Source organism: Ardenticatenales bacterium, assembly GCA_020634515.1.
Taxonomy (GTDB): domain Bacteria; phylum Chloroflexota; class Anaerolineae; order Promineifilales; family Promineifilaceae; genus JAGVTM01.
This window is the reverse complement of sequence record JACKBL010000006.1, coordinates 57672-173014: the sequence shown is the minus strand read 5'-3', so window position 1 is coordinate 173014 and position 115343 is coordinate 57672. Positions and strand designations below refer to the sequence as shown.

At 59.3% G+C, this 115343-nt stretch carries 94 protein-coding genes and 3 tRNA genes (1 of these 97 only partly in view); 43 read left to right on the top strand and 54 right to left on the bottom strand.

Annotated elements, in window-relative coordinates; all coding sequences use genetic code 11:
• Window positions 1-325 precede the first annotated feature (325 nt).
• From H6650_16630 to H6650_16560, 15 genes are all read right to left on the bottom strand, one after another.
• On the bottom strand, window positions 326-1684 hold the full coding sequence (locus H6650_16630) for an 8-oxoguanine deaminase (protein MCB8953632.1): 1359 nt from the start codon (window positions 1682-1684) through the stop codon (window positions 326-328).
• Between the two features lie 9 nt (window positions 1685-1693).
• On the bottom strand, window positions 1694-3040 hold the full coding sequence (gene ssnA, locus H6650_16625; protein MCB8953631.1) for a putative aminohydrolase SsnA: 1347 nt from the start codon (window positions 3038-3040) through the stop codon (window positions 1694-1696).
• 58 nt (window positions 3041-3098) lie between these two features.
• A complete protein-coding gene (xdh, locus tag H6650_16620; GenBank protein ID MCB8953630.1) occupies window positions 3099-5681 on the bottom strand; it encodes a selenium-dependent xanthine dehydrogenase in 2583 nt (860 codons plus the stop codon).
• Between the two features lie 129 nt (window positions 5682-5810).
• On the bottom strand, window positions 5811-6464 hold the full coding sequence (gene npdG / locus H6650_16615; GenBank protein ID MCB8953629.1) for an NADPH-dependent F420 reductase: 654 nt from the start codon (window positions 6462-6464) through the stop codon (window positions 5811-5813).
• A 227-nt stretch (window positions 6465-6691) separates the two neighbouring features.
• Complete coding sequence (locus H6650_16610) at window positions 6692-8152, bottom strand: pyridoxal-phosphate dependent enzyme (GenBank protein MCB8953628.1); 1461 nt, start codon at window positions 8150-8152, stop codon at window positions 6692-6694.
• 52 nt (window positions 8153-8204) lie between these two features.
• Entirely contained in the window at window positions 8205-9455 is a 1251-nt protein-coding gene (locus tag H6650_16605) for a threonine synthase (protein MCB8953627.1), read from the bottom strand.
• Between the two features lie 26 nt (window positions 9456-9481).
• Window positions 9482-10456: an ornithine carbamoyltransferase gene (locus H6650_16600; GenBank protein ID MCB8953626.1), complete on the bottom strand. Its 975-nt coding sequence runs from the start codon at window positions 10454-10456 to the stop codon at window positions 9482-9484.
• A gap of 110 nt (window positions 10457-10566) precedes the next feature.
• Window positions 10567-11772: a YgeY family selenium metabolism-linked hydrolase gene (locus H6650_16595; GenBank protein ID MCB8953625.1), complete on the bottom strand. Its 1206-nt coding sequence runs from the start codon at window positions 11770-11772 to the stop codon at window positions 10567-10569.
• 85 nt (window positions 11773-11857) lie between these two features.
• On the bottom strand, window positions 11858-12817 hold the full coding sequence (locus tag H6650_16590; GenBank protein ID MCB8953624.1) for a carbamate kinase: 960 nt from the start codon (window positions 12815-12817) through the stop codon (window positions 11858-11860).
• A gap of 303 nt (window positions 12818-13120) precedes the next feature.
• Complete coding sequence (locus H6650_16585; protein ID MCB8953623.1) at window positions 13121-15376, bottom strand: xanthine dehydrogenase family protein; 2256 nt, start codon at window positions 15374-15376, stop codon at window positions 13121-13123.
• Between the two features lie 165 nt (window positions 15377-15541).
• Window positions 15542-16990, bottom strand: coding sequence for an FAD binding domain-containing protein (locus H6650_16580; protein ID MCB8953622.1), 1449 nt, complete (start codon window positions 16988-16990; stop codon window positions 15542-15544).
• A 118-nt stretch (window positions 16991-17108) separates the two neighbouring features.
• Window positions 17109-18059 (bottom strand): ABC transporter permease, encoded by a 951-nt coding sequence (locus H6650_16575; protein ID MCB8953621.1) that lies wholly within the window; start codon window positions 18057-18059, stop codon window positions 17109-17111.
• A 2-nt stretch (window positions 18060-18061) separates the two neighbouring features.
• Complete coding sequence (locus tag H6650_16570) at window positions 18062-19195, bottom strand: ABC transporter permease (protein MCB8953620.1); 1134 nt, start codon at window positions 19193-19195, stop codon at window positions 18062-18064.
• A complete protein-coding gene (locus H6650_16565) occupies window positions 19179-20750 on the bottom strand; it encodes an ABC transporter ATP-binding protein (protein MCB8953619.1) in 1572 nt (523 codons plus the stop codon). The genes H6650_16570 and H6650_16565 overlap by 17 nt, the downstream gene beginning before the upstream one ends.
• Window positions 20751-20957: 207 nt before the next feature.
• Window positions 20958-22154 carry a BMP family ABC transporter substrate-binding protein gene (locus H6650_16560; GenBank protein MCB8953618.1) on the bottom strand — a complete coding sequence of 399 codons (1197 nt, stop codon included), beginning with the start codon at window positions 22152-22154 and terminating at the stop codon, window positions 20958-20960.
• 734 nt (window positions 22155-22888) lie between these two features.
• On the opposite strand from H6650_16560, the gene H6650_16555 reads away from it, so the two are divergent.
• On the top strand, window positions 22889-23620 hold the full coding sequence (locus H6650_16555) for a GntR family transcriptional regulator (protein MCB8953617.1): 732 nt from the start codon (window positions 22889-22891) through the stop codon (window positions 23618-23620).
• 87 nt (window positions 23621-23707) lie between these two features.
• On the opposite strand, the gene H6650_16550 is transcribed toward H6650_16555, so the two are convergent.
• The 4 genes from H6650_16550 to H6650_16535 all read right to left on the bottom strand — a co-directional run bounded on the left by H6650_16550 (window position 23708) and on the right by H6650_16535 (window position 28803).
• Entirely contained in the window at window positions 23708-25528 is a 1821-nt protein-coding gene (locus H6650_16550) for a hypothetical protein (protein ID MCB8953616.1), read from the bottom strand.
• A 155-nt stretch (window positions 25529-25683) separates the two neighbouring features.
• Entirely contained in the window at window positions 25684-27435 is a 1752-nt protein-coding gene (locus tag H6650_16545) for a DEAD/DEAH box helicase (GenBank protein ID MCB8953615.1), read from the bottom strand.
• A gap of 125 nt (window positions 27436-27560) precedes the next feature.
• Complete coding sequence (locus tag H6650_16540) at window positions 27561-28121, bottom strand: plasmid pRiA4b ORF-3 family protein (GenBank protein ID MCB8953614.1); 561 nt, start codon at window positions 28119-28121, stop codon at window positions 27561-27563.
• Window positions 28122-28227: 106 nt separating this feature from the next.
• Window positions 28228-28803, bottom strand: a complete 576-nt coding sequence (locus tag H6650_16535) for a hypothetical protein (GenBank protein MCB8953613.1) — start codon at window positions 28801-28803, stop codon at window positions 28228-28230.
• A gap of 53 nt (window positions 28804-28856) precedes the next feature.
• Here H6650_16535 and recQ point away from each other — a divergent pair, with 53 nt between their 5' ends.
• Both recQ and H6650_16525 read left to right on the top strand, forming a co-directional pair.
• The gene (gene recQ, locus H6650_16530; protein ID MCB8953612.1) at window positions 28857-31634 is read left to right on the top strand and encodes a DNA helicase RecQ; all 2778 of its coding nucleotides are present in this window, start codon (window positions 28857-28859) and stop codon (window positions 31632-31634) included.
• A 133-nt stretch (window positions 31635-31767) separates the two neighbouring features.
• The gene (locus H6650_16525) at window positions 31768-32343 is read left to right on the top strand and encodes a DUF4256 domain-containing protein (protein ID MCB8953611.1); all 576 of its coding nucleotides are present in this window, start codon (window positions 31768-31770) and stop codon (window positions 32341-32343) included.
• 408 nt (window positions 32344-32751) lie between these two features.
• Here the strand turns inward: H6650_16525 and H6650_16520 are convergent, their stop codons facing one another.
• From H6650_16520 to H6650_16510, 3 genes are all read right to left on the bottom strand, one after another.
• The gene (locus tag H6650_16520) at window positions 32752-34947 is read right to left on the bottom strand and encodes a hypothetical protein (GenBank protein MCB8953610.1); all 2196 of its coding nucleotides are present in this window, start codon (window positions 34945-34947) and stop codon (window positions 32752-32754) included.
• Window positions 34890-36479: a hypothetical protein gene (locus H6650_16515; GenBank protein MCB8953609.1), complete on the bottom strand. Its 1590-nt coding sequence runs from the start codon at window positions 36477-36479 to the stop codon at window positions 34890-34892. The genes H6650_16520 and H6650_16515 overlap by 58 nt, the downstream gene beginning before the upstream one ends.
• 149 nt (window positions 36480-36628) lie before the next feature.
• Complete coding sequence (locus H6650_16510) at window positions 36629-36949, bottom strand: hypothetical protein (GenBank protein ID MCB8953608.1); 321 nt, start codon at window positions 36947-36949, stop codon at window positions 36629-36631.
• 98 nt (window positions 36950-37047) lie between these two features.
• Between H6650_16510 and H6650_16505 the strand changes: the two genes are divergently transcribed.
• Together H6650_16505 and H6650_16500 are read left to right on the top strand one after the other, a co-directional pair.
• Entirely contained in the window at window positions 37048-37959 is a 912-nt protein-coding gene (locus tag H6650_16505) for a hypothetical protein (protein ID MCB8953607.1), read from the top strand.
• 32 nt (window positions 37960-37991) lie between these two features.
• Window positions 37992-38435 carry a hypothetical protein gene (locus H6650_16500; GenBank protein ID MCB8953606.1) on the top strand — a complete coding sequence of 148 codons (444 nt, stop codon included), beginning with the start codon at window positions 37992-37994 and terminating at the stop codon, window positions 38433-38435.
• Between the two features lie 34 nt (window positions 38436-38469).
• On the opposite strand, the gene H6650_16495 is transcribed toward H6650_16500, so the two are convergent.
• On the bottom strand, window positions 38470-38934 hold the full coding sequence (locus tag H6650_16495; GenBank protein MCB8953605.1) for a hypothetical protein: 465 nt from the start codon (window positions 38932-38934) through the stop codon (window positions 38470-38472).
• A 762-nt stretch (window positions 38935-39696) separates the two neighbouring features.
• Here H6650_16495 and H6650_16490 point away from each other — a divergent pair.
• From H6650_16490 to H6650_16460, 7 genes are all read left to right on the top strand, one after another.
• Entirely contained in the window at window positions 39697-40032 is a 336-nt protein-coding gene (locus tag H6650_16490) for a type II toxin-antitoxin system RelE/ParE family toxin (protein MCB8953604.1), read from the top strand.
• Window positions 40029-40325, top strand: coding sequence for a putative addiction module antidote protein (locus H6650_16485; GenBank protein MCB8953603.1), 297 nt, complete (start codon window positions 40029-40031; stop codon window positions 40323-40325). Before H6650_16490 ends, H6650_16485 begins: the two co-directional genes overlap by 4 nt.
• A 454-nt stretch (window positions 40326-40779) precedes the next feature.
• Complete coding sequence (locus H6650_16480) at window positions 40780-41781, top strand: NADPH:quinone reductase (protein ID MCB8953602.1); 1002 nt, start codon at window positions 40780-40782, stop codon at window positions 41779-41781.
• A 103-nt stretch (window positions 41782-41884) separates the two neighbouring features.
• Window positions 41885-42190: a hypothetical protein gene (locus tag H6650_16475; protein MCB8953601.1), complete on the top strand. Its 306-nt coding sequence runs from the start codon at window positions 41885-41887 to the stop codon at window positions 42188-42190.
• Entirely contained in the window at window positions 42145-42525 is a 381-nt protein-coding gene (locus H6650_16470) for a CPBP family intramembrane metalloprotease (GenBank protein ID MCB8953600.1), read from the top strand. Before H6650_16475 ends, H6650_16470 begins: the two co-directional genes overlap by 46 nt.
• Before the next feature lie 329 nt (window positions 42526-42854).
• Window positions 42855-43676 carry a sulfurtransferase gene (locus tag H6650_16465; protein ID MCB8953599.1) on the top strand — a complete coding sequence of 274 codons (822 nt, stop codon included), beginning with the start codon at window positions 42855-42857 and terminating at the stop codon, window positions 43674-43676.
• Window positions 43677-43691: 15 nt separating this feature from the next.
• On the top strand, window positions 43692-44033 hold the full coding sequence (locus H6650_16460; protein MCB8953598.1) for a hypothetical protein: 342 nt from the start codon (window positions 43692-43694) through the stop codon (window positions 44031-44033).
• Window positions 44034-44052: 19 nt separating this feature from the next.
• Here the strand turns inward: H6650_16460 and H6650_16455 are convergent, their stop codons facing one another.
• Window positions 44053-45618, bottom strand: coding sequence for a Ppx/GppA family phosphatase (locus H6650_16455; protein MCB8953597.1), 1566 nt, complete (start codon window positions 45616-45618; stop codon window positions 44053-44055).
• Window positions 45615-47471 carry a translational GTPase TypA gene (gene typA, locus H6650_16450; protein MCB8953596.1) on the bottom strand — a complete coding sequence of 619 codons (1857 nt, stop codon included), beginning with the start codon at window positions 47469-47471 and terminating at the stop codon, window positions 45615-45617. Before typA ends, H6650_16455 begins: the two co-directional genes overlap by 4 nt.
• 472 nt (window positions 47472-47943) lie before the next feature.
• On the opposite strand from typA, the gene H6650_16445 reads away from it, so the two are divergent.
• Entirely contained in the window at window positions 47944-48987 is a 1044-nt protein-coding gene (locus H6650_16445) for a pentapeptide repeat-containing protein (GenBank protein MCB8953595.1), read from the top strand.
• Between the two features lie 49 nt (window positions 48988-49036).
• On the opposite strand, the gene H6650_16440 is transcribed toward H6650_16445, so the two are convergent.
• From H6650_16440 to H6650_16430, 3 genes are all read right to left on the bottom strand, one after another.
• Window positions 49037-49465: a putative toxin-antitoxin system toxin component, PIN family gene (locus tag H6650_16440; GenBank protein ID MCB8953594.1), complete on the bottom strand. Its 429-nt coding sequence runs from the start codon at window positions 49463-49465 to the stop codon at window positions 49037-49039.
• On the bottom strand, window positions 49446-49742 hold the full coding sequence (locus H6650_16435) for a type II toxin-antitoxin system Phd/YefM family antitoxin (GenBank protein MCB8953593.1): 297 nt from the start codon (window positions 49740-49742) through the stop codon (window positions 49446-49448). The genes H6650_16440 and H6650_16435 overlap by 20 nt, the downstream gene beginning before the upstream one ends.
• A 121-nt stretch (window positions 49743-49863) precedes the next feature.
• Window positions 49864-49937: transfer RNA gene (locus H6650_16430), tRNA-Arg, on the bottom strand.
• A 39-nt stretch (window positions 49938-49976) separates the two neighbouring features.
• Between H6650_16430 and H6650_16425 the strand changes: the two genes are divergently transcribed.
• The 3 genes from H6650_16425 (at window position 49977) to H6650_16415 (ending at window position 52452) form a co-directional block, all read left to right on the top strand.
• On the top strand, window positions 49977-50558 hold the full coding sequence (locus H6650_16425) for a DNA-3-methyladenine glycosylase I (GenBank protein ID MCB8953592.1): 582 nt from the start codon (window positions 49977-49979) through the stop codon (window positions 50556-50558).
• 615 nt (window positions 50559-51173) lie between these two features.
• Window positions 51174-51824: a uridine kinase gene (gene udk / locus H6650_16420; GenBank protein MCB8953591.1), complete on the top strand. Its 651-nt coding sequence runs from the start codon at window positions 51174-51176 to the stop codon at window positions 51822-51824.
• Between the two features lie 28 nt (window positions 51825-51852).
• Window positions 51853-52452 (top strand): N-acetyltransferase, encoded by a 600-nt coding sequence (locus H6650_16415; GenBank protein MCB8953590.1) that lies wholly within the window; start codon window positions 51853-51855, stop codon window positions 52450-52452.
• A gap of 44 nt (window positions 52453-52496) precedes the next feature.
• Here the strand turns inward: H6650_16415 and H6650_16410 are convergent, their stop codons facing one another.
• On the bottom strand, window positions 52497-58649 hold the full coding sequence (locus tag H6650_16410) for a hypothetical protein (protein MCB8953589.1): 6153 nt from the start codon (window positions 58647-58649) through the stop codon (window positions 52497-52499).
• Between the two features lie 571 nt (window positions 58650-59220).
• Between H6650_16410 and H6650_16405 the strand changes: the two genes are divergently transcribed.
• From H6650_16405 to H6650_16370, 8 genes are all read left to right on the top strand, one after another.
• Window positions 59221-60285 carry a DegT/DnrJ/EryC1/StrS family aminotransferase gene (locus H6650_16405; GenBank protein ID MCB8953588.1) on the top strand — a complete coding sequence of 355 codons (1065 nt, stop codon included), beginning with the start codon at window positions 59221-59223 and terminating at the stop codon, window positions 60283-60285.
• On the top strand, window positions 60282-61292 hold the full coding sequence (locus H6650_16400) for a Gfo/Idh/MocA family oxidoreductase (GenBank protein ID MCB8953587.1): 1011 nt from the start codon (window positions 60282-60284) through the stop codon (window positions 61290-61292). The genes H6650_16405 and H6650_16400 overlap by 4 nt, the downstream gene beginning before the upstream one ends.
• A gap of 590 nt (window positions 61293-61882) precedes the next feature.
• The gene (locus H6650_16395) at window positions 61883-63142 is read left to right on the top strand and encodes a cytochrome C (protein MCB8953586.1); all 1260 of its coding nucleotides are present in this window, start codon (window positions 61883-61885) and stop codon (window positions 63140-63142) included.
• A gap of 270 nt (window positions 63143-63412) precedes the next feature.
• Window positions 63413-63485 (top strand) — tRNA-Ala (locus tag H6650_16390).
• 291 nt (window positions 63486-63776) lie between these two features.
• Window positions 63777-63849: transfer RNA gene (locus H6650_16385), tRNA-Ala, on the top strand.
• Between the two features lie 321 nt (window positions 63850-64170).
• Entirely contained in the window at window positions 64171-64761 is a 591-nt protein-coding gene (locus H6650_16380; protein MCB8953585.1) for an alpha/beta hydrolase, read from the top strand.
• Window positions 64762-64968: 207 nt separating this feature from the next.
• Window positions 64969-67419, top strand: a complete 2451-nt coding sequence (locus H6650_16375; protein ID MCB8953584.1) for a leucine--tRNA ligase — start codon at window positions 64969-64971, stop codon at window positions 67417-67419.
• Between the two features lie 134 nt (window positions 67420-67553).
• Window positions 67554-68024, top strand: a complete 471-nt coding sequence (locus H6650_16370) for a DUF1499 domain-containing protein (protein ID MCB8953583.1) — start codon at window positions 67554-67556, stop codon at window positions 68022-68024.
• Between the two features lie 253 nt (window positions 68025-68277).
• On the opposite strand, the gene H6650_16365 is transcribed toward H6650_16370, so the two are convergent.
• From H6650_16365 to H6650_16335, 7 genes are all read right to left on the bottom strand, one after another.
• On the bottom strand, window positions 68278-70476 hold the full coding sequence (locus H6650_16365; GenBank protein ID MCB8953582.1) for a xanthine dehydrogenase family protein molybdopterin-binding subunit: 2199 nt from the start codon (window positions 70474-70476) through the stop codon (window positions 68278-68280).
• A 48-nt stretch (window positions 70477-70524) separates the two neighbouring features.
• Window positions 70525-70974: a (2Fe-2S)-binding protein gene (locus H6650_16360; protein MCB8953581.1), complete on the bottom strand. Its 450-nt coding sequence runs from the start codon at window positions 70972-70974 to the stop codon at window positions 70525-70527.
• A 371-nt stretch (window positions 70975-71345) separates the two neighbouring features.
• Entirely contained in the window at window positions 71346-71984 is a 639-nt protein-coding gene (locus tag H6650_16355) for a dienelactone hydrolase family protein (protein MCB8953580.1), read from the bottom strand.
• Between the two features lie 2 nt (window positions 71985-71986).
• Window positions 71987-73045: a VOC family protein gene (locus tag H6650_16350; GenBank protein MCB8953579.1), complete on the bottom strand. Its 1059-nt coding sequence runs from the start codon at window positions 73043-73045 to the stop codon at window positions 71987-71989.
• A gap of 34 nt (window positions 73046-73079) precedes the next feature.
• A complete protein-coding gene (locus H6650_16345; protein MCB8953578.1) occupies window positions 73080-73703 on the bottom strand; it encodes an NAD(P)H-dependent oxidoreductase in 624 nt (207 codons plus the stop codon).
• A 46-nt stretch (window positions 73704-73749) separates the two neighbouring features.
• Window positions 73750-74532 carry a pirin family protein gene (locus H6650_16340; protein MCB8953577.1) on the bottom strand — a complete coding sequence of 261 codons (783 nt, stop codon included), beginning with the start codon at window positions 74530-74532 and terminating at the stop codon, window positions 73750-73752.
• Window positions 74533-74702: 170 nt separating this feature from the next.
• On the bottom strand, window positions 74703-75242 hold the full coding sequence (locus H6650_16335) for a YceI family protein (GenBank protein ID MCB8953576.1): 540 nt from the start codon (window positions 75240-75242) through the stop codon (window positions 74703-74705).
• Window positions 75243-75665: 423 nt separating this feature from the next.
• Between H6650_16335 and H6650_16330 the strand changes: the two genes are divergently transcribed.
• Window positions 75666-76361 (top strand): TetR/AcrR family transcriptional regulator, encoded by a 696-nt coding sequence (locus H6650_16330; protein ID MCB8953575.1) that lies wholly within the window; start codon window positions 75666-75668, stop codon window positions 76359-76361.
• Between the two features lie 284 nt (window positions 76362-76645).
• Here the strand turns inward: H6650_16330 and H6650_16325 are convergent, their stop codons facing one another.
• A complete protein-coding gene (locus H6650_16325; protein MCB8953574.1) occupies window positions 76646-77215 on the bottom strand; it encodes a pentapeptide repeat-containing protein in 570 nt (189 codons plus the stop codon).
• 300 nt (window positions 77216-77515) lie between these two features.
• On the opposite strand from H6650_16325, the gene H6650_16320 reads away from it, so the two are divergent.
• On the top strand, window positions 77516-78853 hold the full coding sequence (locus tag H6650_16320; protein ID MCB8953573.1) for an MFS transporter: 1338 nt from the start codon (window positions 77516-77518) through the stop codon (window positions 78851-78853).
• Window positions 78854-78876: 23 nt separating this feature from the next.
• Here H6650_16320 and H6650_16315 read toward each other — a convergent pair whose 3' ends face one another.
• Together H6650_16315 and H6650_16310 are read right to left on the bottom strand one after the other, a co-directional pair.
• On the bottom strand, window positions 78877-79512 hold the full coding sequence (locus H6650_16315) for a hypothetical protein (protein MCB8953572.1): 636 nt from the start codon (window positions 79510-79512) through the stop codon (window positions 78877-78879).
• Window positions 79513-79561: 49 nt separating this feature from the next.
• Window positions 79562-80323 carry a CoA-transferase subunit beta gene (locus tag H6650_16310; GenBank protein ID MCB8953571.1) on the bottom strand — a complete coding sequence of 254 codons (762 nt, stop codon included), beginning with the start codon at window positions 80321-80323 and terminating at the stop codon, window positions 79562-79564.
• 68 nt (window positions 80324-80391) lie between these two features.
• On the opposite strand from H6650_16310, the gene H6650_16305 reads away from it, so the two are divergent.
• Window positions 80392-81039 carry a GNAT family N-acetyltransferase gene (locus tag H6650_16305; GenBank protein ID MCB8953570.1) on the top strand — a complete coding sequence of 216 codons (648 nt, stop codon included), beginning with the start codon at window positions 80392-80394 and terminating at the stop codon, window positions 81037-81039.
• A 78-nt stretch (window positions 81040-81117) separates the two neighbouring features.
• Here H6650_16305 and H6650_16300 read toward each other — a convergent pair whose 3' ends face one another.
• The 3 genes from H6650_16300 to H6650_16290 form a co-directional block, all read right to left on the bottom strand.
• A complete protein-coding gene (locus H6650_16300; protein ID MCB8953569.1) occupies window positions 81118-82311 on the bottom strand; it encodes a hypothetical protein in 1194 nt (397 codons plus the stop codon).
• A 279-nt stretch (window positions 82312-82590) separates the two neighbouring features.
• Window positions 82591-83514, bottom strand: a complete 924-nt coding sequence (locus tag H6650_16295; GenBank protein ID MCB8953568.1) for a CoA transferase subunit A — start codon at window positions 83512-83514, stop codon at window positions 82591-82593.
• 160 nt (window positions 83515-83674) lie between these two features.
• Window positions 83675-85234, bottom strand: coding sequence for an aldehyde dehydrogenase family protein (locus H6650_16290; protein MCB8953567.1), 1560 nt, complete (start codon window positions 85232-85234; stop codon window positions 83675-83677).
• A gap of 478 nt (window positions 85235-85712) precedes the next feature.
• On the opposite strand from H6650_16290, the gene H6650_16285 reads away from it, so the two are divergent.
• Entirely contained in the window at window positions 85713-86021 is a 309-nt protein-coding gene (locus tag H6650_16285; GenBank protein MCB8953566.1) for an XRE family transcriptional regulator, read from the top strand.
• A gap of 115 nt (window positions 86022-86136) precedes the next feature.
• Window positions 86137-86769 (top strand): hypothetical protein, encoded by a 633-nt coding sequence (locus H6650_16280; protein MCB8953565.1) that lies wholly within the window; start codon window positions 86137-86139, stop codon window positions 86767-86769.
• On the opposite strand, the gene H6650_16275 is transcribed toward H6650_16280, so the two are convergent.
• From H6650_16275 to H6650_16240, 8 genes are all read right to left on the bottom strand, one after another.
• Window positions 86751-87503: a Mut7-C ubiquitin/RNAse domain-containing protein gene (locus H6650_16275; GenBank protein MCB8953564.1), complete on the bottom strand. Its 753-nt coding sequence runs from the start codon at window positions 87501-87503 to the stop codon at window positions 86751-86753. The genes H6650_16280 and H6650_16275 overlap by 19 nt on opposite strands.
• Complete coding sequence (locus tag H6650_16270; protein ID MCB8953563.1) at window positions 87500-87949, bottom strand: GNAT family N-acetyltransferase; 450 nt, start codon at window positions 87947-87949, stop codon at window positions 87500-87502. The genes H6650_16275 and H6650_16270 overlap by 4 nt, the downstream gene beginning before the upstream one ends.
• A 108-nt stretch (window positions 87950-88057) precedes the next feature.
• Window positions 88058-91327 carry a type I restriction endonuclease subunit R gene (locus H6650_16265; GenBank protein ID MCB8953562.1) on the bottom strand — a complete coding sequence of 1090 codons (3270 nt, stop codon included), beginning with the start codon at window positions 91325-91327 and terminating at the stop codon, window positions 88058-88060.
• Complete coding sequence (locus tag H6650_16260; GenBank protein MCB8953561.1) at window positions 91327-91641, bottom strand: putative addiction module antidote protein; 315 nt, start codon at window positions 91639-91641, stop codon at window positions 91327-91329. The genes H6650_16265 and H6650_16260 overlap by 1 nt, the downstream gene beginning before the upstream one ends.
• Window positions 91634-91906, bottom strand: a complete 273-nt coding sequence (locus H6650_16255) for a type II toxin-antitoxin system RelE/ParE family toxin (protein MCB8953560.1) — start codon at window positions 91904-91906, stop codon at window positions 91634-91636. Before H6650_16255 ends, H6650_16260 begins: the two co-directional genes overlap by 8 nt.
• Complete coding sequence (locus H6650_16250; GenBank protein MCB8953559.1) at window positions 91890-92924, bottom strand: virulence RhuM family protein; 1035 nt, start codon at window positions 92922-92924, stop codon at window positions 91890-91892. Before H6650_16250 ends, H6650_16255 begins: the two co-directional genes overlap by 17 nt.
• A gap of 30 nt (window positions 92925-92954) precedes the next feature.
• Window positions 92955-94106, bottom strand: coding sequence for a restriction endonuclease subunit S (locus H6650_16245; GenBank protein ID MCB8953558.1), 1152 nt, complete (start codon window positions 94104-94106; stop codon window positions 92955-92957).
• The gene (locus H6650_16240; protein MCB8953557.1) at window positions 94090-95631 is read right to left on the bottom strand and encodes an SAM-dependent DNA methyltransferase; all 1542 of its coding nucleotides are present in this window, start codon (window positions 95629-95631) and stop codon (window positions 94090-94092) included. The genes H6650_16245 and H6650_16240 overlap by 17 nt, the downstream gene beginning before the upstream one ends.
• 411 nt (window positions 95632-96042) lie before the next feature.
• On the opposite strand from H6650_16240, the gene H6650_16235 reads away from it, so the two are divergent.
• From H6650_16235 to fahA, 9 genes are all read left to right on the top strand, one after another.
• Window positions 96043-97383 carry a C39 family peptidase gene (locus tag H6650_16235; protein ID MCB8953556.1) on the top strand — a complete coding sequence of 447 codons (1341 nt, stop codon included), beginning with the start codon at window positions 96043-96045 and terminating at the stop codon, window positions 97381-97383.
• Between the two features lie 46 nt (window positions 97384-97429).
• Window positions 97430-98833, top strand: coding sequence for a C39 family peptidase (locus tag H6650_16230; protein MCB8953555.1), 1404 nt, complete (start codon window positions 97430-97432; stop codon window positions 98831-98833).
• A gap of 11 nt (window positions 98834-98844) precedes the next feature.
• A complete protein-coding gene (locus H6650_16225) occupies window positions 98845-99414 on the top strand; it encodes a histidine phosphatase family protein (GenBank protein ID MCB8953554.1) in 570 nt (189 codons plus the stop codon).
• Between the two features lie 343 nt (window positions 99415-99757).
• The gene (paaA, locus tag H6650_16220; protein ID MCB8953553.1) at window positions 99758-100699 is read left to right on the top strand and encodes a 1,2-phenylacetyl-CoA epoxidase subunit A; all 942 of its coding nucleotides are present in this window, start codon (window positions 99758-99760) and stop codon (window positions 100697-100699) included.
• Window positions 100696-101277, top strand: a complete 582-nt coding sequence (locus tag H6650_16215; GenBank protein MCB8953552.1) for a phenylacetic acid degradation protein — start codon at window positions 100696-100698, stop codon at window positions 101275-101277. Before paaA ends, H6650_16215 begins: the two co-directional genes overlap by 4 nt.
• Window positions 101270-102025: a phenylacetate-CoA oxygenase subunit PaaC gene (gene paaC / locus H6650_16210; GenBank protein MCB8953551.1), complete on the top strand. Its 756-nt coding sequence runs from the start codon at window positions 101270-101272 to the stop codon at window positions 102023-102025. Before H6650_16215 ends, paaC begins: the two co-directional genes overlap by 8 nt.
• 135 nt (window positions 102026-102160) lie before the next feature.
• Complete coding sequence (paaJ, locus tag H6650_16205; protein MCB8953550.1) at window positions 102161-102643, top strand: phenylacetate-CoA oxygenase subunit PaaJ; 483 nt, start codon at window positions 102161-102163, stop codon at window positions 102641-102643.
• 54 nt (window positions 102644-102697) lie between these two features.
• On the top strand, window positions 102698-103636 hold the full coding sequence (locus H6650_16200; protein MCB8953549.1) for a hypothetical protein: 939 nt from the start codon (window positions 102698-102700) through the stop codon (window positions 103634-103636).
• 26 nt (window positions 103637-103662) lie between these two features.
• The gene (fahA, locus tag H6650_16195; GenBank protein ID MCB8953548.1) at window positions 103663-104913 is read left to right on the top strand and encodes a fumarylacetoacetase; all 1251 of its coding nucleotides are present in this window, start codon (window positions 103663-103665) and stop codon (window positions 104911-104913) included.
• Between the two features lie 161 nt (window positions 104914-105074).
• On the opposite strand, the gene glmS is transcribed toward fahA, so the two are convergent.
• Together glmS and H6650_16185 are read right to left on the bottom strand one after the other, a co-directional pair.
• Window positions 105075-106922, bottom strand: coding sequence for a glutamine--fructose-6-phosphate transaminase (isomerizing) (glmS, locus tag H6650_16190; GenBank protein MCB8953547.1), 1848 nt, complete (start codon window positions 106920-106922; stop codon window positions 105075-105077).
• 620 nt (window positions 106923-107542) lie between these two features.
• Window positions 107543-109852: a c-type cytochrome gene (locus H6650_16185; GenBank protein MCB8953546.1), complete on the bottom strand. Its 2310-nt coding sequence runs from the start codon at window positions 109850-109852 to the stop codon at window positions 107543-107545.
• Between the two features lie 231 nt (window positions 109853-110083).
• Between H6650_16185 and H6650_16180 the strand changes: the two genes are divergently transcribed.
• From H6650_16180 to H6650_16165, 4 genes are all read left to right on the top strand, one after another.
• Window positions 110084-110458, top strand: coding sequence for a DUF423 domain-containing protein (locus tag H6650_16180; GenBank protein ID MCB8953545.1), 375 nt, complete (start codon window positions 110084-110086; stop codon window positions 110456-110458).
• A 67-nt stretch (window positions 110459-110525) separates the two neighbouring features.
• Window positions 110526-110885 carry a hypothetical protein gene (locus tag H6650_16175; protein ID MCB8953544.1) on the top strand — a complete coding sequence of 120 codons (360 nt, stop codon included), beginning with the start codon at window positions 110526-110528 and terminating at the stop codon, window positions 110883-110885.
• 69 nt (window positions 110886-110954) lie between these two features.
• On the top strand, window positions 110955-111224 hold the full coding sequence (locus H6650_16170; GenBank protein MCB8953543.1) for a nucleotidyltransferase domain-containing protein: 270 nt from the start codon (window positions 110955-110957) through the stop codon (window positions 111222-111224).
• A 203-nt stretch (window positions 111225-111427) separates the two neighbouring features.
• Window positions 111428-111679 carry a hypothetical protein gene (locus H6650_16165; protein MCB8953542.1) on the top strand — a complete coding sequence of 84 codons (252 nt, stop codon included), beginning with the start codon at window positions 111428-111430 and terminating at the stop codon, window positions 111677-111679.
• Here H6650_16165 and H6650_16160 read toward each other — a convergent pair.
• Complete coding sequence (locus H6650_16160) at window positions 111676-112821, bottom strand: PQQ-binding-like beta-propeller repeat protein (protein MCB8953541.1); 1146 nt, start codon at window positions 112819-112821, stop codon at window positions 111676-111678. The genes H6650_16165 and H6650_16160 overlap by 4 nt on opposite strands.
• Before the next feature lie 421 nt (window positions 112822-113242).
• On the opposite strand from H6650_16160, the gene H6650_16155 reads away from it, so the two are divergent.
• The gene (locus tag H6650_16155) at window positions 113243-114499 is read left to right on the top strand and encodes a PQQ-dependent sugar dehydrogenase (GenBank protein MCB8953540.1); all 1257 of its coding nucleotides are present in this window, start codon (window positions 113243-113245) and stop codon (window positions 114497-114499) included.
• A gap of 200 nt (window positions 114500-114699) precedes the next feature.
• Here the strand turns inward: H6650_16155 and recA are convergent, their stop codons facing one another.
• Window positions 114700-115343: the 3' portion of a recombinase RecA gene (recA, locus tag H6650_16150; protein ID MCB8953539.1), read on the bottom strand. Its footprint extends 415 nt past the window's final position; 644 of the gene's 1059 nt are visible here — the last part of the coding sequence; its start codon lies off the right edge, out of view; its stop codon occupies window positions 114700-114702.

Sequence of the window (115343 nt, the reverse complement as noted above, 5' to 3'; positions counted from 1 at the left end):
ATGACGATTGGTTCATTCTCCAAGAATGAACCAATCTCCTGGCCCGTTGCCTGAGCCTGTCGCAGGCAACAGGGGCTGCGACAAGCTCAGCCCACGAGAGGGTTAGTGGCTGTCCGCAATTAAGTTAGCGGAAATGTGCGGACAGCGGCTATCACGGATAGCGGCTATCACGGATAGCGGCTATCACGGATAGCGGCTATCACGGATAGCGGCTATCACGGATAGCGGCTATCGCGGATAGCTTGTCAGTAACCGTCCGTCAGAAGTGTGAAGTTATTTTCGGACGGTTACTTGGCAGTTACGAACGACGAAAGACGAGAGCGGGTCACGCGCCGTTGATCAGGCGTTGGCTGATGGCGTTGTGCCGCCGGATGACGGGGATCAGGTCCAGGGTACGCAGTTCGCCATCCTCGACGATGATGCGCCCATTGATCACGCTCAGGTCTACCTGCTGTGGGGCGCAGAAAACCAGGGCCGCCATCGGGTCGTGCCACGCGCCCGCGTAGGGAAGCTGGTTCAGATCAAAGGCAATAAAATCGGCAGCCATGCCCACGGCCAACTGCCCAATATCATTCCGCCGCAGCACGTTTGCGCCGCCGCGCGTCGCCAGCCACAGCGCCTCCCGCGTGGTCAGGGTCGTGGCCTGGCGTAGCACGCGCTGCAAGAGGAGCGCCTGCCGCGCTTCGTTGAGCATGTGCGAGCCGTCGTTGCTGGCGGAGCCATCCACGCCCAACCCCACGGGCACGGCCTGGTCCAGCCATTGGCGCACGGGGGCGATGCCGCTGGCCAGGCGCATATTGCTGCATGGGCAATGGGCGGCGCCGGTGTGCGTGCGCGCCATGAGGCCGATCTCCGCGCTGTTGACGTGAATGGAATGCGCCCACCAGACATCATCCCCCACCCATTCCAGATGCTCCGCGTAGGCGGCGGGGCGGAAGCCAAACCGCTCCAGGCAAAAATCCTCCTCGTCTTTCGTTTCCGCCAGATGGGTGTGCAGGGTGACGCCGTAGCTGCGCGCCAGCCGCGCCGATTCGCGCATCAGGTCGGGGGTGACGGAGAAGGGAGAGCAGGGAGCCACGACGATGCGCAGCATGGCGTAGGGGTTGGGATCGTGGTACGCCTCAATGACGCGGCGGCAGTCGCTCAGGATCGTGGCCTCGTCCTGTACCACGCTGTCGGGCGGCAGACCGCCATCGCTTTCGCCGAGGGACATGGAGCCGCGGGCGGCATGGAAGCGCAGCCCCAGTTCCTGGGCGGCGCGAATCTCATCCTCCAGTTGCGCCCCATTGGGGAAGAGATAGAGATGGTCGCTGGAGGTAGTGCAGCCGCTGAGGATGAGTTCGGCCATGCCCACGAGGGCGCTGGTGTACACGGCCTCGCCATCCATGCGCGCCCAGATGGGGTAGAGCGTTTGCAGCCAGGGGAAGAGGGGACTATCGGGCGCGAGGGCGCGGGTGAGGGTCTGGTAGAGGTGGTGGTGGGTGTTGACGAGGCCGGGCAGCACGACCTTGTCGGTGGCGTCAATCAGGCGGTCCGCGTGGCTGTATGCCGGCGGGATGTCGCCGGTCGGACCTACCCAGGCGATGACGTTGTCGCGCACGAATAATGCGCCATCTTCAATCGCCTCAAAGTCATCATTCATGGTCACCAGCAAGCGGGCGTGACGAAGCAAAATGGAGGTCATGGAAAAGTCCTATTCGTGGTAGCGCCGCCAGACGCGGGCGGCGACGGCGCGGGAGGCGGCGGCGATGCGGGGTTCGTCCAGGTGGGGCAGTTCTTTGTGGCGCATGACGATGTTGCCGTTGATGATGGTGGTGTCTACGTCGGCGTCGATGATGCCGTAGAGGAAGTGTCCCCAGAAATTGCCGGCATTCAACACAGTCGGCGCATAGTAATCCAGCAAAATCACATCCGCCAGGCAGCCCGGCGCAATGCGCCCCACCGCCCGACCCGTCAACCGCTCATAAATAGCCGGATTATTCCGCAACGCCATCCGCTCGAATTCCGCCCAACCGAGATTGTTGTCCTTCTGGTGATGCTTGTGCATCAGGTAGCCCGTCATCACCTCGCGGCGCAGGTCGGGCGTCATGCCATCCGTGCCGATGCCCACGGTCACGCCCGCTTGCAGTAAGGCGAACACGTCCGCGCGTCCCACAGCGTTGTTCATATTGGACTGCGCCTGATGCACGACGATGGTATCGGTGTCCGCCAGCAGGCGACGGCCCGCGTCGTCGAGAAAAATACCGTGCGCGGTGATGCTGCGGGGACCGAGGATGCCAAAATGATGCAGGCGTTCCACCACGGAGCGGCCATATTTCTGACGGGTCAGGGTTTCGTCAACGAAATCTTCCAGCATGTGAATGTGGCAGCCCCGACCGAGGTCATGGGCAATCGCCGCCGCCTGTTCCAGCGAATCATCATCCAGGGTGAAGGAGGCGTGCAGGCCCATCATGCCGGCAAACAATCCATCCGGGTCCTGTGCCTGCGCCGCCGCGCACTTGCGCATGTACCGCTCATTCTCCGCCAGTCCCGCGTTCCGCGTTGCCTTCCCGTCCCGGTCCGAGACTTCGTAGCAGAGCAAGCCGCGCAAACCCACCTGGCTCAAGGCGGCTTCGATCTGGTCCAAACTGCCGGCACAAGCCCCAGGACTCGCATGATGATCAATAACACTGGTGACGCCGTGACGCACTGCCGTGATGGCCGGAATCAAGGCACTGTAGTAGACGGCCTCGTCATCCAGCACCTTGTCCAGCGCCCACCAGAGGTATTGCAGAATCTCGTGGAAGTTGTGCGGGGTGCGGTTGAGGGCCAGGCCACGCGCATAGAGGCCGTAGAAGTGCATGTGGGCGTTGGTGAAGCCGGGCATCAGCAACCGCCCGCCGCCATCCAGCCGCTCCGCGTGGGGGTATTGCCCCATCAGCGCGGCGGCGGTGTCCACGGCGGTGATGCGGGCGCCGTCAATGAGGATCGCGCCATCAGGGAGGATGGTGTTGGCCTCGTCGTTGGTGAAAATGGTTACGTTGTGGATGAGCGTACTCATGCGATTGCTCCTGGGCCAAAACCCGGTTTCCAAACACCGGGTTTTTCGGTATTCGGGGCTATTTACGGGTGAGGCCGCGCTTGGGGATGCGCATGGGAAGTTGGCGGCGGCGGACGCCATCAAACTGGTAGAGGGCGTTGGCGACGGCCCCGGCGGTGGGCACGAGGCCGATTTCGCCCACGCCTTTGGCCCCGTAGGGTCCGTAGGGGTCGGGGACTTCGACGCCGATGATTTCCATTTCCGGCATCTCTTTGGCGCGCAGGATGCCCATGTTGCGCAGGCGGGTGCTTTGGGGGCGGCCATTTTCTAGGGCGAGTTCTTCGCTGAGGGCGTAGCCGAGGCCCATGTGGATGGAGCCTTCGAGTTGTCCTTCGAAGAGCGTGGGGTTGAAGATTTTGCCGGCATCGTGCGCCGCCACCACCTTCTTCACAAACCCCGTCTCCTCGTCCAGAATCACCACCTGCGTCGCGTAGCTGTAGGAGTAATGCGTATACACCTTCTCCACCATCGCCCCCGGCTTCGTCGTCCAATCCACCACCCAGCGCCCCTCATAGACGCGCCCCACCAGGTCCGCCAGCGTGTGCGTCCGCAAATCCTGCTTCAAGCCGCGACAGGCGTCAATCAGAGCATTCCCCACCAGCGAAGTCGCCCGCGAGGCCGTGGTCATGCCCGCCTCCTGCTCCGCCCCCGTGTCAATGCGCACCGTAAACAGGTCCGGCGACAGCCCTGTTTCCTGGCAGACGACCTGCACGGCAATGGTATTCACGCCCTGTCCCATTTCCGTCCAGCCGTGGTCGATGATGATCTGATCTGGAGCGGCAATGGTGACGCGGGCGGAGGAGACATCGGGCATCCCGTTGCCGACGCCTGTATTCTTGATGCCGCAGGCAATGCCGGCATATCGCGCCCCATAAAACGCCCCCTTCACCGCCAACAACGTCGCCCGCGCCCCCGCGCCCGCCTCAATCACCTGCCCCGTCGCCGTCATATCCCCATCTTGCAGCGCATTATCATAGCGGAACTGCCAGCGATCAAAGCCCCCCTGCTCACACAACTCATCAATCAAGCTCTCCAGGCCAAACGCCGCCTGATTCACGCCAAAACCACGCATCGCCCCGCAAGGAATGTTGTTCGTGTACACCGCCGTACTCACCACATCCGTCACCGGAAAATTGTACGCGCCTGTAGCGTGCCCCGCCGACCGCTCTAACACCTTCGCGCCCACGGACGCATACGCCCCCGTATCCCCCACGAACCGCACCTGGCAAAAGGTGAGCCGACCCGCGGCGTCGCAGCCAATCTCGTAATCCATCCAGATGGGATGCCGTTTCGGGTGGAAAGCAATCGATTCATCCCGCGTCAGGCGCACTTTCACCGGCATTTGCAGCAAATACGCCGCCAGCGCCGCGTGCCCCTGCACGCTCAAATCCTCCTTGCCACCAAAGCCGCCGCCATTGGGGACCATGACTACGCGCACCTGCGCCGGCGGCAGGCCCAGCAGTTTTGCAATCTGCACGCGGTCATCGTACACCCCCTGCCCCGGCGACAACACCTCCACGCCATCGCCCGCCGGATAAGCCACGGCGCACTCCGGCTCCATGAAGCCGTGCTCAATCATTTGCGTCTGGAACACACCGCGCGCCGTGAACGCCGCGGACGCCTTCGCCGCCGCCAGGTCGCCGCGCTGCGTCACCGTGCGCGAGAGGACGTTACCGGCCAACTGTTCGTGGACCAGCGGACTGTCTTCGCTCATGGCCGCGTGCATGTCCACGATGGGCGGCAGCACCTCGTATTCGACCTGGATTTTCGCCACCGCTTCGCGCGCGGCGCGGTCTGATTCCGCCACCACCAGCGCCAACACGTCCCCAATGTAGTGGGTCACCTCCCCCACGGCCACCATCTGCGGCCAATCTTGTTTGATCAGGCCCACGGTGCGCTCGCCGGGGAAGTCCGCCGCCGTCAATATCCGCAGCACGCCGGGTTGCGCTGCTGCCGCCACGATGTCTATGCGCAAAACGCGGGCGCGGGGATGGTCGCTGAATTTCAGGGCGCCCGTTTTCATCCCCTCAATGCGGATGTCGTCCACGTAGCGGTGCTGGCCCAGCACCAGTTTCGCTGCTTCGTATTTCGGTTGACGCGCGCCGATTTGTGCGGTAGATGCCGGCATCAGCAGTTCTTCCTCGGCACGAATGGCCTGCGCGGCCATTTGCACGGCGTCCACGATCTTTTTATAGCCGGTGCAGCGGCAGATGTGCGGCGTGAGCGCCTTTTCCACGTCGGCACGGGAGGGATCGGGATTGTGGTCGATGAGGGTGTTGGCCTGCATCACGATGCCGGGGATGCAGAAGCCGCACTGCACGCCGCCGCTGGCGACAAAGGCGTTGGCAAAGACTTGCTGGCGGTAGGTTCCCAGCCCTTCCGTGGTGGTGACGACGCCATCGGCGACGCGGCTCATTTTGGTGACGCAGGAGAGAACGGTTTTGTCGTTGAGTTGCACGGCGCAGCAGCCGCAGGCGGCCTGGGGGGCGCAGCCGTTCTTGGGGGAGATGATGCCCTGCTGCTCGCGCAGAAACGTCATCAAGTCCAGGTCGGGGTCGCCGTCGTAGGTGTATTGCTGTCCGTTGAGGAGAAATTTCATAATCACGTCTCCAGGTTATGAATTCCCCACTCGTGACTGGCAGTTAAAGGGTTGGGGATACACATCCCTAACTCGCCAGGACGCCAGCCGCCTCAAGTCCACTCTTCTGGCGTGACTGTTGCGGGTGTTATTTTAGGGGGAGATGCCGGCAATACGAATGCCGGCAGCTTTCACCTTATACTTGATATTCATAAAAATCAACAGCGACGTCAGCCCCTCCACCACACCGGCATTTTGCAGCGAACCCGCATTCACACCCCGCAGCCCCGCGTCCTGCGCCAACCGCATCGCCACATCCTTGTCCACCGCCTTTTGCCCACAAACCAACACGTCGCAGTCCATTTCATGGTCCAGGTCCCGCAAATGATGCGCCCCGATATTCTGGAACGCAGCCACCACGCGCACGGCATCCCCCAACTGCTGCTGCGCTTCCTCGGCGGCGGACAACCCACTGGGCAGGCGATAAACGACCGAGGCCTTTTCCCCCGTCGGCGCGACCACCGTAATCAGCAGCTTACCCGCCAACGCCTCTTGCAAACCGGCCAACGTCGCCGCCTGCGCCCCATACGGAACCGCCAGCACAGCCACATCGCACGCCGTCACCGCCGCCAGATTATCCATGCCGCGAATCGGAAAATCCGGCTCCAGCGCCAGCAATTCCGCCGCCACCTGTTGCCCCTTCTCCGCGCGGCGCGAGCCAATGATCACCTCATGCCCCGCCGCCGCCCAACGAAAACCGAGACCACTTCCCTCCGGTCCTGTACCACCAATAATCGCTATCTTCATCAGCTAAAACCTTCCCGTCAACGACAACTGTAGGACAATTCGCTGAATTGTCCATTATCAGTAACTACTAACGCTCTCTGGAGATTGGACCAATTTCACGCGTTCAATGGCGATTTTCACCAGAGCAAATTGGTCCAATCTGGCTTAGTAGTTACCATTATCATAAAGTTCATAAAGGGACAATTTGGGCAAATTGTCCTACCGCGTTCCATCCGTGCCGAGAATCGCTAACCCAATCCTACGCGCGCGTTGAACTCGCCAATCAAGGCATCAATCTCCGCCGCAGCGGCGGGAATGTCCCGCCAATAATCGTCATCGTACCATTGCGCCTGGATTTCCGTATACGTTTTGCCCTGCTGCTCCACCCAGGTGTAATACTTCAGGTTGTGGATACGTTTGCGGCCGTAGTACGTCAATTCCTCCACGTGATCAATCGACTGCCCCAGCAAGTGGCGATGATAAACGCCTGCCGCGTCTAAGGGCGCAAACGCCCCCTCCGCCGCGGTTAGCTCCACCAGACGGCTCTGGTACATCTCCATCGAATCCGTAGCCACCGTCAGCACTATGTCATGCTCGCCCAGTTCATAGTACCGGGCAAATTTGATGGCGGAGAGCAAGTTGGCGCAGCCAGAAATGCCCAGCAAGTGCAGTTGGGACACCATTTCTGCCGGCACGCCCTGGCGCAGCAAGTAAGCGTGTCCTTCCTTTTCGTTGAACAGGCGAATCAGACCCATCGTGGCCGCGTCGTCAATGCCCATGACCATGTCCGTGTTCTTCACGTTGTGCACCCAGGGCACATGCTTGTCGCCGATGCCCTCAATCCGATGCGCGCCGAAGCCATTGTTAAGCAACGTCGGGCATTGCAGCGCCTCGCTGGCGGCGATTTTGCTGGCCGGGAACAACGTCTTCAGGTAATCGCCGCAGGCAATCGTCCCCGCCGACCCCGTGGTCAACACCACGCCACGATACACATCATGCGGCCCCATGAGGCGCTCCAGCACCTCGGCCATCGCCGGCCCTGTCACCTGATGATGCCACAGGTAGTTGCCCATCTGGTCGAACTGGTTGAAGATGACGATATGCTCGCCCAATGCGCTCAGTTCCTTGCACTTGTCGAAAATCTCCTTCACGTTGCTTTCCGAGCCGGGCGTCTTGATGGTCTCGCCGGCGACGCGAGACAGCCAGTTGAATCGCTCCTGGCTCATACCTTCGGGCAAAATGGCAATGGAGTCACAAGCCAGCAGATTGCTGTCGTACGCGCCGCCGCGGCAGTAGTTGCCCGTTGACGGCCAGACGGCTTTTTGCGTCGTCGGGTCAAACTGGCCCGTCACCAGGGCGGGAACGAGGCAGCCGAACGCCGCGCCCACTTTGTGCGCACCGGTGGGGAACCATTTTCCAACGAGGGCGATAATGCGTGCCGGCACACCCGTCAACGAGGAAGGGAATTCCAGATAATTCACGCCGTCAAATCCCCCCCCGGACGGGACAGGTTCATTGTGCCAGGTAATGCGAAACAGATTGCGCGGGTTCAGATCCCACAGCCCCACGCCCGCCAATTCCGCCTTGATAGCATCCGGAATCTGGCCGGGGTCGCGCATCTGCGCGAACGTAGGAATAATAATGTTGCGTTCACGCGCGCGGCGCACCGCTCGCGCCAACGCCGCTTCGTTTCGAGTAAGATCAATCATGTCACCTCAGCCCAGAAACCAGGTTTTTCCAAAAAACCCGGTTTCTATCTTCTCATCCAAATAAACGCCGCACGTCAGCCAGCAATGGCCGCACAGGATGCGGCTCCGCCCCGGCCAACGCCGCGCCGCGCATGGCCGATTGCACATCCTTCAGGCCATTGCCGGTATTGATCACCACGACGCGATCCTCCGGCGCGACCCGGTTTTGTTGCACGGCCTGCTGCAATCCGGCAAAGGCAGCCGCACCTGCCGGTTCGGCAAACACGCCGCAGCCACGCGCCAGATCGGGAATCGCCGCCAGGATTTGCTCATCGCTGACGGTCACAAATGCGCCGCCCGTCTCCACCACGGCGGCCATCGCTTTCAAGCGGTCACGCGGCAGTCCGGCGCTGATGCTGTCCGCCACGGTATGCGCCTGAATCGGCGGCTTGGTCAGCACGTCCTCGCCCCGCTCCCACGCCTGCGCCAGGTAGTTGCTCCCCGCCGCCTGTACGCCAAAAATGCGCGGCATGTGCGTGATCCAGCCCAACGCCAGCAGGTCGCGGAAGCCTTTATGCACGCCGCCAATGATGCAGCCGTCGCCCACGCTGACGAACACGGCATCTGGAGCCTGCCAGCCCATCTGCTCGGCAATCTCGTAGCTGACCGTCTTCTTGCCTTCGCTCATGTAGGGGTTGTAGGCCGTGTTGCGGTTGTACCAGCCGTAGGTGTCCGCGGCGGCCAGGCAGAGGTCAAAGGCGTCGTCGTAGGAGCCATCCACCAGGAGAACGGTAGCGCCGTAGACGAGAAGCTGGGCGATTTTGGCGGCGGGGGCGGATTTGGGCACAAAGATGACGTTTTGCCGACCGACGCTGGCGCACAGGCCGGCGAGGGCGGCGGCGGCGTTGCCGGTGCTGGCCGTGGTGATGATGGCCGCGCCGGCTTCCTGAGCCTTGACCACGGCGATGGCGCTGGCGCGGTCCTTGAAGCTGGCGGTGGGATTGCGCCCGTCATCTTTCACCCACAGGTGGGGCAACCCCAACCGCGCCCCCAGCCTTTGCGCCTGATAAAGCGGCGTGCCGCCGACGGCCAGGGGGGGCGCGGGCGCGTCCGCGGCGATGGGCAGCAGGGGACGGTAGCGCCAGATGGTGAAGTCCTGATCGCGGCTAAGGGACAAGGGCGAAATGTGACGGGCAATGCGCGCATAATCGTAGCGCACATCCAGGATGCCTTCGCGCCCGTGTTCGGGGCAGACATAGGCGACCTCGTCGGGGGCGTAATCGCGGCCACAAATCAGGCAGTGTAGGTGCGTGACGTTTTCCATCATCGGATGATTGTTGGCGGGAAGGACTACATCGTGAGGGCCATGACGGCTTTTTGCACGTGCAGGCGGTTTTCCGCTTCGTCGTAGACGACGCTATTGGGGCCATCAATGACGCCATCGGTGACTTCAATGTTGCGGTCGGCGGGCAGGCAGTGCATATAAAGCGCGTCCGGCTTTGCCAGCGCCATGCGCCGTTCGTCGGTGATCCAGTGGGTGTACTGGCGGGAAATGGCCGCCGATTCCTCGTGGCTTTCCGTGGTAAGCATACAGCCCCAGGACTTGGGATAGACCACGTCGGCGTTGACGAAGCCGGCGTCGAAGTCATCCAGCAGTTCCAGCGAACCGCCCGATTTGCGCGCGTTTTCTTTCGCCTGCTCCACATATTGGGGCATCAGCTTGAACTCCGGCGGGTGGGTGAGGCGCACGTTCATGCCGTAGCGGGTCATGAGCAAGATGAGGCTGATGGGCACGCTCATGGGTTTCTGGTAGCTTTGGGCGTAGGCGTAGCTGACGTTGATGGTGAGGCCGCGGGGGTCTCCCTTTTTCTCGACGATGGTGAGCAGGTCGGCGAGAATCTGGAAGGGGTGGAAGTGGTCGCACTGCATGTTGAGGATGGGGACGCGGCTGGCGGCGGCGACGTCGCGGATGTACCGGTTGCCGATGCCCCAGTCGCACTGGCGGATGGCGATGCCGTCGTAGTAGCGGCCATAGATTTCGCCGATTTCTTTGGCGGTGTCACCGTGGCTGATCTGGGTGGTGGTGCTGTCGATGAAGGCGGCGTGGCCGCCGAGTTGCGCCATGCCCGCTTCAAAGCTGGAGCGGGTGCGGGTGCTGGTGAAGAAGAAGAGCATGGCCAGGACTTTATGGCGCAGGCTGGCCTGGGAGATGCCGAGGGCGCGCTTGCGTTTGAGGTCGAGGGCGACGTCGAGGATGGTGTCAATTTCGTCTTTGGTCCACTCCTGGGTGGTGATCATGTCGCGTCCGCGAAGATGCGTCTGCATAAGTACCTCCGTGTATACCCAAACGGGTGAAGGGATTTTAGTTCTCCCCAAGGTTGGTTCATTTTCCAAGAATGAGCCAATCTGAAAAGGAGAAGTTGTTAGACGGTCACTTAATGGATGAATGCCGGCAACAACGCATAAAATTTCGTCGCATCCACCACATCCCGCAAAGGCACATGCTCATTGACCGCGTGCGCATAAATCTCATTGCCTGGCCCAAAACCAATGCACGGAATCCCCAGTCGGCCCGCCCAATAATTGCCATTCGTGGAAAAATCCCACTTGCCTTGTCCATGAAAATCAGTCGTATTGGGCCACAGCGCCTTCATCGTCTCCCGCCCGGCCACCACAAAAGGATGATCCTCCGCGTAAGCCCAGGCAGGAAAATACTGCTCGTAGGCGTACACGGCGCCGGTATGGCTGGGTTCGGTGTAGGTCAGTTCACGGACCTGAAAATCGGCCGCCTGCGCCGCGGGGATGACGGATTGGATCTGTTCGCGCACCAATTCTTTGGTTTCGCCAAAAGTGATGCGGCGATCAATGAAGATGGTGCATTCATCAGGAACGGCGTTATTGCTGGGGCTGACGCTGCTGATGCGCGTGACGGTGATGCGCCCCTGGCCGAGGAAGTCATCAGGGGTGAAGGTTTCCTCCAGGCGGGAGATGCTATCAATGACCGTCATCATCTTGTAAATGGCGTTGTCTCCCATGTAGTTGCTGGCGGCGTGCGCACTTTTTCCCTTGCACGTCACCTCCAGTTCGTACCGCCCCTTGTGGCCGCGATACACCTTCATATTGGTCGGCTCGCCAATGACCACGAGGTCGGGATGTACGCCTTCCCAATCGTGAAACGCGGCGCAGCCGACGCCATCGCACCACTCTTCGATGTTGCCCAGCAGGTAGCAGGTGAATCCGTCCAGCAAACCCAAATCGCGGGCGAAGGCCAGGCCATAGACCATGCCCGGCGTGCTGTTTTTCTCATCCAACGCGCCGCGGGCATACAGGTTGCCGTCTTCCACCTTGCCTACAAACGGGTCCCACGGCCACTGCGCCGGGTCGCCGATGCCGACGGTATCCAGGTGGGTGTCGTACAGGAGAATGCGCGACCCGCTGCCGATTTTGCCCACGATGGAGCCGTATTTGTCCACGTAGACTTCGTCGTACCCCAGCTTTTCCATTTCCGCGCCCACGCGCTGGCCCACGCGCTCAATGTCGCTGTTCATGCTGGGAATGGCCACGATGTCGCGGAAAAACCGGAGAATATCACTTTCCGCGGCGGCTATCTTTTCGTTAAGTTGATTGATGAGGTCGTTCACTTTCTTGATCCATTTTGGGGCGCGGCTGGGATGGTTTTGGAAATGGTTCCAGCCTGGGATGCCCGGTGGTGGCCCGCGTGCCGGCCTATGCGGCGGCGTCGGGTAGAATCCAGGTGCCGCTTTCGTGGCGCAGGGCACGGGCGATGTTCGCGGGGTCGCTGATCAAGGCCTGGTGCCCCGTCTGCGTGACGAAAGCGAGGACGGCTTCTACTTTTGGCTTCATGCTGCCGGCAGCAAAATGCCCTTCATGCAGATATTGGGTCAATTCGCCCGCCGTCACCTGGCTGAGGTTGACTTGCCGGGGGGTGTTGAAATGCAGCGCCACTTGCGGCACGCCGGTGGAAATCATGAACAGGTCCACGTTGAGTTCCGTGGCGAGCAAGCTGCTGGCCCAATCTTTGTCGATGACGGCGTAGGTTCCTTTTAGCTCCCGCAGTTCGCCGCGTTGGTTTTCGACGACGGGGATGCCCCCACCACCGACGGCGATGACGATGTTGCCGGCATTTATCAAATCCCCAATCACACTCTGCTCAATCACCTGCAGCGGTCGCGGAGAAGCCACCACGCGCCGCCAGCCGCGCCCCGCGTCCTCCATCACCTTCCACCCTTCCGCCTCGAACTGGCGCGCTTCCGTTTCCGTCATGAAGCCCCCAATCGGCTTCGTCGGATTCTGGAAACCAGGATCATCCGGATCAACCAGCACCTGGGAAACAACGGAAACCACGGGGACAGCTCTGCCCCGGCTAAACAGTTCGTTGCGCAATGCCTGTTGCAGCATGTAGCCGATGGAGCCTTGTGTGTCGGCGACCACCAGGTCGAGTGGCGTGGTGTGGACGGCGTGGGCGGCCAGTTCGTTGCGCCGCAGGATAAAACCAACTTGGGGGCCGTTACCGTGGGTGATAACCAGTCGCCATCCTGCTTCGATCATGTCGGCAAGATGCCGGCACGTCTCCCGCACCGCCTCCCATTGATGAGGAACATCTGGCATGTTCTTGTCCGTGATAAGGGAGTTCCCCCCAATCGCTACCAACGCCGTTTTTGACATCGTTCTCCTCGCTGCATACTACTCGAAACAAATGGCAATCGTCCAACCTTTTATATCATCAATACATTCAGAATACAACCACCAATTTTATACCTTCCCGCAAGCTTACTCTTGCAGATTGGTTCAATCTCACAGATTGAACCAATCTGCAAATCACTAAGTTGTTCTTGAACGTTTACCTGGACCAAGAGCGCGTAAATTCTCGTAACGGCCAGGGGCTGACGATGAAATCAAGTACGGAATTGCATCGTCAGACCTAAGCCAGATTGGACCAATTTTCTCAGAGCGCGTTAGCCGTTACCGCTAATGCCTCATTTTCCGCTGCACCCGCTCCGGCGTCAGCGGCAGCGCATCAAACCAGACCCCCGTCGCGTCGTGCAAGGCAGCGGCAACCGCCGGCGCCAGGGGGATGAAGGGCATTTCCGCCATGCCGCGCGCGCCCCAGGGACCCTGCGGATCGGGTATTTCCAGGATGACGGAATCCACCCGCGCGGGAATGTCGCGGATGCCGGGAATCAAGTAGGTACTCAGGCGGGGTGTGAGAATGCGCCCGGCACTGGATTGCAAATGTTCCGTCACCGCATACCCATACGCCTGCACCACCGCGCCCTCAATCTGCCCTTCCACCAGCAACGGGTTGATCGCTTTGCCCACGTCGTTGCTGGAGACAACGCGCTCGACCACAATATGCCCCGTTTCCACGTCCACGGCCAGTTCCACGTACTGAGCCACATAGCCGAAGGTGATGTTGCCGTCGCCCGCGCCGGTAGCGTGATCCAGGGCAACCGTCGGGCGCGGCGTGTAGCGCGCGTGGCCGATGGCCGGGCGATTCTCGCCGCGCCACGCTTCCAGCGCGTTCTCGGCGGCGGCGCGAATGGCACTGCCGGCCATGAACGTCATGCGCGAGGCGGAGGCGGAGCCGGAGTCGCCCGTCTCGGCGGTGTCGGAGACAATCACGTCTACTTTGTCCACGCTCACGCCGGCGGCGGCGGCGGCCATCTGGCGGAAAGCGGTGTGCGCGCCCTGTCCGCAATCCGCGCCCGCGTGCCGGCATATCACCCGCTCAATCTCCCCCTTCCCATACAACTCAATCGTCGCCTCGCACCGCTCCGGGAAGCCATAGGAAAAGCCCACGTTCTTGTAGGCACAGGCAAAGCCGCGCCCACGCCGCACCGCGCCATCCTGCGGCGGCAGAGATTGAAATGCGTGCAAGGGCGCGGGGTCCGCCGGCGCGGCGGGTGGCAGCCAGTCACCCCCCTCTGTTTCCCGCCAGCCCGCCGCCTGCGCGCATGCCGTGATCACTTCGGGAAGACTCACACCTGCCGGCATCGGCGACTGCGTAATACTAATACTATCCGGGCGCAGGCAGTTAAGCAGCCGAATCCGCACCGGGTCCATACCCAGCGCCGCCGCCAGCTTATTCATCTGGCTCTCGGCCACAAACGTCCCCTGCGGCGCGCCAAAACCGCGGAACGCCCCCCCCGGTGTGGCCGTGGTATACACGCAGCGGGAATCAATGTGCGCGTTGGGGATGTCGTACGCGCCGCCCACCGTAATATGGAAATTCCCCAGCACCTTGTTGCTGGTGTAATTGTACGCGCCCGCGTCCATCGTCACGTCCGCCACCACCGCCGTGATGCGCCCCGCCTTCGTTGCGCCCCACCTCGTCACCACTTTAGCCCGATGCCGCTTATGGTGGCCGACAATGCTCTCTTCACGGCTCCACTGCGTGCGAATGGGGCGCACCTCGCCCCGCTGATGCAGCCGCCACGCCGCCAGCGCCATCACAATTTGCAGCGACATGTCTTCGCGCCCGCCAAACGCGCCGCCAATGGCCGGATAAATGACGCGCACCTGCTCGCGGGGCAGATCCAGCGCATGGGCAATTTGCTCCTGGTCCTCATGCGTCCACTGCCCGGCAACCTCCACCGTCACCCGCCCCTGCTCATCCACATAGCTCACCGCCGCTTCCGGCTGCAAATAAGCGTGCTCCTGATAAGGCAGTTCGTACTCGCCTTCAATGATCACGTCCGCGTCCCGCCAGCCCCGATCCATGTCCCCTTTGCGCGCGTGCAACTCGTAGTAGACGTTGCTCTCGCGCCCATTTTCCGGGTGTAGCAGCACCTCACCACGCAGCGCGGCATCCATATCCGGCAGCAGCGGCAGCGGCTCCCACTCAATCTCAATCTGCGCGGCGGCAGCGGCGGCGGCGGTGGGCGTCTCCGCCACCACCACGGCCACGTGGTCTGCTTCCCACCGGCTGACGTCACAGGGCACATGGCTGCGCCCCGTATGCGTCACGCCCACCAGCACCGGCTGGTCCGCCATCGTCAGCCCGTACTCATTCACGGGCACGTCCTCCGCCGTCAAAATCGCCACCACACCGGGCAAAGCGGCGGCGGCGCGGGTATCCATGCGCACCATGCGCGCATGTGGCTGGTTGCTGAATACCACTTTGGCGTGCAAAAAATCCCGACGCCGGATGTCCCCCGGAAACAGCGTCGCTCCCGTGACCTTGCCGGGGGCGTCCATACGGAAAGTGGATGTGCCAATAGTCATAGAGTGCTCCATTAAGGAACGGAATTTGAAGAAGACAACGAAGTTGTTTCCTTACCGTTCCTTCAAACTGACGATGCCATTCCGTACTTTATTTCATCGTCAGTCCTAAGCCAAATTGGGTCAAATTGCGCCTGGGCGCGGCGGCCCTCATCCGCGTCCGCCACGTTAATCCGCGCCCCCTTCTTTCACCGCTGCCACGGCTTCGATGATCTTGTAGTAACCGGTGCAGCGGCAAAGGTTGCCGCTGAAGGCCTGCCGGATTTGCTCCGGTGTGGGGCGCGGATGCTCTTCCAGCAGTTTCGCGCCGGACATGAGGAAGCCGGGAATGCAGTAGCCGCACTGCACCGCGCCCTGTTCGATGAAGGCCGTTTGCAGCGGATGCAGGTCGCCGTCGTGTGCCAGGCCTTCGATGGTGGTGATGGTTGCGTTGTGGGCGCGGGCGGCGGGGACGAGACAGGCCATCACGGCCAAGCCGTCGAGGTAGACGGTGCAGGCGCCGCATTCTCCTTCGGCACAGCCTTCTTTTGTGCCCGTGAGCAGGCCCTCGTCGCGCAGCCAGTCGAGCAGCGTTTTGTGCGTGCCGTTGGCGGCGGAAATCGGGCGGCCATTGACGGTAGCGGTTACGGGCGTGCCGGCATTATGGCTGGCGGCAAACTGGGGTCCGGTGGGAAAATGCCCATCTTCCACGCCCCAGAGACGGGCCGGCCGGTGCGGCCACTGATCGCGCTCCCGACCATCGCGCAGCGCCACCAGCGCCCGCGCCACCATCACGCGCACCATGTCGCGGCGATAGCCGGCGCTACCGCGCACGTCGTCAATCGGCGCGGCGGTTTCCGCCGCCAGTTGCGCGGCGGCGGCAATGTTCGCGGCGGAAAGGGTCTTGCCGCGCAGGAAATCGGCGACGGCGGGTGCGTCGATGATGGTGGGAGCAACGCTGCCCAGCGTCAGGCACGCCTCCGTCACCACCTCTCCGGCAAGCGTGAGCAAGGCCGTGATGTGGACGACGGAGATGGCCTGCGCCCGCCGCAGTCCCAGTTTGACGAAAAGGCCACGCTGATCGGGGCGCATGGCAGGGAAGGCGATGTCCACGACCATCTCGTCGGGGCGCAGCACGGAGCGGCGCACGCCCCGGTAGAAGTCGCGCAACGGTACGCGCCGCTGACCGCGGGCCGAGGCGAGGGTGAGGGTGGCGTCGAGGGCGTACAGGGGGGAGATGGTGTCGTTGGCGGGGCTGGCGGTGACGAGATTACCGGCAACCGTGGCCCGATTACGCAACTGCGGCGACCCGATCTCCCAGCACGCCTGCGCCAGCGGCAACGCCGCGTCCACCAGCAGATTGGAAGCGATAACCTGGTTGTGCGTCACCAGCGGCCCCAGGTGGATGGTTCCGTCCGCGTCCTGGCGGATCTCGTCCAGGCCGGGGATGCGCGTCACGTCAATCAAGGTGTCTACGCCAGGTCGCTGGCGGCGGGCCAGCTCCAGCAGCAAGTCCGTGCCTCCGGCTACCAGACGCGCCCGCGCGCCCAGGTCGGCCAGCAAGGCCAGGGCGTCGGCCAGGGAAACGGGCGTTTCGTAACGGTTGATAATCTGTCCGGCTTGTTGTACGTCGTGCATAGGTTGCTCTGCAAGTAGTGGTCAGTGACCGGTGGATGGAGAGAAGGAGCGCGTAACAAACCTTCGCGGAAGCCTGGTTTCCGGCCAAAAGCGTCACATAACAGCTTCCGGGAAGGTATCAGGAGCGTTCTTCGCGCATGTAGGGCAGGCCAAGCGAGGCGGGCGCGCCCACGCGCTTGCGGAAGGACTCAAACCAGGTGATCGCCACGAGGACGAGGATGGTGAGAATGTAGGGCGTCATGTTCAGCAGGCTGGCGGGAATCGTCGTGCCCGACGCTTGCAGGCGGAACTGGATGGCGTTGACGCCGCCGAAGAGGAGCGCGCCGAGGACGGCGCGGAAGGGGTCCCAGGTGGCAAAGATGACGAGGGCGATGACGATCCAGCCGCGCCCGCCGGTGAGGTTTTCGGTCCAGCCGGGGGTGTAGGCCAGGGAGAGGTGCGCCCCGCCCAGGCCGACCAACATGCCGCCGAAGATGGTGTAGAGGTAGCGCAGCTTGAATACGTCAATACCCATGGCGTCGGCGGTCTGCGGGCTATCGCCGACGGCGCGCAGATGCAGCCCGGGGCGCGTTTTGTAGAGGAAGAAGGCGCAGATGGGCACGAAGAGGTACATGAGGTAGACGAGCAGGTCCTGGTTAAACAGGGTGGGGCCGAAAAAGGGCAGGTTGCTGAGGCCGGGCAAGGAGACTTCGCGGAAGCGGGGGCCGACGAGGCCGACAAGGGGGCCGCCATCAGGACCGAGGCGCTGTCCGAGGAAGCTGGATAGTCCCGTACCGAAGAGGGTGAGGGCGAGGCCGGAAACGACCTGGTCGGCGCGGAGGGTGATGGTGAGGAAGGCGTGAATGGCGGCGAGCAGGCCGCCAACGAGCATGGCGACGAGGACGCCAACCCAGGCGCTTTCGGTGTGATAGGCGGCGGCGAAGGCGCTGACGGCTCCCATGATCATCATGCCTTCGATGCCCAGGTTGAGAATGCCGGCACGTTCCGTGAAAATCTCGCCAATCGTCGCATAAACCAGGGAGGTCCCGGCGACGATGGCAATTGCCAGAATGGATACAACCAGGTCCATAACTATCCCTCCACCGCCGCGTCGCCCGTCGCCGAGGCACGCACGACGCGCAAGCGATACCGGCTGAAAATGTCGCCGCCCAAAACAAACAAGAGAATGGCCCCTTGTAGCACCTGCGACATGGCCGCGGGCAGCCCCATGGAAATCTGGATCTGCTCGCCGCCGACGAAGAGGGCGGCGAGGAGAACGCCTACGAGGAGGACGGCCATGGGGTGCAGCTTCGCCAGCCAGGCGACGATGATGCCGGTGAAGCCATTGCCGACGTTAAGACCACGCTGGAGCCGATGGGAAATGCCGGCAACTTCCGACATCCCCGCCAACCCCGCCAGCCCCCCGGAGAGGAGCATCACCAGGATTATGTTGTAGATGAGGCTCACGCCGGCGTAGCGGGCGGCGTTGGGGTTTTCGCCAATGAGGCGGATTTCGTAGCCGGCGCGGGTGCGGTCCATGATGAACCAGACGAGAATGCCGGCAACCACCGCCAACACCAACCCCCAATGCAGCCGCCCGGAAATGCGCGGCAGCCACGTATACTCCGGCAGCATGGCCGTCCCCGGAAAGCCAAAGCCCTGTGGGTCCTTCCAGGCAATGTTAAAAAGATACTGGTAGAACAGGATGGCGATGTAATTCAACATCAGCGTGGTGATAATCTCATCGACGCGCAAGTACGCCTTGAGCAAGGCGGGGATGAGCGCCCAAATCGCGCCCAGCAAAATACTCGCCAGCACCATCAGGGGCAGGTAGACCCACAAACTTTCCGGCAAAAACGGGAACAACACGGGAAACCACAGCGCCACCGCCGCCGCGCCCACGCCCCCCATCACCAACTGCCCCTCCGCGCCAATGTTCCAGAAGCGCATACGAAAAGCAATGGCCACGGACAAACCGGTGAGCATGATGGGAATCGCCTTTACCAGCGTCTCCACGAGACTGAAAAATTGGCCGTCGCGCCACTGCGCCGGCGTGCCAAACGCGCCCGCCAGCATCGCCTTGTACGTTACCCAGGGATTCGCGCCGGCCGACGCCAGCAGCAGCGCACCAAACAGCAGCGCCAAGACCACGGAAACGACCGGGACCAGATACGTGGCCTGGCGTGAGACTTGTAGGCGTTTTTCTAGCTTAAGGGATACGGCCATCACGTTCCTCCACCGGCTTCCCGCGCCCGCCTGATTTTTCCCCGGCCATCATCAAGCCCAATTCTTCAATCGTGGCCTCAGCCGCGTTCACGACACCCATCACTTCACCGCCGTGCAGTACGGCAATGTAGTCGCTGATCCCTTTCAATTCCTCCAGGTCCTCGGAAATGAGCAGGATAGCCGCCCCCTCGCGCCGCTGTTGCAACAATGTGGTCCGCACCGTTTCAATCGCCCCCACGTCCAGCCCGCGTGTGGGATACGCGGCGACCATGAGCGGAGATTCGCCACCGGCGCGGCTGGTCCCGGCGGTGATCTCCCGCGCCAGGATCGCTTTCTGCTGGTTGCCGCCGGACAACATGCGCGCCGGGGTGTCCACGCCAGGCGTGCTGACCTGGAAGGCTTCGATTAGTCTGTTGGCGAAGTTGACGATGGCCTGGTTGCGCAGCACAAATCCGGCGGCGATGGGCGCATCGTGGTAAGCCTTCATGATCAGGTTATCGCTGACGGGCAGGTTCCCCGCGAGGCCCATCCCCAGGCGGTCGCTGGGGACGTGGGCAACGCCGGATTGGATGAAGCGGCGGGAAGAGCGGTTGGTCATTTCCCGGCCGCGCAGGCGCACGCGCCCGGTGGTGGTGGCCCGCAGCCCGGTGACGACTTCGGTGAGGGTGCGCTGGCCGTTGCCGGCAACACCGGCGATGCCCAGGATTTCCCCACTGTGGACGGTGAGTGTGACGCTACGTAATGCCGGCAATCCCTTATCATTCAGCGCCGTCACATTCTCCAGTTCCAACACCGGCGGCCCCATCTGCGCCTCCTCTTTGTCTACACGAAAAACGACCTCCCGCCCCACCATTAACTGCGCCAGGTCCTTCTTGCTCATCTCTGGCGTCACATCCACCGTGGCCACATTGCGCCCATCGCGCAGCACCGTCACCCGGTCCGCAAAAGCGATCACCTCATCCAGCTTGTGGCTGATAAAGATGATGGCCTTGCCCTCCTGCACCATGCCACGCATCACCTGCCCCAGCTCATCCGACTCCTGCGGCGTCAACACCGCCGTCGGTTCATCCAGGATGAGAACATCCGCGCCACGATAGAGCAACTTCAAGATTTCTACGCGCTGCTGCTCACCCACGGAAAGTTGCCAGATATAGGCGTGCGGGTCTACGGGGAGATGGTATTGCTCGCTCAGGGCGCGAATCTCCTGCGCGATGCGGCGCATATCGGGGCGGAAGCCAACGCCGCGCAGTCCCAGGATGACGTTTTCGGCCACCGTCTGCGTGGAGACGAGCTTAAAGTGCTGATGTACCATGCCAATGCCGGCCTCAATGGCCGCGCGCGGGGAGTGGATGGCCGCCAGACGCAGTTCGCCGTCGGGTGCGGCCAGATAGATCTCGCCCTCATCCGGCTGGTAGAGGCCACAGAGGGCGCTCATGAGGGTGCTTTTGCCGGCCCCGTTCTCGCCCAGGAGGGCATGAACCTCCCCTTTGCGCACTTCCAGGTTGACGCGGTCATTCGCCAGAACCCCCGGAAAGCGTTTCGTCACCCCACGCATGGCTACGGCAATCGGGTGGGCATTCTCGGCCATATTCCCTCCTTCAAGAACACGCTGTAGGGCGAATTAGAAATTCGCCTGTTTATGGAAAGGACGAAGGACAAGTTACGAATGCGTTCCTCGTCATCTCGGTCTCCCCCAGATTGGTCCATTCTCGAAGAATGAACCAATCTGAAAGTTGAGATCAATTTTCGTCAGTGGCGCGGTCTATTGACCCAGACCCGTGGGGGCTTCCGCCGGCGCTTCGCCGGCCACGCCGTCCACAAAATAGTCCATGCTCAACATTTCCGCGTCGCTGAGGCACTTGCCATCTTCCACAATCAGGTTGCCGTTCTGCCCGGTGACGGGGCCGCAGAACACATCCCAGTCGCCGGATTCGATGACGGCCCGCCTATCGGCGACCAGCGCCTGCGTGTCGGTGGAGACCAAATCGGAGTAGGGAGCCAGGTCCACCAGGCCAGAATTCAGTCCACCCCAATAGGATTCTGAGCGATCGTACGTGCCATCCATCAACTCCCGCACGATGCTGATGTACTTCACGCCCCAGTGCCAGATGGGGCTGGTGAGGACCGTGTCGCCGACGACCGTGCGCATGTCGGAGTCATAGCCAATGGAGTAGCCGCCCGCGTCGGCTGCCGCCTTCTGCGGTTCCGTGGTGTCCTGATGCTGCGTGATCACGTCCGCGCCTGCCGCCAGCAGGGCTTCCGCCGCCTCCTTTTCCTCGGGCGGACCAAACCAGGTATTGGTCCAGACAACGCGGACTTCGGCGTCTGGGTTGATTTCGCGCACACCCAGGGTGAAGGCGTTGATACCGCGAATCACTTCGGGGATGGGGAAGGCGGCCACGTAGCCGATGATGTTGCTCTTGGTGGCCGCGCCGGCCACGAGGCCACTGAGGTAACGCGGCTGATACATGCGGCCAAAGACGGTGGAAACATTGGTGGCCGTTTTGAAGCCGGAAACGTGGATAAATTGAATGTCTGGGAATTCGGAAGCGACCGTAATCGTGGGGTCCATGTACCCGAAGGAGGTCGTGATGATCAAGTCATAACCCTTTTGGGCAAAGTCCCGGATGACGCGCTCGGCTTCCGGTCCTTCGGGCACGTTTTCGACATAGGAGGTTTCCACCTTATCGCCGAATTCTTGTTCCAGGGCCAGGCGGCCCTGATCATGCGCCCAGGTCCAACCCAGGTCGCCAATGGGGGCAACGTAGATGAAGGCGATTTTCATGGGTTCCGCGGCCATGGTGTCTTCGCCGGCATTCTGCTCGCCGCCGGTGGTAGCGGCAGGGCTTTCATCACTGCCACTTGGAGATTCGTTGGTGGAACCGCCGCAGGCAGCAATGACGAAGGTCAGCACCAGCATGACCCAAACAAAAATCCAAAAACCAGTTCGTTTGCTCATTTTATTCTCCTTCGAAAATAATCTTCCCGGAAGCTTCGTCACGGATGATTGCCCTGGGGAACAGCTTCCGGGAAGATGTTGTCATTGATGACGGTGTGCCGCGGCGCATGAAGTCTCCTCCAAAAATGATCTTCCCGGAAGCTTCGTCACGGATGATTGCCCTGGGGAACAGCTTCCGGGAAGATGTTGTCATTGATGGCGGCGCGCCGTTCCCACGTTGCTTTCTCTCGTTTGCCAGTGGAAAAACACAAGCGCCCGGGTCGGCGAGCAGCCTTCCTGGGCGCAGGAGTACAAGGGGGGAGGGGAAATGCCGGCACTGCCAACAAAAACACTGCGAGGCACAAGTTTGGGAGGAATGGGTGGGATTACGCATGTCCAATCCACTGAAATTAGTAGGTCGGCAATCGTCATATCTTTTTACCATAATCCCGCGCGACTGACAAATATCCATCTCCCCCAAAACAGGACGCTGGCGCGCGATGGACCTTAGACCTACAACGAGATTTCGGGAAGAATCTTCCTGGAAGGTTGGCCCGTTTCCAAAATTGCCTCATAAATGCGGCATTTTAGCCTGAAAAGACCTTCCAGGAAGGTGTGAATCCAAACCTATTATCGGATGCGCCCTTATGCCGGCACGACCCGCTCTTCGCCATCATTCGTAGATTGTTGATCGTAGGAAGGAGAATGGTAAAATGACAATGGTCCAACAATTGTGTTGCAACAGGTTGGTGAACATGCCTATTCAGCGCCCAAAACCTCTTGTCGAACAAGTCAGCCTGGAATTGCGCCAGCGCATCCATGATCGCACCTACCCTCCGGGGAGCCGCCTGCCCTCGGAAAGCGAATTAGCCCAGGAATTGGGCGTCAGTCGCACGACGGTGCGCACAGTGCTGGCGAAGTTCGCCGCCGAAGGACTGATCCTGCGCAAACAGGGGGACGGAACCTACGTCAACGAGCGCATAAGGGACATCGACAACCGGTACGGGGGTATGTGGGATTTCTCACGACTGATTGAAGCCAACGGTTATCGCCCTTCTATCCGCACGGTGACGATTGAACGCCGCCCGGCGACCGGCGACGAGAGCAACGTACTGGCAATTGGTCTGAATGAGGAAGTTGTTTCGCTCGTGCGCCTCTTCCACGCCGATGGCCGGGCGGTCATCTTCGCTACCAACGTTTTCCCCGCCACTCTCCTCAAAATAGACGGGGAAAAGCTGGACGGGAATCTGCCCATCCACCGCATTCTACAAACCTACTGCCAGGAGCAAATTGCTTACGCGATTTCCGACATTGAGGCCGCCCTGGTGGATGAAACGCTCTCTGGCATCCTGGCACGAGAGGCCGGGCAACCGCTGTTGAGATTGAAGGAACGGTTCTACAACAAGCTGAACAAGCCATTGGTGATGGGGGTGAGCTACTACGACCACACCGTGTTGAAACTGCGGCTGGTGCAGGCCTGGGGATGATGGCGCCGGCATGACTAGGCTGAGGCGACAGGAACGCGGTTTGTATCGGGGGCGAGCGTGACGCCCGGGAAACTTGAGGCGCGCCGCTCAATCCAGTTGGGCAAAAACCTCCAGCGACCGCCGCAAGGCCTGCTCATCCTTCCATACATCAGGCAACTCGAACTGGGGCAAAGCGTAACGCTCCCGGCGGAACGCGGTCAAGCCATAATAACGGATCCGATCTACCGCCAGGTCGTATTCCGCCGCGAAGTCTAGGAGTTCGCCCTTCATTTGACTCTCAATCATCCATCTTTCAAAAGGACGAATGACCACGTTGCCGGCACGACAGGCCTCTTCCTTCTCGCACTGACAATGGCGCAAAATGCCCCCATCCTCTGGAGAAAAGGCCCATTGGCGCAACGCAATTTGCCGCCCCCGCCTTCCCAGAACCAGCGCGCTGATCATCCTTTCATTGATCACCACCTCCAGGGACAACGCTTTATTTCTGGACTGTATGGCGGAAGGTGCTGATTTCGGCACGGATCTGGGTTTGGGTTTTGCCGCGGGCGTCCGTTTCCCTTTGCCAGACACGCTGGCCGCGGGGGGCGTTGGCGGTGGAGGGGGCGGGGCGGGCGTCGGTGGGGGAGCGGCCTGAGCAGTCAGGTCAACAGGTTGACCATCTTGAGCATGGCACATGCCCAAATGCGCCTGGCAGGTATGTCGCTTACATTGAGGGCATTGTACCTGGCTATGCCGGCATAACGGCTCCCCACAAACGTCACACACACCCACGTCACCGGCGCAATTGCGGCAGAAAACGCGCTTGCAATCAATGCACGCGGGAGCCAGACAATCCTCATGCGCCAGATGCCCATTGTGACACAGGTAAAGGCGCTGACCGGCCTTTCCACACACCTGGCAGTACAGTGGTTCCAACCGATTCAACAAAGGGTCCCACACCGCATAAACAGCCGTTTGCGTGCTACGGTTGGCAATTTGCATGGCCTGGATGAGCTTGGGCTGCTGAATCACCAGAACATTGAGCAGCGTGAGGTTAATCCGCACCTGGTACCGCTCCGCCAGGTCAGTCAGCTTATGCTCCCGTTCCGTCTGTACAGCCGTGAGCTTGTCCTGTAAGCCGGGGCGACGCTCAGGCGAGGCGTTCAGCAACCGCGTCCGCAAATCCCTTTCCAGACTGTCATAGTAGTCGGTGAGGCGTGCCTCATCCAATTGGCGGAAGCGACTGACGCGCTTTTGCAGCACGTCAAGATCCGTCTTCATTTGCTGCAAGATAACGTCCTGCACTCGTGGCAGCAGCGCCGCCAGCGTGTTTTCCGCCAGCGGCGACTTGAGCACCGCGCCATCGGGCGATTGCCAGCGCATCGGCGCGTCCGGCAGTGATGCCAGCGTGTCGTCCGCCGTGACGGCCGTGGCTCGCAACTCGATCCGTTCCATGTCCGGCACGTGGCTGCCCGTGTGCGCGTCCATCAACACGGACACCAACCGCTCTTGCTTTTCATCGCTGAGGATGGCGGCCTTGAAATTGAAGCGTATGTACGTGCCACGCACACGCGCAACGGTCTTGCGCAACTGCGGTTGGGCGCGTGCATTCAAGATCACCCAATGCCGCAGCGCCAGATCGTCCACACCTGTTTTGTCCAGGCGCAGGCCATTAACATACACATGACTGGCGGCAGCATGACCGTATACTTCCTGTACCATCTGCTCGACCAGCGGATGGTTGTAACCGAGAAGAGTGACGTTTTCCCGACCTGTCTCCTGAAACGCCAGGCGCAAATAGGCCGACGTGCGCCAGCGCGCCGCTGCCGCCTCTGGCAGCAGCACTTCATAGACCCCATAGGCAGGCGGCTCCACAATGCTGCCTATCTCCTGCAAATATCCGAGAACAAACTGCTCTAGTTCACTCATGCAGTAAAAGGTAAAAGTAGAAGTGATTCGTTACCACGCATTCTCACTTTTTTGGACCGTTAGGCGCGGGAATTAAAGAAGATGACGAAGTCATTTCCTTGCCGCTTCTTCAAGCTGGCGCTGCATTGTGAGTCTGATTTCAGCGCCAGTTCTTATCAGGCGGAGAAGTCCTCACCAAACAGGGTGTCGTCGAATGTCTGCACCCGTCGCATGGTATCGCGGGCGACCAGCAAACGTTCGCCCAGTTCACTCATACCGGTCTCCAGCGCGGTTTCGTCGGCGCTGTTAAGCCATACTTCCAGCAACATTTCCTCAAAATCCTGTTCTTGTGTGAGGTAGCCCAGGATCATTTCCATCTCGCCAATAACCAGTTCAAACATGTTCAGCTTGCGGTCAAGGATGTTCAACAGATAATCCTCAATTGTTCCCTGGGCGGAAAGGTTGAAGATTTCCACCTGCCTGGTTTGACCAACGCGATGGATGCGGCCAACGCGCTGCTCAATGCGCTGCGGATTCCAGGGCAGGTCGAAGTTGACCATGATGTGGCAAAATTGCAGGTTGCGCCCTTCGCCCGCCGCTTCCGTGGAGAGCAGGACGCGCCCTTCTGATTCAAATTGGCGAATGGCGGCGTCTTTGTGGGCAATGGAAAGGCCGCCGTGGTAGGGGATGTAGTCAATGCCGGCATCTGCCAATCGTTCCCCCAGCGCATCCAACGTCGCCTGAAAATGCGTAAAAATCAACACCCTATCGTCGCCCGCGCTGCGCAAAATCCGCAGCAAAGCATCCGCCTTCGACCACCCGCTCACCGCCGCGGCCTCCTCCGCCAGAGCCTGCAAACGAGCTTGATGCGCCTTCCAGGCAGGTTGCCCGGCCAGCTTTTGCAACGTCTGAGAAGCCGCCAGAGGGCTGCTACCAACCTCCCGCTGCAAAATCCCCAACGTCAGCTTACGCATACCACTATCTCGCCCCTCTCGCAAAACCCGGCGCGCAAAATCACTTACATTCCGATAGAGGCTTTGCTCCTCTGGGGAAAGCGTCAGCCGCACCGTATGCGCCCGCCGCGGCGGCAGCTTCACATTCACCTGCCCGCGACTGTGGCGAATCATCACATCCGCCATCAACTCCCGCAGCAAACCACGATTCTTGGGCGAATGCGGGTCTCCTTTGACCACAAACTGGCGGCGGAACTCTTGCGGCGTACTCAACTGCCCCGGCTTGAGGATGGTGATCAAGTTGTACAACTCCTCCAGCCGATTTTCCACGGGGGTAGCCGTCAGCATCAAAATAAACCGCTTCTGCAAGTCATTGACGAACTTCCAGGTAACACTGCTCCGGTTTTTCAGATGATGCGCCTCGTCCACGATGACCAGATCATAGTTCAGGCTGGTAATAATCTGACGTGTCCCCGTCAATCGCGCGGCGGCAATCGAAGCAATGACGCGCGGAAATTTGGCCCAGGCGTCGTCACCCGCCACGCGGAAGGCCTCATCGCTGTTGGTGACAAAATCGGTGAGGGAAAACTTTTGCGCCAGCTCTTCTCGCCATTGCTCCACCAGGCCAGGCGGGGTGAGAATGAGCACGCGCTCCACCATCTGGCGCAGCAAATACTCTTTCACCACCAGGCCGGCTTCAATCGTCTTGCCCAGCCCCACCTCGTCGCACAACATGCCACGCCCACGAAAACGACGCAGTGCCGCCTGCGCTGCCTTCACCTGATAGGGGAAAGGATCGAAGTTGAGGTTTTCCAGGCAGATGAGTTCGTCAAAGCCGCCGATGAGCAGCATTCGCGCCGCTGCCAGTTGCAGACGATACGCTTGTGGTGTGAGGAACTGTTGTCGGGTCACGACCCCCAGGACGGCATCGGCTCCTGGCTGCAAATGAATAGTGGGGTTGATGCTTTTTGTCATACGGACGCCATTATAGCACACGGTTCACGAGAAGATGGGAACTGTTCAGATGCGACGCACTTTCCCAGAGCGGTTGAGAGACTCGTTTTTGTGGGGCACGAGAATGCCGAAACCCAAATAGACGCTTACTTACGGAACCGTTCCAGGCCGGCATTGATACCGTCCAGATCAAACTCCTCCGGATCGAAATCCTCCCCTATCCACTCCGCGTACATCTCGTACTCTTCATGCTCCGGGTCCGCCAGGGACTCGAGCATGTCGCTGTACCCCCAGGCCCCGCCGCAATCCTCTGGCGGACAGGCGCGCTTCCCTTTCAGGCAGCGCGGGTAATGCACGTCCGGCTCGGCGGGCAGGATTTTCTCCAGCAGCAGGTCGTGTTGCCAATCATCGCCGAAATCGTATTCGTAACGTATCTTCTGCCCCTCGTGCGTAAGATAAGCAGACAACTTTGCTCTTTTTTCATTTGCGCCATCGTCCCAACCTTCGGCCAGCGTTTCCGCGTCCGTGATCACGAAACCGCCCAGGTCAAACTGATGCAGATGGGCGTCATACCAGCCCATAACCGTTTGTATAATCTGGTGCAGTTCATAAAAGTTGATGTCGGTGGGTACTTGAAAGCGGCGCCAGATTGGCGGACGGATGTCTCTGAGCGTTATTTTGAATTGGTAAATCTTCTTTGCGGCCATGTCCTTGTTCCTCCATGGTCTGTTAGAGAGTCATCTTCTCCAGAGAAGTTAGTCTTCCAAGGCGGGAAGTTGTGGGGCGGATGGATCGCGTGGGGTTTTAGGTATGTCAACGCTTGTCCTTTGTCTCCATGTTTTCCAGTACCCATAGAACAGCTAATTTGGTCGCCCCCAGTTCATGAAAGCGGCGGTTACGCAGTTCGCTGGACCGGAGCGTGGACAGGTGCCCTGTACTCATGCCCACCGCCGCGCAAAACGCCTTCTGCGTGATGCCTTTCTGACGCATTTTTTTGAGCAAATCAGCCAGGGCCATCCCGTTCAGGTAGTTCTGGAGAGTGTCGAGGTCGCGGACAACATCGGTGACGATCTGGTCTGCCTCTACGACGACATCCGCAACAACCGCAAAGCTTTCTGGCTCCGCCAGGAATGTCAGCCCCAGGGCCGCGCAATGGTGGCAGTAGCCGTGCTTGCCAATGTAGCAACTACACCTGGAGGAGATGCCGGCAGAATACAACTCGATTGAGACGTGATAGTTCCCATGGTTTCCCTGGACCATACCACTGATCAGGGATCCGCGTCGCGTGCGGTCCCAAAATTTGCCAATGTAACGCCGCGCTTTGGGATTGCTGCCGGCATTTCCCCACCGTTTTTCAATTTCCTGCGTCAAATCCAGATCTTCACCCATTCCCAAACACCATCCATTTTGGCAAAATTAACCCACTCCCTATAATTTACCTCATGAACAACGCCAATACAATCACCACGCCCATATTCACCATCGGTTACGGCCAGCGCAGCGTGGACGCGCTCCTGACCGACCTGCGCACGCACCAGATTCAATATCTCATCGACATCCGCAGCCAACCAGAAGCACCGCACGATACTACTTATAGCCAATCGGCACTGCGTCAAAGCCTGGAAAGCCAGGGCATCCGCTACGTCTTTATGGGGCACACACTCGGCGGTGCTTGCAATGGGGGCGACCCAAATGCCGGCATAGAAAACGATTATGAACAGGGCATCATCCGTCTGCAAAAAGCGTTTCAGCAGCAACGGCGCGTGGCCTTGATGTGCCGTGAAGGAAACCCCGCGCACTGCCGCCGTGCCCAGGTCATTGGTCGCACGCTAGATGGTTTGGAGATTCCCGTGCGCCATATTGACGAATCCGGGCAGATTATCGAGCAGAAGGCGGTTTCCGCGCCGCCGCCCATGCCGGACGATCCGTTTGGGGATGAGTTCGAGAGTTGGCTGCTGACCGATTATGACAATGGGACTATTTTTTACGAGGCGCCGTTGGCGGAGATGTCCGGGGACCCGGCCGCGCCGTTTCTTCCGGATGATGGACTGCCACCGCTGCCGGCATTTCCCCACGACCCCGCCACCCTTTTGCGCCAGATATTCGGCTACGACAGTTTTCGCCCATTGCAGGAAGACATCATCACCAGCGTACTCGATGGACAAGATGCCCTGGCCATCATGCCCACCGGCAGCGGCAAATCCCTGTGTTATCAACTTCCGGCGCTGCTCCTGCCGGGGCTGACCGTGGTGGTGTCGCCGCTGATTTCCTTGATGGAGGACCAGGTGACGCAGTTGCGCGAGTCGGGAATCCCCGCCGTGGCCTTGAACAGCAGCCTGGACTACAGCGCGTATCAGTGGACGGTGGAGCAGATTCGTGCCGGCACAGTCAAACTCCTCTACGCCGCCCCCGAAACCCTGCTGCGCCCCGATGTTTTACTCCTACTGGAGCAGGTGCGCGTGGACTGCCTCACCATCGACGAAGCCCACTGCATCTCCGAATGGGGGCACGACTTCCGCCCCGAATACCGCCAGCTCATCAGCGTGCGTCGCCGCCTGCCGCACGCCGTTTGCCTGGCCGTCACCGCCACGGCCACCGCGCGCGTGCGCCACGACATCAAGACCAGCCTCTCCATTGCCGACGCGAACGAATTTATCGCCAGTTTTGACCGCGAAAATCTGTTCCTGGCGGTGGAGCCAAAGACAAATACCGTGGCGCAGACGCTGGCGTTCCTCCAACAGCACCGGGATGAATCGGGCATTATCTACTGCGCCACGCGGCGGCAGGTGGACGATCTCGCGGCGCAGTTGCAAAGTCATGGATGGGATGCGCTGCCGTATCATGCCGGCATGGACACCGCCACCCGCCAACGAAACCAACGCCAGTTCACCCGCGACGACACCCCCATCATCGTCGCCACCGTCGCCTTCGGCATGGGCATCAACAAATCCAACGTCCGCTTCATCTTGCACGTCGATCTACCCAAGAACCTGGAAAGCTACTACCAGCAAATTGGCCGCGCCGGGCGAGACGAATTGCGCGCCGACTGCCTCCTCCTCTACAGCTACCAGGACGTCAACACCATCAACTTTTTCATCAGCCAGCAGGCGGAATCGCAGCAGCGCGGCGCGCGACTACGCCTGGAAGCCATGCTCGGCTTCATCGAAACCAACGAATGCCGCCGCCGCCCCCTGCTCGCCTACTTCAACGAAACCTTCGCGGCAGACGGCTGCGAGATGTGCGACAACTGCACCACCGCGCCGGAAGCGTTAGTAGACATCACCATTCCCGCGCAAAAATTCCTCTCCTGCGTCAAGCGCACGGGCGAAATTTTCGGCACGAACCACATTATCGACGTGCTGCGTGGCTCCCGCGCCACCCGCGTCCTCTCCCAGGGGCACGACCGGCTCTCGACCTACAACATTGGCGGCGAATTCAGCAAGAAAGAGTGGCAGTACCTGGCGCGGCAGTTCATCCAACAAGGTTTGCTGGTACAGGATCCCACCTACGGCAGTCTGAAACTGACCGCCAAAGCGTACGCCGTCTTTCGTGGCGAAAATGTCGAGGGCATGATGATGGAGACCGCGCGACGAGAGACCACCGCCGCGTTGCCTCATGACGCGGAGCTTTTCCAGCGGCTGCGCGCGCATCGCAAAGCCCTGGCGGATGCAGCCAACGTTGCTCCTTACGTCATTTTCTCCGACCGCACCCTGGTGGAAATGGCCGCCTACTATCCGCAATCCAACCAACGGTTCGCCACCCTCTACGGGGTGGGCGCGCTCAAGCTCGAAAAGTACGCGGACAGCTTCCTGGGCATCATTCGGACCTACTGCGCCGAACGCGGCATCGAAGAAAAGCGCAGACCCGCCGCTCCCGGCTCCGGCGGCGGCAACGGGCGCAGCCGGCGGCAAGAAGTAGTAGAAATGTGGAACGAAGGCAGCTCCCTCGATGACCTGGCCGCCCATTTCCAGGTCAAATTTAGCACCTTGCTGGACCATCTGTGGAAGACGGCGCGCGCGGGCGAGACGCTGCGCCCGGACAGCCTGCTGGCCTACGCCGACGTCTCCGCCGCCGACCAACAGCGCGCCCTTGCGGCCTTCGCCGCGCATGGTCCCGACTTTCTCCGCCCCGTCTACGAAACCCTCGGCGAAACCGTCCCCTACGAGGCGCTGCACGTCTTGCGCCTGCACCACGTCCTCAACAACCGGGGTAACGGCTAAGCTCGAGTGGACCAATTTTCTCTGGTGAAAATGGTCATTGAGCACGTGAAATGGGTCCAATCTCCACAGAGCGTTGGTAGTTACCAACCGGGATTAAAAGAGAGGCACAGTCTCCCATCACAGGTACAAAAACATGAACCACATAGATAACAACGAAAAGGCACTATCACCAGAACAACGTGACGAATTGCTAGACGTCTTAAAAGCACGTTTTGAGAAAAACATGCACCGTCATGCCAACGTTGGATGGGCGGAAGTACGAGCAAAACTCGACGCGAATCCGGGGAAACTGTGGTCGCTCCATGAAATGGAGAGAACGGGCGGCGAACCGGATGTTGTTGGTTATGACGGGGAAACGGGTGAATACATTTTTTATGATTGCGCGGCGGAAAGTCCCAAAGGCCGTCGCAGTCTCTGTTATGACCGCGAGGCCTGGGAGGCACGGAAAGAACATAAACCAGAAAGTAATGCAATGGACATGGCCGCGGACATGGGGATTGATCTATTAACGGAAGCGCAATACCGGGCGTTGCAGCAACTGGGAAATTTCGACACGGCGACGTCCAGTTGGGTGCGAACGCCGGCTGAAATTCGAGAACTCGGCGGCGCGCTCTTTTGTGATCGCCGTTACAACACCGTCTTTGTGTATCACAACGGCGCCCCGTCTTACTACGCCGCCAGAGGGTTCCGCGGCTCGCTCAAGGTTTGAGGGTTCATTCTGCATGGGTGATTGTCCCTGGCACCGGGTCAAAGGTGCGGAGGATGTCGTCCATTATGTCCACCTTATTGACTGTTTTGACACAGCATCGACCCCAGCAGTATGGTTACGAAATACTTGTACTGTGGTCGGCCAAAAAAGTCAGCGAACAAAGTCAGATAGTGGCGCAAATGTTGGTCCAGCCATACGACTGGCAGGCAGACGCATAGTTCACCTCGAGATATGATAGTTTTCGCAAACCATCTTGTACCTCAAAGTGGGCTATGCGGCTCTTATTTCATTGTCAATGTGCTATTTCTCGTCATGGCCCCTTTCTCTCAAAAAGTGCAAACATAGTGATAATGTCATTCCCAAAGGAGTCGGGTAGTAATTTTTGTATCAGAATAATGCCGAAGTATCTCAAGAATAAGTGTATAAACCGCCTTGGGAAACCCGTTGTTGAAGCCCGGCCAACTGTCGCGGCTCCAGGTAGAGATGGCGGTTGGGAAATACTTTGGGCTGTACCAATTTGCCCTGTTGGGTCTTTATTCGTAATGCCACCAATAATGCCTCAAAGGTTCCCAAGGGCCGTAATACAAATTCCTGCAATTCCGCTGCTGAATTATCATAATCTGCCAGCAAGTGAGCCTCAAACATGACGGCCGCTTCCCCTTCATCAGGCTCCCGTTCTGCCAGCCGGGCATTGATCCGGTTGCGGTAACCGTCTTTGCCCCAGACCAATTCCCAAACGGCCGTTATGTGTTTTAGCAGCATGTTATAACAGTCGCGAATGAGCAGCCAATCATCGTTTGAAATGGTCGGCTTGTCACGATATTTTTCACTGGCCCAACTGTTCACAAAGTCCAATAGCACCAGGAATGTGTTAAAAATCAGGACAAAATTGCTGATTTTATCAGGCTGAACTTCAGCCACATGCTTTTTCATCTTGACCAGTAGCCGATCCAAACAGGTATCGTAAGCGGCTAGCACATTATTTGAAAAGAGCTTGCTTAAATGCACCGGCAGCGTTCCAATAACATTTCCTTTTGATTTCACATTGCGTGGACCTTGGGCTAAACGAGGGGATATTAGTAAATCAAGTGGTATATCGAAACGCTGCAAAAACAGCATCAGTTCACGTTCATCGCCGGCCGCCATCATCTCTTCCAGTACATCAAACAGTTGTGACGGATCACTATAAATGCGGCACAACTGCCGGTCGTGTCTGTCCCCCGCTCGTTCATCCCAATCAATGACCCATACCAGGTTTGAGAACTTCTCTCGGCCCTGCTCATCTATGCCTATGAGTTGTATGCCAAAGCGTCTCTGCATTTTCTTGCGCATTTCGGCGGTTAACGTAACGGTTAAATCTGGCGACAATGCGCCTTCAAGACTGTTTTCATTAAAATCCACCAACAGATAGCGCCGGGGTTGAAATTGAGCCGCACTGATGGCTGGATTGGTCTCAATCTTGATGTGGTTGTTTTCTAATGCCGCTTCGACCAGGTATAGAACGTTTGCCGCACCCCTGGGTGGAAATTCTGAACGGGTATCAACTTGAATGTCGGCAGCACTTGTTATGGAAACGGGCGTCTGTCCGGTTGGCTGTAAAATTGCAACGACCGTTTCCTCATCAACTACGCCCATCACCCCAATTTCAAAATTGCCCAGGGCCGCCGACCGCAGCAATGCCGGCACGGTAAAGTTGGCGCTACCCATAAACAGGTAGGTTTGCTCTGGCGTATGAAACAGGATGGCCTTGCCGTGTAAGTAACGGTCAATGTCATGATAAACGCTAATCGTTGCCGACAAGTTATCAAATTGATCCAGGGGAAAGTTACTTTTGTGCTGTTGGATATAGATTTCAACCTGGCAATCAGGCCAAAGGCTTCGTAATTCCCCATAGGGAGCCAACTGCCGGTCAAAGAATGGGGAGACGATTTGGATCTTGGTTACGGAACGGCCGTTTAGCACCTCTACAATCTCATCCAGTAACGGCCGATCCAGGTTGTGCAGGAACTGCATTCGACTATCATTTTTGTCTTCTGCGCGTACAAACGGTCGGCAGCAGTCTGCCAACGCCGCTACTCGATCTTGCGCCCTCTTACTCTGTGTCAATTGTGCCAGACGCTGGACATAAAGAAGGCAATCGCCTAGTAAGGCTCCAAATGTCCGATCCCGTTCTGACACCTCAAATGTAGTCAGCAATTCCAAATTACTGGCAATCCCTTCCCGCGTCAGGTTGGCGCTGCCCAGCCCGATGAGCACCTTTTTGGAGGAGGCCAGCAAATATAGCTTTGTGTGAAAGACACCGGGCGATCGCAACCAGGAGACCAGATACCGGCGGTTAAGTAAATGCGGCGTGTAGGCGGCTTGCTGAAACTGGTCATAGGTTTGTCCATCCACAAATAGCGCAATGTTATCGCAGGCGTACAAAGCGTTCAGTTTGAGTAGGTAATTTTCAAAGAAGTTGAGATCAAGACCATAGCTGCACAACACGGCCGTTTCCCATCCGTGCCGCTTGTCAAAAAAGGAGTCCACCAGGTTGAACTTGGCCATCATCCACCTGCCAATAATTTTTGAGACAATTCCTTGCCTTCTGTCGTTAGCCGCCATTGCTGGTCATCTGCCAGGGCAATCAGGTTCATGTCCCGGAGAAAGTTCATGATCGTACTGTACTTGGCCGGTCGCCACATCACATTGACGTCTGCCTGCCAGAAGTATTTCCCTTGCTCTGTTGTAAACCAGCAGCGGCGCAGATCACTTTTCTCAATCATGATCCGGTCATGCTGATTGAGCACATACGCCTGAATCATTTTTCGCAAGAAACGCATAACCGGCATATGTCGCATGGTTGGCAGTTGAAACAGGACGTCAAACCAAAGATCGCTGCTCAAATTCAGAGCCACATTTTGATACCGTTGGTCATATCTTGCTTCTCGAAACCGCTGCCAAAGAGCAGCCATGACCAACACAAATTTCGCCAAGGTTCCAGATAAAGATTGATGCTGATTATCGGCCGTTACCTGTACCTCCGAAAATCGATCGATTAAGTCTGGCGGTCCGCCTATCCGGGTTAAAATGTCGCCCATCGTTCCACCCAACCAGTCCGCCTGTACTTCGCAAAAATGGGCAATGGTTTCGTTAAAGCTTTTCGCATCAATTTCGTCGAGAAAATCTTCTAATGTTGCTCCATTGGGACACCCTTTCAAATAGGTGAGAAACGCTTGGAAAACAGTGGAAAGCCAGCCGCGAAAATAGACGTGACCTTCGTAAATGGCCCAGTAAAAATGCACATCTTGGAAGGGTTCTGGTACGGCAAAGGGTATCACATCACCTGACTCGCGTTGATAACAGCGGTAGGTATGAATGTGGCTAAGTACCGCTTCAGTGAAGGGCACCCCAGATTGCTCGCAGTGGGCAATACAGGTTAGAAATAATGCCAGGGTATCGCGCCGGCAATCCCCCGGGGTTGCCTGATTCAGCCGAAAGAGCAGTGAGTGAAAAAATTCTCTTTCTGCCTGGCAGTCGGGGTTACGGATATTGTCAAAATCATTCACCTGTCCCCACTCGTGCAAAACGACCGTTGGTACAGGCGACTGTCCGCGATAACGTGTGTAATAAGCCGGTTTTAATTTCCGATACCGCTTTTCTGCAATTTCATACAACCTTTGCCCGGCGGACGTTAGCACCACAACGCCTTTCTCGTTATTTTCAATCAAGCCCAACGTGTAGGATGTACCAATATAATAGAGACCAAACGCGCCGAGGTCATTTGATTGCATAATGCTGAAGTTGCAAATGAGGGATTTTGCTTCACTTGTGATGACTTTGGCGATTTTCTCTGATCCTGGCACAGAATAGTCGGTTTCAAGTAAATATAAACCCGAGGCCAAGGCTGTTTCCCGTTTTTGGAACGCTTGTACAAAGTCACCCCAATTCTGACACGATTCATGTCGTTCAATGTCGCCAATGGCCCAGCAGCAGTAGGCGTAGTAACGTAGCCGGTTTGCCAGAACGGTAATGCTCTTGATCAGGATTTCTTCCAGACCGTTGTGAAATCGGTTCAGTCCCAGGGGGTAACGGCCACCGCTTTCGATTTTTACGGCCGTTGTCCATCCCGGTTGCCACTGCACATCCACTTCCATACCACCCTCACCTCGGCAAACCCGTACCCGCCCGCAGCCGCTGCCAAAGCTGTCTGGCCAACAGCCCGTTGGACAACCCCAAGGTTCGCCGGTAGCGCAGCACCATTTGCCCCTTCAAAATTCAGTTTGCGGTTTGATTCCGCGCGCGCTCATGCCGAACTCTGATAAATTTCCGCAGCAACACGCCTCAAAGCTTGCGCCGTAGCCTCTAATTCGCTTTTTCGCTCACGATCATATTGAATCCAATCCTGAATTTCTGACAAGAATGCTGATTCAGTGTCCGATTGCAGTTCCAATTCAATTAACGATGCCAGCCACCATAGGGCAGGAAACGACAACGGATCGCGCCCCAGATCATCGTGCATATAAGCCAGCAGCCTATTCAGCTTGCGCTGAATATGATCGGTACTATCAAAAGCGTCGGCTATTTCAATGTCATCGGCCCAAAAATTACGAATGCGCCGCCACAAGTGATCGCCAATTTCATCCCGTTTGTACTGCTTTGGTTTTCCCTAACTGAGAGAAAACAGGGGGTGCAAAAAGGGGCGTGTTGATGGATGATTAGTATGTGAAAACAAACACCAACACCAACACGCCCACAGCTATCCATTATCAGATGCAACAAGCAATTGAGCAAATGGTTGCCACGCTGCCGAAAGGAACCGATTTAGGAATCTGTGATGTCATCAGCGCGATGTACAGCGGATACTTTGTCGAATCAGGCGGTGGCATCATGCCCGCGGTCGACCAGTATTTGAGCGCATTCATTGATGATGAGGCAGAACGAGCCGCAAGGAGTCGTCGGGCAGCCAAAGCGATCACGTACGGTCAGTTCAATCTGGCAGAGTTGCTCGACGAGTTGAAAAAGCAAGTAGACGCGGCTGGTCAATGGCAGGCAACGGTGATTCAAGGGTACCAGCTGAAACCCGTCGATATGACGGCATACAAAAGGGCACGAGTGAAAGGGCTGAAGAGCAAAACGTATGATTCAGATGCCCACAAAGCGGTGCCCGGTGTGCCATTTGGCATGATGGGGACAACAGGGCGTGTTGGAGAACAACGGGTCGCCATCCTGGAACTACTGGTCTGCGTTGATACGAGTCAAAACGCGCCATCCGCGGAGATGGAAAAGGTGTACAAGCAGGTCGGCAAAAAGCTGACGGAGACGGACCTGGCCCTCTTTGATGCTGGATTTTCATTGGTAGATGCGGTTAGGCATGGGGTGAATAACTGTGTGGTACGGCTAGCCAAGAACTGCACCTTCGGCAAAACAGCAGGCAAGATACCGCCGCGAACCTCCAAGAAGGGGCCAACGCCCAGCCGCCACCAGGCTGAAGTGGTGCGCCCATTGGCGCGAAAACATGGGGACAATCTCCTGCCAGCGTCTCAACCAACGCAAACGCACACGCTTGTTGCTGAGGATAGCGTTGAGATAAAGGTTGAGGTCTGGTCCCCGTCTACTTCCTGGAGCGTCATCTAGATCGGGTTGAAGACGAAAAGCGTAAGCGCAAATTGCGACACACGCCGCTCCAGGTTGTCGCCATTCACCACCCCGATTTCGAAGACCCGCTGCTGCTGGGTACACCTGTGTTGGAACTGACCGCGGCCTCCATGCAGGCGATTTACCCAGAACGCTGGCCGATAGAAGGAGTTCCGCAAACGGGCAAGTACATTTTGTCTGGTGGCGGCGGTCGGCATTATGTCCACCACCCGACCGCGCTCACGCGCTTGCCGGCGCTGACCATGATTTTCGGGTCGCTATTGAAATATCTGGCGGCGACCCTACCGTCAATCCGGACTGGCTTCTGGGACAGAGCTGCCAAACCGACGTATGGACGCCTGATGAAGCATTTAAAAAAAGTTGGTCTGCCACTTTCCAACCAACTTTCTAAGAAGGCTTCGGTTACGGCACATTTGCCGCCTGGATACGAAGCTATCCGGCTCGCAAAGGCCTGATTTCGGGTTTGAAGCACCAAAATTCAAACCCCATTTACGGAAAACTAAAGTGCAATGTGTGGGTGACGCTGGTTTTGCCTGGTTTGAGATGCAGTCCCATCGGAGCTAACCACGCTTCCGCCCGTTCTCGCAACCTATTGAGAGTGTCCAAATCTTCATGCAAAATGACGAAATCATCCGCATAGCGAATGACGCCCGGTTTCTGCCTTTTGGGAAGGACATCAACCAGTTCGTTTTCCAGGCCATGCAGAGCGATGTTTGCCAGCAGCGGGGAGATAACCCCGCCTTGGGGTGTTCCGGCTTTGGGCAGCAAGAAGACATCTCCTTCCATAATGCCTGCTTTCAGCCATTGTCTTACCAATCGCGTGACTGGCGTTGACGCATTCAACTTCTGTAATAAAGCTGGATGGGAGATTTGGTCGAAGCATTTGGCAATATCGGCGTCGAGGACATACTTCTGACCAAGGGATTGTTTGCCAATCTTCAGTATACTTTGTATCTGTCATAAGACCTGACCTCTACTAAGTCCATTTTGCGTGGCCGTAGGATGATGCTTTACGCCGGGTCTCGTGAGAATGGATGTCATAACCCAATGTACGGTCATGACCAGAGACCAATCCCTTTTGGGCTTGCCTGTCAGTCAGTTTGGCAAGTTCTCGCTGACGACGCTTCAACCACATCTTCACTTTCGTTATCCATAGCCGCCTGCTGATTCTGAGCCGCCTCTGACTGGCAGCGTGAACCGTTTCTTCCCGCTTTCCACGATTGATGACCAGTCGCACGCAGAGGGAAGGGCTGTCTATCCATCCATTGGGACGGGGGGAGTTGATATTCCCTACCCGCTAGGGTAATATCGCACCCACTTGGATACGGAGTTGTCAAAGTTCAGTAACTTTGCCGCTCATCCCCCGTGTCCGCAGACACGGTTTCGAGCGAACGGGTCGCACACAACGCTTAGAGCGGACGGGCGAGACCGGGGCTTTTCAAGTATTCGATTAATCCGATAAAGCAGTCTCCTCACCCGCCCGCCGCTCAAGCAAGCGTTGAACCAAGACATTGAACCAAGACATTAGGTCGGACGCTAACGCCGCCGGGCGAAGGGCGCGGCCTTTCCGGTGTAGGGGGAGGTTATTGTTGTTGGATAATGCCGGCATTCAACCCCACCCTATTGAAACATGGCAAGGTGAACGCGGCGTCAGGAGCGTCGCTACATTTTCACGAAAGAATGCGCGAGTTGTAGCTTTTGTGCTACAATCAGTTTATGAGCGATACCCAAATTGAATTGCTGGAATACTTGACCGATTCAGGACAAAATCCATTTCGGGATTGGTTGGAAGGGTTAAGAGACCGACAAGCTAGAGCAAAAATTCGTGTCCGGCTGAATCGAATTCGATTGGGAAATTTCGGCGATTGCAAAAGCGTGGGACATGGCGTAAGCAAGTTACGAATCCCACATGGACCCGGTTATCGTGTTTATTTTGGGCGCAAAGACAACACAGTTGTCATTTTGTTGTATGGGGGCGACAAGAAAACACAATCCAGAGACATTGAGTTAGCCCAAACGTATTGGGATGACTATTTGTGGAGGATAAGATGAACCCAACAACCGCAAACTATGAAACTGGACTGAAAGCGTCCCTGGCCGACCCCGAAGAAGCGGCGGCTTATCTGAATGCGGCGCTTGAAGAAAATGACCAGGAAGTTTTTCTGTTAGCTTTACGCGACATCACCGAAGCGCGTGGTTTTTCACGGGTGGCGCAAGACGCTTCATTGAACCGAGAAAACCTTTACCGAATGCTATCCCCTGCTGGAAATCCGCAGTTGTCCAGCTTGAAAACGCTATTACATAGCATTGGGCTGCGTTTAGCCGTTGAAGTGGAAACAACGTAAAAGCTGTATCTACGTAGCAATGGGCCGCCCCAAAAAGGCGGCCCTTATCGTTAAAATCCTGGGCAACCGCCAGCGCCAAAATCGGCCAGGTCATGAGTAGTCGCTTCGGCAAAGGCGCGGAACTCTATAAGCAGTTGGCGTAGCCTATGCGCTATTTGACCGTTGATGAGGTTCTTGTCATTTACGACCGAACTATGCGTGAGTTCGGCGGCAGGTGAGGCAATGCGAGGAGCATTCAGCAGTTGGTTGAGTGAGTACATTCAGACCAATTCGTAAACAGTTCGGGGCCGACCAATACGCGGTTGCAGGCGATTTGGCCTTCGCGCTGGCTGTGTTACGTCTGGCGCAGGTGGGAGGTTGTTGTGGATAATGCCGGCATCCAACCCCACCCTATTAGCACGAAGCAAGCCAAACGCAGCGTTGGAATGCCTCTGATTCATGGCGGTAGTGACTTATGAGAGCAGCTTGGTACGAATCGCAGGGTGAGGCCCGAGATGTCCTCGTTGTCGGCACGATGGAGGATCCAGTGCCCGGCCCAGGTGAGGTGCGGATCGCGGTCCTGCGCTCGGGCATCAACCCGGGCGATGTCAAGAAACGCAGTAGCGCTTTTGGTGTCGGGATGCCATTCCCAAGGGTCATCCCGCACAGTGATGGTTCGGGAAACATCGACGCAGTTGGCGCGGGTGTATCGACCAGGATGGTGGGTGAGCGGGTGTGGTGCTTCGGCGCGCAGAGTTATCGACCGTTCGGCACGGCGGCTGAATTCGTCGTCGTACCGGTGGAGCAGGTCACGCAACTCCCATCGAACGCTTCCTGGGACCAGGGAGCCTGTCTCGGCATACCCGGCATAACAGCTCATCGAGCTGTTCACGTGGGAGGAGACGTCAAAGGTCGCACGGTACTTATCCAGGGTGGGGCCGGCGCGGTGGGGATGGCGGCGGTGGAGATCGCCAAGCGCGCGGGTGCCGGGGTCATCGCGACGGTCCGCAGCGAAGCGGACTCGACGATAGCTCGCGGCGCGGGCGCGGACGAAGTTCTCCGAACGGACGGACTAGACTCGGAGCAAATCGTAGAGAGCTTGCTCGCCCTGAGTCCGGACGGAGTCGACCACGTCGTCGAGGTCGCCTTCCAGGCAAACGTGGCTGTGGATGAGCAAGTCTTGAAGTTGGGTGGCTCGATCGCAAGCTACGCCACGAACAGGACAAATCCCGAGATTCCTTTCTGGAACCTGGTCTTCAAAAACGCGCGGCTCTACTTCCTCGGGAGTGACGACTTCCCGGTCGAGGCAAAGCGCCGAGCGGCTGCCGACCTCTCGGAGATGCTCGCCGATGGCTGGGCTGGCTATCCCATCGGGAGTGTTCTGCCCCTCGATGAAATCGCAACCGCACAAGAGTTAGTCGAACAAGGTAGCCAAGGAGGTCGCGTTCTTCTCGACCTGACCGGGAGAACATTCTAAAAAGGCAAGGAACCTGAACGTTGCCTGTGGCTCTCGCAGGTTATTAGCACGAAACAACCCGCGCGCGGCGTTAGCCGCAAAGACGAAGAAAGAGGAACAATTGATGGACCAATTGGCGAAATCTAAAATGAAAGAGTTCAATGCCAAAAGCATCTTTCTTTTCTTCCTAATCGCTTTTGGTTGGACCTGGTTCTGGTGGTTTCCGATCTTATACTTGTTCACCCGCTACGGTTCCCAACTGTTTTTCGGCCTACAGCAACCTCCACTAATTTACGTTTCAACACCGTGGTTGATCATTCCGCCTTTCATTGCTTCCATCCTCAATGGTGGGTTGAGTAAGAGTTCGGTTGGCGGGGGTACGCTTTGCCGCATTTTCAGACAAAGTGGAGTGCATCAACATCTGCTTTGATCTTGGGTTTTATCGAGGGCTGTTGGCATATTCCATTAATCTTCATGCCTGGTGATGTGCGTTTTGGGATGCCTATTTGGGTATTGGTATTGCCCTACCTGGCGGTAGGAATTTTCCGTGCATGGGTTTACAACAACACAGGCGAAAGTGTGCTGGCAGCAGTGCTATTTCACGCCGCGGGAAATGTTACGGGAGAAGTCATACCCTTCAATGTTCCCAGTATATACTTCTTCTATATCATCGAATTTGTGGTTGCCCTGGCCATTATTCTACTATATGGACCCAAGACACTAATCCGAGACAAGGTAGCAACTGACACGATAATCCGACAGTAATGAGCGCGGTTAACATAGCGTGCACCCGACAAGTAGGAGCCTGCGCGATTCACGGGCCTTTTCCTCGCTTCGGGTCTACACGGCTCCCAAGCCGAGTCTCGTCCCGCCCACTTGCGGGTAATGCCAGCCGTATGGTCGGACGCCGAAGGGCGCGGTCTCTTCCGTGCAGATGGGGGGATATGATGACGCGGAATGCCGGCATCCAACCCCACCTTGTTATTGAGATGGGACAAGCTAAGTGCGGCGTTGGGGTATTCGGTTTTGAAAAAGCCAGCCTCCCAAATTGGGGGCTGGATGTGATACTACATTGAAACGAAGGAGTTGAACGGGTGCATAGAGATAGCGTTTTTATAGAAGCGGATGAACTGCTCACCAAACTGGACCACAGCCACGTTCGCATTTACGATGCCACGATCTTGTTTTTCAGAAGCGAATCCGATCCGGCAACTGCCTACGACAAGTATCTCCAGGGGCACATCCCCGGTGCGGCCTTCTTTGATCATCAAGCATTTTCAGATACGCACAGCAAGTATGAATACATGCTCTTGCCGGAAGCCGAACTCTTGAAACAAATAGGGCGGATCGGCATCTCGCAAGAGACACAAGTCATACTTTATGCCGTCGGCATACTCCCTGCCGCCACCCGCGCCTGGTGGATCCTGCGGTACGCGGGTCACAACAATGTGCGCGTCCTTAACGGCGGGCTTGCGGCCTGGGTAAAGGCGGGCGGGAAACTGGAACAGGAAGCCCGCCAATATGAAGAAACGCAGTTCGAGGGTCAATTCAGACCAGGGATGTTCGTTGGCAAGGAAGCAGTCTTGAAAGCAATGGGAGATAGCAGCATTCGGACGGAGTATGCGTTGCCCCCTCAGATGTATGAAGGCGCATTTATCCCCGGCTCGTCGTTCCTCTCCGCAATGGACTTGATGCAAGGAATGGATGCGCTCGTGTCCGACGACGTATTCGTCCCTCGGCTGAAAGAAGAAGCGCGTCATCAGCGTGTGGTGACCTATTGCGGCGGCGGTATTGCCGCCACCGTAAATGCGATTGCGCATCTAATTGCCGGGAATGAAAATGTGGCCGTGTATGATGGCTCCCTGATTGAATGGATGGGCGAAGGGCTGCCGCTCGCGCAATACGAGGGTGTATAGACGGAGGTAAACAGCATGACAAAACAACGCTGGAGAATCACGCCCAAAACCAGTTTGGGCAAGGGATCAGTCGGGCTGATCGTGGTGATGCCCATCCTGTTTGTCATCGGCTCATCATTCGCCCGTTCGCTTTATGAGTCAGTGCCGGCAGGCAGCACCCTGTTGGCGGATATTGCCGGCAGACCCGCTTTGGCGCTTACCATGCTTGCGGGCGTCGTTGCCGGCATTTCCGCCTTCATCACAGGTCTCCTGGCCATCACCCGCCGGAAAGAGGACGCGCTGCTCGTTTATGTGTCTACTCTGATTGGGGCCCTTCTCCTGCTATTTGTTATCGGCGAAATACTGTTTCCCGGTTGAGCAAAATAACCGACCACCATCAAGCGTCAACTCTATTCTGTTGGTATCCCGGAGACGGCGCGGCAATGCTGTCCAGCACCACCCGTCGCCCAAACGCCGCCTCCACCAGGGGCACGGCATTCCGCTCCGCCTGCCACAACTCCACCGCCGGATACGTATCCGCAATCAGCGTCAACCGCAGTTCCTCATCCGTCCAACGCGCCGTCACGTCATCCACATTGCCATTGCGCCCCCGCTCCAAAAACTCCGCCAGCCGCAAAATCGCCGCCAACTGCCACACCAGCCCCTCATCTTCCGCGCGCAGCAGCACCTCGTAGCCGGACGTGTCCGGGTCCTTCTTACGGTGATACCGCGCCAGCAGGCCGATGAGGGCGATCTCGCGCGGCGTATACCCCGCCAGCCCATTGAACTCAATCAGCGTCTGCGAATGGCGATGATGACCATCGTACCCCACAATCACGCCCAGATCGTGCAGCAGCGCCCCCGCGTCCAATAGCTCCCGCTCCGGCGGACCAAAGCCGTGCAGCGGCGCCAGTTGGTCAAACAACCGCCCCGCCAGATAGCGCACATGGTTGGCATGGTTCTTCTGATACTGATAGATACGCGCCAGATTTAGCACGCTAAAACGGCGCACATCCGGCATCACGGGATAAGGCAAGTGCCGCCAAAACCGCTCCAAAAACACCCCCTCCCGCAGCCCGCTCATGGACACAGTCAGCGCGTCCACGTCCAACCGCCGCATCACGGCCAGCAGCGCCAGCGCGCCAGGCAAGATGATGTCCGCGCGGTCGCTGTTCAGCCCGTTTAGCTTTTGCCGCTTCGCCAGCGGCAGTTCGCAAAACAAGTTGATACTTGCCCGCACCGATTCTCGGCTCAGCGTAAAGCCATGCAGCGTATACAACGGGTAGCCCTGTCGCACAGCTTCCATGCGCGCCAGATTGCGGATCGTACCACCCAATCCCACCAACATGGTTTGGGGCGACGCCTTTAACCATCTTATTTCGTCTAGCTGGGCTTCAATTTCCGCCTGAACGGCGGCGACCTCCTCCGGCGTCGGCGGGTCGTGTTCAATAAACCGCTCTGTCAACGCCAGCGCCCCCAGCGTCAACGATTGGCCGCGACGGAATCGCCCCGCGCACACCTCGCTCACCTGCAAGCTGCCGCCGCCAATATCCAGCACATAGCCCTGGGCAATGGGCACTTCATTTAGCACCCCAATGGTGGCGTAATACGCCTCTTCCTCCCCGCTGAGAATGCGCAGCGAAAGCCCTAACTCCTGCTGCACACGCTCCACGAAGGCAGGGCCATTGCTGGCCTCGCGCACGGCGCTGGTGGCCGTGGGCAAGATGACGTCAATTTCGCGGCCATGACAAAAATCACGAAAAAGTTGCAGGGTGGACATTGCCCGCGAAATGGCCGCGTCGCTAAGACCGCGTCCCGTCATGCCCTGGCGCAGCCGCACGACCTCGCGGATTTCATCTTGCAGACGAAACGAGTAGCCAGGAATGGCCTTCATCACCACCAGGCGGGCCGTATTGGAACCGAGGTCAATCACGGCCACATGCTGAAAACGGGGTTCGCTCATGCGGCCAGGGCCTGCCGCGTGCGCTTGGCGTCGCGGGCGCGGATGTGCATGTCCAGGATGCGTTTGCGGATGCGGAGGCTGGTGGGGGTGACTTCCAGCAGCTCATCCTCGGCCAGGTATTCAATGGCTTCATCCAGGCTCATCTGGCGTGGCGGCGTGAGGCGCACGTCTATGTCGCGGATAGACTGACGCATGTTCGTCAGGTGTTTCGTTTTGCAGACGTTCACGTCCAGGTCGCCCGGACGCTGGTGTTCGCCCACGACCATCCCCTGATAGACTTCCACGCCCGGTCCCACGAACAACATGCCTCGCGGCTCCGCGTTTTTCAGGCCGTAGGTGTTGGTGAGGCCCATTTCCCAGGCGACCAGGGAGCCGCGTGAGCGGGAAGGGATTTCGCCGGCCAGGGAACCATAGCCGTGGAAGAGGGTGTGCATGATGCCCATGCCACGGGTAGCGGTGAGGAACTGGTAGCGAAACCCAAGCAGACCGCGCGTGGGCACGATGTAGGTCAGGTGGATGGAGCCGTTGTCCATATCTTGCATGTTCAGCATCTCGCCGCGCCGTTTGCCCAACATTTCCACAACCGTGCCCACGGTGTCTGGGCTAGTGTCAATATGGACCTCCTCATAGGGTTCTTGCTTTTCGCCATCTGGCCCTTCGTGGAAGATGACTTCTGGGCGGGATACCTGGAACTCGTACCCTTCGCGGCGCATGGTTTCGATGAGGATGGCCAGGTGCAGTTCGCCACGCCCGGAAACAATGAAGGTGTCGGCGCTTTCGGTTTCGTCCACGCGCAGGGCGACGTTGTGCTTCAACTCCTCGTAGAGGCGCGCGCGCAGGTGGCGAGATGTCACCCAGCGCCCTTCCCGCCCGGCAAAGGGGGAGTTGTTGATGCTGAAGCTCATGCGCACCGTTGGCTCTTCCACCTCAATGGTGGGCAGCGGGCGTGGGTTGTCCGGGTCGGCCAGGGTCTCGCCGATAGCCACGCTCTCCAGACCGGCAACGGCGACGATTTCGCCGGCGCTGGCGGATTCCACTTCGAGGCGTTCCAGGCCGTCATGCACAAACAGGTAGCGGGCGCGCTCCACCAGGATTTCGCCGCCGCGTGTGATCCGTGCCAGCGGTTGGTCCAGGGTGATTTTGCCGGCAAAAACCCGACCAACAGCCGTGAGACCGCGATATTGATCATAAGCCAGCGTCGTCACCAGCATTTGCAGCGGCGCGTCCGCGTCCACCGTTGGCGGGGGAACCTGGCGTAAGATCGTCTCGAACAGGGGCTGCAAGTCGGGTCCGAGGGCCGGGGTGTAGCCCGCCTGTCCTTTGGTGGCAACCGCATAGACGACGGGGAAATCCGCCTGCTCATCCGTGGCTCCCAGTTCAATGAAGAGGTCAAAGGTTTCGTTGAGCACCCGTTCCGGGCCGGCATCGCGGCGGTCTACCTTGTTAATGACGACAATGGCGCGATGTCCCATCTCCAGCGCCTTCTTGAGGACAAAGCGGGTCTGGGGCATGGGACCTTCGGCGGCGTCCACGAGCAGCAGCACGCCGTCCACCATGTTTAGCACCCGCTCCACTTCGCCGCCGAAGTCGGCGTGGCCGGGCGTGTCTACGATGTTGATTTTCACGCGCTCGCCCGTTTGCGGGTCGTCAATGGTGATGGCCGTATTCTTGGCGAGGATGGTGATGCCACGTTCGCGCTCCAGATCGTTGGAGTCGAGGACGCGCTCGGCCACCTGCTGGTTGCTGCGGAAGACGCGCGCCTGGCGCAGCAGACCATCGACAAGGGTGGTTTTGCCGTGGTCCACGTGGGCGATGATGGCGATATTTCGCAAATTGGTTCGTTTCGTAAGCATAGATTTTTCAGACCTGCCGTGGTGACAAAATGGGATGCGCGCGGGTTGTGGTTGGTGAAAACATCATCACAGATGACGCAGATGGCGCGGATGATTATTGACTTGCCCCAAACCGGGTTTTTCATCCAACCAGGGCCTGGGGCACCCTGGAGATTGGACCAATTTCACACGCTCAATGGCCATTTCACCAGAGAAAATTGGTCCAATCTGGCTTAGTAATTACCAGACATGCAAAAACCTCGGCCAGACTGGTCGAGGTCTGTTATCATTGTATCAGGTGGTTCCGCTTCGTACAAATGGCGCACGAGTAGGACTACCTGAGCGCCGACGGATAGAGACGGGGGGTTACGGTTTTGTGGGCGGCCGCTTTCTGGATGTAGGTGATGGCGTCATGCGTGGTAACATGGAAGCATCATAATCCCATGCAATGGCGGGAGTGCCGGCAAAAAACGGTACCGCGAGGAAAAACAGGATGATAAGAAGAATCCTGGGTTGGCTCATAACAGGAATCACGCGCAAGCATATCCCCCGCATCTTGACAGGGGCTACTATCGTTACCATCCTTGCCTTGCTGGTTTGGATTACGTGGGAGACGGTAGATGCCGGCAACATGGGCTTTGCCGAGAAAACGTATTGGGATTGGATGGAATTGCTTATCGTCCCTGCCGTCCTCGCTGCCGCTGGCCTTTGGTTCAGCAACGTACAAAAACGCACCGAACTAGAAATTGCCGAAAAGGAACGGGAAACGGACAGGGAACTTGCCCTGGAGCGACAGCGGCAGCAAACTCTAGAAAACTACTTCGACCGCATCACAGAATTGATTCTGAAACAGGGGCTGGGGCCAGACGCAGACGAAAACGTCAAACGCCTGGCAAGAACCTGCACCCTGACCGTACTCCGAGACCTGGACGCAGGACGCAATCAGCAAGTACTACAATTCCTCCAAGAATCAAAGCTACTAAATGCTTCCTTCTCGCTTGAGAGGGCTGACCTGAGACAAGTGAACTTAAGTCATTCAAATTTGATTAGGGCGCGTTTGAGGGGGGTCAAGCTAACACAAGCAACGCTAGTGGGCACATTGCTAATACATGCGGACCTTGTAAAAGCGAATCTTGCACATGCTGACTTAATGAATGCCGATTTGTATGATGCAGATTTACGAAATGCTAATTTGCAGAAAGCAAATCTCGTCCGGGCAAACATGGTGAGATCTGTCTTATATGGAGCAAACTTGTTAGGAGTAAACTTATCAGGGGCTAACTTGAGGATAGCAGAAGTGGAGTTGAGAGAACTGCTAACAGCAGCGGATCTCTCCCAAGCAACTATGCCCGATGGCCGCACATATGAGGAATGGGTGGCTGCCGGGGATATTTCTGCGCCCGCCTATCCCAGCCAATCAACGCCAGCCGTCACACCCGACGCTGCCGCCCGCCTCGACCACGCCCCCGCGCCAGATGATACAGTCACTCCCGCCGCCGCAATCGACGAGGCCGCCGCATCCAGCAGCCAGGAATAACCCCCAACACAAGCACTTCCCCTTCAAAAAAGGGCTGGACAGTTTCGCCTCACCTGTTCTGATGCTCAAGTTGCCTCAGAAAAGCTGATGGTGTAATAATCTGAATGTCTTCGAATGGCGACAGGACCAACAAATCATTATCGTTGCTGATTACATAATCGGCTTCACCGTTGAGAGCCACATCCAAAAACATGTCATCGTGGGGGTCGCGACATACCGTTACCCGGTGTGTTGGTTCGACCTTCTCCCCTCGTATCCGAATGACGCCTAAAAAGAGGTGAAGATAGTGCGGAGTCAGACGATACTTATCGCGCAGATGGGGACGGTTCAAGACATCAATCAACTCTTCCAGCAACGCCGTACCATACAGCAGCGTAAACTCGCCGTTCTGCCAATGCGCCAGGACACGGCCAGCCTCACCGCGCGGCTTAATGGCGGCGCTGACCAGCACATTGGTGTCAGCGACGGCTCGTATCACGACGGCTCTCCGCTATCGCTGCCACCACATCCGCTTCTACTTCTGCTTCCGAGTAGTCAGCGTTTTGTTCGGCTACTCTGGCGGCAAGGCGGTTAAACTCGGCCAGCAATTCGTCTTCTTGCAGTTCCAGTAGATGGAGAAATGTTTCATAGGGGATCAGCGCCGCTTCCGGACGGCTGCCGCGTGTCAGAACATAGGGGACGTTATCATGGGCAACTTCATCAAACACGGAACGGAAACGCCGCTGCAATTCTGTAACGCCAATCACTTTTTGCATGAGATGCTCCTTTCAGCCAGGAATATATACCTAAATATGTATTGTATAACGAATATCGAAAGATGTGTAGAGGCGCCTCAGAAAACGAAAAATCTGTCCCTGATAGGACAGGCTTTTTTGTCGGAGATGCGGGATTTGAACCCACGATCTCTTCGACCGGAACGAAGCGCGCTTCCGGGCAAGGTCAGGCTCTACCGTTCTTATAACCACATTCTGTAGGAGGAAAACATGGCTATGAACAATCTGAATCGTTGCGACTGGTGTGGGGATGATTTACTCTATGTGCGGTATCATGACGAGGAGTGGGGCGTTCCCGTCTATGACGATCAACTTCTTTTTGCCAAGCTGATTTTGGATGGGGCGCAGGCGGGGTTGAGCTGGATCACGATTCTGCGCAAGCGGGAGAATTATTGGCGGGCGTTCGATAACTTCGACCCGGAGAAGATAGCGCGGTATGACGATAAAAAGGTAGCTGAGTTGATGGGGAATGCCGGCATTGTCCGCAACCGCCTCAAAATCAATGGCGCCATCAAAAACGCGCGCGGGTATCTGGACATCATGGAAACGGAGGGTTCGTTCAGCGACTTCCTGTGGCAGTTTGTGGATGGGAAACCGATACAGAATGAATGGCGCGCGTTGGAGGAATTGCCGGCATTCACCCCCCACGCCACCGCCATGAGCAAAACCCTAAAAAAACGCGGCTTCACCTTCGTTGGCCCAACGATTTGCTACGCCTTCATGCAGGCCGTCGGACTCTGTAATGACCATTTGGTGACGTGTTTCCGCCACGAGGAATGTAAAGTACTGTCGCCATGATCCGGCAAAGCAGCGGTACCGGGCATCAAGTGCCTTCGTGACCGTCAAGCAGAAGGGCATTGTTTGACATAACGGTGTTTTTACCTCCGTTTTCCAAATTCATTCCAAATTCGTAAGAAACAGGGGGGAAAAACAGACGGAAAAGCGTATAGTAATTTACGGCAGCGATACAGCCCGGGTGTGGTGTCAGTGTAACCTCATCGGCGGGGCCATTATTAAGCCCCTTTGTGCTTGCCACACAGAGGGGCTTTTACTTGCCACCGTTTCCGTGTCCCCACATTACAATCCACCATCCTGAAGCGCGACACAATTGTAAACACCGTTTTCACGACCCGGCAGTCCACAAAGGCGCATCGCGCTTGCACCCCAATACTTCCCCAACCCCAATTCGTCTCGAATTTCCACGAAAAAGGGGAAAAATCGAAGCAAAAGCGTATATATTTTACGGCAGTGATATTACCTGGGATGCAGCACTTGAAACGCTTCATCTTGAGGCCATTATTAAGCCTCTCTGTTTTGCCGAACAGGGGGGCTTTTATTTATGCCGGCAGGTTTCCCCGCGTTCGTTGGTGTATAATCCGCGCCATATCTTGACACGGAGAGACACCACACGGCATGACACACCCCCAGCCCATCATCTTTGGCGTCGCGGGCGGCACCGCTTCCGGCAAAACGACCATCGCCCGATCCATCCTGGAGGCCATTGGCACATCCCAGATCGCCTACCTTCCCCACGACGCCTACTACCGCGACATGCCCCAATTGTCGCTGGAAGCGCGCGTGCGGCAAAACTACGACCATCCCGATTCATTTGAAACGGATTTATTGATCGCCCACGTGCGGAAGCTTCTCCGTTGGCAATCCGTTCACATCCCCGTCTATGATTTTGCCCAATATCGGCGCACGCCAAGAACGGTTCTCGTTGAACCGGCTCCCGTCGTTCTCATTGATGGCATCCTCATCTTCACCAACGCGGAACTCCGCCAATTGATGGACGTCAAAATTTACGTAGACACGGATGCCGACGTGCGCTTCATTCGGCGCTTGAAACGGGACATGGAGGAGCGGGGCCGGTCGCTTGATTCCATCATCAACCAATATCTACAAACCGTGCGCCTCATGCACCTCGAATTCGTCGAACCAAGTAAACGGTACGCCGACGTGATCATTCCCGAAGGTGGCCTGAACCGCGTGGCGACGGACATGGTCGTCTCCCGCCTGCAGGCGCTCTTGCGCGCGCGCGACCAACAACCAACCGCCAACTGACAACCACCACCTACCAACCATCCCTACTATGTCCCACCAAAACGTCCGCATTCATCCCACCGCCGATGTATCATCGCAGGCCGAAATTGGCGCGGGAACCGTCATCTGGCATCAGGCACAGGTGCGGGAACGAGCCATCATTGGCGGCAACTGCATATTAGGCAAGGGCGTCTACGTCGATTTTGATGTACACCTGGGAGACCATTGCAAACTGCAAAATGGCGTCTTCGTTTATCATCCCGCCGTTGTTGAGGCCGGCGTCTTCCTGGGGCCGGGCGTCATCGTCACCAACGATAAGCGCCCGCGCGCGGTGAACCCAGACATGACCTTAAAAACGGACGCGGATTGGGAAGTATTGCCGGTGTGGATCGGGACGGGAGCATCCGTCGGAGCCGGGGCGGTGCTGCTGCCCGGCGTGCGCATCGGGCGGTGGGCGATGGTGGGAGCAGGCAGCATCGTCACGCGGGATGTGCCGGATTATGGCCTGGTGCTGGGCAATCCCGCCCGGCTCGTCGGCTACGTCTGCCCCTGCGGCGCGCGCCTGACGCAGCAAGGCGGGGCATACGTCTGCCCCGCCTGTGGTACAAAAACCTTCCCGGAAGCGGAGAGCTTCCAGGAAGATGAGTGAGTAGCCCTTCCCGGAAGCTGAGAGCTTCCGGGAAGATAGGTGTCTCAAGGACCAACAACCACGCGGTCACTGCCGCTGCGCCCAAACACTTCCGGCGCGTACATTTCCTCCGCTTTCGCGGGCGGGACGACGAATGTTCCCGGCGTGGTGGCGCGGGCCACGTAGCTGTATTCATAGACGCCATCCCAGAGCAGTGAGGTAAACGCCTCGGCGCGGTCATCGCGCAGGTTCTGGTGTTCGTACCAGGGTCCCCACCACCACCAGTAGGGGGTTGGCCTGGCGTTTTCGTTGGGTGGCACGCTGGAGACGGCCAGATCGGGATTGATGATTTCGAGTCCTGCCGGCATTCTATCCACCAAAGCCACATGATACCGCCGATTAGACGCCACCATCGTAATCCGCACCCGCACCCGCGCCCCGGGGCGAATGTGCCACACCCCATCCCCATCCTGCGTCACATCCGCGGGATCATCCACCGCCTCATACGTCCGCAGCACCGTAAAACCCATATCCAACGGCTCCAGCGTGAGGTCCGTGGGCGCATACGTCAGACCGAGGCGATAGTAGAGGCGACCCGTCCCTTCCTTGCTCACAACCAGATCAGGCGTTCCGCCGATTCCCGCCAACGCCCTCATAGGCACATCCGTCTCATGCCGTTCCGTCGTGCGCCCCGCGTAGGCGTGCGCGCCCACATATTGGTCGCCCAACCACATTTGCGCCACGAAGTCAGGCGTCTCCGCCTCAAACGTATTGAAATAGTGGTCCAGCGCCAGCAGCACAAACACATTTTCCTGCGTGTTGTCCCAGCGTCCACTTTCGCGGTGCGCCAGCAGCCCATTCACCACTTTCGGGATCAGGTCGCTGGTCGGATCAGCCACAATCAGCGCATCCAGGATCACGGCATCCGTGCGCCGGTCTGAATGCAGCATCAAGTATTCATCATCCCCATAAGAGGTGGTGAAATTCGCCGCGCCCGCCGTTTCCACGGCGCGGTTCTGGATGTGGCGCGCAATCGCCGCCACCTGCGCCGCCGCGCCCGGATCATCCAGCATCACCTGCCATAACCAGGCGGATGCCTCCAGCGGCAGTTGCTCCACGCCGGCGCTATCGAAAAGCTGACGCGCCTTCACCGTGTCCGTGTCGCCCATCAGATGACGCACGTAGAGGGCGTAGGCGCTCAGCCCCCAGCGGATTTCTTGCCCGTACCAATCGGGATAGTAACGCTCAATATCCCGCAGATAGCTCTGCGCGTTGTTCAGTAGCGATTGCGGCACGTCGAACCCCTTCAGCCGCGCCCGCGCCAGCGCATGAGCCACGTGGACGGAGTAGAAGGGAATGGACTCGCGCCCACGCTCCCAGATGGGAAAGCCGCCATCGCTGTTTTGCAACCCGGCCAGGCGATCAATGTCTCGCTGCACCGCCGCTTCCATTTCCGCCGGAGACGGCAAACCGGCGGCGGAGAAGGCGGTGAGGACATCGCGCAGCGCGGCCACGCCCAAAATGCGCGAGGCCAACTGCTCCGAGCATTCAAACGGATAGCTGGCCAGGTAGAGGACGGCGTCGGTGAGCGCCTGCAACGCCGTGGACGAGGTCTGGATTTCCAGGCTGCCAAACTGCGTATAAACGTCGGCGGGCACGGCCACGGGTTGAGCCACCGCGCCCGCGTCCAGCACGCCGTAGGTGGCGAAGGCTTCCGTCGTCGCCGGCGTGTACACGGGGAACTCCCCGCTGGCGGCGTCGGCGTATGCGCCGGACACTGCCGCCGCCTGGAAGCGTACCGTGCCCGCCAACTGCGTCGCCGCCGCGAAGCGCACTTCAACGCGGTCGTTGGCGGGAACCGTCACACGCTGGCCGCCGTCGCCGCTCAATTCCAGGTTAGTGACCCGCAATACCACATCCACCGTCATCGGTTCGTCCGTCTGGTTTTGTAACACAACGGGGAACTCAAACTGGTCGCCGAAGTTGAGGAAGCGGGGAGCGGAGGGGCGCACCATCAGCGGCAGGCGCGCGGTGATGTTGGCTTCGCCGGAGCCAAACTGCTTCTCCCCGGCCACGGCCACGGCCATGACGCGATAGCGGGTAAGATTGTCGGGGAGTTTGACGCTGACCTGGGCGCGTCCGTTGGTGTCGGTGGTGACGGCGGGGGCGAATGCCGCCAGCGGATTGAAATCGGTGCGAATCTGGATAGGTTGCGCGGCATTGGCGGACTCGTCAAGAGCCATCTCTCGCGGAACAGCCGACGGCGCAGAGAAGGCATCTCCGGCGGCTGCTTCTTCAACGGCCATTTCCATGACCACGCGCGTCGCTTCGACTTTCAAACCTTCCGTCGTCACCGTTTCTTGCAACTGTCCCAGCAAGGCAGCGGGGTTTGCCAGCAGGAGGGTGGCGCGTCCGTAGGTGCTATCCACGTAGGTAGACCGCTGTCCGTAGAACTGATCCAGGGGGTTGGCAAGCTGGTAATTGGTGAGGGCCAGGATGGCTTCGTCCACGACGACAAGGGCGACTTCGGCGTTGGGCACGGGTTGGCCGTTGGCGTCGGTCACTTGCAGGTCAATGGCGGTTTCCGCGCCGGGGGCGAGGGCGGACGCTTGCGGCATGACGGAGAGGGTGAGGACGCGGGCGGCGGGCGGGATGTTCAGGGTGAGGCTGCCGCTGGCGTAGGCGGGTCGGGGCGGCAGGTTGGGTTGGATTGTGCCGGCATCATCCACCCGCTCCGCCTCGCCCACCACATCCACTTGCAACCCCAGATTCGGGAGTTGCGCTTCCGTGATGGGCACGCGCAGCGTCGCCGTCCCGGTCTCATCCACCGTAAACGACTCCGTGTACAAAACACCGCCGCGGCTCACCGTCAGCAAACCAGTGGCGGGACCGAAAGGCGCCTGCACCAGGATTTCCGCCATATCACCCGGCCGGTACGTATCCTGATTCGGGATCAACGTCACCTGCTCCTGCTCCACATTGCGCGCGGGCGGGCGTTCGCCACCGCTCACCCAGCGCGTGATCTGGCTCTGATTGCCGCGACCCTGCGCGTCCGTGATCGTGGCCGTAATACGGTACGTGCCACCCACGTCCGTGGCAAACGTACAGGAAATGGGTTCCGTTGTGGAAACCACGGAACAAATTTGTTCGTCCGCCACTTCCTCCGCCCAGCCGCCGCGCCCATACCGCCATTGCAGCCGTGCCGCCGTGATCGTCATCGTCTGGTCAGCAATCGCATTGCCATCCAGGTCCGTGACAATCGCGTCCACGTCCAGCGGCTGCCCCGCGTTCACGAAGTACTGCTGGCCGCGCAGACCCACGTACAGGCTAGCGGGATGCACCAGCAGCGAGGTGGTCGCGCTCCATGCCTGGCGATTCACGTCCATGACGGTGGCGTTGGCCATCACGCTGTACGGCTGGGGCTGCGTCTGCATCGCCTCGTTCGCCTGGAAGTCGATTCGCAGATAGTGCGTGCCGCTGGCGTCCGTGACACCGCTGAATGTCTGCGATTGGCCCGGAAGGCCGGGATAGAAGCCGCCGCGATAGGCGAATTCGTCGTAATAGACAGGGCCGTACCACCACCAGGGCGTCCAGGTGCCAAAGGTGAAGTCGGGCCAGTTGGGCGGTGCGTAGCTGCTGGGAGAAGTAGTCACGTCCCAGGTAACGTCGGCGTTGGGCAGCGCCCCGCCGGCGTAATAGTTGGCGCTGACGGCTACGGTGGCGCTGCCATCGCGGAAGAAGGGGCCGGGGGATTCATTGCGGGCGCTTACCTCGAACTCCGGGCGGCGGAACTCCTGCACCTGAAATGCGTGGTAATATTGCAGCCCATCCATATCACCGCTGACGCCATTGGCGGTCAGGTCGATGTTGAAGTACCCCAGATTGGCGCCTGCCGGCAACGTAAAGGCAAAATCGAAGCCACCCAACGCGCTGCTGGCAGCCTGGCCGGAGAGCAGTGCGTTGCCAAACGGGTCAATGACCTGGTAGATGACACGCTCCAACCCGCTGACGAGGCTGACATCTCCGTTGAGATCGTTGCCGATGCGGCGCAGCCACCCTTTGACGTGAACTTCCTCGCCCGGACGGTAAATCTGGCGGTCGTCGAAGACGTACCAGCGCAGTTCGTCGCGCACGATTTGGCGCTGCCAGCGCGGGTAATCATCCCAGTAGTAGAGATTGCCGGGGAGGATGGCGGTGTCGTCTCCTTGCTGGGCCGTCAGGTAGGAGATGCCGCTGTTCAGGTCCAGCCGCGCCACGCCCTGTTCGTCCGTGATGGCGGATTGCGCGCCGCCGGAGACGGTCACGCCGACCAGTGGTGCGCCGTCTTGCAGATTGGTGGTCCAGGCCAGGAGTTGGTGCGGGTCGGCGAAGGCGTCCAGGCCGATGCGGGTCGCCTGCGCCCATACCTGTACTATCTGGCGTTCGTACCGTTTTTTGCCGGCATCTTCCGGCGGATAAACAATAACAATAAGATGACGGGTCCCATTGCCCAACGCTGGCGATAGGTCGATGTTCGTCTCTTGCAAGCTGTCCGGCTGGGCATCAATCGTCACCGTTTCGTCGCGCACCTTTTCCCCCGGCGGGGTCGGCCAGTCGTCCTGCTGGTTATAGTCGCGCAAATAACGTTGGAAAGCGGGCCAGTCGGCGGGCTGCACGGCATAGATACGCAATTGCAAGCGGGATTGATTGATGGTGTAGAGGTCCAGAGTCGGTTGGGCGGCGGAGGGGTCCAGCGTCACCAGAATTTTGTCCGGGCCGCTGAGGACGGCAGGGGCGGAGCCATACTGGAAGCGGAGGGTCTGCGTTTTGCCCAGCGTCTGGCCGAAGGTGTCCTGAATCGCCGCCGACAGCGTGACATCGTAACTGGTGCGCCCTTTGGTGGGACCGCTGACGATCAGGGTGCTGCCCTGGATGTCCACGGTTGCGCCGGGGAGGGCGGGCGAGACTTCGACCCACGACTCTTCGTAAGCGTCCCGGTTGAGGGGATTGTTAAATTGGATGCGCATGGGACTGAGCGGGGTGCAATCTTCGTCGTTCCAACTGCATTGGGCGCTTTCGACGACCAGGGGGTAGTAGGTGGAGAAGTTGTAGGTTTGGGCCTGTTCGGTGAGGCGGGGGCCTTCGGCGGAGGGGGTTCCGGGGCCGATGGTGATGGTGATGGGAGAAGATGCCGGCATTTCCCCCTCCCCCCGAAACGCCAACCACGTACCGGTCCGCGCCCTGTTTGCCAACCGGTCTATCTCCTCATTCGCCGCCACCTCCTCCGCGCTCGCCAATCGTAGCGGCACATTCGCCTGCCCCGCCTGCGCCTGGATCGTCGCCAACACCGCCGCCGGATCAATCAGTTGATCAAAAGCGGCAAACATCAACGCATCCGTCGGTTGCGGCTCGTTTTGCGGCCAAAACTGCGTCACTTGCGGCGGCGGCGTGCGGAACGTCCAGGTGACGGTCTCCGCCAGGGCGCTGCCGTTGGCCGACCGCGTGCCCGCCGGGATTTCCACCACGTACGCCGTCGCCTTGGGGAAACGGTCCACCTCGCCTTGATACTCGAAGGAGAGCGTTTGCGGGCTGAGCCACTTCCACACGCCAGGAATGGCCGGCGTCAGGTGAACGGGCACCGCTTCTGCCGGCAATGCTTCCAGGCTGGTCAAAGGAACCATGGGCTGATTAAAGGTCACGTTCAGGAATGGGGCGATGTTGATGTCCCCTTCTGGCGCGTAGCGCAGCACTTGCAGCGGTCCGCTGACGACTTCCGGCGGCTGCGCGGAGGTCGGCGGTGGGGGGAATGATTCGGTGATGGTTTCGCCGGGGCGCGGCGGGGGTGGGGCTTCTGGCGGGAATTGGAATGGCTGCTGATCGCTTTCTGGGGCGGTTAATGCCGGCAATCGCGCCAAAATAGCCGCAATCTCCGTCGCGGACAGCGGCGTTCCCACCACAACCGGCACGGCAGGAACCGCTTGCGGCGGCGCGGCCTGCCCGGCGCTGAGCGTCAGCGCCAACCCACCGGCCGCAGCCGCTTCAGCAGCCGGCGCGCCCAGGAGATTCGCTGCCGCCTCCCAGGCAATCGCCGGAAAAGTGGAACCGGCGGTCGTTGTTCCGCCGCGAATTCTGTCCGCCAACGGCGGTCCGGCAAAAATCGCCGCAATCAGCAACAGCACGGCGGCCAGGCTGAGCGCCTTGCCGCGTCGGGTACGAGGGAGGAAACGGGACACGTTCATAGCTGTCTCCAGGGTGTGTGATCAGGGACCAGGGCTAAATGGTCAATTTTCGGTTGATAGTGGGATGCGCTGACGCATCAGGCGTTGGCGTCCGATAGATAAAAGACGATAGCCCGGCGGGTTTAGTTCCCCGCCCTGCTCGCGCAAACAGAAGTAGGCCACGGAAAAAACGGAAGACATGGAAGGCGCAGACAAAACGAGCATAGCGGTCGCCAACGCATGATTCCCCCGTAGTCCGATTTGGAAAATCGGACACCACCGACATTGTCAAGATAAATCTGCGGCATCGGCGCAATCTGTGATCGTTTGCGCCCATCATGCTGCACCCTCGCATGGCGAAGGCCTCACAAAATCACCGCTGTGTGGTAAAGTTAGCCCGGCAACTGGAGCAATATCCAGAATAGTGCCAATCGTATCTTCTCAACAAAGTGTGGCAAAACTGGTTGAGCCTGTCGAAACCAACGGCCTTCGACAAGCTCAGGCTGCGTTTCCCCCGAAATTGTTGAGAAGTTGCCTCCAGCCTGGGAAAACACAATCCGCTTTTCCCATGATAACAACGACGGAGAAAAACGTGATACCTATTTCCAAACCCTATATTGGCGCGGAAGAACGGCAGGCCGTGCTGGCGGTGCTGGATTCAGGCTATCTGGTCCAGGGACCCGTGACCGCCCAACTTGAAGAGAAATTCGCCACCCTCTGCGGCGTGCAACACGCCATCGCCACCTCCTCCGGCACCACGGCGCTACATCTGGCCCTGCTGGCGCACGGCATCGGTCCAGGCGACGAAGTGATCACGTCCTCGTTCACCTTCATCGCCACGGTGAATAGCATTTTGTATGTGGGAGCCACGCCCGTGTTTGTGGACATTGAGCCGGACACGTTTAATATGAACCCGGCACTCGTGGAAGCCGCCGTGACGCCGCGCACAAAGGCGATCATGCCCGTGCATCTGTACGGCCTGCCCTGTGATATGGCCGCCATCGCGGCGGCGGCGGCACGGCATGGGCTGGTGATTATCGAAGATGCGGCGCAGGCGGTGGGAGCGCGCTTCCGCGGGCAGGTGACCGGGAGTTTTGGCACGGGCGTGTTTAGCCTGTATGCCACGAAAAATGTGATGTCGGCGGAGGGGGGGATGATTACGACGAATGATACCGCGCTGGCGGAGCAGTGCCGACTACTGCGGAATCATGGCATGAAGCGGCGCTATTATTACGAGATGATGGGGTACAATTTTCGGTTGACGAATCTGCACGCGGCTTTGGGCGTGGCGCAGATGGACCGGTTGGCGGATTTTACGGCGCGGCGGCGGGCGAATGCGACGTATCTCAACGCCCATTTGCGCGATGTGATGACGCCACGGGTTCCGGCGGGCTATGAGCATGTCTGGCATCAATATACGGTGCGCGTGCCGGCAAAACGCGATGCCGCCGCGGAACAATTGGGACGCAATGGGGTGGGCACCGGTATCTTCTACCCCATTCCCGCCCACCGACAAGCCTATGTGCGCGAGCGCATTGGCGAGGTCCATTTGCCCGTCACCGGGCAAATGGCCGCCGAAGTCCTCTCCCTGCCTGTTCATCCCCAGTTGAGCCAGGCCGACCTGGAGAAAATCGCCTACGAGGTAAACCGACTATGAGCCTGAAAGCAGCCGTGATTGGCGTCGGCGCCATGGGACGCAACCACGCCCGTGTCTACGCCGACCTGCCCGGCGTGACCCTGGTGGGCGTGGCCGACGTGGACGCCGCGCAGGCGCAGGCCATCGCCGAGCGATACAACACACACGCCTTCGCCGATTATCGCCGCCTGTTGGACAAGCAGCAGCCGGACATCGTAAGTATTGCCACGCCCACGGTAGACCACCTGCCCATGGCCCTGGAAGTGATCGCGCGCGGGATTCATCTGCTCATTGAAAAACCGATAGCGTACAACGTGGCCGAGGGGGAACAAATCATCGCCGCCGCGCAAGCGGCTCAGGTCACGCTGGCGGTCGGGCATATTGAACGCTTTAATCCCGCCGTGATTGCCTTGAAACAGCAATTGGCGGCCAACACGTTGGGGCGCGTGTTCCAGATAGACGCACGGCGACAGGGGCCATTTCCCGCCCGCGTGAAGGACGTGGGCGTGGTGATTGACCTGGCCGTTCACGATCTGGACGTGATCCGCTACGTGAGCGGCGCGGAAGTGGTGCGCATTTTCGCGGAAACGGAGCGGCAAATTCACAGCGAGCATGAGGACTTGCTCACCTGCCTGCTGCGTTTGAGCAATGGCGCGGTAGGCACGCTGGCCGTCAACTGGCTCACCCCCACCAAAATCCGCGAACTGCTGGTGACGGGAGAGGGGGGCATGTTCCGCGTGGATTACCTGACGCAGGACCTGTACTTTTATGAAAACGCGATGACCAGCGTGACGGATTGGCACTTGCAGCTCTTGCGCGGCGTGCGCGAGGGGCGCATGATTCGCCACGTGGTCGCCAAGCGGGAGCCGCTACTGGCGGAATTGGAGACGTTTGTGGCCGCTGCGCGGGGCGACGGGGCGGTGGCCGTTTCCGGGGAAGATGGGCTACGGGCGCTACAGTTAGCGCAAGCGGTGGTGCAGTCTGGCCTGGAGCATCGTGTCGTCCAAACCTTCCGGGAAGCTGTTTGATCAAGACCGGCCCCCATCCCCTCCCCCTAATATGCAGCCCTCCATCAGGCATATCTGCACCGCCGTGAATACCGACCAGCCATGTGCCGGTGTGAGGCTGCCTCAGTCACGGTTGTGTCCGGTTCGTCAGCAACCCAACGATAGAAAGAAACCATGCCGGCAAGCGCCGATACGGTCCCGCTCCCGGCGCAAAAATGCGTTTCTTGAGCGAACGCCTCCGGTCATCAAACATATCTGCCTCTCCGAAATTGAAAGCACGGCCTGGCGTCAAATGACATCTATCACGGGCAACGTGGACATTATTCACTATATGTGTTGCCGCTATTCTAGCATAATGCCTGCATATCCGTTTGTTGGGCAGCGCTACAATCAATCGTAGAGACGAGGTTGATGGCCTCGTCGGTAAACACAATGCAAAAATCACATGCCTGCAGGCAGTTTTTGGCGCGTATACGCCCAAAACTGTCCCAAAAGGTGGGTGTCATGCCCGCCGCTGGCAGGCATGACGCCCACCACGATTAAATGTAGAGCGGCCTTTTGCTATCCACGAGCATGACACACGCATTTTAACTGCGGCAACTTCACTGAATATGAAGGAGGAAATGACGATGTCTGGCAGAAAAACCGTATGGGGCTCACTGTTGTTAACAGTGGCCCTTTTTGCTTTTACCGGCATGATTACCGCCAGTTCGCCGCCGGATGGGGTTTTGTTAACGCCCACCGAGCAACTGGGAGAGTTTTTGTTTTTTGACACAAATCTATCAACGCCGCCCGGACAGTCCTGCGCAACCTGCCATAGTCCGGAAGCGGGATGGACCGGGCCGGATTCAGTTATCAATGCCGGAGGGGCGGTCTATCCAGGGGCTGTCCACACCCGTTTTGGCAATCGTAAACCGCCGACGGCGGCGTACGGCGGCGAAAGTCCGATCCTGTTCTATGATGAAGCGGAAGAGTTGTTCATTGGCGGCATGTTCTGGGATGGCCGGGCCACCGGTTGGACATTGGGCGATCCATTGGCCGAGCAGGCGCAGGGTCCGTTCCTGAATGCCCTGGAGCAAAACAATCCGAATCCTCGCCTTGTATGTATCAAAGTGCAGTTCTCGTCGTATGCCTCTTTGTTTGAGGAGGTATGGGGACCTGGCTCGCTGAACTGCGTTTCTGACGTAGCCGGGACCTATGAGCGCATTGCCCGGTCTATTTCCGCTTTCGAGCAATCACCGGCGGTTAATCCTTATTCGTCGAAGTACGACTATTACCTGGCGGGGATGGCGGAGTTGACGCCACAGGAATTGTGGGGGTTGGAGCTATTCGAAGGGGAGGCGATGTGTTCTGCCTGCCATCCAAGTGCAGTAGGGCCGGATGGTGAACCTCCTTTGTTCACCGACTTCACGTACGACAATCTGGGCGTGCCTAAGAATCCGATGAATCCTTTTTATGGGATGCCGGCAAAATGGAATCCCGACGGGGATGAATGGATAGATCAAGGCCTGGGCGGATTCCTGGCGCGTACACCCGAATATGCCAACCTGGCAACAGATAACTATGGCAAGCAGAAAGTTCCCACCCTGCGCAACGTAGATTTGCGTCCGTACGAAGATTTCGCCAAATCTTATGGGCACAATGGTTACTTCAAGTCACTGGAGGAGATCGTCCACTTCTACAACACCAGGGACGTTATGCCCACGTGCGATACGTTGGAAAACCCCGAACCGGGCGTCAACTGCTGGCCCGCTCCGGAGGTGATGGAAAACGTCAATTCAGACGAACTTGGCGATCTGGGATTGTCCTCCGACGAGGAAGCGGCCATTGTGGCCTTCTTGCGGACGCTGAGCGATGGATTCCTACCCTGATAGCCATTAGCGCCTCGTTTTCCTGGCAACTTTAGCCGATGCCGGTCTGTTCTTCATTTGGAGACAGACCGGCATCGTTTTTTCCCTCAGACGGATGCGCCCTAAGCCAGATTGGACCAATTTTCTCTGGTGAAAATGGCCATTGAGCGCCTGAAATTGGTCCAATCTCCAGAGAGCGTTAGTAGCTACCATTCTTGAAGAATGAACCAATCCGAATAAGAAAGTGCTTGACAATCGGGGCCGGCTACGCTACTATTTCAACCTGCGTGCGGGCCTGTAGCTCAGTTGGGAGAGCGCTACAATCGCACTGTAGAGGTCAGGAGTTCGAGTCTCCTCAGGTCCACTTAATAACCGCATATGCAGAAAAGCAATGAACAGGAGTAGTAGGCGCGCCATGATGACAGAGAGTGGCTTCACCGGCTGAAAGGGCTACAAATATGCGCCGAACTCGCCTGGGAGCAGCGTTGGCGAACAGGGCGAAGAGATTCGCCCCTAGTAGTCAGCGACGGGTCGCACACGTTACGTGTTTGAGTGGATGGTGGACGACCATTTGTCTGGCAAGTGGCGTCAAGCCTGTTGCACTTATCGGAAAACGTAATAGAATATGCTCCCGTTGCGTTTGACGGTTTGTTTTGGGCCTGTAGCTCAGTTGGGAGAGCACCACAATGGCATTGTGGGGGTCAAGGGTTCGAGTCCCTTCAGGTCCACTAAAAGTGACCACCATCAATCAGAGTGGTACCGCGGAAAGCCCTTTCGTCTCTGAACGATAGGGCTTTTTTGTGTTTAGTACTTTATCAGTGAGATTCTTGTTCAGAAGGCAAGAAAATCATCAAAGATTACGCAGATTTCGCAGATAAAAGAAAGAATCTGCGTAATCTTTGAGACAAACCTTTTTGGTTATGGCTTGTCTACGTTAGGACTGGCGCAAGGATAAGACTCGAATTGCAGCGCCAGTTTGAAGGAGCGGTGAGGAAACAACTTGGTTGTCTTGTTTAATTCCCGCTCCTTAATTGAACGGTCGGCTGACGATGGAAGAGATTTGGATTGAGACCCCAAAAGGAACCGTATATGGCCGGTATGCCGGCATTCCCGGCAACCCCCTGATCCTCGGCATTCACGGCTGGAGTCAACAAAACGGCTGGCACACCTGGGAACCCCTGCTGCCGCCACTGGGCGCAGCCGGTATGCACGCCGTCAGTATAGACATGCCCGGCTGGGGCCAAAGCCCCGCCTGGGAGCCGGGTCCCCTGCTGCCCGCCGCCGGTGTTCCCGTTATCCTGTCCATCCTGGACAGCCTGGACGCCCCCACGGCCAGCCTGATGGGCAAAAGCTGGGGCGGGAGCGTGGCTATTGAAACGGCGCTACGCCATCCCGGACGCATCACCCACCTCATCCTTACCGCGCCTGCCTTTCGGGACTGGGACCGACTGGCAGGCCTAACCCAACCCATGTTGCTGGCGTGGGCGCAGGATGATCCCGTGATACCGTTTCATTACGCCGCACAGTTTGTGGACGCCATCCCCCACTGCCAACTCCAGACCTACCCCACCGGCGGGCACAATGCCGCCCCAGAAAACGCGGCGCACTTTGCCCCCATAGCCACAAAATTCTTGCAGTAAACGAAAAGCGGGGCGAAAAGCCGTGTTCACCGCTTTTCACCCGCGAGATAGAAACGCACGAATAATCGGCCTCCATGCCGGCAAATTGCTGCCTGCCGCCACTGTTATCCCGAACACCCACGCCCGTTTCGAGATGTGAGTGAATACGCTGCCAGCAACGGCCAACGAATGACTTGCGACCACCAACAACGCTTCGAGGAGAACATCATGACCCAGACAACCTATGTGCCCGGTGAAGTTGAATCGAAATGGCAAAAACACTGGGAAGATACAAAGCTGTATCGCCAGGTGATTGACAACGAAAAACCGAAATTCTATGCGCTGACCATGCTGCCCTATCCCTCCGGCGATCTGCACATCGGCCACTGGTACGCAATGACGCCGAGTGATGCGCGCGCCCGCTATATGCGCATGAAGGGGTTTAATGTACTGTTTCCCATGGGATTTGATGCGTTTGGATTGCCGGCGGAAAACGCGGCCATCAAACGCAACATCCACCCCACCAAATGGACCTTCGCCAACATTGAACGGATGCGCGGCCAGATGCGCAGCATGGGCGCTATGTTCGATTGGGAACGAGAAGCCGTCAGCGCCGATCCCAGTTACTACAAATGGACACAGTGGTTCTTCAAGAAACTGATTGAACAGGGACTGGCCTACCGCGCCCTGGCCGCCGTGGACTTCTGTCCCCACTGCAATACGACACTGGCGCGCGAACAAGTGTGGGGCGAAGACCGTCACTGCGAACGATGTGGCACGCCCGTGACCAAGAAGATGATGGAACAGTGGTTTTTCAGGACCACGAGCTACGCCGAAGAGCTGTTGGATTTCGAGGGCATCAACTGGCCGGAGCGCGTGAAGACGATGCAGACCAACTGGATTGGCCGCTCCGAAGGCGCGGAGGTCATCTTCACCACCGAATTCGAGGACGAAATCCCCATCTTTACCACCCGTCCTGACACGCTGTGGGGCGCGACCTTCATGGTTTTGGCTCCGGAACACCCGCTGGTGGACAAAATCACCACGCCGGAGCAAGCGGCGGACATCCTGGCGTACCGCGAGGAGGCCAGCCGCATGACGGAGATTGACCGCGAGGCCGCCGACCGCGAGAAGACGGGCGTCTTCACGGGAGCCTATGCCATCAATCCCGTCAACAACGAGCGCATTCCCATCTGGGTGGCGGACTATGTGTTGATGAGTTATGGCTTTGGCGCGATCATGGCCGTGCCGGCACATGACGAACGCGACTTTGCCTTTGCCACGAAATACGGCCTGCCCATTGTGGAGGTCATCCGCATGCCCGGACGCAGCGACGCCGATGGACCCCTGACGGAGGCGTACACATCCAAAACGGAAGGCACACTGGTGAACTCCGGTCCGTTTACGGATACGCCCGTGGACGGCGCTGCCGCGCGCGTGACGGACTGGCTGGAGGAAAATGGCCGCGGCAAATTCGCCATCAACTATCGCCTGCGCGACTGGCTGATCAGTCGCCAGCGTTATTGGGGCGCGCCCATCCCCATTGTTTACTGCCCGGAGCATGGCCCGGTCACCGTTCCTGATGATCAACTGCCGATAGAACTGCCCACGGACGTAGACTTTCTGCCCACGGGCGAAAGCCCTTTGAATATGCACGAAGGCTTCCTGCACACCACCTGCCCCATCTGCGGCCAGCCGGCGCGGCGGGAAACGGACACGTTGGATACGTTCATGTGTTCATCCTGGTATCAATATCGCTACCTGAGTCCGCACTACGATGATGGCCCCTTTGACCCGCGCGAAGGAGCGTACTGGCTGCCCGTGGACCAGTACACGGGCGGCATCGAACACGCCACCATGCACCTGATTTACACCCGCTTCTTCACGAAAGCGATGCGCGACATGGGGCTGGTGGATTTCGATGAGCCGATGCTGGCGCTGTATAACCAGGGAATGGTGTTGGGCGAGGACAACGAGAAGATGTCCAAGTCGCGCGGCAACGTGGTGGCGCCGGACGCGCTGGTGGAACGATATGGCGCGGACACGGTGCGCACGTACTTGATGTTCTTTGCCCGCTGGGACCAGGGTGGCCCCTGGAACTATGACGGCATTAAGGGACCGCAGCGGTTCCTGCATGATGTGTGGAGCATCGCCCAGCATGAATATCAAGCGGGTCAAGTGGAGGACGCGGCGGATCGGGCGCTGCGGCGTAAGACGCACCAGACCATTCGCAAAGTGAGCGACGACCTGGAGAGCTTTTCTTTCAACACGGCGGTGGCGGCGTTGATGGAACACCGGAATGCGATTGAACAGGCGCGGCGGGCAGGGAATGTGTCCGCGGCCAGTTGGGAAGAGGCGGTGCGCAGTGTGCTGCTGCTGCTGGCTCCAATTGCACCGCACATCACCGAGGAACTGTGGTCGCAGCGCGGGCAGCCGTACAGTGTTCACCAGCAGGCGTGGCCGACGTGGGACGAAGAGATTGCCCATGAGGAGACGATCACGCTGGTGGTGCAGGTGAATGGGAAGGTGCGGGATAAGATTGAGGTAGATGCCGGCATTAGCGAAGCAGAGGCCCAAGCCGCCGCCCTGGCCTCCGAGCGCGTACAAGAGTGGTTGAACGGCTCCCCGCCGCGCAAAGTGATCGTCATCCCCGGTCGCCTGGTGAATATCGTCATTTGACAAGGGCGCATCCAAGTAACCGTCCGAAAAAAGTGTGAAGTTGTTTTCGGACGGTTACCAGGTGAACATCCAGAATTTCGTTCTCCCCAAGATTGGCACATTCTTGGAGAGTGAACCAATCTGAAGAGAGGATCATGCAACGTATTATTAAACTATTCGTCGCGGCGGTTGTCGTTGTTGTTTTGTTGGTGCTGATGGGACGCTTTTGGGCGGCGCGGAGCGCGCCCGCCGCGTCAACATTGGGCGTCGTCGGCGGGAAGCTCCCGCCCTGCCCGGATTCGCCAAACTGCGTCTCCTCGCAGACAGCGGACGCGGAACATCAAGTAGACGGTATTCCATTCGTCGGAGATGCGGCGGCGGCGCAGGCGCGGATGCGGCAGGTGCTGGCGGAAATGCCGCGCACGCGCATTGTCGTGGACGAGCCTGGCTACCTGCGCGCCGAGTTCCGCACGCTGATCTTTGATTACGTGGATGACGGAGAATTCTACTTCGATACCGCGGCCGGCGTTATCCAGGTGCGATCCGCGTCGCGCCTGGGCTACAGCGATTTGGGGGCCAATCGGGCGCGAATAGAAACAATCCGCACCGCTTTTGTCTCTCAATAAAGCAGCCGTCGGCGACCGGAGGGCAACGCTAGCAGGCTGTCGGCGAAGGCATTCTGCTTCTCATTAGGACACCGATTGACGCGGAAAAACGCGGATTCAGGCTTTTTTGGCCGTGAGAATCCGCGAAATCCCGCGAAATCTGCGTTCCTGGAGATTGGACAAATTTCACGCGCTCAATGGCCATTTTCACCAGAGAAAATTGGTCGAATCTGGCTCAGCAGTTACGTTCTATCTTTCTTTTTCCGATAGGCTGCTAGAGGGCGGCCAGCACGCGCGCGGGCGTGAAGGGGAGGCGGCGCAGGCGTACGCCGGTGAGGGCGTAGAAGGCGTTGCCCACGGCGGCGGCCACGGGGCCGAGGGGCGGTTCGCCCACGCCACGCGGGATGCCGTCGGAATCGCGCAAGTGAACGTCGATTTTGGGCGTATCCGCGATGGTCAGCAGCGGGTAGAGGTCGAAGTTGGAGGGCGTGACGACGCCATCCTGGACGGTCATTTCCTCAATCAAGGTGGAGCCGAGGCCCATGATGATCGAACCCTGCACCTGGGCGGTTGCGCCGTCTGGGTTGATGACGAAGCCGGGGTCCAGGGCAGCAACGATGCGCTCCACGCGGATTTTACCGCTGGCGCGGTCGAGGGAGATCTCGGCGACCTGGGCGGCCACCGTGTCTACGTCCAGGCTCCAGGCGATGCCGCGGGCGCGTCCGGGAGGCAGCGGCGTCTCCCAACCTGCTTTGTCGGCGGCAAGTTGGAGGGTGGCGCGGATGCGCTGGCCGAGGGGATCGTCGCCGAGATGGTCGAGGCGGAATTGGAGCGGGTCGCGGTTGGCGGTGTGGGCCAGTTCGTCCATGAAACTTTCCACGGCGAAGGTGTTTGCCAGCAGCCCCAGGCCGCGCCACCACCCTGTGCGCACGGGGAGTTTGATGCGCCAGGCGGCGGTGTGTCGGTGGGGAATGCCGGCATATTGAATCCGACCTCCACGCCATGCCCCAAAATCCGCCCCCATCACCGTTGCCGCAATCGCCGGGAAAAACGGGAAAGCCACATCTCCGCTCGCCTGTTTGTGCTCCAACGCCGTGATCCGCCCGCCATCCAGCCGCGCCGACAGGCGGCTATGCGTGGGCGGGCGAAAATAGCCATAACGCATCTCCTCGTTGCGCGTCCAGCCGACGTGGACGGGGCGACCCACCGCCTGCGACAGACGCGCCGCTTCCACGGCGGCTTCGATATTCAGCTTGCGCCCAAATCCGCCGCCGAGGTAGGTGGGGATGACCTCAATCTGCTCCGCGTCCATCTTCAAGACGCGCGCCAGTTCCCTTTGCACTGTGACCTGGGCCTGCGTAGAGGCCCAGACACGGGCGGAATCCGCCGTCACATCGGCCAGCGCCGCCTGCGGCTCCATTTGCGCGTGAATGGCGAAGGGGGTGCGATAGTCCGCCGCGACGTCAACGCGGTCACGCAAGTAGCGGGTGGCGCTTCCCTCTTTCTGAATGGTGATGCCGCCGCGCGTGCCCACGGTGACCAGTGATTCCAGTTCCCCCTGCTGCCACAACTTGCCCTGGTCCCAATCCACCTCAATGGCGGCGGCCCCGGCCCACGCCTGCGCACGGGTAGCGGCAACCACACCGGCAAAGCCATCGTCAACGACCACCTGGACGACGCCGGACAGGTTGGCGGCGCGTCCTGGCTGGGCAGCACGCATGGTGGCGGCGATGGTGGGCGGATGAACAGCCGCGCCGTAGAGCATATCGGGCTGGCGCAGGTCGTATCCGTAGATGGCGCTGCCGGTGATTTTTGCCGGCAAATCCACGCGCGGCACCGATTGACCCACCAGACGGAATGCGGCAGTCGGTTTGAGCGGTGCTTCCTCTTCCGGCACTTCCCACGCGGTTTGACTGGCGACCAGTTCACCGTAGGTGAGTCGCCGGTCGCCGGTTGCGCTCTCCACACCGCCGGCGCGGGCAACGAGTTCCGCCACGGGCAGGCTCAGGAGTTCCGCCGCACGTTGGCGCAGCATTTCTCGCAGGGTAGCCGCGGCCTGGCGCAGCGGCACGTAGGAAGAGGAGACGGACGTGCTGCCCCCCGTGCCCATGGCATCTTCCGGGCCGCGATGGGTGCTGCCCTGAATGACGGTGAGCTGCGCCATTTCGATTTCCAGTTCTTCGGCGGCGATTTGCGCCAGCGCGGTATGCACGCCCTGCCCCATTTCGACCTTGCTCACGAAGAGGGTGATCTCGTTGTCCGGGGTGATTTCAAACCAGGCGAAGGGACCGCCCGCCGGACCGCCGGGTGGTCCGCCGGCGGCATCGAGTTGTTCGGCGATGAAGAGGCGTAGCGGGGCTTTGCCGAGCGTGACGCCAAGCGCCAGGCCCACGCCGGTTGCGCCCAGGCCGATGAGGAAGCCGCGGCGTGTGACGCGCCATTTTCGTGTCGGTGTAGAGGAGGAGTCGGTCATGATAGAAGTCCAGAGAGATGAATTAAGCGGGAAGAAACGTGGATGGGGCTACAGTTTGGCGGCGGCGTCGGAGATGGCCGTTTCGATGCGAGCATAGCAGCCGCAGCGACAGTAGTTGCCGTTCATGGCTTCGCGGATCTGTTCGGGGGTGGGAGAGGGGTTTTGCGCGAGGAAGGCGGCTGCCGTCATCATTTGTCCGCTCATGCACCAGGCGCACTGTGGGACTTGCGCGTCGAGGAAGGCGCGCTGGACGGGATGGAGTTCGCCGTCTGGGGCCAGTCCTTCGATGGTGGTGATCGTTTTGCCGGCAACCGCGCTCACGGGCGTGATGCAAGAACGGATAGCGACGCCGTCCACATGGACGGTGCAGGCGCCGCAGATGCCCGCGCCGCAGCCAAATTTTGTGCCAGTCAGGCCGAGTTCGTCCCGCAGTACCCACAACAGCAGTGCGTTCTCATCGTTAACCGGGCGAACCTGGTCGTTTATCGTCAACTCCATTATTCCCTCCGAGGAAAGTGGTGGGGACGGGTGAGGTCCTTACGTTGGCCGGTATGGGCGCGTTATTGCGCGCCACCATGGGAGGGGATTATAGCAGACCATCCGCCAGTTTGTCCAGATAATGCACATGAATTCATCAAAACTTAGGATTTGTTCAGTTTTCGCAAAGATTCCCCGACTTGTTTTGTGAAGGCGTAACGACTAACGCGCTCTGGAGATTGGACCAATATCTTTGGCCAGAGAGAATGGGGCCAATCTGCCTTAGCAGTTACGTGAAGGCGGCTTTTGCCGGAACAAGGCCGACGGGTTTGGCGCGCGCTGAGGGCGGACATCACCGCCTTCGGGCGGACATCACCGCCCCAGGGCGGACATCACCGCCCCAGGGCGGACATCATGGATTTGGCGAAATCAATTTCGTCCTGGTTGATGGTGTGGCCCATTTGGGGGTAGATGCGGATGGTGGTGATGGCTCCCAGGCGGCGCAGGATGTCGCCGCTCTCATGGACGCGCGGTTCGGGGATGTGGTCGTCCACGTCGCTACAACCGATGAAGATGGGGGTTTGTTGGAGATTGCCGGCATAATCTCGGGGCGCGTCGTCTGGTCCAATGAGGCCACCGCTGTAGGCAATGGCGCCACCGTAGCTGCGCGCATGGCGGGCGACGTATTCCAGGGCCAGGCAGGCGCCCTGGGAGAATCCGAGGAAGAAGATGTGGGTGGCGGGAATGCCGGCATTCTCCACATAAGCGACCACATCCGCCACCGCCGCCAGCGCCGAGGAGAGAAACGGCTCATTACGCGCCAGCGGGGCCAAAAAGCGGTAAGGATACCAGGTGTTGTTGCGCGCCTGTGGCGCCAGGTAAGCGAAATCCGGCTGCTTTAGTTCCACCGCCAGGGTGAGAATGCTTTGCGCCGTGGAGCCACGCCCGTGGAGCATGATCATGGCCGCGCGCGCTTCCGCCAACGGCTTTCCGGCGATGAGGACGGGTTGGTTTTGGTGAATGGCGTGCATAATCACTCTTTGATGGGGCGCAGGGTGGCTTCAATCTGGCGGCGGCGTGGTTCCAACCAGGGGGGCAGCTTCAGATTCCGGCCCAGTTGACTCACATCTTCATCCACGGTGAAGCCCGGTCCGAGAGTTGCCAGTTCGACGATGTGCCCGTCAGGGTCGCGCGTGTAGATGCTCTTGAAGTAGATGCGATCCATGACGGGGCTGACGGGAATGCCGGCACGCACAATCCGTTCTCGCCATTCCAACTGCGTCTCCTCATCCGGCACAGCCAGAGCAAAATGGTGCGTCTGGCCCACGCCATGACGCGCATGGCGGCGGGATGGGTCCCGCTCGAAATAGGTGATCAGCGTACCAGGCTGCCCTTCCCCCACGCCCCAATACCAGTGCGCGGAGCCAGGATCATCAAAGTTACTCGTCATCTTTACGCGCCGCATGCCCAACAGCTCGCCAAAGAAGGCGTGCGTGCGGTGGATGTCCGTGCCAATGGCCGTAATGTGGTGCATCCCGTGGCGCAGCGCCATCGCCGGCGTGATTGTGGGCACGGGTTCCGGCCACGTCGTCGCCTGAATACGCGCCCGATCCCGATTGTTCACCACCATTTCTGGCGGCGGTTCCCGGAGAGCCATTCCCAGTTGGTCCGCGGCTTCGTCAATGGTCCAGCCTGGCCCATCCGTAGCGATCTCAATGATCGCTCCATCCGGGTCGTTGAAGTAAATGGAAGTGAAATAGTGGCGATTCAGCGGACCATCCACGGCCAGCCCCAGGTCGGTGAGGCGGCGCTTCCATTGTAGCAATCCGGCGTAATCCGACACGCGCAAGGCAAAATGGTGCGTGCCCCCAATGCCCGGATAGCCGCGTGGCGCATCAGGCCACTCGAAGAAGGTTATGGCTGTGCCGGGACGGCCTTTTTCGTCGCCGAAATAGAGATGATAGCTTCCCGGATCGTCGAAATTGACCGTTTTCTTGACAAAGCGTAAACCCAGAACCTGTGTATAGAAGTCAACCGTGCGCCGGGCATCGAGGCAGCCGAGCGTGATGTGGTGCAGGCCAAGTATGGTCATGGCATTCTCCAGGGGAAGGGGGCCGCAGGACGTCTCATGACGTGGCCGTGAGGATGGGTGGGGACACGGTCGCCAGGCCGGTTTGCGCACCGCGTTCCAGGCGCAGGGTCCAGTCGCGCAGGGCGTGCAGCAGGCGGCGGAGGCGTTCGCGGCTGTCCGGGTTGGTGAGAATGCCGGCATCATCGAACTGTTCCCAGGCGCGCGCCAACATCAGGGTAGGCGCATTGAGGACATACATCTGATTGTGCAGCAGGATTTCGCGCAGATGCAATTGGGCGCGCACCGTGCCAAACATGCCGCCCGCGCCCACGATGGCCACGGGCTTATGGTCCAGCGGTGCGTTTGGGTCTGGCCTCCGGCGGGAAGCCCAATCGATGGCATTCTTGAGGACGCCCGTGGTGGAGGCGTTGTACTCCGGGGTGGCGATGAGCAGGGCGTCGGCGGCCTGGATGCGCTCGCGGAAGGCGAGAACGGATGCGGGTGTGCCTTCCGCCTCGACGTCGCTATTGAAGAAGGGAATGTCGTGCAGGTCGAAGATTTCCAGGCTGGTGTGGGCGGGCAGAAGTTCCTGGGCGGCAGCCAGCAGGGCGCGGTTGTAGGATTGGCGGCGGAGACTGCCGGCAAAACCGAGAATGTGCAGGTTTCGTTCGTTGTGCATGGTGCAGGTCCTTGTCGGTGAGGCCGTGATGGGGAAATGTACGCGCTCAGGCGTGCATGAAGGGGGGCAGATAGAAGGAAAGGAAGTTGAGGGGCCGTGCGCCGGCCGTGATCGTGGGCGCGTCCGCATCTGACGCGGCCAGCAATACGTCGTACAGGTCCACGTCGGCGGTAAGGGTGGCGGAGTCCAGGCTACCAGAGCCATCAACGAAGTAGAGGAATAGCTCTTCGTCGTCCTGGGGCAGTTCCACCATTGCCTTGCCGCCGGCGGGGAGAATGGTGCTGGTGAGGCGGGCGGTGACGTGCGCATCCGTCGCGCCGGCCGGGCCAATGATGTCGCGCACAATGCCGTCTCCGTGTTGGCGTGGGGGCATCTGGCTCAAGGGGATCTGTTCGTAGTGGGGCGGCAGGCCCATGTATGCCGTATCCGCCACGAACCAGATTTGGATGACGCGGGCATATTGGCCGGTAAGGTTGAGTTCCTGGTGCATGATGTAGTTGCCGGAGAACATGCGCTGCACTTCTCCGGCGGCGATTGTGCCCCGCCCGCCGGTGCTGTCTTCGTGGTAAAGCTGCCCGTCAATGACGTAGGTGTAGATTTCCAGGCCGCGATGGGGATGCCAGGTGAAGCCGTTGTAGGGGGCGATCTGGGTCATGTGCGCGGTGAGCATGCCGCTGAGGCGGCGCAGGGGGCTGTAGCCGCCGACGGCGAAATGGGAGTGGAGCCAGTGGACGGGGTGGATGGTGGGGAAAGTGCCGGCATCATAAAACCGTAACGATCCGCGCACATCAAGTCCTTCAATGTGGCTGTCGAAATAAGGACGGCGCATCGCTTGTTTCCTTCGAGAACGGAGCGCGGATCAAATCAGACAAAACAATGATCCGCGCCGCCGCTGGAGATTGGACCAATTTCAGAGAAAATTGGTCCAATCGGCTTAACAGTTATGGCGGACGGTTACGAAGCAGCGATTGTGGTGACGGTCTTTGTCGTGGCGATTTGTCAGCCAATCACTGCTTCTGGCTGCTTCACAAGTTCGAGTTCGATTTCGATCTTGATGTCGTTGCCGACGAGCAGGCCGCCGGTTTCCAGGGCCTGGTTCCAGGTGAGGTTCCAGTCGCGGCGGTCGATGGTGGCTTCGGCGGAGAAGCCGGCGCTGGTGGCGCCCCAGGGGCTTTGGGCTGTGCCGGCATAATCCACCGCCAACGACACCTCCCGCGTAATGCCCCGAATGGTCAGGTCGCCGATCAGCTTCCCGGTCTGGGCGCCGGTCTGCTCCACGCGCTTCCCCTGGAACGTAAGCGTGGGGTAATTCTCCACGTCGAGGAAGTCGGGCGACTTTAAGTGACCGTCTCGTTGAGATTCGCGGGTGCTGATGCTGTTGGCGTCAATTTCCACCGAAACCATGGTCTGTTCCGGGTTGTTTTCGTCAAAATTGATTTCTCCACGGAAGGCGTCAAACCGCCCGCGTACTTTAGAAATCATCATGTGGCGTACCGTGAAGAGAATGTGGGAATGAGCGTGATCAATTTGCCAGGTCATTGTAGAACTCCTTCGGGAAAAGATAACAGTTGGAAAAAGGTGACTATACAGGTCATCTGCCCAGATTGGACCAATTTGCTCTGGTTGAATCTTATTGATGTCTACAAAATTGGTCCAATCTCTCGGAGACGTGAATAGTTACGGAAAAAGTTGATAGTCGGCCGTCGGTTGTGTTCGCAGCGCCACCACGGTCATGATCGACGTCAATCTGCATGGTGTATTGCCGCTTGTAGCGTCTTCTTGAGATTGTGGTAACTCCTACGCTCTCTGGAGATTGGACCCATCTAGCTTAGCAGTTACAGATTGTGCTACAACAATCGAAGTGGACTCAAGTCCGTTTATGTGCTAGAATAATAGCGGACTTGGGTCCGTTTGTCAAATTACAGGCAAAATTGGCCGCCGACAGTAGGCCAAATGGGTAGCATGGAAACAGAACAGTTCTGGTACAATGACGTTATGGTTGATTCGATTCTTTTGCATGGGATTCTCTTGACGGAAGATGCCGGCAGCGGCGAACGCGCCGACGCCGCCGCCAACCGCGTACGCTTGCTGCAAGCGGCGGAGCAGCTCTTTGCAGAGCGTGGCGTGGCCAACGTGAGCATGGCGGACATCGCTAAAACTGCCGGCGTGGGCAAGGGTACACTCTATCGGCGTTTTGCCCACAAGGGGGAGCTGTGCCTGGCGCTAATGGATAGCCAGTTTCGCGATTTTCAGAATGTCATACTGGGCCGGCTGCGGCAGATGACGATGACCGACGTGCCCATGCTGCACCAGTTAAACCAATTCCTGGACGCGCTCGTCTATTTCAATGCCGACCACATGCTGTTGCTTTGTGAAGTGCAGCACAGTGGGATTCCCGCCGACGAGAACACGGCTCCCTACTTCTGGCAACACTTGACGGTGCAGGGGCTGCTGCGCGGAGCGGTGGCGGCGGGGGAGCTGTCGCCCGACCTGGACGTGGAACTCCTGGCGGACGTGGTGCTGGCGCCGCTGCGGCCGCAATCGTTCCGCTTTTTGCGCGAGCAGCGGGGTTTTGAATTGGACCGCATCAGCGCGGGTATACAGTCGTTTGTCACGAATTTGGGGAGGGGCTGCCAGGAACACCCGGCGGCCAGATGAGAAGGAAACAACTAGACACTGGCGTTTGGGGTGAGGAGTGCGGCATCCTCAGATGCCGCCTGTTCGCATCTGAGGATGCGAACTCCTCAAAATCACATTGTTGAGGTACTAGACACTGGCGTTTGGGGATTGGCGGCCTCAGCCGGACCACATAAGGCGGTTTGGCCTGGCTAAAGCCGCGACTCCGACCACGAAATGTGGATTTCACCAGACTTCAGGAAACAACAACGCCGCTGCCGGCATTTTGGCAGCGGCGTCGTTTGTGTGTAGCGCGCGCGACGGCGTTATTTTTGCCGTCTGCGCCGCAGGAAGAAGATAACCAGCAGGACCGTGATGAAGCCGAACAATGCCGGCAACCACGGCGGCACGGCGGGCAGCGGTTCAGGCAAAACCGCGGGCGGCACTTTCGCCTTTTCCCAATCAACATTGCGGGCGCGCGCCCCGGTCGTGTCTACGTCGCTAAAATCCGCGCCACGCACATCCACGCCCACAAGTTGACTGTTACGCATGTCCGCGCCCGTGAGGTCGGCTTCCGCCAGATTCACACCCACCAGGCGCGTATCAGGGAGTTCCGCTTTCACCAGTTTGCTTTGTCTCAGATTAACGCCGACGAAGCTCGCGTTGGTGGCATTGGCCTCGCTCAAGTCACCCTGTTCCAGGTTGGCGCCGACCAGCTTGGTGCCGATCAACTGCGATTGCGCCAGGCTGGCGTCAAGCAAGTTGACGCCGCTGAGCGTGAGCCGGGAAAGGTCCAGCCCGGTCAACTTGGCGTGCGCCATGTTGCGGTTTTTCCGCAGCGCCTTCATGAATTCCTGCCGTGAGGCGAATGTTACGTTTCCATTGGTTTCGGTCATGGTAGACTCCTGTGAAAATAATCTTCCCGGAAGCTCAACACGGATGAGAGCCTTGGGCAACAGCTTCCGGGAAGATGTTGTCATTTGTGGTGTCGGTGATGCCGCCCCTTCGTGGAAGAAGCATCCACGCAGTTTTGACGCCGACGGTGGTTGTACTGATTACGAATTAGGCATAGAATTGGCTGTTTGGCCTCTTCTACGATTGTAGCTGGCCACCAACCTTCAGCATAGCATAGTTGGACGGGGATGTCAGGTGACGTTCATCACGGGTGGCGTTTCCGTCTGTTAGCGAGTGGCTTAATGACGTGGTTCAAAACGAGAGCGGGGTTGTTGTGGCGGGAAATGCCGGCACAATACCGCGCCAACTTCATTCATCTTTTCCTCGACATTGCCTGGTTTGGCGTCCTCAGCGGCAGCGCGGTCGCCTTCATCAGCGTCTACATCGTGCGCCTCGGCGGCAACGGCTTTCAGATCGGCCTCGTCAGCGCCATTCCCGCCATCATCTCCATCGCCATTGCCCTTCCTTCCGGCTGGTGGCTTAATCACCTACGCATCGACAAAGCCGTCTTCTGGTCGTCCGTCCTCTTTCGCTTCTTCTACCTGCTCTGGGTTCCCATTCCCCTCCTGTTTACCCCCGCGGGCCAGATATGGGCCTTCCTGGTAATCATCCTCGTCATGAGCTTGCCGGGAACCATGTTGGCCGTCGGTTTCAACGCCCTTTTTGCCGCCGCCGTGCCGCCCGAATGGCGCGGGCAAGTGGTAGGCGTGCGTAACGCCCTCCTGGCCATCACCTTCACCCTCACCTCGCTACTCAGCGGCTATCTGCTTTCTCATCTGGCCTTTCCCCTCGGCTACCAGGTCGTGTTCGCCATTGGATTCCTGGGTGCGGCCATGAGCAGCTTGCATTTGTGGCGCGTGCGCGTGCCGCCGCCGGTTGGTTTGCAGCACAATCATCGTGGTTTGGGGGACATTGCCCGTCCCGGATTTGTGCGCTCCCTGGGGGACACCATCCGCCCCGCCGCCGGGCTACGCTATCTGCTGGAACGCCAGACCCTGCGCCCGCCCAGTTTGCGCGTCTGGCGCGGCGCCTTTGCTCCCGTTTTACTGGTGCTGTTCGCCTTTCACCTGACGCAATACCTGGCGATTCCTCTGTTCCCGCTCTTTTGGGTGGAGCGACTGCAATTGACGGACCAGGTCATTAGTCTGGGCAATGCCGTGTTCTATGTGGTCGTCTTCCTCGGTTCCACCCAGTTGGGGCGTATCAGCCAACGCTGGGGACACCATCGCGTGATGGTGACGGGGGCGTTGGTGATGAGCCTCTACCCCTTTCTCACGTCACAGATGCGCAGCATTGGCTTGTTTCTGTTCACGCAGGTCGTCGGCGGCGTTTCCTGGACGCTGGCGGGCGGCGCGTTGGCGAATTACATTCTGGAGCATATTCCCGATGATGATCGCCCTGCGCATCTGGCGTGGTACAACATGGCTTTGAACGTGGCGATTCTGTTTGGCTCGTTGGTGGGACCATTTGTGGCGCACAAGGTGGGGCTGGTGACGGCCCTGGCGGGGATCGCTCTGCTGCGCCTGGGCAGTGCGGTGGCTATCTGGCGCTGGGGGAATGGGCGGACGCGGAGTGATTGACGTGATGGGCCGCGGCTGTTTCATCAGGCGCGGTTGAGTTTCTTCATGGCGGTGATGCCCTGGATAAGGTAGTAGAGGAACATGGCGCGGGCGAGGTAGCCGATGAAGCCGGGATTGCCGCCGGCCTGGGCGACGAAGTAGTAGCCGAGGATGCCATCGAGGGTGTAGACGGTGACGCCGCTGTATAGTGCCGGCACGCTTCGCTGTCGCTGCACCAGCACACCCAACCCAATGAGAACAAGGCCGGAGAAGATGGAGCCAATGCCGGCAATCCCCATCGTCTCGAATTGCAGCGGGTCCAACTGCCACAGAAGCTGGGCCAGTCCCAAACCCGCGTTCAGCACCCCCACCACGTAAAGCACGAGATAGGCACGTTTATAGGACAGATTGATGTCCGGCACGGGCAGCGGCCACAGCACCTTGTCATCCTGCTTGACGACCAATTGCTCCAAGCCATCCTTCCCTGACAGTCGCAGCAGGAGGCGCGAGCCATCCGGTAGGGAGAAGCGCGCGCCTTTTTGCAGCGCCTTGCGTCCCTCCGGCAGGGCGCCGACCGGCTCATCGTCGCAGGTGATGGTCACGTTTTGCCACTGGTTTTCCCACGTGATCCGCAGTTCCTGGCGTGATTTACCTTTGAGGGCGTAGGTTTGTGCCGGCATTTACCATTCCTCCACCTTCCGGGAAGCTCAAAGCTTCCCGGAAGATTCACTAGCGATACAACCCTTGCGGGTCCAGTTGCTCCCGGATAACGGCCAGTTCCGCTGCCGCCGGAGGCGTCATCATATGCAGTTGCGGCGAAACCCGCAGCGGCCAGCCCACCTCCGCTTGAATGCTCTCCGCCGTCTCCCCCGCCGCCAGTTCCACCAGCGTCATCTCCTGATCCGGACCGCTAAAATCAAACAGCGCCTTATCCGTGATCACCAACTGCGGCCCGCTCCCCGGAATCCCCCACGCCGCCCGATCCGTGCCCGCGCCCAAATGCCCCGGGCTGGTGCGAAAATCCAGTTTGGGCACAAACGCCCGCTTCTTCAGCCGCATGATGATCAAAATCTTGCGCGCATTGATCGCAATTTCCGCCGCCCCGCCGGAACCGGGCAGCCGCACCTTCGGCTGATCATACGCCCCCACCACCGTGGAATTCAGATTACCAAAGCGGTCAATCTGCGCCCCGCCCAACAACGCCACATCCACCAGTCCGCCTTGCAAATAGAACAGGAACAGGTCAAACATGCTCGTCACCGCCGTGGCCCGGCTCACCAGTGTGGGATCGCCGATGGACAGCGGCAGCCGCGCCGGCTGCGCCCCAAACACGCCGCTCTCATACACCAGTTCAATGTCCGGGGAATGGGTGCGGCGCGCCAGGTTGCAGGCGATATTCGGCAGCCCCACGCCCACAAAAACGACGCGGCTGCCTTGCAGCGCCCGCGCCGCATTCACGATCATCAATTCCGAAGGGGTATAATCATTCATCATTTCTCACGACCTGATTCACGAACGGGCCACGGTGCGCCCGCGAAAATTGGAGGATAAAACGCTGTTTGGTCCCGCCGCCAGACGCAAACCGGCAGCCAGCGTTGCGCGACGCCTCCATTATCCGCCATTATCGCGGCGGTTACAAACTGTGTTACAATTTCCCCATGCTGCTTCCTCTGCAAACCGACCGACTTGTGCTCCGCGATTTTGTCGAAGGTGATTTTGAGGCCTTCCATGCGACGACGAATGATCCCGAATACGGCCAGTTTTATGCGGTGCGGGAGACAACCCGGTCGTTTTGGTGGGAGGTATTTGCGCGGATTCGTGCCGGCATTTCCGCCGAACCGCGCCTGGTATATCAACTCGCCATCACCCTGCCCGCCGGCGACCTGATTGGCACCTGCGGCGTGCGCAGCGAAGACGCCGAAAACGGCCAGGCCTCCTTCGGCTGCGCCATCGCCCGCCCCTACTGGGGGCATGGCTACGCCTACGAAGCCAGCCGCGCCATCCTGGATGCCGGCTTCTCCACCCTGCGCCTCCACCGCATCTACGCCGAAACCATCAGCGAGAACGCGCGCGCCCGCGCCCTGGCGGAACGGCTGGGCATGCGCCTGGAAGGGGAACTGCGGGAACGGAAATTTTTCCGCGACCGCTGGTGGCATATCGCCATCTACGCCGTTCTCGCGCATGAATGGGCGGAGGGCCGGGAATAGTTGGCGGTTGGTAGTTGGCGGTTGGCGGTGACATCACTCGCCGTGGGCAACGCTTGCTGTGGAAAACTTCAGACGTCATCAATGGGCGCTGATTTCGGCCAGTTGGGAGGGGAGGATCTGCTCCGTGAGCAGGCGGCGGAAGAGGGGCGCCTTGTCACCATCCGCGGCGGCGGCGATCAGGTCATAGCCGTGGGTGTAGGTGAAGATGTAGCTGCGAAAGAGCGGATTGGTGAAGAATTCGAAACGCTTGGCGGCTCTTTCCGGGGAGGAAAGACCGTAGGTGATCAGGTAGTCGAGCGCCTGGTCGCGGTTGATCTGGTCCGTATGATAGAGAATGGCTGCGTTGGCGCTGACGCCGCGCAGGGCGCGACCGGCGTGGGCGATGCGTTTCATTTGCGCAATGGGTTCGGGGGAAATGCCGGCAGGCCGCAGCAAATTCTCCACCGTCCAGGCAAGGTCCGTCTCATCCGGGAAGATGATTTCCAGGGCCGTCGTGGCAATCCCTTCGGCAATGACGGCGGCGGGGGAGTGCAGCAAAAAACTGGCCTGCTCACCATAGCCACGCGCCCGCCACAACGCCATTTCCTTCAACGTCCCTTCCGTATGGTGGCCCGGATACCCCTCGTGGGCGAACGTACCCAGCAGGCCAAGGGCGGAAATGGGCACGTCCGTGTTGAACTCAATCAAAGAGCGACCATGTCCCAGGAACCAATTGTAGGCGCTCCACGGCTGCTGGCTCACCAGGCGAATCTCAATATCCTCGTCCGCGGGCAGGTCCACGATCCGGCGCGTGCGGTGGCGGCACGCCTCCCGCGCCCGCTCCAGCAGCGGCAACACCTGCGCCGATTGCAGTTCGTACCGTTTGCGCCGCGCCTCCATCCGTTCCGCCAGGGAACCGCCCCCCGGCAACAGCGCGTCCAATTCCCCATGGGCCGCCGTAAACAGAGCCTCATCCGTGAGCGCGGGCTGGATGTCGTAGAGGCGGGCCACTTCCTCCAGGTAGCCAAAGGATTCGCCATTGAGCAGGCGCAGCGTCGTTTCCACGGCCCGCAGCATGGCGGTGAGGTAAGCGTGGCGGGTGGCGTCCGCCGTGGGCATGTCCACTTGCAGCGCGGCGCAGTCGTCCAGCAAAGCAGCGGGCGGGCGTTTGGGCGCGGCGTTCACCTGCGCCTTAAGCGTCGGCGGCCCCAGGTAGGCGTCAATGTAGCCGGGGAAGTGCTTTTCGATTTCTAGCGTCAGCGTCAGGTACGCCTGGTCAAAGGGAGTCGTCATAGTTGGCAGTCCCAGATGAGTGATGCCTGGCAGCATAATGCTTTGCTTGTTCAATAACCTGCTTGTTCAATTTCTGTGACTATACAGGTCATCTGCCCAGATTGGACCAATTTGCTCTGGTTGGGTCTTATTGATGTCTACAAAATTGGTCCAATCTCTTGGAGACGTGAATAGTTACCAATTTCTTAAGTAATCGTTCAAAAACGACTTAGTGATTTGCAGATTGGTTCAATCTGTGAGATTGAACCAATCTCCGTGAGGTTAATTCCGAACGGTTACTTAATCATACTCGCCATAGTTGACGGGCGCGGCGTATAGGTCACCAGGGGCGAGGCTGTCCAGGCGGGATTGGCCCAGCTTGGCCAGGTAAGCGGCGCGGTCGGGGAGGTCGTAGACCCATTCTTGCAGCCACGCTTCCGTGCCCGCCTGGTCGCGGGAGATGCTGTCCCATTCCAGGTAAAGCTGGTTGTCGCGGTCGTAGTAGCCCTGCACGTAGCTGGGGTGCGCGCCGTAGGGTTCGTGGACGACGGCGTCCACGATGAGGCCGGGGATGAGGGTGCGGTTGGGGTCGTGGCGGATAACGTCTTCGCTGACGATTTCTTCCACGACGACGATGACGTGTTTGCCGGCAAACGCCGCTTCCTTCTGCGCCCCCACCAACCCCCAAATCTGCGTGTTTCCCTGCGCATCGGCGCGGGGGGCATGGACGAAAACCACGTCCGGGTTCAGCGGTGGCACAACGGCAATGGGACCATCCCCATACGGGCTGTCCACGAACTTGATGCGCGGGTTCGCTGCCGGCAAATCCGTGCCTGTGTAGCTGCGCAGCGGGAAAAACGGCAAACGCCCCGCGCCCGCCAGGTAGCGCCCCACCATACCAAAGTGGGAGTATTCCTCGATAGCCAGCGGGCGGGGAATGCCATTTTCCACGGCGCGGCGAATGGCGTGCAGGCTGCCCACGCCGGGATTGCCCAGGTAGCTGAAGACGAGGCGGTCGGCCACGCCGGCGGCGATCATCTGGTCGTAAACGAGGTCGGGCGTCAGGCGGCACAGCGTGAGATGCTGCTTGCGCTGGCGGATGATTTCGTGTGCGGCGGCGAAGCAGATAAAAGCGGTGAAGCCTTCAATTGCCACGGTATCGCCATCGTGGACGTACTGGCTCACCGCTTCAGACATGGTGACAACTTTGCTTGGTGGGTTCATCTATGTTCTGTGTGATAGCGTGAGAACTCAGCTTCCGGGAAGGGGGTCGTGAATGTAGGGACGTGTACCAATAGACCTTCCCGGAAGCTCGCAAAACAGAAGCGGATGGAGAATGGTCCAATCCGCGCGGATTAGACCATTCTCATCGTGACGGTCTGGCTCAGTCGATGACGGTCTGGCTTTGCTCGTGCATGTATTGCTGCACGTAGTAGAGGCTGCCGCCCGCTTTGCCGGTGGAGCCGCTGCCTTTCCAGCCGCCGAACGGTTGGTAGCCCGGCCACGCGCCGGTGGTGGCGCCGGTTTCGCGGTTGACGTAGAGGACGCCGGCCTCGATATTATTCAGGAACCATTCTACTTCGCTGTCATCTTCGCTGTAGAAGCCGGCGGTGAGGCCGTAGTCCACGTCGTTGGCCATGGACATGGCGTCGTCCATGTCCTCGAATTCGCCAATGGTGACGATGGGCAGGAACATTTCTTCTTTCCACAGCGCGTGGTCATACGGCAGGTTGTCCACGATGGTGGGCATGGCGTAGTAGCCGTTCATGTCCAGCACTTTGCCGCCATGGAGGATGTTGCCGTTGGCGGCCAGGTCGGCGACGAAGCGCTGGTAGTCGGCGAAGGAGCTTTTGTTGACGACGGGACCCATCCAGTTTTCTTTGATGGTGGGGTCGCCGACGTTGATTTTGCGGGTGAGGTCCAGCAGTTTTTGGGTGAAGGCGTCTTTGACGTCCTTATGGACGAAGACGCGGGAGCAGGCGGAGCATTTTTGCCCTTGCAGGCCAAAGGCGGAGCGCATGACGCCAATGGCGGCTTTGTCCAGGTCGGCTTTTTTGCTGATGATGGTGGGGTTTTTGCCGCCCATTTCGGCGATGCAGGGGCGGGGGTATTTGCCGGCAGCAAAGCTGCGATAGATGTTCATGCCCACGTCGTAGCTGCCGGTGAAGGTGATGCCGGCAATATCCGGGTGATCGACGATGGTTTGGCCGACGGTACGCCCGCCGCCGGTGACGAAATTGAACACGCCTGCGGGAATGCCGGCATCCCGGAAACATGCCGTCAGCAGCCAACCCGTATACGCCGTATCCGTCGCCGGCTTGAAAACCACCGTATTCCCCGCCACCATCGCGCCCCCGCTAGGACCGCCCGCCAGCGCAAACGGGAAATTAAACGGCGAGATCACCGCCCACACCCCATAAGGCTTCAACAAACTGCGGTTGTGATGGCGCGGCGACTCCTGCTTCATCGGCTTCACAAACCCCTCATTGGCCTCCATCTGGTCGCAATAGTAACGGATCAGGTCCGCCGTCTCCTCCACGTCCCCCAATGCCTCCAGGCGGTTCTTGCCCACCTCCATCGTCATAATCGCCCCAATGTCAAACAGGCGGTCGCTGATCAAATTCGCCGCCTTGCGTAGGAGGGCGACACGCTCCTGCCACGGCGTGTTTCGCCAGCCGGGAAAAGCCGCTTTCGCCGCGGCCACCGCATCCAGAGCATCCTGCTCCGTCCCCTTCTGGAAATGAGCCATCACCATGTCCAGGTTTGTCGGGCTGACTTTCGTAAAGGTTTCCGCGGCGGTGCGTTCCACGCCGTTAATGTACATGGGAAACGTCTGGCCGAAATGAGCTTTGGCCTCGGCTACGGCTTCGTCGAAGTATTGGTCCAGCAATGGATTCGGGCTGGCCAGCGTCGAATACGTAACCTTTATTTTTTCGCGTTGCATGTGTTTGCCTCCAAATAAATGGGAAGATGAAACAGGGCATTCTTCCCCGCTTCGCAGTGACTCTGATGTTCATGGTACAGGCCCAGGGGGCAGTTGTGAGAATGTGCCGTTATTATAACGCAATTTGGCGCGGGGGAAACGTGGCATATCCTCCCGCGCGCATAACGGCGTAAGCCTTCCGCCGGGAAGCGCGCATGGCTAGAAAATTGGGTGGCGGCCTGCAAGGTCACGCCCCTTTTATTACCTTGTTGTTATATCACCGATAGGTTATAATCGACGATGCCATGAGTTGGAACGTTGCATACACAGATGCGTTTGAGCGATGGTGGGTCACACTGGATGAAAGCGAACAAAATTCTATTGCTATATACTAAGTAACCGTTCGGAATTAACCTCACGGAGATTGGTTCAATCTCACAGATTGAACCAATCTGCAAATCACTAAGTTGTTTTTGAACGGTTACCAAGGACTGCTTTAATGGCGAAGTCGTTTAGCAAACGCAAGGAAGGCATGTCGCCAGAGCGACGCGATAAAATTGAGGAGCGGGCACAAGCCATGCTGACCAGCATGGCGCTGCAAGAACTACGCCAGACTCGGCATCTAACGCAGCAAGACCTGGCGAACATCCTCAAAGTCAATCAGGCAGCGTTATCCAAGATGGAAAACCAGACTGACATGCGTGTAAGTACCCTGCGCAAGTTGCTGTCCGCAATGGGCGGGACGTTGAAAATCATAGCCGAGTTTCCTGAAGGCGAAATTGTCATCAACCAATTCGAGCAGGCCTGATGGGATCAACGCATCCTGTTGGAATGCTCCATTGCGAGCGTATGGAAGATAACGGGCTGAACTAGGGCACGTGGCCGGCATCAACACCTACAACGAAAAGGCGCTGCATCTGGCGCTGAAACAGTGGTACGCGCAGGCGGGGGATGAACTGGAAGCGCCACGGGCGGGGTCCATCATTGACATCGTGCGCGGGGATCTGCTCATCGAAATCCAGACAGGCAATTTCACGGCCATTCGGCGCAAGCTGACACGGCTGGCGCGGGCGCATCCGGTGCGCCTGGTCTATCCCATTCCCCAGGAAAAATGGATCATCAAACTGGATGCGGATGGCCGCCCCCTGAGCCGCCGCAAATCCCCCACCCGCCGGGGTCCCGCCTACGTCTTCGCGGAACTGGTGCGCATGCCCACGTTCTTGACGCTGCCGGACACCTCGCTGCACATTTTGTTGATCCAAGAGGAGGAGGCGCGCGTCTTTGATGGGCAACGCGCCTGGCGGCGGCGCGGTTGGGTGACGCAGGAACGGCGACTGCTCAACGTCGTGGATAATTTACTGTGGCAATCGCCGGCGGACTGCCTGGCGTTGCTGCCGCCCGACCTGCCGCGCCCCTTTTCCACCGCGGACCTGGCCGCGAGCCTGGGCGAGCCGCGCTGGCTGGCGCAAAAAATGGTCTACTGCCTGCGGGAGATGGGCCAGATTACGCAAGTGGGGAAGCGGGGGAACGCGCATCTTTACGCGCGGGCGGCCTGAGCCAGCACGTCGGCGATGAACGCTTGCAGCGCCCCGTAATGGGAGCCTTTCCAATAAATGTGGCCGCACGCCTGGCATTGGTGGAATTCCTCGTAGTAAAGGCGGGTCTTGGGTTGGAGGCGGGGCAGTACGGCGGCTTTGTCCACGGGATGCAGCAGCCCGTTGCAGCGCAGGCAGCGCCGCCAGGGGCGCACGTCGGCGGTGAGTTGGAAGCGACGCAGCACGGTAAGAAGTTGCTGACGCGGATCGCGGGACCAGAGGCAGCAGCCGTAGGTGACGATTTTGCGCATCAGCAGCCCCTGGTCGCGGGTGACGAGGACGCGCTGCTCCGCGCCGGCCAACTGCGCCAGGTCCGCGTCGTCGCTGTCGTTTTCGTAGCGGGTGTCAAAGCCAAGCAGGCGCAGATAGGTTGCCAACCGCCCCAGGTGTCCGTCCAGGATGAAGCACGGCGGGCGGGGCAGGGGCGGGCGCAGCCGCGGCCAGGAGGGGGCGTCCAGGCTGGTGAAGGTGGGGTAGATGGCGAAGCGATCCCCGTCGGCGGCCAGGTGGTGGAAGTCGGTGGGGTGGCCGTTGGCCAGGATGCCATCCACTTCCGTATGCGGAACGCCCAGCGCCTCAATCAAGTGCTTCACGGATACCGGCTCTTGAAATGTCCGCGTGATGTCTGTTTGGCGTTGTGCCGGCATTAAAAAATCATTCAACTCCCCATAAAACCGAAACGTAGCCACACTCATAGCGTCAGACACAAGTGAACCTCCCCATCACGGTGGTCGTAAATCGTAAAGCCGCACCGCTGATAAAGGCGAATCGCATCCGGCCACGCCTCGTTGGTCTCCAGCACCAGCCGCCGCAAACCCCGCTCGCGGCCATGCCGGCACAGCCGCCGCACCAACGCCTGCCCCAACCCGCGCCGTCGCTGCGCGGGCGCCACGGAGATACGCACCAATTGCCCCACGCCATCCGCCTGCACCAGCAGCGCCCCCGTACCCACGAGAACGCCAGCGCATTCGGCGACAATGAAGCCGTGCCCCTGCTCCAGATAATGGCGCGTGATGTCGTCCACGTCCGGGTTGAGGCCGGGGATGAGGACGCCGAAACGCTCAGCCAGCCCCGCCAGAATCAGGGCACGGGCCGCGGGCTGGTCGGCGGGGCGGAACGGGCGCAGGTGGTACGGCATCATCGTCAGTTGCCTGACGTTAAGTGGCTGTCCGCAATTAAATTAGCGGAAATGTGCGGACAGCTTGTCAGTAACCGTCCGCAAAAATGTGAAGCTATTTTTGGGCGGTTACTAACTGGCCATCAACTCATGGGCGATCATTTCTGCCTGCTGCAAAACGGTATCCGTGGCCAATTGCTGCATGTCGGGTGGGTAGCCATATTGCCGCAGCGTGCGCCTGACGATCACGCGCAGCCGGGCGCGCACGCTTTCCTTGATCGTCCAATCAATGCTCGTGTTTTGGCGCACCTTGTCGGTGAGGACGACGGCCAGTTCGCGCAGCTTTTCTTGCTGCATCAACTGGCGCGCGCTTTCGTTATTGGCCACGGCGGTGTAGAAGGCGTACTCATAATCGGTCAATCCCATCTCCGCCGCGGCTTTATCAGAGTCTCGAATGGCTCTGCCGAGGTTGATGAGTTCTTCAATGACTTCGGCGGAGGTGATCGCCTTGTTATGATACCGCTTGATGGCCTGTTCTAACATCTCCAGCAAGCTGCGGCTCTGCACCAGGTTTGTTTTCGCCCGCGCTTTGATTTCATCGCTGAGCAGTTTTTTCAGCAGCTCCAGAGCCACGTTTTTGTGCTTCATGCTCCTGATTTCTTGCAAGAAATCGTCGGAGAGAATGGAGATGTCTGGCTTGCGAATGCCGGCAGCGTCGTAAATATCCACCACTTGCTGCGACACCAGCGCCTGATCAATCACCTGGCGAATCACACTCTCCAATTCCTCCCCCGTGCGCCCCGTGCCCGTGCGGTCGAATTTCACCAGGCGCGCCTTCACCGCCTGGAAAAAGGCGACCTCGTCCTTCACACCCAGCGCTTCTTCGCGGGGAATGGCAATCGCAAACGCTTGCGAGAGCGCCGTCACTTCGTTAACGTAGCGGCGGCGGCCATCTTCCAGGCCCAGGATGAAATCTTCCGCGGCCAGAATGATGCGCAGCTTCTCTGCGGTGTCGGCGCTGAAGTATGCTTCATACGAGAAGCCAGATTGGTCCAATTTTGAAAATTGGACCAATCTTTCCTGAAACATTTGCGAGACGACTTCCAGCTTCTCCAGCATGAGGGTTGCGGCCTGTTCCTGCGCCAGCGCCGGGTCCCCCCGGCCACCGCTGTCGCCGTAGAAGGCCAACGCCTCTTTCAGATCGGCGGCGATGCCCAGGTAATCGACGATGAGGCCCGCGGGCTTGTCCTCGTAGACGCGGTTGACGCGGGCGATGGCCTGCATCAGGTTGTGCCCCCGCATCGGCTTGTCCATGTACATGGTGTGCAGCGAGGGTACGTCGAAGCCGGTGAGCCACATATCGCGCACGATGACGAGTTGCAGTTCGTCGTGCGGGTGCTTCATCCGCTCCGCCAGGACGCGCCGCTGCGCTTTGTTGGTGTGGTGGCGGGCCATCTCTGGACCATCCGATGAAGCCGCCGTCATCACCACCTTGATGGCGCCTTTGGTCAGGTCGTCGCTGTGCCACTGCGGACGCAGGGCGACAATTTCACGGTAGAGGTCGGCGGCGATGCGGCGGGACATGGTGACGATCATGCCTTTGCCGGCAAAAACGCTCTGCCGCTGTTCAAAATGGGTGACGATGTCCTGGGCCACGTTCCGCAGCCGCTGCTCGCTGCCCACCAACGCTTCCAACTGCGTCCATCTGGCCCGCGCCTGTTGCGATTCCGTCAGGTCTTCTTCATCCAGGTCTTCGTCCAGGTCGCGGATAAGCTGCCTGCCGGCATCATCCAACTCAATTCTCGCCAGCCGACTTTCATAGTAGATAGGCACGGTCGCCCCGTCGGCCACCGCCTGGGCAATGTCGTATACGTCCACGTAATGGCCGAAAACGGCCGGTGTGTTTACGTCCGTGGATTCGATGGGCGTGCCCGTGAAGCCGAGGTAGGTAGCGTGGGGCAGGGCGTCGCGCAGGTACTTGGCAAACCCATAGACCACCTTCTTGCCGATGACGTTTCCCGCGTCGTCTTTTTCGTCGAGGGTTTTGGCCTGAAAACCGTATTGGGTGCGGTGCGCTTCATCGGCGATGACGATGATGTTGCGCCGCTCACTCAGCATAGGGTATTGCGCTGAGCCTGTCGAAGCGTCCGGTTGGAATTTTTGGATGGTGGTGAACACGACGCCGCCGGAGGCGACTCTGAGCAGGCTTTTCAGGTGGTCGCGGCTTTCCGCCTGAACGGGGTCCTGGCGCAGGAGCTGCCGGCATCCGGCGAAGGTATCAAACAACTGGTCATCCAGGTCGTTACGGTCGGTGATCACGACCAGGGTGGGATTGGGGAGGGTCTGGATGATTTTGCCGGCATAAAACACCATCGACAACGACTTACCACTTCCCTGCGTGTGCCACACCACCCCGGCCCGGCAGTCCCCGCCGGCCTGTTCCTGCACCGACGGCAGACCGTAACGGTCTGGGGATTCCTTGACTGCCGGCCCCGGATCGTCCAGACCAACCGCGCGCAGCGTCGATTCCACCGCCTTGTTCACGGCGTAATACTGGTGATAGGCGGCTACCTTTTTCACCGTTTCGACGGTAACAATGCCTGTGTCCAGGTCTTCTCGTTTGCTTTTTTCAAAAACGGTGAAATAGCGGATCAGGTCCAGCAGGGTGTGGGGATTGAGCAGGCCGCGAATGAGGATTTCTAGTTGCGGCACCAGGGGGGAGGCTTCCACCAGGCCATCCACCGTTTTCCAGGCCAGGTAGCGGCTGATGCCGGCAGAAAGCGACCCCGCGCGCGCCTCCAATCCATCAGACAGCACCACCAATCCATTGTAAGCCAACAGGGAAGGGATGGTTGCCTTGTACGTCTGCACCTGTTTGAAGGCCGTGGTAACGGTGGCGTCTTCATCGGCGGCGTTTTTCAGCTCTATGAGGACCAGAGGCAGGCCGTTGATGAACAGGACCACGTCGGGCCGCTTGTTCACGTTGTTTTCTACCACCGTGAACTGATTCACCGCCAGGTAGTCATTGTTTTCCGGGTGCGCGAAATCCACCAGCCACACCAGGTCGCCGCGCGCCTGCCCATCTTTCTGGTACGTGACGGAGATGCCCTCCGTGAGCAGGCGGTGGAAGATTTCGTTGTTCGCCGTCAGGTCGGGGGCATTCAGGCGCTGCACTGCTCGCAGCGCCTCAACGCGGGCGGCGGCGGGCACGGCGGGATTCAGGCGGGCGATGGCTTGCTCCAGGCGACCAATCAGCAGCACATCCGCGAAGCTATTTCGTTCGGCGGCATGCCCATCCGGGGCCATATCCGGGCCGTAGCGGTAGCCGTATCCATGCGCCTGCAGCCGTTCAATGGCCAGGTTTTCAATGGCGTTTTCATTGAGTTTGTGATCTACGGTCATCAGGCGGCGCTTTCCAGGCGGTGGGGCATGAGCTGGTAGCCCATCGCCCGCATAATGGCGTTGATGCTGTCCAGGCGGGGGTTGCCTTTGACGGAAAGCGCCTTTTGCAGCCCCTGGCGCGTCATGCCGATTTCGGCGGCCATGTTGGAGATGCCCTTGACGCGGGCGATCACGCGCAGGGTAGAGAGCAGCGTCGCGGAGTCGCCGTCCTGCGCGTAATCGGCGAACGCTTCGCTGAGAAAGGCCTCAATTTCGTCCGGGTGTTGGCTGAAGTAATCGACGGTAACGTCGTCCAAAGTACGGTAATCAGGCATGGCTTTTGTACTCCTGCCAGCAGGCTTGCGCCTGTTGGATGTCGCGGCGCTGGCTGCTTTCATCGCCGCCGCAGAGGAGGACGACGATGGTATTGCCATCTTCGCCAAAGTAGACGCGGTAGCCAGCGCCAAAGAAGAAGCGCAGTTCGTGTACGCCTTCCCCCACCGGTTTCACGTCACCGTAATGGCCTTGTTCCAGGCGCGGCAACCGCTTCAGGATGCGCCGCCGCGTGGTGGGGTCGCGCAGGCTACTGAGTCGAGCCATCTTCGCTTTGCCCCGAAGTTAAAGCTCTGACCTGTTTGTCAAAGTCTGACAGGTAGATTTGGTCTTGAATCTGGCGATATTTGTCATATTCTTGCGCCGCTTTCAATTTAGCTTCAAGGGCGCTGATTTTGCCTCTATCAGCGAGGATGGGGTAATCGGATAGCTCCAGAAAGCGATCCAGAAAGGTGACCCAATCTGCCATCGTCATCAGGATATGCCGTTCCGCGCGATTTTCGGCCAGATCAAGGTAAGCGGAGACGATGCGGTTTAGCTCTTTGATGTGCTGTTCGCTGAGATAATTCTTGGCGATAGTTGTGTCGCTTTTCAGAATTTTGCCATCGGGTGCGTTCTTCCAGGTGGTCAGCCCCAGGTGGACTTTCTGCGCATCGGCTGATGAATAGATGATTTCAGCAGCCGTTTTCCCCGTGATAGCCCAATGGAGCTTGTTTTGCACTGTGGCGTAAAACTGTTTGGTGATTGGCGCGCGGGCGTCATAATCCACGCTGCATTGCGCATAAATATCGGTGATCTTTTGGTAAAAACGTCGCTCACTGGCGCGAATTTCGCGAATACGTTCCAGCAATTCTCTGAAGTAATCTTGCCCAAATGGCTGCCCCCCCTGTTTGAGCCGCTCATCGTCCAGCACAAAACCTTTGAGTACGAATTCTTTCAGCGTATTCGTTGCCCAGATGCGAAATTGGGTGGCCTGATAGGAATTGACGCGGTAGCCGACAGAGATGATGACATCCAGATTATAGAGAGTGACCGGCTTGGCAGAATGAGCAAAGTGCATTTTTTGCACATTGCTCTCTTCATCCAATTCCCCGCTCTCAAAGATGTTCTGCAAATGCCTGGTGATAACGCTTCTATCCCGTCCAAAGAGATCGGCAAGTTGCTGCTGTGTCAGCCAGACTGTTTCGCCCTTAATAATGACGCCAATTTTGACCACGCCATCCCCGGAAGTGTAAAGGATAAAGTTGTCTGAATTAGGAACCATTTCCAATTCTTCATCACTCATTTATTGTTCTCCTTATGGGATGGTCTGGCTTTAAATATGATCTGATCGGGGAAAGCGGACGCGCACCTCGCCGCTCATCAGCTTGGGCAGCAACGTATCACGCAGTTTTCCGAGTGTCTGAGCCTGAGTTAGATTCTTAACTCTTTTAAGGGTTAAGGGATCAATCATTCTTGAAAATCGAGTAATTGCTTCTTGATCGGGTGCTAAAAAAGAAATACTAAGAATATCTTCTGGGCTGACACGTTGATGGCTGCCACTTGTGCCAGAAGCGGATATTTGCATTTCAGCGACTACTTCTTTTGACTTAAATAAGTGATAAAGAAACCCGAAATTTCCTAGAGGCGTCGGTCTAAACACCTGAAATTCAGTTGAGCAAATCGAATTAGATTCTGGCTCGAAGTAGATATCCCAAATTCTGGGGAAACGTGGATTGAGCTTTGAAACCAGGATTGAAAATGGTGTGATTTGATACTTGTTGCTTCTAATTTCGCTTCCCAACTCTCTAATAGGCATTTTCCCGTTATCGTACGCGGGAATACTGAAATGTGTGAATATCTCGCCAGGGTGATCGCTTGGTTTTACACTCCGCCTTAAATGGCTAACAAGATCGCCTATTCTATATTCTTCCCAGCTGTCTTCGGCATTATCAATGAACCAGTGGCGGAAGAGGGCTTGGGCGATGTTTTCGAGGGTTTGGTTTTGGCGGTGGAGGAGGTCGATTTTGTCGTCGAGGGAGGAGAGAATGCCGGCAATGGCTCTTTGGTTCTCCTCGCGCTTGGGTAGAAAGAAGGGTATTGATAGAAGATTGGTCTGGTTAAGTTTTGGCTGAACCGCTCCAGTTATATAAGGGTGCAGGTCGAGATTCTGAAAATAATAAACGAGTAGAGCATTGAGATACTCTTTTCTTGCTTTGAGAATATGTGCATGATTATTGACCCAAAACTTGCCAGTTGCCTTAAAAGCGATAGGAGAGTTTCTCGATTTTAGATTCTCACCATCCTCTGATACCAACACATAGTGACCATCAAACAGATAGTCATCAATATAGTCAATTATTCCCGATGCTCCGTAATATGGATAGGGACCAGGTCTAGCAGCACGTTCCATACTACTGAGAGGTACTCTTCTATAATCGTGCAGTTCAGCCAAATCTTCCAAGCTGAACTCAACCCACTGAATCATCGAAAATCACCTTTGCTAAATTCTCTTGAATAAGCATATTCAAATGGGTCTCTTCAGCAATTTGGAATGCTAATTCTGCTTGGAGCGCGGCGAAGCGTTCGGCGAAGTCGAAATCATCCTCCTCATCAGGCAGCCCCACGTACCGCCCTGGCGTCAGCACATAGTCCAGTTCCCGCACCCGCGCCAGCGGCGCCGCCTTGCAAAAGCCGGCCACGTCCTCATATTTCCCGTTCCGGTTGCGCCAGTTGTGGTAGGCCCCGGCGATGGCCGCAATGTCCTCGTCGGAAAACTCGCGCGTGCGCCGGTTAATCAGGTGCCCCAGGTTGCGCGCATCAATGAACAAAATCTCCTGCCGCCGGTCGCGGAACTTGCCGTTGGCCCGGTTGCGGCTGAGGAACCAGAGCGAGACGGGAATTTGCGTGTTCAGGAACAGCTTTGCCGGCAAATTCACAACGCAATCCACCAGCCCCGCCTCCACCAATTCCCGCCGAATATCCCCTTCCCCGGACGTTTTCGAGGTCAGCGCCCCCTTCGCCAGCACAAAACCCGCCTGCCCGCCGGGGCTGAGGTGGTACACAAAATGCTGTATCCAGGCGTAGTTGGCATTACCGTTCGGCGGCTCCCCATACTGCCAGCGCGCGTCCCCGCGCAGCAAGTCCCCGCTCCAGTCGCTATCATTGAAGGGCGGGTTGGCAATTACGTAATCCGCCTTCAAATCTTTGTGCGCGTCATTGAGGAACGAGCCTTCATTGTTCCACACCACCTGCGAACTATCAATGCCCCGAATCGCCAGGTTCATCTTCGCCAGCCGCCACGTCGTCAGGTTGCTCTCCTGACCGTAGATGGAAATATCGCTCAACCGCCCCTGGTGCCGGGCCACAAACGTCTCCGACTGCACAAACATCCCCCCGGAGCCGCAGCACGGGTCCAAAACGCGCCCCTGAAATGGCTCCAGCATTTCCACCAGCAGCTTCACCACGCTCTTGGGCGTGTAAAACTGACCGCCCTTCTTCCCCTCCGCCAGGGCAAACTCCCCCAGGAAATACTCAAAGACGTGACCCAGCACGTCCGCGCTGCGCTCTTGCGCCGCGTCCAGGGCCACGTTGCTAATCAAGTCAACCAGCCCGCCCAGGCTGGTCGGGTCCAGGTTGCCGCGCGCGTACACCTTCGGCAGCACCCCGCGCAGGCTGGCGTTATCCCGCTCAATAGCATCCATCGCGCTGTCCACGTCTTTGCCAATCTCCGGCGCTTTGGCACGCGCCTGCAAATAGCCCCACCGCGCCGACGGCGGCACAAAGAAAACGTTCTCCGCCCGATACTCGTCCCGATCCTCCGGGTCCGCTCCCAGGTGCTGCTCGCTAACCAAACGGCGGTGCAGCGCCGCAAACGCATCTGAGATATACCGCAGAAAAATCAGCCCCAGCACCACATGCTTATATTCCGCCGCGTCGATATTCTTCCGTAGCTTATCCGCCGCCTTCCATAGCTGCTTTTCAATTGGCTCTTCCTGGTTGTTGTTCGCCATCCGTTGTTGTCCCTTACAGATTGACCCAATCTTTCGTGGAATGGTCGCAAGTATAGCACAGGTTCAGTACGTAACTGTCTAGTAACTATTCACGTCTCCGAGAGATTGGACCAATTTTGTAGACATCAATAAGATTCAACCAGAGCAAATTGGTCCAATCTGGGCAGATGATCTGTATAGTCACACTGTCTAAACATAGCTTCCCCTTTTTAGATTGGTTCATTCTCGGAGAATGAACCAATCTTGGGCTACGTGAGCGTTGCGTAAGAGTTCGCGAGGGCGGGGGAAATTGGGCGGGTATGGGTGGGGGTTGTGGCTATAATGGCGTTTTGGTTGGGGTGGCTGTGCCGCTGCCGGCATTTTTCGTACACACCGGATAATCATGGCAAAATTGGCCGTCTTACGGATGCAATGAAACGACGCACCCTGTTCGCAATACTGGTTGGGGGATTGGTAATTGCCGGCATCATCGCCTGGCAACTCCCCACCATCCTCAAAGCCATCCCCAGCCGCTACGTCGCTCGCCTGCCCGAACCCATCCAGGCCCTCGGCGTGCGCGAACACGTCTCCGCCCTGCCCACCGTCGCCGTCGTCCAGGGCGCGGCGGAGCTCCTGGCGCAGCCCGTCGGCCTCCCCGCCCCCACAGAAACCCCACTGCCGCCCCCGCCCACGCTCACACCGCGACCGCTGGCGCAGTCCACCGCCACCCCGCTCCCGCCACCATCGCCTACCTCCATCCCCCCCACGCCCACCATCACGCCCACGCCTTTGCCGGCACAAGCGCGTATCTCTCCCGTCTATCACCAATTCCAAGACTGGAACAACTGCGGTCCCGCCACCCTGGCCATGGCCCTCAGCTACTTCAACATCGGCGTGAGCCAGTACGACGTGGCCCGCGTGGTCAAGCCCGACCCGGAAGACCGCAACGTGTCCCCCTGGGAGTTAGCCGCCTACGCGCACGATCAGCCCAACCTGGACGCGCGCTACCGCACCAACGGCACCCTGGACCAACTGCGGGCATTTATCGCCAACGGCATTCCCGTGATCATTGAACTCGGCCTCGACCCGCCCGGCGAATACGCCTGGATGGAGTGGTACGGCCACTATTTGCTCGTCGTCGCCTACGATGATGCCCGTGGGCAGGTTTGGGTGTATGATTCCTGGTTGGGAACCAGTGCCGTGCCCGGTGAGAACGGTGATCGCCAGGGGCGCACCATTCCCTACGATGTGTTGCAAACCTATTGGCGACAGTTTAACAACAACTACATCGCCCTCTACCGTCCCGAACAGGCGGAGACAGTGGCCCGCATCATGGGCGCGGACATGGACGACGCCGTCATGTGGCAAAGGGCACTGACGACGGTGCAATCGCTCCTCGGCGCCGACCCGCAAAATCCCTATCTCTGGTTTGACCTGGGGACGGTGTACAACGCGCTGGGCGAGTATGAGCGGGCGGCCACGGCTTTCGATCAGGCGCGCAATATCGGCCTGCCCTGGCGCATGTTGTGGTATCAATTTGGCCCGTATGAAGCCTACTATCAGGTTGGGCGTTATGCGGACGTGATTCTACTGGCGGACGTGACGCTGCAAGATCGCCCTTATTTCGAGGAAGCGTTTTACTACAAGGCGCTGGCGCAGCAGGCGTTGGGGCAGGCTGAGGAAGCCCGCCGCAATTTGCAACGCGCCGTCGCCTTCAACCCGAACTATCAACCCGCGCAGGTGGCGCTGGCGCAAATGACCGACGGTAACTGACCGACGCCCAGGTCCGAAATCGGGTTTTTTCCAACAGGATGACACGATGAGTCAAAAGACAAAGCGAATTATCATTTTATTAGCCCTGGCCCAAGCTGTGTTGGGGTTGGGGCTGCTGGCGCTGCCGCGCGTGGTGCAGGCGCTGCCGGGCAGCCTGACGGTGCGCTTGCAGGCGCGCGCGCCCATTTTGCGGCCGGTGTTTGATTTGGTGACGACGCCGCTGCCGGCATCTTTGCCCGTTCCCAGTGGCGCATTAGCCCAAAAAGGCCAGGTCGGGCTGCCCACGCTCGACTTCGCCAATCCCACCGCCACCACGCCCCCCACGCCCCCCACGCCCACCGCCGCGCCGGTCACGCCCGAACCCACCGCCGCCACGGCGGACGTCAACACCCCGGCCCCCACCACCATCCCCACCCCGGCCCCCACCGCCACGCCGACCCCCATCGCCATCCCCACGGAGACCGTCGTCCTGGCCGCCCAACCCCCCGCCAAAGCGTTGGAAGGGCTGAAAAACCGCCCGCAAAACTTCAACAACTGCGGCCCCGCCAACCTCTCCATGGTCCTCAATTTCTGGGGCGACCCCACGACACAGACAGAGGCCGCCGCCTACCTCAAGCCCAATCCCGAAGACCGCAACGTCAGCCCGTGGCAGATGGCGGACTACGTGAACGAACAGACCGGGCTGCGCTCCTCCGCCCACAGCAGCGGCACGATTGACCTCATCCGCACCTTTATCGCCAACGGCATCCCCGTAATCATTGAGAAGGGGTATGAGCCAAACGAGCGCGAGGGCTGGTACGGCCATTATCTCACCGTTTATGGCTACGACGAGGAGGCTCGCACACTTCGCAGCCAGGACACCTATCTTGGCCCCTGGGATGACAGCGGGCGCGAGGACACCTACGACGAAATCAACGCCGCCTGGGAGGAGTTCAACTACTCTTTCTTTGTCATTTACCAGCCGTACCAGGAAAATTTGGTGCAGGCGATCCTGGGCGACCTGAATGATCCCATCAAGATGTGGCAGAATGCGGCGCTGCGGGCGCAGGCAGCCATCGAAGCCAACCAGACGGACGCTTTCGCCTGGTTCAACCTGGGCACGAGTCTGACCCGCCTGGGCGAGCAAACGGGCACGCGCGACTATTACGAGCAGGGCGCGGCGGCGTTTGATCAATCCTTCATCCTGGGCATTCCCCCGCGTATGTTGTGGTACGAATTCCGCCCCTATATTGCCTACATGAAGGTGGGGCGCTACCAGGATATGCTGACGATGGCGGATACGACGCTGGAGACGACGGGGGGACGCAATGTCGAGGAAACGTATCTGTACAAGGGGCACGCGCTGGCGTTCTTGGGAGACATCAGTGGCGCGCGCGCGGCGTACCAGCAGGGTTTGAAGTTGAACGAGAATTCGTACCCGATTCAGTGGGCGCTGGATTCGCTGCCGTAGGTGTCGCACAGGTGGAATCCCGGCTGCTGCTGATTCGTCATGGTCCGTCGCGGGTGGTGCGGGAAATGCCGGCATCTCGCTGGACCCTCACCCCCACCGCCGAACCGATATGCGCCGCCTTTGCCCGCCGCCATCTGGCTCCCTACGCCCCCGCCCGCATCCTCACCAGCCACGAACCCAAAGCCATCCGCACCGGCGAGATCATGGCCGCCGTCCTGGACCTGCCCTGCGCCCCCGCCCCCGACCTGCACGAGCATCGGCGCGAAACCGCCCCCTGGTTTGATGAGGCCGCCGATTTCCAGGCGGCCATTGCCCGCCTCTTTGCCCATCCGCATGACGTGGTTTTTGGCGAAGAGTCCGCGGATCAGGCTCGTGTTCGGTTTGATGCCGGCATCGCCGCCCTCCTACGCCAATATCCCCACCAAACCCTGGCCATCGTCACGCACGGCACGGTCCTCTCCCTCTTCATCGCCGCGCACAACAACCTGGACCCGCTCCCATTCTGGCGCCAACTCACCATGCCCGCCTGCGCCGTTCTCTCCCTCCCCACCTTCGCCCTCCGGCAAACCATCACCGCGTAATTCAAAACGCCGACCTGTCCCCCACGGCTTCCCTTTTCCCCATGGAACAGGTCGAAAGCGCCGGACTCGCGTTCGTGAAGCGCCACCGCCTTTGGCAACGGCGCGCTTCCAATGGTATCAATTTGCCATGCCTCCGCGCCCAATTATGCCCGTTCCCACCCGGATTTCAGGCAAAAGGAGTGGCGCTCACGCCCGCCTCTGCGCTACAATAAGCTGAATAATTTGACAATTGTGCCCTTTTTCACATGATTGACCACCGTGCGACAAGCAGCACGGCATGCTCGACACATACAGCAACACCCACTTCCTTTCCACTTCTCCAATCCAAGAGAGGCGACCTGTTATGACCGAAGAAGAAAAACTGGCCGAATTTGAAGCCCGCATCGCCCGCGGCGAGAAGATTGAACCGGGCGACTGGATGCCGGATGAGTACCGCCGGCAGCTCATTCGCATGATCTCCCAGCACGCGCACAGCGAAGTGGTGGGCATGCTGCCGGAAGGCAAATGGATTCCGCACGCGCCCAGCCTGCGCCGCAAAATGGTCCTCATCGCCAAAGTGCAGGACGAGGGCGGCCACGGGCAGTACCTCTACCACGCGGCCGAGTCACTGGGCGTCACGCGGGAAGAGATGTTGGAGGCTTTGCTCACCGGCAAGGCCAAATACTCCAGCGTCTTCAACTACCCCACGCTGACATGGGCGGACATAGGCATGATTGGCTGGCTCGTGGATGGCGCGGCCATCAAGAATCAGACGATGTTGGCGCACGCCTCCTACGGCCCCTATTCGCGGGCGATGGTGCGCATTTGCGCGGAAGAGACGTTCCATTTCAAGCAAGGCAAGGAAATGATCGTCAAGTATGCACAAGGCACGCCCGCGCAGCGGCACATGGCCCAGGACGCGCTAAACCGCTGGTGGTGGCCCGCCTTGATGATGTTTGGCCCGCACGATACAGACTCCCCAAACACGCCCATGCTGGTGCGCTGGGGCGTCAAGACGAAAACGAACGATGAGCTGCGCGAGGAATTTGTGAACGAGATGGTTCCCGAATTTCTGGCGATTGGCCTCACCGTGCCCGATCCAGAGATGGTTTTTGACGAGGTAAGCGGGCATTGGATGCATGGCCCAATTGATTGGGATGAGTTCTGGCGGGTGGTGCGCGGCAATGGTCCGTGCAACGCGGAGCGGATGGCGGCGCGGCGCGCGGCGCATGAAGATGGCCTGTGGGTGCGGGAGGCGTTGGAGGCATATGCCCGTCGTCAGCAGGCGGAGAGAGTAACCGCATGAATGACACACAATGGCCTCGCTACGAGGTGTTTAAGCAAGACACGCCGGACAAACCGCACCAGGCGATTGGCTCCGTACACGCGCCGGACGCGGAGATGGCTCTGCAAAACGCGCGGGATGTGTTTGTACGCCGTCCCCGCTGCCACAGTCTTTGGGTGGCGCCCGCCGCCGCCATCCTCAGCCGCACGGCGGAGGAGTTGGCGGATGCGCCGCCGGAGAGTGAGGATGGCGGCGAGGCAGACCAACCCACGCAGACATTTTTGGTGTTTCGCAAGACGAGCCAGCGGCGTTCGATGACGTTTGTGGAGCATGTAGGGGAAGTAGAAGCGGTGACGCCGTTGGCGGCGCTGCGGCAGGCGGTGGCGCAGTTTACGGATGCGGCGGCGTTTGTGTGGTGGATAGTGCCGGCATCCGCCATTTCCCACAGCGACGATGCAGACATTGACAGCCTTTTCACCCCCGCATTTGACAAGACCTACCGCCATCAATCCGCCTACGGAACCGTCAGCCCTCTGCGGCAGAAGCGGCTGCATGGCGGAAGCCAACAGGAGGGAGACAATGACGATGGAGATGAATGATGCCCTGCGGCACACCCTATTGGCGAAACTGATCGCCCTGGGTGACGACGAACTAATCCTTGCCCACCGCGACGCCGAGTGGACCGGGCACGCCCCCATCCTGGAGGAAGACATCGCCCTGGCAAACATCGCCCAGGACGAACTGGGGCACGCCTCCCTCTACTACAACCTGGCCGGCGACCTCGACGGCTCCGACCCAGATACCCTGGCCTTCTTCCGCGATGCGCCCGAATTCCGCTGCACGCAGATCGTCGAGTTGCCCAAAGGAGACTGGGCCTTCACAATGCTGCGGCAATTCTTCTTCGACGCCTACGAATTCGCCTTCCTCACCGCCGCCGAGAGCAGCCGTTACACGCCACTGGCGCAAGCGGCGGCCAAGATTCGGCGCGAAGAAGTGTACCACTTGCGTCATGCGCAGACGTGGGTGGAGCGATTGGCTTTGGGCACGGCGGAATCGGCGCGTCGGATGCAGGTGGCGCTAGAAGCATTGTGGCCCTACGTAGACCAGCTTTTCCAGCCGCTGCCGGAGGAAGAGGCCCTTGTGCGAGCGGGTATTGTGCCGGCATTGAGCGGCGTCAAGCGAGATTGGGAGGGTATTGTACTGCCCCATTTGCAGCAGAGCGGTCTGCGTCTGCCACAAACGCTGGGCGCGCCCGCCCGTTCGCGTCACGAACACACGCCACATCTGGCGGACCTGCTCGCGGAAATGCAAATGGTCGCCCGCGCCGACCCGCAGGCGGAATGGTGATAGGGGGAGGAAACGGACGGGTTGGTAATTGATGGTTGTCAGTTGGTGGTACGGCATGGGAGTCCCGCTTTAGCGAAGGTTGCCGGCACGACGAACCTGTTAGAGTTGGTGGACGAAATGAAGAAGATGATGATGATGATGATTACGGAAGAAGCAGTCTGGGAAGCGGTATCGCGGGTGAAAGACCCGGAGATTCCGGTGGTTTCGCTGGTGGAAATGGGCATTGTGCGCGAGGTCAGCGTAGTGGATGAAGCAGTCGTCGTGACCATGACGCCCACTTTTTCCGGCTGCCCGGCGCTGGAAGTGATGCGGCGAGATGTACGGGATGCAGTGGTGGCGTTGGGCATAGCGGACGTGACCGTGGAAATGACGCTGGCTCCCGCCTGGACCAGCGATTGGATTACGGAGGAGGGGCGACGCAAGTTGAAGTCGTTTGGCCTGGCCCCGCCGCGCCGGCATGGGGGCAGCATGGCGGTGACGTTCTTTGAGCCGGTGGCCTGCCCCTATTGCGACTCGCTGAACACGACGTTGAAGAACAGCTTTGGCCCCACCCTCTGCCGCGCCATTTACTATTGTAACGATTGCCAGCAGCCGTTCGAGCAGTTCAAGCCGCTGTAGGCATGAGCGAGAAACCGGGTTTTCCCCAAGAACCCGGTTTCTCAGGTTTCTCAAATGTTGTCCGTGAATCTAAGTTTGTATGCGTTTATGGCGGGGTTGATTGATTATGCCGGCATTTTCCCTCCCGCCAACCTCCCCCTCAACGCAGCCCTCGCCAACTACGCCACCTACGTACGCCATCCCGACCGCTGGATGCTGGCCCGCTTCATCCTCCCCGCCGCCCGCCTGCGTCAGCTAACACCCGACCAGATAGCCCCGTTTGACGCCGACCATCCGTTGGCCCTCTCCCTGCTCGGCAGCGGCGGCGACGATTTCCTCGCCGGCGTGCGCGCCGACCTGGACGCGCTGGCGGCGCTGCGCCGGCAGTATGGCGCGCGCGTGACCGGCGACGCCTACGAAGTGCGCCTGCCCGCCGCCGCGGACCTATCCGGTTTGTTGACGGCCGTCGGCGCACCGCTGCAAGAAGCGGGACTACGCCCCTTCTACGAAATCCCCTTCGATGCCACCTGGGAGAGCCGCCTGCGCCCCACGGCCTGGCGCATCGCCACGCACAACAACCATTTTCGCGCGCAGGCGGGCTTCAAACTACGCTGCGGCGGCGTCACGGCGGATGCGTTCCCCGCCGTCACTCAGGTGGCGGCGGCGATTGTGGCTTGTCGAGATGCCGGCATTCCCCTTAAAGCCACCGCCGGCCTGCACCACCCCTTCCGCCACTTCAGCGCGGACGTAAACACCCACATGCACGGCTTCGTCAACCTGTTTGGCGCCGCCATCCTCGCCCACGTCTACCACCTGCGCGCCGACGAGATCGCCCCCATCCTGGCCGACGAAAACCCCGCCAACTTCACCTTCACCGACGCTCACTTCGCCTGGGGCGACCTCTCCGCCTCCGTCCTGGAGATCGACGCCCTGCGCGCCGCCACCCTCATCTCCTACGGCAGTTGCAGCTTCGACGAACCCCGCCAGGACTTGCAACAACACCTGTCCCCTTAACCATTCACCCATTCACCCATTTGATTATGTCTACAAAATCCTTCATCCCGGTCTCCCCCGAATCCCATTTTCCCATCCAAAACCTGCCCTACGGCGTGTTTCGGCCCGCCGCCGGTGGCCCGCCGCGCGTGGGCGTGGCGATTGGCGACGATGTGCTGGACCTGGCGCAGTTGGAGCGTTACGCCTTGCTGGAGACGGATTTCTTCAGCCAGCCCAGCCTGAATGCGTTCATGGCGGCGGGGCGTGAGACGTGGCTGGCGGTGCGCGCGACGTTGCGGCATCTGCTGGACGCGGAAACGCCGACGCTGCGCGATAACGCGGAATTGCGGTCGAAGCTGTTTTGGCGGCAGGCGGATGTGGTGATGGAAATGCCGGCACAAATCGGCGACTACACCGACTTCTACTCCTCCCGCGAACACGCCACCAACGTGGGCATCATGTTCCGTGGCCGCGAAAACGCCCTCATGCCCAACTGGCTGCACCTGCCCGTCGCCTACCACGGGCGCGCCAGCTCCATCATCCCCGGCGGCATAGACATCCACCGCCCCCACGGACAAACCATCCGCGACGGTGACGCCGCCCCCACCTTTGGCCCCAGCCGCTTGATGGATTTTGAACTGGAGATGGGCTTCTTCATCGGCCCCGGCAACGATCTGGGGCATCCCGTGCCCGTGCAAAACGCCGCCGACCACATCTTCGGCCTCGTCCTCGTCAACGACTGGAGCGCGCGCGACATCCAAAAATGGGAATACCAGCCGCTCGGCCCCTTCCTGGCGAAAAATCTGGCGACCTCCATCTCCCCCTGGGTGGTCACGCTGGACGCGCTGGAGCCGTTCCGCCGGCCCTCGCCACCACAGGACCCCGCACCGCTGCCCTACCTGCGCAGCGTGGGCGACTGGGCCTACGACATTCATCTGGAAGTGCATCTGCAAAGTGAACAGATGGCCGCGCCGCACCCCATCTGCCGCTCCAATTTCCGCTATCTTTACTGGAACATGTGCCAGCAGTTGGCGCACCACACCATCACGGGTTGCAACTTGCGCCCCGGCGACCTGCTGGCGTCGGGCACGATCAGCGGCCCCTCGCCCGATTCCTACGGCTCCATGCTGGAGTTGACCTGGCGCGGCAGTCAGCCGCTCGCCTTGCCCAATGGCGAGTCGCGCAAATTCCTGCAAGACGGCGATCGCGTCACGCTCACAGGTTGGGCGCAGGGGGACGGCTATCGCGTCGGCTTCGGCGAAGTGAGCGCCCGCCTGCTGCCGCCGCTGGCGGGGTGAGTGACGAGGCACTTTCGCCCATGAAAGGGCCTCGCCACTGACGATCTCACGCGGGAAAGCGTCGATTCATCGTTTCCCGGTAACGGCTAAGCCCGATTGGACCAATTTTCTCCGGTGAAATTGGTCCAATCTAGCTACGTTTCCCATTTGCTATTGGCCGTTTACTCCACGGTGACGGATTTGGCGAGGTTGCGCGGCTGGTCTACGTCGCAGCCGCGGCGGACGGCGATGTGGTAGCTGAGCAGTTGCAGGGGGATGACGTTGAGGATGGGGGCAAGGGAGGGGGGAGATGCCGGCACAAACACCACATCATCCACCTTATCCCCAATCGCCTCATCCCCCTCCGTGGCCAGGGCAATCACCCGCCCGCCGCGCGCCTTCGCCTGCTCAATCTGGCTCACCATCTTCTCGTACACCTGATCCTGCGTGGCAATCGCCACCACCGGCATATTCTCATCAATCAACGCAATCGGCCCATGCTTCATCTCGCCCGCCGCATACCCTTCGGCATGGATGTAGCTGATTTCCTTCAGTTTTAGCGCCCCTTCCAACGCAATCGGGAAATTGATCCCCCGCCCCAAGAAAAGAAAATGCTCCGGGCGGTGATAGCGGTTGGCTAACGCCTCATATTCGGCGTCGCGGTCCAGCACCCGTCCCGCCATATCCGGCAGGTGCGCCAGGTCATCCACCAGTTGCGCCAGCCGCGCGTCGGAGACCGTGCCGCGCAAATGCCCCAGGGCACAGGCCAGCAGATATTGGTCCACCAGCGAAGTCGTGAACGCCTTCGTGCTGGCGACGCCAATTTCTGGGCCGCTGTGCATGGCGATATAGCCATCCGCCAGGCGCATCGACTGGCTGCCGATGACGTTGACGATGGACCAGGAGATGGCTCCGCGCTGGCGCGCCAGTTCGCTGGCGGCGAGGGTGTCCGCCGTCTCGCCCGATTGGGTAATGGACAGCACCGCCGTGTGCGGATCGACAATCGGGTCGTAGTAGCGAAATTCGGAGGCGTAGGCCACTTCCGTGGGGACGCGGGCGATGGATTCCAGCAGGTATTTGCCCACCAACCCGGCGTAGTAACTGGTTCCGCAGGCGACAATGATGATCTTCTGCAGCCGCCGCGCCAGTTCCGCCGTCAGGTTCATTTCCGGCAGCGACACCCGCCCCTGCTCAAAATCAACCCGCCCGCGTAGCGTGTCGATCATGGCCCGCGGCTGTTCGAAGATTTCCTTCTGCATGAAGTGCTTGTACTCCCCCTTGATGGCGCTCACGGGGTCCCAGGAGATGGCGTGCAGTTCCGTACTCACCGTGTCGCCGCTGTCCACGTTTATCACCTGATAGCGGTCGCGGCGCACGATGGCCATCTGCCGATTCTCCAGGAAGACCATCTGCCGCGTCTGCTCCAGGATGGCGGGGATGTCGGAGGCGATAAACATCTCATCCGCGCCCACGCCCAGGGTGATGCCGCCGGCGTTGCCCAGGCGGGCGGCGATGAGCACGTCGGGCGTGTCTATGCTCATGACGACGACGGCATTGGCCCCTTTGAGTTGCCGCAGCGCGCCGCGCGTGGCCGTAACCAGGTCCTGCCCCGCCTCCAGGTGACGTTCGATAAGCTGGGCGATTACTTCGGTGTCCGTTTCTGATTGAAAGTGGATGCCTTCCGCTTCCAGTTCATCGCGCAGGGCGGCGAAGTTTTCCACGATGCCGTTGTGGACGAGGGTGACGCGCCCGCGCATGCTGGTGTGCGGGTGGGCGTTGCGCTGGCTGGGCGCGCCGTGGGTGGCCCAGCGGGTGTGTCCAATGCCGGCATGACCGGTCAGAGGATGATCTTCCAGCAGCGCGGCCAGGTTCTGCAGTTTGCCTACTTCTCGCTGCACGGAGACGCCGCCATTTTGGGAGAGAACGGCAATGCCGGCACTATCGTACCCGCGATACTCCAACCGTCGCAGCCCTTCCAGAATAATGTCGGGAGCCTGGCGCGGCCCCACATAGCCAACAATTCCACACATGATGACCTCCAACGTGAGGGGGGAAGGCGGCAGGCAGCGGGCAGGAAGCAGAAAGCTGCCTGGCGGCCTGGCCGGGTCTTCGTCCCCATAGGGGCGCGCAAGCGGGAGCCAGGGCAAAATGCCGCGGATGGGTCCGCTCACGAGCCGTTGTATTGAATTGTGTGCGAGATGGGTCGCGCCCCAATGGAGAAAAGGGAGGGCTAACCGTCAACGGAAAACCGTCAACGGGAAACGACTCCCACCACTGCCGCGCCCGCTGTGACCTGCCAGGGGTCTTTTGGGGCATGGCTTCGTCTGGAGCTGGACGTCAAGGTGTGGTCACCCTGGGAGGCACCCGCCGATCTAATCGCTTTTCAGCCGGAGTCATTTGCACTCCGGCCTTAATCTCACCTCGCGGTGAGAAACCTCCGCCGCGTCACCCCCGTTGTGGGGGCCTGGCGCTGTGGAACGCCCATCTATGCAATTGTAAATGCCGGCACTATGGCCGCTCTGGCAACTATTGGCGTGGATGGTAGCCCGTCAAATTGGTTTTGTCAAGCGACGATTAGCCTACTATCCCACGCGGGCTGAAACGGGATTCACTTTCCGTATGGTCGCGGAAATAGACCTTGAACACCACGTCACTCAGATGACTCCGTCGGCGGGCGGGCGGCGGCGCGGCGGCGGAGCACAATCAAGGCCAGGATCAAGCCTAATGTGAGGGCCACGGGGAGCAGCAGCCCACTACCCGAAGAAGATGGCGGCGCGGATGATGCCGGCATAGGCGTCGGCGTCGCCTGTCCCACGGCGGGCGGCAGCGTTGGTGGCAGAGACGTGGACACGGCGTCAGCAGCCGCGCGCTGCGTGAGCAAAAAGGCGACAACCGTCCGCAGTTGGTCCTCCGTCAGCCGCTGCCCATAATCCTGGGGCATGATGTTCGGCAAGCAACCACTGTTGGGGCAAACGGGCGCCAGGAAAGCGTTCGGCTCCAGAATGGACTGGCGAATGTAGTCGGCAGCGGAAAAGTCGGGAAGGCGGGCGGCCGCGTCTACGCCGATATTGGACAGATCAGGGCCGACTTTGTGCGCCTCGCCGATGTCGCCGATCTGGTGGCAACTTGTGCAGCCGGCATTGTTGATGATAGTGAGCGCGTCGCTACCTTCGATTTTGGTGGGCGTGGCCGTGGCCGCCGGCGTCGGCGGCACAACGCGCGTGGGCGTGGGCGGCATCTGGGCCAGTTCCTCCATCGTCGGCTCCGTCAGCGCCCCGCCCGGCTGCAGGCGCACCACCGCTTCGCAAGGGGACGTTTCCGGCGCGGGATCGGGCATGCACCACCAGGGACCGCCCTTCTTCGTCTTCAAAATAGGCACGTACCAGAAAATCGGATGCGTATTGACCAGGCTTTCGTCGTTCAACCATTGGCTGGGCGGCTGGAAGGTGTTCGCCGCGCCGGTGAGGATCGACCCTTCGCCTTCGCCCGCGTTGGCTTTTAGCACAAAAATGCGCGCCTCATCGACGCCAAAGGGGTCATTGCGCGTGGGATGCCAGCGGTAGGCGAGATCATCGGCGAGAATGGCCAGTTTTTCATCCAGCGGAGATGTGTTTTGATACAGGTCAAATTCCGTTTCTGTTTGCAACTGCGACCAGTCGCCATCCTGCCACAGCCACGCCTGCTCATCCGCCTGTCCATCCAGGTTCAGGTCGAGCCGCCAGGTGGGGCGGTAGGTGGAGGGGTCGTCGCAGCCGGGACCGTGGGAGATGAAGCGGGGTTCAAAGCCGCCATCGGCGTAGAACGTAATAATCTCCTCGTACCGGTAGCAGCAGATGCAGTTGGGCCAGTCGAACGGTTCCGTGAACAACTGGCGCACCTCAAAGCCATCGCCGAGGTCCGTCACCTGCGTGCCGAATTTGGGCGGGACGGATGCCTGGAAGCCGATTTCGTCCCGATAGCCGCCGGGCCAACTGGGATACCAGACTTCCACCTGGCCGATTTTGATGCTGGAGAAGATGGGCGCGCCGTTGTAGGTGGCGTCGCGGAAGTTGACGCCGTCGTGCGCCGTCATGTCCCAGCAGACGTCCCAGCCGTACTGCTCGTGGCAACCGTTGTCGAACAGGTTGCCCTGCGCGGCCAGAATGTCGTTGAGGGGCGGCTGGTAGGGGCGGTCGGCGCGGGCGCGGCTGTAGAAAGTGCGGGCGACCTGGCCGCGCTGCATGTTGACGAAGACGTGGAAGATGCGGCCGCTTTTGTCGGGGGCGTGGAAGGTGAGGTCGAGGCACCAGTCGGTGGCGCAGGCGTCGTCTTGCAGCCAGGCGGACATGGGAACCATGGCGATGTCCAGTTGGCTGAGGTCGCCGAGGATGGCGCGTACGCGGGCGTCGCTGTTGGCGATTTGCAGGGCGCGCTGGAAGGTGTACTCGCCGGCTCCGGGGCGGGCGGTGGGGTTGAGCCATTGGTCGAGGAGTTTACGGGTGTCGAGGTTGAGGAGGGCTTCGATGGTTCCGCCGTCGGTGTAGTTGTAGAGGGTGAGGAGGGCGCAGTTGTAATGCCGGCATCCATCTCCCCGCCAATCGCCACTTTCACCATAACTGAGCCGGACCGCGGAGACAAAATCAACCTGCTTCCCCGCCAGCAGCGACGCCAGCCCCGTGTCCGCCAGCGCCAGTTGGTACACGAACGACTGGTTCAGCGCCAGCCCATTGAGCGATTTCACGTCCAGAAACTGCGCCTTCGCGGCGGCAATGCCCACACGGCCATGATCGCGCGGGGAAAAAATGCCGGCAAGCACCACAATGACGCCTACCATTAGCAAGATGCGGAGCCAGCGACTCCTGACATTCGTAATTGATTCCTTCATTGGCTGCGACTTCGCATCCTCCAATTTCATCCAGTCCACCTTAACCATCTGCTGCACCGCCGGCATTCTGACGCTTTGCCACGCCGCGGCGGACACAGCAGAATCGTTCCCCACCCACAGAAAGGTCGGGGGGATTATAACACCAGCATGGCAAATGGGGGGGCGGCGAACGTGCCATCAAGCGCCCCGGGCAAAGGTTCACGATTTTCTCAGCTTGCGCGCAACTCGCCCAACGGCGCGCTTCTGGCTATACTACCGGGAAACGTAGATTGGTTCATTCTTTGAGAATGAACCAATCTCTTGTAGTTGCCTTTGCGAAGGAAAAACATGGAGAAAACATTTGTCATGCTGGGCGCGGGGTTGATGTTTCTGGCGGTGGCCGCCGGGGCGTTTGGCTCGCACGCGCTTGGGCCGTATTTTGATAAGAACCCGGACCTGGGGGCCATCTACGACACCGCTGTTCGTTACCACATGATTCATGCGCTGGCGCTGTTGGGGGTGGCCTGGGCGAGTACGCGCTGGCCGGGTGGGTTGGTGAACGGATCGGGGTGGCTGCTTTTTGCCGGCATTCTCATCTTCTCCGGCACCCTTTACGCACTCAGCCTTACCGGAATCCGCTGGCTGGGCGCCATCACCCCCATCGGCGGCGTGGCCTTCCTCTCCGGTTGGCTCTGCCTCCTCCTGGCCGCCTGGCGCGGCTAGAGCACGTTGGCGAGCGGCGAGTCTGCGCGTGCTTTCGCCCCCACCCCCTCACCCCACTTAACACATTATGAGATTTTTCAATCGCATCCCCCAAATTACTCCCCCTGAACTGGCGCGGCGGCGCGCGGCAGGCGACGCGCTCGTGCTGCTGGATGTGCGCGAACCGATGGAACTCCGTTACGCGAGTCTGGGCGACGGCGTGGAACTGGCCCCGCTCAGTCGGCTGGCGGCGTTGGGCATTCAGGCATTGCCGGCATCCGTCGTCAACGACAAAACGGCGGAAATCGTCGTCATCTGCCACCACGGCAACCGCAGCGCCCAGGTGACCACGTGGCTACAGCAGCAAGGGTGGACCAACGTCCTCAACCTGACCGGCGGCATTGATGCGTATGCGCGGCAAGTTGATCCGTCCGTCGGGTCGTATTAGATGACCCAAGTTGCCACCTTGCTCGTTGTCATTCCGAGTGTATCTTGGATTATCCAACAAGGGTGATGTATGGCTATCCAACAAGAGCAAATTGAGCGGACAATTGAAATCGCCCGCGCATTTGGCGTGAGTCGCCTCATTCTGTTCGGCAGCGCCGCGACTGACCCGCGACAGGCACGGGACCTTGACCTGGCTTGCGATGGGGTGGCCGGCTGGCAGCTGTACATTTTAGGGGCGCGCCTGGAGGAAGAATTACAGATACCGCTCGATCTGATCCCGTTAAGCCCACCCAACCGACTGACGCGACTCATTGAAAGAGAAGGTAAAGTACTGATATGACCCCAGGCGAACTTCGGGAGGAAATCGCCATTGAGTTAGAAGCTATCGCCATCATCATCGAGGAGCTTCTTTCCCTACAGCAAGACCTGGCGAATAGAGTACCAACCACACGTGAGGTAACGGCGGCCTCGGCTTTTCTGGCTCAGTTTTACAACGGCGTGGAAAATATCTTGAAGCGGATCAGCCTGTTCCATGGCGTTCCCCTGCCTCAAGGCGCGACCTGGCACGTTGAATTATTTCAACGTTTCGCAAGCCCTTATCCAGGCCTCCCTCAACTGTTCGATGACAGGTTGGCAGCAACACTATCGCCTTACCGTCGCTTCCGACATGTTGTTTTCTACAGCTACAGCTTCCAATTGGACTGGAATCGGATGGCGGAAGGTGTACGAAGTGTCCAAACGGTTTTTGAGGCGTTCAAAGCGACCCTGCTGATGTACTTGCAGACCCTCGGTTAGTTGACTACACGAAAGGCGAACAACTGGCGACTATCGCCGAAGTAGACGAATACCAGGTCCCCGGCGGCGGCGACTTGAAAACTGCGATTGGCGGCGTCGGCGAGAGATGCCGGCATAAATCCCATCACCTCCCGCACCGCCCCCGTCACCGCATCCACCGCCACCAGCTCCGCCCGCGCATTCAGGAAATACGCCAGATCGCCGTTGTACGCCACGTTGCTGGCAACCGTGCGCGCCGTTTCATACTGCCACAGCACCCCGCCATCCGCCACATCCAGTCCATATAGCAGCCCACTCTGCCGCCCGTCCCCCGTACGCACCAACATCACCTGCCCGGCGGCAAACGGCGGTTGATAGAGACAATCGAGCGGGAACGCCCGCCCCCACAGGCGCTCCCCCGTGCGCAGGTCCGTCACCCGCAATGATCGCGCCGTATCCCGCGTATAACGCCAGTTTTCCCGCGTGAACAGCGTATAGCCAATGCCCACTTCCTTGATCTCCGTACTCAGCACGGCCCCCGTGACCTGATCCAACAAAAAATAACGGTCCGACGTGGAGCCATTGACGCTCAAGGCCGGACCATCCAGGTTCATGGTGATGATCTCCCTGGCTCCGGGGATGGTCTGCGTCCACAAGGAATGACCATCCCGCGCATCATACGCCGTCACGCGCCCGGCGCCCAGACGCTGGTCTACCTCCGGGTCCAACCGCTGGAAGCCCTCGTAACCCACGTAGACGCGCCCGTCGCTGCCGGCAAGCAGGTTGGGCGGCGGCAGCAAGAAGAAGCGCGTGCGGTCGCCCCACAGCACGTCGCCCGTCGCACCATCTAGCTTGACGATGGTCTCCGGACGGTGGGGGCTGGTGCTGCCCAGGAAGTACAGGTCCCGCCCGTCGCTGAACAGTTCGATGCCGGCCTCGCTGCGCACCATGTACACGTCGTCGCGCGACCAGAGCAGGGAGAGGCCGGCGGCGGGGGCGCTGATGTCGTGCCGGGCTACGGCCAACTCCCAGGGCGGATTCAGGCGAAGGTACAGGGTGTTGAGAAGAATGCCGGCAATCAGCAAAAATGCCGGCAACAATATCCCCAAAACCAACAACCATTTGCCTTTTAGCCCCAAAATCGTTACCTTTTGCTTAAACATGACAGAACCTCCATATCATTGACCCATTTCCGCGCCACGGACATGGCAGCGACCGCATCGTTCGGGTATCACGGCAATAGATTGGCGCACGGCGACAAGAACAACGTCAGTATATGTCCGGAAACAGTCACGACAAGTGGAAATTAGTCCCGCCGCGACTGACGGCAACCACTAACAAATGCCCATGAAACGCTACTTTCTTCTTCTAATCGCGCTTTACTTCCTGGTGGCCTGCGGGTCGGCGCCCCCCACGCCCACGCCATCCCCACTACCCACGGTGCGCCAGGATGCCGGCACACGCCCGCCCCCACCGCCAACCATCCCCCCCTCGCCCGGCGCCATCCCCACGGACGCCCCCACCGCCACCCCCACGCCTCTGCCCACCTTCACGCCCGCGCCCACGCCGTCCCCCACGCCCACCTTGCCCGCGCCGGCGCAACTGTTCGTTAACCTGGAACTGGTCGCCGAGGGCTTCACCGCGCCCGTTGACCTGGCCGAACCGCGCGACGGCAGCGGGCGGTTGTTCATTGCCGACCAGATCGGCCTGATTCGCGTGCTGTCTCCCGACGGGACGCTGCTGCCGCAACCGCTGCTGGACCTACGCGCGCGCATAGTAGCGCTGGAACCGGGGTATGATGAGCGCGGGCTGCTTGGTTTTGCCCTCCATCCCGATTTTGCCACGCCCGGAAGCGATGGCGCGGGGTTGTTTTACGTTTATTACAGCGCGCCGCGCAACGAGGCGACGCCATCCGATTACGATCATACGGGACGCCTCTCCGCCTTCCGCATGATGGCGGACGACGTTAACCGCGCCGACCTGTTTTCGGAGCAAGTTATCCTGGAGATTCCAGAGCCTCAGTTCAACCACAATGGGGGGCAGGTGGCCTTTGGACCGGATGGCTATCTCTATCTGGGTCTGGGAGATGGTGGGGCGCAAAATGATAGCGGCATCGGGCATGAAGATGCCGGCAACGGCCAAAGCCTCTACACGTTGCTGGGCAAAATCCTGCGCCTGGACGTCATCCATCCCGCGCCACAGCATCCGTACAGCATACCCTGGGACAATCCCTTTGGCGGCGGCGGCGGCGACCCGCTCATTTTCGCGTATGGCTTTCGCAATCCATATCGCTTTTCCTTTGATGCCGGTGGCGCGTATGGTTTGCTTGTGGCCGACGTGGGGCAAAATCTGTATGAGGAGATCAATCAGGTAACGCTGGGCGGCAATTATGGCTGGCGCATCCGCGAAGGGTACACCTGCTTCGATGTGGCGAATGCGGATGCGCCGTTGGCGAGTTGCGCCAGCACCGGCGCGACCGGGGAGCCGCTGCTGGACCCCATCATGGCATACGACCGCAGCGTCGGGCGCTCGGTTATTGGGGGGTTCGTCTATCGTGGCCAGGATGTGCCGGCATTAGTGGGGCGCTACGTCTTTGGCGATTGGGAATATGACGCGCAAGGGCGCCTGCGGCTGTTCACCGGCGTGCCCACGGCCACGGGCGAATGGGTCCGCTCCCCACTCACCGTCGGCGCGGGTAGCCCGGACCTGAACCCATACAGCTATCTTCTGGCATTCGGCCAGGACGCCAACCTCTCCCTCTACGCCCTGACGACGCAAGCATTGGGGCCGGCAGGGTCCAGCGGCAAAGTGTTCCGGCTGGTCCGCGCCGTACGCCCCTAAAGGACGGAAATTAACCTCACGGAGATTGGTTCAATCTCACAGATTGAACCAATCTGCAAATCACTAAGTTGTTTTTGAACGTTTACTTAGGAACGGAAAGAAGTTGATTCCTTACCTTTCCTGCAAACTGACAATGCAATGCCGTGCTTTATTGCATCGTCAGTCCTTAACAGTTGCCTGCCGGGAATTTCGTTGTCGTGTTAGTCGCCCACGGGCAAGTCGGCCTCTTCGTAGTAGCCATTGCTGTCATCATCGAGGCTGTAGCTGGCAATGCCCACATTCTGTCGAATAAGGCTCTCCAGCTCGTAAATAAAGGCCGGATTTTCCGACAGAAAGGTTTTGGCGTTTTCCCGCCCCTGACCGAGGAGCGTATCCCCGTAGCGGAAGTACGCCCCCCGTTTGTCCACCAGGCCATACTGCACCGCCAGGTCCAGTACGTCGCCCGTCTTGGAAATGCCTTCGTTGTACATGATGTCGAATTCGCACTCCGTGAACGGGGGCGCGACCTTGTTCTTTTTCACCTTGACGCGGGTGCGGTTGCCGATGATTTCCGTCTTCGACTTGATGGCCTCAATGCGGCGAATGTCCAGGCGCACCGAAGCGTAGAACTTGAGCGCGTTGCCGCCGCTGGTGGTTTCCGGGTTGCCAAACATGACGCCAATTTTCATGCGTAGCTGGTTGGTGAAGATAACGACCGTGTTCGTTTGCTTGATCACGCCGGACATTTTGCGCAGCGCCTGGGACATAAGGCGGGCTTGCAAGCCAACGTGCGAGTCGCCCATCTCGCCCTCGATTTCCGCGCGCGGCACCAACGCGGCCACGGAGTCAATTACAACCACGTCCA

Excerpts from the sequence above, each read along its gene's own strand:
- H6650_16630 (MCB8953632.1), bottom strand. The coding sequence starts at position 1,684 with ATGACCTCCATTTTGCTTCGTCACGCCCGCTTGCTGGTGACCATGAAT.
- ssnA (MCB8953631.1), bottom strand. The coding sequence starts at position 3,040 with ATGAGTACGCTCATCCACAACGTAACCATTTTCACCAACGACGAGGCC.
- npdG (MCB8953629.1), bottom strand. The coding sequence starts at position 6,464 with ATGAAGATAGCGATTATTGGTGGTACAGGACCGGAGGGAAGTGGTCTC.
- H6650_16610 (MCB8953628.1), bottom strand. The coding sequence starts at position 8,152 with ATGATTGATCTTACTCGAAACGAAGCGGCGTTGGCGCGAGCGGTGCGC.
- H6650_16605 (MCB8953627.1), bottom strand. The coding sequence starts at position 9,455 with ATGGAAAACGTCACGCACCTACACTGCCTGATTTGTGGCCGCGATTAC.
- H6650_16600 (MCB8953626.1), bottom strand. The coding sequence starts at position 10,456 with ATGCAGACGCATCTTCGCGGACGCGACATGATCACCACCCAGGAGTGG.
- H6650_16590 (MCB8953624.1), bottom strand. The coding sequence starts at position 12,817 with ATGTCAAAAACGGCGTTGGTAGCGATTGGGGGGAACTCCCTTATCACG.
- H6650_16585 (MCB8953623.1), bottom strand. The coding sequence starts at position 15,376 with ATGACTATTGGCACATCCACTTTCCGTATGGACGCCCCCGGCAAGGTC.
- H6650_16580 (MCB8953622.1), bottom strand. The coding sequence starts at position 16,990 with ATGCACGACGTACAACAAGCCGGACAGATTATCAACCGTTACGAAACG.
- H6650_16575 (MCB8953621.1), bottom strand. The coding sequence starts at position 18,059 with ATGGACCTGGTTGTATCCATTCTGGCAATTGCCATCGTCGCCGGGACC.
- H6650_16570 (MCB8953620.1), bottom strand. The coding sequence starts at position 19,195 with ATGGCCGTATCCCTTAAGCTAGAAAAACGCCTACAAGTCTCACGCCAG.
- H6650_16565 (MCB8953619.1), bottom strand. The coding sequence starts at position 20,750 with ATGCGTGGGGTGACGAAACGCTTTCCGGGGGTTCTGGCGAATGACCGC.
- H6650_16560 (MCB8953618.1), bottom strand. The coding sequence starts at position 22,154 with ATGAGCAAACGAACTGGTTTTTGGATTTTTGTTTGGGTCATGCTGGTG.
- H6650_16555 (MCB8953617.1), top strand. The coding sequence starts at position 22,889 with ATGCCTATTCAGCGCCCAAAACCTCTTGTCGAACAAGTCAGCCTGGAA.
- H6650_16550 (MCB8953616.1), bottom strand. The coding sequence starts at position 25,528 with ATGAGTGAACTAGAGCAGTTTGTTCTCGGATATTTGCAGGAGATAGGC.
- H6650_16545 (MCB8953615.1), bottom strand. The coding sequence starts at position 27,435 with ATGACAAAAAGCATCAACCCCACTATTCATTTGCAGCCAGGAGCCGAT.
- H6650_16540 (MCB8953614.1), bottom strand. The coding sequence starts at position 28,121 with ATGGCCGCAAAGAAGATTTACCAATTCAAAATAACGCTCAGAGACATC.
- H6650_16535 (MCB8953613.1), bottom strand. The coding sequence starts at position 28,803 with ATGGGTGAAGATCTGGATTTGACGCAGGAAATTGAAAAACGGTGGGGA.
- recQ (MCB8953612.1), top strand. The coding sequence starts at position 28,857 with ATGAACAACGCCAATACAATCACCACGCCCATATTCACCATCGGTTAC.
- H6650_16525 (MCB8953611.1), top strand. The coding sequence starts at position 31,768 with ATGAACCACATAGATAACAACGAAAAGGCACTATCACCAGAACAACGT.
- H6650_16520 (MCB8953610.1), bottom strand. The coding sequence starts at position 34,947 with ATGGCGGCTAACGACAGAAGGCAAGGAATTGTCTCAAAAATTATTGGC.
- H6650_16515 (MCB8953609.1), bottom strand. The coding sequence starts at position 36,479 with ATGGAAGTGGATGTGCAGTGGCAACCGGGATGGACAACGGCCGTAAAA.
- H6650_16490 (MCB8953604.1), top strand. The coding sequence starts at position 39,697 with ATGAGCGATACCCAAATTGAATTGCTGGAATACTTGACCGATTCAGGA.
- H6650_16485 (MCB8953603.1), top strand. The coding sequence starts at position 40,029 with ATGAACCCAACAACCGCAAACTATGAAACTGGACTGAAAGCGTCCCTG.
- H6650_16480 (MCB8953602.1), top strand. The coding sequence starts at position 40,780 with ATGAGAGCAGCTTGGTACGAATCGCAGGGTGAGGCCCGAGATGTCCTC.
- H6650_16475 (MCB8953601.1), top strand. The coding sequence starts at position 41,885 with ATGGACCAATTGGCGAAATCTAAAATGAAAGAGTTCAATGCCAAAAGC.
- H6650_16460 (MCB8953598.1), top strand. The coding sequence starts at position 43,692 with ATGACAAAACAACGCTGGAGAATCACGCCCAAAACCAGTTTGGGCAAG.
- H6650_16455 (MCB8953597.1), bottom strand. The coding sequence starts at position 45,618 with ATGAGCGAACCCCGTTTTCAGCATGTGGCCGTGATTGACCTCGGTTCC.
- typA (MCB8953596.1), bottom strand. The coding sequence starts at position 47,471 with ATGCTTACGAAACGAACCAATTTGCGAAATATCGCCATCATCGCCCAC.
- H6650_16445 (MCB8953595.1), top strand. The coding sequence starts at position 47,944 with ATGATAAGAAGAATCCTGGGTTGGCTCATAACAGGAATCACGCGCAAG.
- H6650_16435 (MCB8953593.1), bottom strand. The coding sequence starts at position 49,742 with ATGCAAAAAGTGATTGGCGTTACAGAATTGCAGCGGCGTTTCCGTTCC.
- H6650_16425 (MCB8953592.1), top strand. The coding sequence starts at position 49,977 with ATGAACAATCTGAATCGTTGCGACTGGTGTGGGGATGATTTACTCTAT.
- udk (MCB8953591.1), top strand. The coding sequence starts at position 51,174 with ATGACACACCCCCAGCCCATCATCTTTGGCGTCGCGGGCGGCACCGCT.
- H6650_16415 (MCB8953590.1), top strand. The coding sequence starts at position 51,853 with ATGTCCCACCAAAACGTCCGCATTCATCCCACCGCCGATGTATCATCG.
- H6650_16410 (MCB8953589.1), bottom strand. The coding sequence starts at position 58,649 with ATGAACGTGTCCCGTTTCCTCCCTCGTACCCGACGCGGCAAGGCGCTC.
- H6650_16400 (MCB8953587.1), top strand. The coding sequence starts at position 60,282 with ATGAGCCTGAAAGCAGCCGTGATTGGCGTCGGCGCCATGGGACGCAAC.
- H6650_16395 (MCB8953586.1), top strand. The coding sequence starts at position 61,883 with ATGAAGGAGGAAATGACGATGTCTGGCAGAAAAACCGTATGGGGCTCA.
- H6650_16380 (MCB8953585.1), top strand. The coding sequence starts at position 64,171 with ATGGAAGAGATTTGGATTGAGACCCCAAAAGGAACCGTATATGGCCGG.
- H6650_16375 (MCB8953584.1), top strand. The coding sequence starts at position 64,969 with ATGACCCAGACAACCTATGTGCCCGGTGAAGTTGAATCGAAATGGCAA.
- H6650_16370 (MCB8953583.1), top strand. The coding sequence starts at position 67,554 with ATGCAACGTATTATTAAACTATTCGTCGCGGCGGTTGTCGTTGTTGTT.
- H6650_16365 (MCB8953582.1), bottom strand. The coding sequence starts at position 70,476 with ATGACCGACTCCTCCTCTACACCGACACGAAAATGGCGCGTCACACGC.
- H6650_16360 (MCB8953581.1), bottom strand. The coding sequence starts at position 70,974 with ATGGAGTTGACGATAAACGACCAGGTTCGCCCGGTTAACGATGAGAAC.
- H6650_16355 (MCB8953580.1), bottom strand. The coding sequence starts at position 71,984 with ATGCACGCCATTCACCAAAACCAACCCGTCCTCATCGCCGGAAAGCCG.
- H6650_16350 (MCB8953579.1), bottom strand. The coding sequence starts at position 73,045 with ATGACCATACTTGGCCTGCACCACATCACGCTCGGCTGCCTCGATGCC.
- H6650_16345 (MCB8953578.1), bottom strand. The coding sequence starts at position 73,703 with ATGCACAACGAACGAAACCTGCACATTCTCGGTTTTGCCGGCAGTCTC.
- H6650_16340 (MCB8953577.1), bottom strand. The coding sequence starts at position 74,532 with ATGCGCCGTCCTTATTTCGACAGCCACATTGAAGGACTTGATGTGCGC.
- H6650_16335 (MCB8953576.1), bottom strand. The coding sequence starts at position 75,242 with ATGACCTGGCAAATTGATCACGCTCATTCCCACATTCTCTTCACGGTA.
- H6650_16330 (MCB8953575.1), top strand. The coding sequence starts at position 75,666 with ATGGAAACAGAACAGTTCTGGTACAATGACGTTATGGTTGATTCGATT.
- H6650_16325 (MCB8953574.1), bottom strand. The coding sequence starts at position 77,215 with ATGACCGAAACCAATGGAAACGTAACATTCGCCTCACGGCAGGAATTC.
- H6650_16320 (MCB8953573.1), top strand. The coding sequence starts at position 77,516 with ATGACGTGGTTCAAAACGAGAGCGGGGTTGTTGTGGCGGGAAATGCCG.
- H6650_16315 (MCB8953572.1), bottom strand. The coding sequence starts at position 79,512 with ATGCCGGCACAAACCTACGCCCTCAAAGGTAAATCACGCCAGGAACTG.
- H6650_16310 (MCB8953571.1), bottom strand. The coding sequence starts at position 80,323 with ATGAATGATTATACCCCTTCGGAATTGATGATCGTGAATGCGGCGCGG.
- H6650_16300 (MCB8953569.1), bottom strand. The coding sequence starts at position 82,311 with ATGACGACTCCCTTTGACCAGGCGTACCTGACGCTGACGCTAGAAATC.
- H6650_16295 (MCB8953568.1), bottom strand. The coding sequence starts at position 83,514 with ATGAACCCACCAAGCAAAGTTGTCACCATGTCTGAAGCGGTGAGCCAG.
- H6650_16290 (MCB8953567.1), bottom strand. The coding sequence starts at position 85,234 with ATGCAACGCGAAAAAATAAAGGTTACGTATTCGACGCTGGCCAGCCCG.
- H6650_16285 (MCB8953566.1), top strand. The coding sequence starts at position 85,713 with ATGGCGAAGTCGTTTAGCAAACGCAAGGAAGGCATGTCGCCAGAGCGA.
- H6650_16275 (MCB8953564.1), bottom strand. The coding sequence starts at position 87,503 with ATGAGTGTGGCTACGTTTCGGTTTTATGGGGAGTTGAATGATTTTTTA.
- H6650_16270 (MCB8953563.1), bottom strand. The coding sequence starts at position 87,949 with ATGATGCCGTACCACCTGCGCCCGTTCCGCCCCGCCGACCAGCCCGCG.
- H6650_16265 (MCB8953562.1), bottom strand. The coding sequence starts at position 91,327 with ATGACCGTAGATCACAAACTCAATGAAAACGCCATTGAAAACCTGGCC.
- H6650_16260 (MCB8953561.1), bottom strand. The coding sequence starts at position 91,641 with ATGCCTGATTACCGTACTTTGGACGACGTTACCGTCGATTACTTCAGC.
- H6650_16255 (MCB8953560.1), bottom strand. The coding sequence starts at position 91,906 with ATGGCTCGACTCAGTAGCCTGCGCGACCCCACCACGCGGCGGCGCATC.
- H6650_16250 (MCB8953559.1), bottom strand. The coding sequence starts at position 92,924 with ATGAGTGATGAAGAATTGGAAATGGTTCCTAATTCAGACAACTTTATC.
- H6650_16245 (MCB8953558.1), bottom strand. The coding sequence starts at position 94,106 with ATGATTCAGTGGGTTGAGTTCAGCTTGGAAGATTTGGCTGAACTGCAC.
- H6650_16240 (MCB8953557.1), bottom strand. The coding sequence starts at position 95,631 with ATGGCGAACAACAACCAGGAAGAGCCAATTGAAAAGCAGCTATGGAAG.
- H6650_16235 (MCB8953556.1), top strand. The coding sequence starts at position 96,043 with ATGAAACGACGCACCCTGTTCGCAATACTGGTTGGGGGATTGGTAATT.
- H6650_16230 (MCB8953555.1), top strand. The coding sequence starts at position 97,430 with ATGAGTCAAAAGACAAAGCGAATTATCATTTTATTAGCCCTGGCCCAA.
- paaA (MCB8953553.1), top strand. The coding sequence starts at position 99,758 with ATGACCGAAGAAGAAAAACTGGCCGAATTTGAAGCCCGCATCGCCCGC.
- H6650_16215 (MCB8953552.1), top strand. The coding sequence starts at position 100,696 with ATGAATGACACACAATGGCCTCGCTACGAGGTGTTTAAGCAAGACACG.
- paaC (MCB8953551.1), top strand. The coding sequence starts at position 101,270 with ATGAATGATGCCCTGCGGCACACCCTATTGGCGAAACTGATCGCCCTG.
- paaJ (MCB8953550.1), top strand. The coding sequence starts at position 102,161 with ATGATGATTACGGAAGAAGCAGTCTGGGAAGCGGTATCGCGGGTGAAA.
- H6650_16200 (MCB8953549.1), top strand. The coding sequence starts at position 102,698 with ATGTTGTCCGTGAATCTAAGTTTGTATGCGTTTATGGCGGGGTTGATT.
- fahA (MCB8953548.1), top strand. The coding sequence starts at position 103,663 with ATGTCTACAAAATCCTTCATCCCGGTCTCCCCCGAATCCCATTTTCCC.
- glmS (MCB8953547.1), bottom strand. The coding sequence starts at position 106,922 with ATGTGTGGAATTGTTGGCTATGTGGGGCCGCGCCAGGCTCCCGACATT.
- H6650_16180 (MCB8953545.1), top strand. The coding sequence starts at position 110,084 with ATGGAGAAAACATTTGTCATGCTGGGCGCGGGGTTGATGTTTCTGGCG.
- H6650_16175 (MCB8953544.1), top strand. The coding sequence starts at position 110,526 with ATGAGATTTTTCAATCGCATCCCCCAAATTACTCCCCCTGAACTGGCG.
- H6650_16170 (MCB8953543.1), top strand. The coding sequence starts at position 110,955 with ATGGCTATCCAACAAGAGCAAATTGAGCGGACAATTGAAATCGCCCGC.
- H6650_16160 (MCB8953541.1), bottom strand. The coding sequence starts at position 112,821 with ATGTTTAAGCAAAAGGTAACGATTTTGGGGCTAAAAGGCAAATGGTTG.